This window comes from Limosilactobacillus caccae (assembly GCF_900156885.1).
Taxonomy (GTDB): Bacteria; Bacillota; Bacilli; order Lactobacillales; family Lactobacillaceae; genus Limosilactobacillus; species Limosilactobacillus caccae.
Map to the genome: position 1 here is coordinate 57,672 of NZ_FTOY01000011.1, position 115,343 is coordinate 173,014.

Genomic DNA, 115,343 nt, shown 5'->3' on the forward strand with positions numbered 1-115,343 from the left:
AAAGTTCATTTTTAGTACTTCGATCACAAAATAAGTCACCGCAAGGATGAATAGGACGCGGACGAATTGTTCAATTAGCTGGGAAATTCCAAAGGGCTTGAGATCCTGGTTCCCTTGAAACCATCCCCGCAAAATACTCATGGACGGAATAATGATAATTGCCGGAACGACCATTCGTACAGCAAGAATGGCACTACTTTTTGAAACAACAGGGCTAGAGGCAGCGATTAACGGTGCGAGGGCATACATCAATATTCCACAGATTATTCCTGAGATTATCATTAAAATGAAGGTAAAGCGGAACAGCCGTTTACTTTCATCATAATGTCCCTGATTATTATAGGTTGATACACGCCGGGCAATGGCTGAAGGGAAGCCAGCTGTTCCTAGTGAAATAAAGAGGGCATAAGGAGTATAGGCAGTATTAAACAGTGCCTGGGCAGCGTCGATGTTTTGTGCTGACCCAATCATCATTAGCCAGGGGATGAGGTAGACGACTCCTAACACACGGGAAATAATACTGCCAAAGGACATCCAAAAGGACCCGCTTAACAATTTTTTATTCATGTTCGAACCTTCTTGTAAATAACGTAAGTCTTTATTCTAGTTCACGCTCCCTTAGAAATAAAGAGCAAAAGGGAAAAATTAATTAGTATTGGGTAACAAAAAAGCGAGGCAATTCCGCCTCGCTTTTTAGCAGCTAAAGATAAATTTAAGCCAACGTTCCCATTGGATCCCATGGCTTCAAAACAACAGGTTCCTTAGCGTAGTCACGCTTCAAGTCGTCACTAAGGTACTTCTTATTGATCACTACTTGATAGCAGTACTTATCCATCCAGTCATCGCTCATGACGAAGTAACCCTTCTTACCAACCTTGTTACCCCATGAGTTTTCAACCTTCCACTTGGTTGGTTTGCCATCAACGAGGTCGACCCCGGTGATAACCATGGCGTGGTCCATCATGCTTTGACCGTAATCAAGAGCATCTGCCTTCGTCATTTCAAGGTCGATGTCGAAGAGTTTTTCATAGTCATAGGTGTTGAGGGCCATGATCCCGAGCTTGGTTTCAGAGTACTTAACGACATCTGAACCGAACCATACACTTTCGCCGTTCTTTAATTGCTCAATGGCAAGCCGCTTAAATTCATCCATTGGTAAGTTCAAGTGCTTGATTTCCCGGCCACCGACAACATTACCGAGCATGTCAATCGTGTAAGTTTGGTGGTACTTCTTGTCAGCGGTTGGCGCCTGGATGATTGAGATGTAGTCGTCCAGGTTCCAGCCAACGTATTTCTTGAAGAAGTCCTGTGGTGTTAAATTCGTGTCCCGGTGGAATTCATTGTCCTTCTTTGTCCGGTATTCAAAGTCAAAGTGGCTGACTGGTTCACCAAAGGCATATGAAAGGATCCGGTAGTTTTCGTTTAACATTTCCCGAATCTTAACCGCTAGGGTATCCTTATCGGCCTTGTCCTCATTAACCATCTTCCGCAGGATAACGGCATCGTGCCGCAGCTTATTGTTTAAGACTTCGTCGATTCCGCGGGAGTTATTGGAATTAAATGATTCGGGCATTGCGGATTTTGGCATCACCCCGTATTTTTCGATTAGGGCAACGAGCATGTCCCACTGGCCACCGTCGTTTTGTGGTTCGGCCATTAACCAGGCTACTTTCCGGCTATCGGCAGGCTTCTTGGCGGTCTTTAAAACGTTTTGGTAGAAGTAGTTTGCCTTTTCAAACTTGTCCCAGAAGAATTGGTAGGACTGGGATAATTCAAAGTTGTCAGGCAAGTTAAGTTTGTGTTGCATGTCGTGACGCATCGTGTTTAATGCGGCAAACATCCAGCAACGACCAGATTGCTTCTGGTCAGCAACGTCCCCCGTCTTCAAGTCAATGGAGAAGTGGGGGTCGTTGTCGGCAATTGAATGCCAGTTGAAGCTAGCATTGCGGACACCGTTCTTCGTAACGGCGTTTTCTAAAACTTTACTATCACGACGGTCGCAATAATCCTGGTGGAAGCTTGCGATGTCGTCCTTACTGATTGAAAAACTCATTATTAGGATCTCCTTTTTAATCAAAAACTAGTCACGGGCGTGAAGAACTTTTGGCCCTTCAGGGGTACCAACGATTACGTCATTGACCCGGTTTAAGAACAACCCGGTTTCAACAACCCCCACCATGTGGATCAGTTCGTTTGCCAATTCCTGTGGTTGGTCGATTTCGCCGAGGTGGAGGTCAATGATAAAGTTCTTTTCGTCAGTCCGGTACTTTTGGTCACCATCCATCCGCCATGATGGTTTGTAGCCCTTCTTTTCGAGGCGGTTGAAGACGTGTTGAGCGCCAAATGGAATTACTTCAACAGGAAGGGGGAAGGCACCGAGTTGGTGGACGAGCTTACTTTCATCAACAATCCACATTACCTTGCTGGATGCATCAGCAACGATCTTTTCCCACAAGAGGGCGCCACCGCCACCCTTAATTCCTTGGAAGTCATCACTAATCTCGTCGGCCCCGTCGATGGTTAAGTCGATGTGGTCAACCTCGTCGATATCCTTGATTGTAATACCGAGGTCAGTAGCTTGCTTAGCGGTCCGGCTAGAGGTAGTTACCCCAATGATATCCTTAATCTTGCCTTCTTGAACTTGCTTACCAAGTTCGTCAACCATGTATTTAACGGTTGAACCAGTCCCTAAGCCGACAATCATGCCGGACTTGATGTACTTGACTGATTCTTTCCCTGTTTGTTCCTTTAGTGCGTTTTGATCCATTCCTCATTCCTCCTAATTAAAACGGTCAGCAGGTGCGAGCAACTGCTGGTATTCCGGATGTAACTTAAACTGCCGAACGGCATACGGACACATTAGCTTAACCGTATACTGTTGCTCAGTGGCATATTCGACAAAGCGCCGAACGAGTTCGCCAGCAATTCCTTGCCCCCGGTAGTCCGGGTGGACGAATACTCGTTCAACAACGACACGATTCTCAGTGCCGGCGACGGCTGGAAAGCTGATTTCGCCGGCAAATGGTTCATGGTCATCAAAGGCAACGATGCGCTGACCATCAATTCGATATTGCATATCATCACATCCATTCAATTACAATTTTCGATAAACTACTTTTAAAAGTCAAGTAATCAAAGCAATACCAATCAATTCTTATATATCTTATAATAGGTTACTAGAAAATAATATGGGTAAAAATTAATGAGGTGAAGATAATGAAACGTGGATTTAAGATTATTTCAAGCAAGCAGGACCAGGACCTTCATTTACCGCAACGGCAAACGGCGGGAGCAGCGGGTTATGACTTTGAGGCATCGGAGGACTTTGTCTTGCCATCAATTTGGAAGGGCAACTTCATCAAGGCCCTTTGGCAGATTCACCAGCAAAAGCAGCTGACCGATGGTGAATTTAAGGCCGCTGATGCATCGTTGAAGCCATATTTAGTCCCAACCGGGATTAAGGCCTACATGCAGCCAGATGAGTTCTTGCTCCTCGCTGACCGGTCGAGTGGTCCCCTTAAGCGGCGGCTGGTCTTGCCTAACGGGGTCGGAATCGTTGATGCTGATTATTACGACAACGACAGTAATGAAGGAGAAATCTTCTTCCAGCTAATTAACTATGGCCTGCGCGATTACCATGTCAAAAAGGGTGAACGAATTGGGCAGGGGATCTTCATGCCATACCTGACAGCAGATGATGAGGAAAAGCCACAGGCGCAACGGACCGGCGGCTTTGGCTCAACAAAGAAGTAATTTTATTTAGAAGGGAATTGATGAGATGGCAAAGGTACGGACACAATATGTTTGCCAAAACTGTGGCTATAATTCGCCGCGTTACCTGGGACGGTGCCCTAATTGTGGGGAATGGAATTCACTAGTCGAAGAACAAGTTGAGAGCAGTAGTGGGCAAGCCAGTAAAAAGGCGACGACCACATTAACCGGCTTAGTTGCCAAGCCACAAAAGATTAACGAAATTAACAGCAAGGAAATGCCACGGGTCAAGACAAAACTGAACGAACTTAACCGGGTGCTTGGTGGTGGAATTGTGCCTGGTTCCTTGATCTTGATCGGTGGGGACCCGGGAATTGGTAAGTCGACCCTCCTCCTCCAAGTTTCTGGGCAGTTAAGCGATGAGCACCACCGGGTCTTATATGTGTCGGGGGAAGAAAGTGGTAACCAGATTAAGATGCGGGCAGAACGACTGAGTGTTGCGGGGGATGAGTTCTATGTTTATCCCGAAACCAACATGGATATCATCCGCGATACCATCCGCGAATTAAAGCCAGAGTATGTGGTGATTGACTCGGTCCAGACAATGATGGCGACCGACGTTAGTTCAGCGATCGGTAGTGTCTCCCAGATTAGGGAAGTCACCGCCCAGTTGATGCAGATTGCCAAGAGCAATAACATTACCATCTTTGTCGTCGGGCATGTAACGAAGGGTGGCGCTATCGCTGGGCCAAAGATTCTGGAACACATGGTTGATACAGTGCTCTACTTTGAAGGGGACCTCCACCACACCTACCGGATTTTGCGGTCAGTTAAGAACCGGTTCGGCTCAACCAATGAATTGGGAATCTTCGAGATGCATACTAACGGGCTGACCGAGGTGAAAAACCCGTCGGAGATTTTCTTAGAAGAGCGACTCCAGGATGCTACTGGTTCGGCCGTCGTCGTTTCATTAGAAGGGACGCGCCCTATCTTGGTCGAAATCCAGGCCCTGGTCACCCCGACGGTTTATGGAAATGCCCAGCGAACTGCTACCGGATTGAACCGAAATCGGGTATCATTGATAATGGCGGTGCTAGAAAAACGGGCCAACCTGATGTTGCAAAACCAAGATGCGTATTTGAAAGCGGCTGGTGGTGTCAAGTTAGACGAGCCAGCAATTGACTTGGCGATTGCAGTCAGCATTGCCTCAAGTTACCGGGATAAGGGAACGCGGGCAACGGATGCCTTTGTTGGCGAAGTTGGCTTGACCGGCGAGATTCGGCGGGTTAACCGGATCGAACAACGGGTCGCTGAAGCCGAAAAGTTAGGCTTTCAACGGATCTTTATTCCCAAAAATAACTTGAAGGGCTGGCAACCATCCACTAACATTCAAGTAGTGGGGGTTTCGACTTTGCGGGAGGCCCTCCACCTAGCATTAGGCTAAATATTATAATGAAAGGATGAAGCAAATGCGGCGTAGGATAATTTATGCGATCTATATTCTCGTCGGCGCAGCAGTTGGATTTTACTATCTTCCCTTACTGTGGGACGTAGTTAACATTTCACTAGACCGCGCATTGCTGGTCTTTATTGATGTTATTATCGGTGCAATTATTTTTTGGCTTATATCACTTCCACTGGTTGGCGTGACGGAAAAGATGATTCAGCGGATTGAAAAAGAGCTGACTAAGCGCAGCCCAATCTACTTGTTCTTTGGGACCTTGCTGACAATTGTCGGCCTGATCTTAGCAGTCCTCATTTCAATTCCATTATGGCGGACTCAGATTCCGGTGATCAATAACATCTTGCCGATTATCTTGATGATTATCTTTAGCTACTTTGGTTTTCGCATCGGGACGACCCGTCTCGATGAATGGCGGAAGATGTTCGCCCACGCAAGAAATCCGAAGGCTGATAACCAGAGCAAAAATGTAATCAAGCAACAGGATGCTAACTACCACCATTACAAGATCCTTGATACCAACATCTTGATTGATGGGCGGATCTATGACCTGGTGAAGACTGGTTTTCTGGAAGGGACGCTACTGGTTCCCAACTTTGTGTTGTACGAGTTGCAATACATCGCTGATTCCGGCGAAAACATCAAGCGTGTTCGAGGCCGGCGCGGTCTCGACATCTTGAATAAGTTGCGCAGCGAAAATATTGTTCCAATTGAGATGTATGATGGTGACTTTGAGGATATCCCCGAAGTAGACAGCAAGCTCATTGCCCTCGCCAAGAAGGTCGATGGGGTAATCGTCACGAATGACTACAACCTAAATAAGGTTATCCAGTTCCAAAACGTGCAGGTGCTCAATATTAATAACCTAGCGAAGTCACTTCGTCCCCGGGTAATCCCCGGTGAAAAGATGACGGTGGTCGTTGTTAAGAAGGGGACAGAGCGGCAACAAGGGGTTGCTTACCTTGATGACGGAACGATGGTTGTTGTTGAAGATGGCCGTTACTTCATGAATAAGCGGATTGAAGTTGAAGTTACTAGTGCCTTGCAGACAGACGCTGGGCGGATGATTTTTGCCCGGCCACTTCATTCCCAACGCGGAATTGATGAACATGTTGATAAGGATAAAAAAGCAAATAATAACAATAAATAATAAAAAGCTGTGATGCCAAAATTGCGCTGGCATCACAGCTTTTTTATAAAGATATGACAAAAATATCATATCTTAAAAAATAAATTTGTGGACCGAGTGACCGTCGTTATGCGATTTGTCAAAAGTCCATTTTTCTTTATATGTTGAAAAGTGAAAAAGGGGAAGCTATCATTTAATATAGTTAAAGATGCTGGATGGGCACTTTACTAATACTAGTGATATATAACAATCTAGGAGGAGTTAAAATTGTTATCTGCAAATAATCAAAACAACGATTTCACTGCTGAAGGAGTCGCAAAGCAACGTGAAACTATTAAGAAGTTAACTGTTGGTGTATCATCAATCCTTTTGGGACTTACCTTTGCCGGGGTTACTAATGCACATGCGGACACGAATGCTCCAGTAACTAATGATACTGAAAGCAATTCTATTGTTTCTGCTGATCAAATGATCAACGCTAATGCAAATACGCAGGTTCTTAAGACTGCTACTAATTCTGCAGCAGACTCAGCAGTTAGTGCAAACGCTGGTTCTGCCGTAGCAAGTTCAACAGTTGCTAACCAATCTGCAGTTGCCTTAAACGCTGCTAGCGCTGCTTCAGCAGTTGCTGAAAACTCAGCTGCTAACGATGTTAAGACACCGGTAGCTGACAGCTACGAAGCCGCTGTTAATGCTGCTGTTGATGCAACTTCTGCTAATACTAAGGTTGAAGCTGCCGCAACAAGTGCTACTAGTGATGCCGCTTCAAGCGCAACTGTTAAGGACGAAGCAACCAGCACGGACGACTTAAACAGTGCTTCTGCAGTTAAGGACGACGAAGCTGCTAAGACACCAGCTCCAGAAGAACAATTAGAAGTTGCACCAGTTCAAATGACGCAATACGATGCACAACCATACAGTGAAGCACAACGGGAAGCTAACGCTCAAGCTGGTCAACAAATCGTTAACGATGTTGTTTCTGTCTTCACTGCTACTACTATCTCTGGTAAGATCGGCGCAGGAATCAACTTCGTTAAGGACACTATTAGTTTGATTGCTCGTCACCCACTTGCTTACCAACGTTACCAAAACATGACGGCACGGCAAATTCGTTACGCTAACCGTCAACACGACTTGGCAATGAAGGAATTGAAGATGAAGCAACAACACAAGCCACAATGGCAAATCAACTTTGTTATTTGGCAACAACGTCAATTATCAAATTGGCAACACAACTTGGAAATCCAACGTCAAACGATGATTGGCTACTTGAAGGCTGACATTAACGCCAACGCTAATGCATTTGCCTAATCCAGCGAATGTAATAGAAAAAGACTGGGAAATTTAATTTTCACCAGTCTTTTTTATTGGTCATAATTAGCAAAAAATAGCGGCAGCTCGGGAAGAAGCTGCCGCTATTGGGAGTATTACGATAATCTTGGGGGAGATTTCGTAAAAAGAAAATATTTTTTTCGGTTACTATTGGGAGGAGTAATTGAAAAATAATAGGTTTCATTGATGTAGTAAAGGAATATCTTTACTACGCTTTATATAATATCAGTATAATGTGAAGAAAGTATGACCAAAAGGTAAAAAATTGTTGCAGCGTTTTATGATGCTGAATTAACCCGGAATGTGGTAAGATTAAGGGTGATTTTAATTCTTAAGGAGCGGATAGACATGCTAACAATCTATAATACGTTAACGAGAAAAAAAGAAGAATTTAAGCCATTGCATCCCGGGGTTGTTAACATGTATGTCTGTGGTCCGACGGTGTATAACTACATCCATATTGGGAACGCCCGTAGCGCAATTGCTTTTGATACGGTGCGCCGCTATCTTGAGTATAAGGGGTACCGGGTTAACTACGTGTCAAACTTCACCGATGTCGATGACAAGATGATCAAGGCTGCTGCGGAACAGGGGATTACGGTTCCAGAATTAGCCGATAAGTATATTAAGGCCTTTATGGAAGATACTGCGGCAGTTAACATTGAACCGGCAACGCTACATCCCCGGGCAACGGAAAACATTGCAGATATCATTAAATTTGTCGAGGGGTTAATCGAAAAAGGTTATGCCTACGAGAGTGATGGCGATGTCTACTACCGGGCACGGAAGTTTGCGCACTATGGTCAGCTTTCCGGCCAGTCAATTGATGACTTGGAAGTAGGGGCGAGCGAGCACGTGAGCGCCGATGAAGTAAATAAGAAGGAAGACCCGATGGACTTTGCCCTATGGAAGGCTGCTAAGCCCGGTGAAATCAGTTGGGATTCGCCGTGGGGTAAGGGGCGTCCTGGCTGGCATATTGAGTGCTCGGTAATGTCGACCAAGTACCTTGCCAAGACGATTGATATCCATGCCGGTGGACAGGATCTTGAATTTCCCCACCACGAAAATGAAATTGCCCAGAGTGAAGCGGAAAATGGCCAACAATTCGTCCGCTACTGGATGCACAATGGCTTCGTGACGATCGGCAAGGACAATGAAAAGATGAGTAAATCCCTCCATAACTTCATTACCGTTCACGATATCATCAAGGAAGTCGACCCGCAGGTATTGCGCTTCTTCATGGCAACGACCCAGTACCGGCGGCCAATCCAGTACAGTGAAGACAACCTGACGGATGCTCAAAACAACCTTAACCACATCCAAACGGCCTTTGATAACTTGACCTACCGGGAAAAGGATGCCGCTGACGTTGTTGATGACAAGGTGACGGCTAAATTAGCGGCGTTTAAGGACAGCTTTACGGCGGCAATGGATGACGACATCAACGTCCAAAATGGAATCGCGACGGTTTACGAACTGGTCAAGTATGCAAACGTCTATGCCCAGCAGGAAACGGTCAGCCTACCAGCATTAAAGGCGATTGAAGAAGAAATTTCCACCCTGATGAGCATCTTCGGGGTGAAGATCACTGCTAGTGACAACCAAATTGATGATGAAGAGATTAAACAACTGATTGAAGAACGGAACCAGGCACGGAAGAACAAGGATTTTGCCCGGAGTGACCAAATCCGAGATGATTTGAAGAAACAGGGGATTATCCTAGAGGACACGCCACAGGGAACCCGTTACAAGAAGGAATAGAAAGGACTTTTATGGAACAAGCAGATTACCGCCAACTAAATGGGATCGCCCTCGCTTACTTGGGCGATGCCGTCTATGAAGTGTTTATCCGGCAGCACCTCTTGAGTAAGGGGATGAGCAAGCCGACCAAGTTACAGCATATCGCTACCCACTATGTTTCAGCCAAGGCACAGGCCGCGCTGATTGATTTGATGAAAGAGGACAAAATCTTAGATGACGAAGAGTGGTCCTACTTTAAGCGGGGGCGGAATGCCAATAGCCATACCCATGCGAAGAATACCTCGGTGTTAACCTACCGGATGTCGACGGGCTTTGAAGCGATGATGGGTTACTTGCAGTTGGCCGGGAAACAAGACCGGTTAGCGGAGTTAGCACAGTGGTGCATTGAACAAGTAGAAGCGGGGCGGACAGCATATGAAAAATGAAAAGACAGACTTTATTATCGGCCGGCACCCAGCGGTAATGGCCTTGAAGTCGGACCAGGAAATTAATAAGGTCTTTATCCAATCAGGCTTAAAAGCCGATGCAATTTCGCAAATTATTAAGCTAGCAAAGGAAAAACGGCTGGTTGTCTCCAACGTGCCAAAAAACAAGCTCGACCTGATGACCGACCACCAAAACCACCAGGGGGTTGCCCTAGCGGTAGCCGCCTACCAGTACGCGACGATTGATGACCTGTTTGATAACGCGGCCAAGCATGATGAGGACCCATTCTTCTTAATCTTAGACGAACTAGAAGATCCACATAACCTGGGGTCGATTATCCGGACGGCTGATGCCGCGGGGGTTCACGGGATCATCATCCCCCGCCGGCGGGCAGTAGGATTGACTTCAGTGGTGGCAAAGACCTCCACCGGGGCGATTGAACACGTCCCGGTTGCCCGGGTTACCAACCTGGTGCAGACGGCCAAGGAATTGCAAGAGCGGGGAGTTTGGCTGTTTGGGACTGACATGAAGGGCAAGGATTACCGGACCTGGGATGCCCACGGGGCGGTTGCCTTAGTGATTGGTAATGAAGGAAAAGGGATCTCATCCTTATTAAAGAAGACCTGTGATGAGATGCTGACGATTCCGATGGTTGGGCATGTGCAAAGCCTAAACGCTAGTGTGGCGGCTAGCTTATTGATTTACCAAGGCTTTAATTCACGGCACCCACTAGCAAAGTAATTACGGATTGTGCATAAAATGCAACACACATAACATTTGAATACGGATTTTCCAGTTTCGGGGATGGAGCTTCCAGGAAAGGTAGGTTTTACTCATCGAAACAACGATCCGCCAAAGAGAGCTACCGACGGGATTAATTATCCTGATTGTTGCTCTCTTTTTCTTTACCCTCCCGCTGACAGCTTTAGCGGATAATCGTGACGTTTTAGACCGGGCGAATGTTCTTGATTCGTCGGCAGAACAAAAGATAGAAAATATTAATAAGGACCAACTAAAAGATGTTAATGGTGCTCACCCTCAAATTGCTGTGATAACAGTTAAAGGGACCGGTGATGACACGATTGAAGACTATGCCCAGAAGCAATTTGATAAATATCATTTTGGCCAAAAAGATCGGGATAATGGGGTGTTATTAGTAGTTGATGTAACAAATCATCAAGTACGAATGCAGACCGGTTATGGACTAGAGGCCAAGGTCCCTGATGCCTATATCGATGACTTGTTGACTAAGCAGGTCAAAAACGAGCTGAAAAGCAAGGACTACTCAACGGCGACCGTTACAATGGTGCAAAAACTAGCTGATCGAATTACTGGTAAAGATAATAATTCAAGTGAAGGAAAGGTAGTTGACCAAGCGCAGGTCCTTAACCAAGCAGAAATTAGCCGCCAGCTAGAGCAAGCTAATCAGAAATTAGCAACTAAATATGTGCATAGTCAGCTAACTGTCGTAACGACCAATAAAGTGAATGATGATCTGACGGCGACAGGGAAATTTAATTATCAATATGATCGATTAAAGCTTGGCGAAGGTGATGATAATCGAAATATGCTCCTCTATCTTAACCCGGCAGAGCAAGAGATCGCCCTTTATTTTCCCAACTCGACGTACGTCACCAAATATATTAATGCTAACTTGCAAAAGGAGATTCCAGCAAACTTTACTGATTGTAACCAGTTAGTTAGTGCTTGGTTGAATGAAATTCCCCAACAGATGAATACGATTGGTAGTGATGCCGCCGCGATGTATCGTTATCACATTAACGACCGGGCTGGTATTTTGACCAATGCCGAGCAGCAACAAATCAGGCGGAATTTGAAAAAGGCTGATTTTATTAATACTTTTGGGTCAGTTGGTTTAGTAACAGTTGATGGGACAAGCAATCAGAGCCTTGAACAACTTGCTAGACAACAGTATGACTTGACTTACTTTAACTATTACGATCAAAAACTCTTTTCTTCGCCGTCACAGGATAACTTACCCACCAATGAAAACAGTATGCTCATTGTTTATGACAAGAAAAGTGCTAAGTATGCCATCCATATTGGTGCCGAATTGAAAAAAGAAAAATTATCCCAGCAGAAAGTACAGGAATTTGTTACGCAGGCCCAAAAGAAATACCCAGATTCACTTGTTAACCAAGTTGCTTACATTACAAAATCGAGTAATGCCGTCATTGACCACAATTTGAATGCGGATGATGGGGAAAGCTGGTGGGCTAAACTTTTGCTTGGTAATTGGTTGGCCCCTGGAATTTTCTTAGCGTTAATACTGGTTGGCACAATCTTTGGCGAAAGACTTAATTTTGATGATCATGATAATGATTCTTCAAGCGGCAGTGATAGTTTTGGCGGTTCAGGTGGTTCGTCTGGTGGTGGTGGCGGAACCGGTAGCTGGTAAAATGAGTGCTGAAAGTTGGAGCAGCTGTTGACATGATGGAAAAAGCTGGAAAGATTTTCTGGCTTCTTTTCCTCTTGGACTCTGCAGATAGCTGGCAGGCGCTGTATATTATTAGTAAGGAATTGAAAGGACTGACAGATTATGCCAAAGATTGATCTTGATTTTGTAGAAAAGTTGACCCTCCAGGAACGGGCAGACCTCGTTTCCGGCAAAGACTTCTGGTTCACTGCGAAAGTTTCCGGGGTGGATAAAATGATGATGACTGATGGCCCGTCTGGGTTGCGGAAGCAGGAACAAACAGGCGATGCATTGGGGATTAATAATTCCGTCGATGCCGTCTGCTTCCCGTCGTCAGCACTGACGGCCAGTTCTTTTGATGACCAAATGCTATACCAGCTTGGTGAACACCTGGGAATTGCTGCTAACGCTGAACATATCGGTGTTTTGCTTGGCCCAGGAGTGAACATTAAACGGAGTCCGTTAGCTGGCCGGAATTTTGAATATTTTGCCGAAGAACCATTGCTGGCCGGGCGTATGGGCGTGGCTTATGTCAAGGGGGTACAGAGCAAGGGAGTCGGCGTCAGCGTCAAACACTTTGCGGCCAATAACCGGGAAAACCAGCGCTTTACCTCGTCCTCGAATGTCGATGAGCGGGCACTGCGGGAGGTCTACCTGGCTCAGTTTGAGCAGATTGTGAAAAAGGCCCACCCTGCCACAATCATGTGCTCGTATAACCGACTTAACGGGACGCTGAACTCTCAAAACCAGCGGCTCCTAACGGATATCCTCCGCAATGAGTGGGGCTTTGCTGGGGTAGTGATGTCCGACTGGGGGGCTGTCGCGGACCACGTTGCCGCAATTAAGGCCGGCCTTGACCTTGAAATGCCTGGTAAAGGAGCGGTCTCTAGTAAAGAGATTATTGCCGCGGTAAATGAGGGCCGCCTAGAAGAATCGACCCTTAACCGTTCCGCATTACGAGTGCTTAAAATGGCGGCGAAGTACAGTCAGACAAACCAACCAGCTGTCACATATGATAAACGAGAACAGCATGAGTTTGCCCGGCAAGCGGCGGATGACGGAATTGTCCTCCTGAAAAATGAGGGGAACTTGTTGCCCCTGTCCGCTGAAGAATCGCTCGCAATTATCGGTGAATTGGCAGAAAAGCCCCGTTATGAAGGTGGCGGTAGTTCGCATGTTAACGCCCATAATGTTGTTACTCCACTAGCGGCCGCTCCTGCTAACAGTGCATACGCTCCTGGATATTCGCTCAGTGGTGACCAGGTTGATCCAGGGGCCGCCCTTGAATTGGCGAAGGAAAAGGACATTGTTATCTTCTTTGCTGGTTTTCCTGAAGAAATGGAAACGGAGGGCTTTGATAAGCAGACAATTGACTTGCCAACTGACCAGGTGGCCCTCCTTGATGAGATTTTGAAGGTGAACTCCCGGGTAATCGTTGTCTTACAAAACGGCTCGGTCGTTGCAATGCCATGGGCAAACCGGGTGCCCGCAATCGTGGAAACCTACCTGGCAGGGGAAGCAGTAGGTGAAGCTACTTGGGATATATTGACAGGAGCGGTAAACCCGTCCGGAAAACTAGCAGAAAGCTTCCCGTTGCGCCTTGCTGACAACCCGACCTATGGGACCTTTGACGCTAATCATGACAACGAGAACTACTACGAAGGGATCTTTGTCGGTTACCGTTATTATGACCTTCACCAGTTGCCGGTCCGCTTTCCGTTTGGTCATGGGCTTAGCTATACGAAGTTTGCTTATCGGGACCTGCAGATTGTTGAAAAAGCCGACCATGTCCAACTTAGCTTTAAGGTTAAAAATATAGGTGTGCGAGCTGGTAAAGACGTTCCCCAGGTTTATGTCGGCAACCGGGCGAGCCGGGTGGAGGTGCCGGTGTGGACACTGGCCCAGTTTAACAAGGTCGCCTTGCAAGCGGGTGAGGAAAAGACGGTCACCATGGACCTATCCCGGCGGGCCTTTAGTTGGTATAACGCCGCGGAACAGCGCTGGGAGGCTGATAATGGTACTTACGAGATCGCGGTAGGTCATTCTTCACGGGACTTGGTGCTTATTAGCTCTTTTGACCTGACGATCGGGGTCGACCCGTTAGCAAAGATTACTGGTGAGACTTATGTCGGTGAATTGTTAGCGATGAAGTCACAGAAAGTGACAGCTGCCCTTAAAAAGGCAGGGATGATGGCAATAATTAAACAGGCCATTGCAACACCAGACGCGGCCGCAATCTTTAACAATATTCCATTACGGTCATTGACGATGACGGGGATTAAGCATGAGCAGATTGCAAATTTCTTACGTGATGTTAATGACTAGGGTCGATTTGGTATGGTATATTTTTAAATAGCACAAAAGTTAAATATGGGTTTTCCAGTTTCGGGGATGGAGCTTCTAGGAAAGGTAGGTTTTATTCATCGAGACGGCAATCCAACGAAGAGGGTTACCGCAAAGCATCGTTGCTTTGATTGTTGTAGCCCTTTTATTATTTTTATGATGATGTTAAGGGGCGGTCATACATTTTAGGTGAGACGGCAGAACGTAAGGATGAACAGATTAACGAGCAGCAGTTTGATAAGTGCTATCGAGTTGATGATCAAGCGGGCGTCCTTACGGTTGGTCAGGTAGAAAAAGTAAACAGCAATATTTTGATAAAAAGCCCGCAAAAAAGCTACTTAAATTTGGTGAGGCTGGTCAGTCCGCACTATTACTAGTCTGGGACTTAATTTTGTTACTAGCCTCCTCAGTGGAAAAGATGGTAACGATCGCGGCACTGATGGTGGACCACCAGTTGGTAAATTTAACGAGGAGATGAGTTAATGAATAAGAAAGTATCTCGATGGATCATTATTATTGTAGTAGTTTTGCTAATCGGCGGTGGGAGCAGTGCATGGATACAAACGAGCAACCGCCTCAATGCTGAGCAACAGGTTTACCAGGCGCAGTGGTCACAGGTCGAAAATCAAATGCAGCGGCGCTACGACCTTATTCCTAATGTTGTTGCATCAGTGAAAGGAGACATGCATCAGGAACAAAGAGTATTTGATAGCATCGCCAAGGCACGATCAAACTATGCTAAGGCAACGAATACAACTGATAAAATGAAGGCCGATGCGCAAGTTAATAGTTCGGTGGGCAACTTGATTAGTGTCATCCACGAGCGTTATCCGCAACTTAACTCAGATAAACGAGTCCATGAGTTGATCTTAGAACTAGAAGGATCAGAAAATCGGATTAGTGTTGAACGGCAACGTTATATTCGCGATGTCCAAGCATATAATTTATCGATTATGAACTTCCCCAGCTCCATCGTTGCTAAAGCAAAAGGGATGAAGCCACAATCCTATTACCAAGCAACAAAGGATGCCCAAAAAGCACCTGCAGTAGACTTAGATAATTAATTTCGTCCCTTAGTTGCTTTTAACCAGTAATTCGTGCTAATGTATTTACTGTGTGGAGGTGACTAGTATGTCCCAGAAAAAAGTCGCTTTGGAATGTACGAAGTGCGGTGCGCACAACTACACGATCACCGCTAACCCTCAACGACAGGAACGTTTAGAATTACGCAAGTTCTGCAAGCATTGTGGGGAATACACGATGCACCGTGAAAGCAGATAGGTGGAGGAAAACATGATTAAATTTATTAAGAGTGTTAACCACGAAATGAAGCTGGTTGTATGGCCAACAGCAAAGGAAAACCGTCGCGATACGACAATTGTTGTCACCCTGACGCTTTTCTTTGTCCTGTTCTTTGCTCTGTTTGACTGGTTAATTCAATTATTAATGAAACTCTTTGTTTAACATTGGTAGTCAAATAGATTTTTGTCTGTTATACTAATTTTTGAGGAACTTCGTAGCTATACGAGGTTTTTTATTTTACGACAAATTGCAAATAAGATGATAGGAGGATTCATCGTGGAATCACATGAAAAGCGTTGGTATGTGCTCCATACCTACTCTGGTTACGAAAACCGTGTTAAGAGCAACTTGGAATCGCGGGCCCAATCAATGGGGATGCAAGACTACATCTTCCGGGTGGTTGTTCCTGAAGAAGAAGTTCGCCAAGTAAAAGACGGCCAAGCAAAGGAAACGATTGAAAAGACCTTCCCCGGCTACGTTTTAGTGGAAATGGTTATGACTGACCAAGCTTGGTACATTGCTCGGAACACGCCAGGGGTAACAGGTTTCTTAGGTTCTCACGGTGGTGGTTCAAAGCCAACTCCATTACTTCCAGAAGAAGTAGAACGGATCATGAAGCGGATGGGGACCGAGACGACGGTTAGCGACATTGATGTTAAGGAAGGCGACACGATTAAGGTAATCGCCGGCTCATTCGCTAACATGACGGCCAAGGTAATCGAAGTTGACCATGAAAAGCAAAAGTTAAAGGCAACTGTTGAGATGTTTGGTCGAGAAACGGTTGCTGAACTTGGCTTTGACCAGGTCGATACGTTTGATGATTAAGAAAGTCTCTTGAAAATGATGATGAATTGTGGTATGTTACCAAGGTATGCTATTAACATACTGTGGGAGAGGTAAAAATTACTGCCTCATCATGACCACAACACGGACTAAGGAGGTTTTGTCTCGTGGCAAAGAAAGTAGCTAACGTTGTCAAGTTGCAAATTCCTGCCGGTGCAGCTACACCAGCTCCACCAGTAGGTCCAGCACTTGGGCAAGCAGGTATTAACATTATGGGCTTCACTAAGGAATTCAACGCACGGACTGCAGACCAAAAGGGTATGCTGATCCCAGTTGTAATTACCGTATATGAGGACCGTTCATTCGACTTCATTACTAAGACGCCACCTGCTGCTGTCTTACTGAAGAAGGCCGCTGGTGTTGAAAAGGGTTCCGGTGAACCTAACACTAACAAGGTTGCTAAGGTAACCAAGGACCAAGTTAAGGAAATCGCCGAAACTAAGATGCAAGATCTAAACGCAGCTGACGTAGAAGCAGCTATGCGCATGATTGAAGGTACTGCTCGGAGCATGGGCTTCACTGTTGAAGGCTAATTGCTAGCAGTCCGGATGGTTTATGAAAGTAACCCATCCCCGTGGGAGGTATAAACTCCGCTAGACCACATTTGCAAGGAGGAAAACACAAGATGGCTAAAAACCGTGGTAAGAAGTACCAAGACGCGCTCAAGAAAGTTGACAGCAAGAAAGAATACGCTGTTAAGGACGCTGTCCAATTAGTAAAAGATATTGACTTTGCTAACTTTGACTCAACTGTTGAAGTAGCATTTAACTTAAACGTTGACACTAAGCAAGCAGACCAACAATTACGTGGTGCCGTTGTTTTACCAAACGGTACTGGTAAGGACCAAACTGTAATCGTATTTGCTAACGGTGAAAACGCCAAGGCTGCTGAAGCTGCTGGCGCTGACTTCGTTGGTGACGATGACTTAGTTGAAAAGATCCAAGACGGCTGGCTCGACTTTGATGTTGCAATCGCAACACCAGACATGATGCCTAAGGTAGGTCGTTTGGGTCGGGTCCTTGGTCCTAAGGGCTTAATGCCAAACCCTAAGACTGGTACAGTTACGATGGACGTTGCTAAGGCTGTTTCAGATGCCAAGGCTGGTCAAGTAACTTACCGGACTGACCGTGATGGTAACGTTGCTGTACCATTCGGTAAGGTTTCATTCGATACTGACAAGTTAGTTGAAAACTTGGCTACCTTAGAAGACATTGTCGCTAAGGCTCGTCCAGCTTCAGTACGTGGGACTTACATCAAGCACGCTTCAATCGCCTCAACATTCGGCCCAAGTGTAACGCTTGATTTAACAACATTTTAATTAGGCACCGCCTAGCTAGTAAAAGACTTCGGGGAATTTCCCCTGGAGTCTTTTTGTTTTTTAAAGAACTATTGGGAGAAAATGATGATTAAATTAGTAAAACAATGGCAGGCATTGTGCCTGTTTATGAGTGCGCTATTTCTTGGCCTTTGCTTTACCAGTGACGTATTTGGCAGTGACAGTCGTGATTATCAGATTAAAAGAGACGATGTTTATGTCAAAATTAATCGTGACGGTAGTGCCGATATGACACAGCAGGTTCACTATCATTTCAAGGGTAAATACCATGGCGTATTTATTGTGCAAGACTCAAGCGGGCTAGGCAAAATTAGTAATATTTTGGTCTCGCGTGATAATATACCATTATCCAAAATGGTAAGAGGTAACGGCGACTATGGCTTTGGGCTGGCGGAAAATGTCAAGGACCTAGATGATGATGAGATAAGTGATGACCCCCAAGATGTTGTGATGATGGGGGATGGGATCTTTTATCAGGTCAATACCAATGCTGATGGTGATGAAAAAAAAGGTGACTACCGGATTATCACGCGGGTTGATCCGGACAAAAGGGATCAGGTTATCACTTTCCAATATCACCTGAGTTCGGTCGCTAAACGATTTCAAGATACTGGTGAAATTAACTGGAAGATCATTGGAACAAGTTGGCAGCGAAAACTTGAAAATGTGAATGTTACGATTGATATGCCATCTGCCAAGGGCAAGCAGCACTTATGGGTTCACGGCGCCAAAATTAGTAGTCAAACTTGGAATAACCATACGTCAAGGGTTAAGCTTAGCGCCAAAAACGTTGATACTTACTTAGAAATCCATATGCTTTTTCCAACGGCAGCGATTGACGAAGCTCCATTGTATCATCGTGACCGTTACCAAGCCGTAATGAAGGCTGAACAAAAGCTCCAGCGATTAGCGGTATTTACAAATCGAGATAATCCGCTTAGTTACTTGTGGTCATCCTTAGCATTCATAATTCCATTTATCGTTTGCCTCCTTGGCTTACTTATATTTGGTCACCGTTACTTTAGAAGAAGAGATCGGGTGGCAGAAAAGCTCCACCGTTTTGATGTGCCATCAATGACTCCGATTGAGGTGGCTGCGATTTATCAGGATATTCATAATGATGACAGTGGAAACATTCCATTGGCGACTGAAATTGCGCGGTTGCAGTTAAAAGGGGTTATTGATGTAAAGGTTGAAGATGGCCAACAAACAATTACCTGGAAAAGTCTTAAGGGTCAGCAAATAGAATCACCGTTTATTTACTTTTTAACGCATCATTATGGTGACGAAAATTATACTGTTAGGCCAGAAGATATCCACAATGAATCTGGGAATGCCCTGTATCATAATTGGATGATTGTTCACAATAAGTGGATAGAAATGAGCAGTGACAAAGTAGGTGGTAAATCATTGGTTGATGCCATGTCATTTTTCTACCTACCGTTAATTATATTTATCGGAATATTATGGGCGCGTTTAATGGTTTACAGCCTGGGAATAGGAATAGTAATTCGGGCGATTATTCGAACTATTGAAATTTTCTTAATCGGTATCTTTGCTGTTTCCTTAATTAGACCGCTGGAAAAATTGCAAAAGAAGATTTTCGGCCCCTTTAATTACTATTCTAGTGGCATCCTATATTCATATGGCCTAGGCCTTGTTGCTTGCACCCTCATTAACCTAATTGGCAGTCTTTTTGGACCGGATGGCAGACAATTTGGAAACTGGTTTGGTCTTGATTTGGCGTTTGTTACCCAACCGATAGTTGTTGGAACAATTATTGCTGGTATCGTTATTCAGTTGTTGAACATGTTAATTGATTATCTCTTTACGGATTATGACGAGGCAGGCTACAAAAAAGCGGTTGAAGTTCTTCAGTTTAAGAGCATGATTCATGATATGGGCCACTTTGCGAAAAAAGATTTGCCTGATGAAACGCTCTGGGGAGAATACTACGTTTATGCTACCGCTGTTGGTGAGACCAAGAGCTTTATTAAAGGGCTAAAAGGACAATTTGGTGAAGAGGCAGTAGATAAGTCACTAAAACGGCAATTAAATGGCGACTATGACCAGCTTGCTAGTGGTTTATTTGTTGGCAGCTTTACTTCACAAATTATTGATAATGCAGAACAAATTCATACCGAAAGTTCATCCGACGGTTCGTTTAGCGGCGACTCCGGTGGTGGCTGGGGATCATCTGGTGGTTCCGGTGGCGATTCCGGTGGTGGAGCGTTCTAATAAAAATATTATTACCCTCTTCACAAGTCGTTATGCATATGTTATATTACTAATCAATGATAAAATGATTAGAAATTAATTAGAACTTATCATTAAAGTAAATTACCAAGGAGTGACGACAATGACACAATTTAAATTTTCAAAGCGTGTTCCAGCAGATGGTACGGATGCGGTTGGCGCAATTTTACAAGCAGCGGCGGATCCGCAAATTATTTCCTTTGCTGGTGGATTGCCGGCACCCGAACTCTTTCCTGTTAAAGAAATGAAAGCAGCGGTCGATCAGGTCTTTGACCAGCACGGCCAAGAAGCGATGCAGTATGGTGCTGCCAAAGGGGTTACCGCTTTGCGCAAGGTAATCCAGCAGCATGTCAAAGAAAAAGAGGATGTCGAAGCAGAATTGGCAAATGTCCTCGTGACGACCGGGTCTGAACAAGTGCTGGACCTTGTTGGGAAGGCCTTTGTTAACCCCGGTGATACGGTGTTAGTTGAACAACCAACTTATCTTTGTGCCCTGGATGTTTTCAAATCTTATGGCGCAGAGTTTGCGGGGGTTGAAATGGATGAGGACGGCATGAAGATGGATGCCCTCGAAAAAGCATTACAAGACCACCCCAACACTAAGTTAATCTATACTGTTCCTAACTTCCAAAACCCAACTGGGCGGACGATGACCGCGGAGCGCCGAAAGAAGTTAGCAGAATTAGCTGCGAAGTATGATGTCTACGTCTTAGAGGATAACCCATACGGGGAGATTCGTTTTGCTGGCGAGCATGTTCCAGCGGTGAAGTCCTTTGACAAGACGGGCCACGTCTTTTATATGAGTACCTTCTCCAAGACGTTAGCACCTGGTTTCCGTCTTGGCTGGGTAGTTGCCGACGAAGCAGTGGTTAATAAGCTGACCGTCCTCAAGCAGTCGGCCGACCTGCATACCGATAACCTGGTGCAGTTCGCAGTCGCCCAGTTCTTTGCCACTAATGACGTTGACGCTCACGTTCGCGAAATCAGCGACTTGTATGGGAAGCGGAAGAACTTGATGCTGGAAGGAATTAAAAAGTACTTCCCTGCCGGGGTGAAGTATACTGACCCAGAAGGGGGGATGTTCCTCTGGGTGGAGGTTCCCGGTGTTGATGACACGGTCGAACTATTTAACGAGTGCTTGAAACACAACGTGGCCTTTGTGCCAGGGGATCCTTTCTTTGCGGGAAAGCCACAACCAGGGGCCTTCCGCTTGAATTACTCCAACATGAAGGAAGACCAAATTGAAGTTGGCCTGAAGCGGTTAGGTGAAGCCCTTGCCGCAGCGGTCAAGTAAATAAATCTATTCAGCCATTAAAAGAAAAGTAAGGCCAACTGCGGTAAATCACGCTTGGTCTTACTTTTTCTTTTTGGACAATTAATGAAAAAATAGTTATTTCCCCTGTACTTGGAATTATTATATGACTATAATTGTTACTAATTACTTAGAGTTTAACTATTCGGGAGTTCATGTTCACGCCATTGTGAACGATAAGCATTATTAAAAATTTTCAAAAAGGAGTTTTTAATAATGGCTTTAATTAATTTTTTAACAGCATGGACGACAACCACTGTTATCTTGACCTTGTCAGTAATGTTTGGTGCTTCATTTATTATTAGCTTTATTTTTTGGCTTACGCACCACCAAAACTTACGCAAAGGCTAGTTAGATGGTTGCAACGATCTTCACCATTATTTGGTGTGTTGCACTGTTTATATTCCTGTTCTATTCGTTGATTAGTTTGCTTTTCCGGGCCTTTTCTTATCCCCGGGATTTTCAACGCTTTGCGGGAAATGAACAGCCAGAAGAAGTCGATCAGGAATTACGGTACTTTGTGATTGTGCCATGCTTCAATGAGGCCGCCGTTATCAAAAGAACGATCACCAAACTATTATCATTTAAGGAGTTTGAAGTGATTGTAGTTGATGATGCCAGTTCGGATAACTCGGTTGCCGAAATCAAGACAATTAATAGTTCGCGCCTGCACCTCTTACGGCGGTACGTGCCAAACGCTCACACGGAGAAGGGGGATGTCCTTAACTTTGCCTTAGACTACCTCTGCCAGATAGTGATCCGGGAAAAGACCCCGTTTGAGAAAACGATTGTCGGCGTAATTGATGCCGATGCCCAGCTGGCGCCTAATGCGGCCCAACGGCTAAATGCATACTTTTCATCGCCGGCAACAAATGTTACCCAGATGCGGGTAAAAATGTACCCGCGCTTTAAAAATGAGTTGCAGATATTGCAGGATATTGAATTTTTCAGCATCAATCATATGTCGCAAATCATGCGGATGTATACCAGGACGGTCGGCCTAAGCGGCAACGGCCAGTTCTTCCGGCTGGCGCCAATCCTCAAAAAAATTGGCAACCACCCCTGGGGAAATGCCTTGCTCGACGACTATGAGCTGACGATCAAAATGATGCTAAAGCGCCTGTACGTCGACTACATGACGGATACCTACGTTTACCAGGAAGCATTGACGTCGCCAAAACGGTTTATCCGGCAACGGAGCCGGTGGGTTCAGGGGGACCTAAATTGTCTCAAGTACCTACCGCGGATTGTCAAAAGTAAGGTACTGTCAGTAACCCAGAAACTGGGAATCTATTATTTCCTGATCCAGCCATGGGTTAACCTGCTAGCGGACTTTGCAGTCATTAGTTTGACAGTCGTGACCCTAATTCACTGGCAGGACCGTTTTGCCAGTATGCCATTGGCGATGATGATTGTGTCGCTTTCTGCCTTGCTGGTGATTTCCTTGTTCTGGGGAATTATCTTTGGTTTCTTTTATTATCATGACCTCAACCATTTCAATGAGCCGAAGCTAAAACTACGCCAACTGTTAATTTTGCCCCTGGGGATTTCATACATGTATATCATCCTCTTCTTTAGCATTATTATGGCCTTTTGGCGGTGGGCTTTTCATGAAAACTCATGGATTAAAACTGACCATGGAAAGAGTGTTAGCTGATGGCAAACAAAGATAGGTACAAATTAACTGCCGAAGAGAAAGCAAAGATGCTAAATGCGCTCGGCATAATGGAAGAGCAGGATGCAAATTCGACCAAAGAAGTGCAGAAGCAACGTAATTATGAAGGCTATCAAACTGCCTACAATCTTGGGGAAATCATCGGTGACCTGATTGATGATATTGTTGAGATTTTCATTAAGTAGATAGGAGAAAGAATGAGAAAGATTAAAGTAATGTCTGTCTTTGGTACCCGTCCAGAGGGGATCAAGATGGGCCCGGTTGTGCGCGCATTAGCAGAGGATGACCGCTTTTTATCAGTGGTTGTTTCAACTGGCCAGCACGCTGAAATGCTCCAGCAAGTCTTGGATGTTTTCGCAATTAGGCCCGACTATGACTTGAAAATCATGAAGCCGGGGCAGAGTCTGACGGCGATAACGATGACGACGATGAGCCGGTTGGAACCAATTGTGCAAAAAGAAAAGCCAGACATCGTGCTTGTCCATGGCGACACCAGTTCCGCTTATGCTGCTGCCTTAACGGCATTTTACAACCACGTTGCTATCGGGCATGTTGAGGCGGGATTGCGGACGTGGAATAAGTATTCCCCTTATCCAGAAGAGATGAACCGGCAGATGATTGACGATTTAGCCGACTTATACTTTGCGCCAACCGCGACGAGCGCGCATAACTTACGGTTGAGTAACCACCAGCAGGGGATTACGATCACCGGGAATACGGCAATTGATGCCTTGCACTACACGATTAACGAAGATTACCACCATGACGTCTTAAATGAAATTGACCCCCACCACCGGATTATCTTATTGACGATGCACCGGCGGGAAAACTGGGGAATGCCGATGGCAGAGACCTTTAAGGCAATCAAGCACGTGGTTGACCAGCGGCCAGACCTCGAAGTTATTTACCCCGTTCACTTGAATCCTAAGGTGCGTGATGTCGCAAATGCGATTCTCGGGAATGATCCGCAGTTTCACCTGATTGACCCGCTGGATGTGGTTGACTTTCACAACCTAATGAGCAAGTCGCTGCTCGTGATGAGTGACTCCGGTGGGGTCCAGGAAGAGGCACCAGCTTTGCATAAGCCCGTCCTGGTGCTCCGGGATACAACGGAACGACCAGAAGGGGTAGAGGCAGGGACCTTAAAGCTGGTGGGTAACCACTATGATGAAGTTGCCGCCCAGTTGACGTCGTTGCTTGACGATCCTGCTGAATACCAGCAGATGAGCCAGGCGCAAAACCCATACGGGGACGGCCATGCCAGTGAGCGGATCCTCGACGCAATCGCTAGCTGGGCAGCCGCTAATTAAAATCTTGAAAAATCCCTTTACAGAACTTTTGGAACTATGTTATACTCTAAAAGTTGATTAATATGACTCTGCCTAAGACTCAGGTGGCGAAAGCCTTAATCTAATGCCTGCCGAGGAAGAAATGTAAATTCCTTCTCTATGTCTGCGGTCATAGGGATTTTTTTGTAAATCCGATCAAAATACATTGCAGGAGGTGAAAATTCATGAGTGAAGCAGCTATTGCTAAAAAGGCTGAAATTGTTAAGCAAACTGTTGAATTGATTAACAATGCTGAAACAGCTATCGTTGTTGACTACCGTGGTTTAACTGTTGAAGAAGTTACTGACTTACGTAAGCAACTTCGTGACGCCGGTGTTAAGATGTCAGTTATCAAGAACAAGATTCTTGACCGTGCCGTTGAAGGGACTGACTACGAAGACCTTCGGAGTACCTTTGTTGGCCCAACTGCAGTTGCCTTCTCTGACGAAGACCCAATTGCCCCAGCTAAGATCTTGAAGAAGTTCGCCGATGACCACGACGCTCTTGAAATCAAGGGTGGCTTCATCGAAAAGAGTGTTAAGACTCTTGACGAAATCAACGAATACGCTACTATGCCAGGTCGTGAAGACTTGCTCTCAATGCTTGCATCTGCATTACAAGATCCTATGCGGAAGATTGCACGTGCAGTCAAGGCTATTGCCGACAAGGAAGACGAAGCCGCATAATATGCGTGTATCGCTACAATATACAATCAAAATTAATTACCTAAATATTGGAGGAAATAATCATGGCTTTTGATAAGGATGCTATCATTGCTTCATTAAAGGAAGCATCAATCTCTGACCTTAACGACTTAGTTAAGGCAATCGAAGAAGAATTCGACGTTTCTGCTGCTGCTCCAGTTGCAGTTGCCGGTGCTGCCGGTGGCGACGCTGCTGCTAAGGACAGCTTCACTGTTGAATTGACTGAAGCAGGTTCTGCTAAGGTTAAGGTTATCAAGGCAGTTAAGGACATCACTGGTGCAGGTCTTAAGGACGCTAAGGACCTTGTTGATGGTGCTCCATCTGTTATCAAGGAAGACGTTAAGGAAGACGAAGCTAACGACATCAAGGAAAAGCTTGAAGCCGCTGGTGCTACTGTTACCCTTAAGTAGTCTAACTTCATTAAATAAAAAAGAGGCTAAGCTTTGCTTGGCCTCTTTTTTTGCCCTCAACATACTTGTTCCCCTAATGTTCTGCAATGAGACAATGAGTTACTATTGAGCGTGTTGTTTCGCTAAGGACTATAGTACAATAAATGTATAGAAGGGCGGAAACGCTTTCAAACTATAATAAGGGGGAGATCTTATGTTGTTCCAAGTTTACGGTGACGGTGCCGGCTGGCAACTGCTTGGCTGGTTACTGGTATTTGTTTGCTTGATTGTTGCCAACGAGATTGCCCGGCGCAGTCGAATTGGTGGCTTGTTCTTCTTTGTTGTTTTACCGATTGTCCTGACGATATACTTTGCAGTTATTTATATTTGTGCGGCACAGGGACAGTCGTGGGCGCTTCATAATCAGACCTATGTCCATATGAACAGCTGGTTCCACTATGCTAAGCTGTATGCGGCAACTTTCGGTTGTATTGGGTTTATGATTTTGAAGTACCACTGGGGGAAGCTTGGTAAAGCATACTGGTTCAAGTGCTTCCCGTTTGTAATTGTTGCGATTAACATCTTCATCGCTGTTGGTAGTGACTTCGAATCTGCTATTCGGGGGATGAACGCCTTACAGACGACGGGGAGCCAATGGTGGTTATCTTCGGAAGGTGTTTGGCTTTACGGTGGTTGGTGGAACGTCTTAAACGGAATCGCCGGCATCATCAACGTCTTCTGTATGACTGGTTGGTTTGGAATTTACTCCTCCAAGAACGAGGACGATATGTTATGGCCAGACATGATTTGGCTCTTCATCCTTGCTTACGATGTTTGGAACTTTGAATACACGTACAGCAACTTGCCAACCCACTCATGGTACTGTGGGGTTGCCTTATTGCTTGCCCCAACTTTTGCGGCCGCAATTTGGAACAAGGGTGGTTGGATCCAAAACCGGGCCAACACCCTGGCACTCTGGTGTATGTTTGCCCAGGTACTGCCAACGTTCCAGGACGGCGGAAAGTTTGCGGTGCTCCCAGTTCTCTACAAGAACGGGGTAATGAACCCTGCCGTTCATCCAGGGGCTGCTGACCCAACGATGATGGGGGTCATTGCTGTTCTTTCATTAGCAATCAACGTGGTTGTCTTTGCGATTATTTGGAAGCGGGCAAGAAAGATGGGCGTCAACCCATACACCCAAGAAGTATTCGTTGGTACGAAGGACTTTGAGGAAGCAATGGCACGTGCGAAGTAATGATGTAATCATTTTTTCAAGACGGATGGATATTGACTGCTTACGTTTAAGCAGAATGTTATGAATAACGAAAGGATCATGAAGCACCAAAATGGGTAGTGCTCATGATCCTTTTTTAATACGGATGGATATGGCTGCTTACTCTATTGCAATTAAAGCCTAATGGTGTATTATGAACCATGTAAGCCCTAATTAGTTTACAAGAGCAGAATAAAAAGAACCGTATAATAAGAAACTTATATTTAATGAATTGATAAAGGATACAAAACGGTGATAAGGATGTATCTTGAGGCAATTGTTAGACTCAATCAGTGTGGTTAAGCGTATTAGATAAGATGATCAGATTGAGGTAATAATCGTTCTCTAGTCGTAGCCTTATCTTTAGCGAATACATTTTCGTTATGTATCTCATCGTATACATGGATTTTTCAATTTATAATGTAGGAATTTTATTATACGGTTTTTTTGCCCTGCTTTTATTGTGAGAAGATGTTGGTCATGTAATAAAGGAGTTGGCACTTTATGAATCCAATTGGTTTCTGTAACAACGTTGATAAGGCTAAGGCAAATTCACAAGGCTTCTTGAAGACGTCCTATACCCAAAATAGCACAATTTTTGGGAAAAATACCTTTCTACCACTAAAACATAATGAAGCGCAAAACGACAATGTTTTAGTACTTGGTGGAAGTGGAACGGGGAAAACTCACTCTTTTGTCGAGCCAAATGTTTTACAGGCCAATGCCAATTTCATCATTGCAGATGCAAAGGGGGATATTTTAAATAATGTCGGTAGTAGTTTGCAGGCCGAGGGGTACAAGATTAAAGTACTTAACTTAATTGATCCGACAAAATCAATGACGTACAACCCGCTTGCATATCTATCGAATCAAATGGCAGTACTCTCTTTTGCTCGTCAGTTAGTTGGTAAGGATCGGGCCAACACTACAGATCCCTTTTGGATAAACGGACCGGCCACCATTATTGCCGCCTTAATTATGTTTGTAAAAGAGTTTCTCCCAGAAGAAGAACAAACAATGGGAGCGGTAACACGTTTATTTGAAATGCTAAACAGAATTGATTCTGATGTTACCTCAATCCTGAAGGGTCTCGGTGAAAAGGATGAAAGAGTAGCATATATCTTTAGTGGCGGACTTTATGATGATGGTACGGATGGTGAAGTCACAATTGGGGAGCGTCTATTTCAGTATGCGGAAGAAAAGAATCCGCTGTCGAATGCGCTGAAGCTATGGAATAGTATTAAAGATACGAAAGGATCTGATAAAACATGGGGTAGTCTATTATCTATTGCTGGTACAGCGCTTGCGCCATACTCGATCAAAGAAATTGATGAGTTATTGAGTAACAACCAAATCGCCTTTACTGAATTGACTAACCCGAAGACAGCACTATTTGTGTTATATGATGATGCAGATTCATCAAAGAACTTCCTTTTTAGCGTATTTGTTAAGCAATTGTTTGACTACTTATATAAGTATGCTTTCAAACAAACAGAGAAAAAGTTACCAGTCAAGGTACGCTTTTTCCTTGATGACTTTAAGAACATTGATGTACCAAACTTTGAAGACTATCTTGCTACCGCACGAAGTAGGAATATCTCGATTTGTATGATGCTTCAAGATGAATCTCAACTTCGGGCAAAATTTAAGGACGCTGCGCCAAGCATTATTGGTAACTGTAGCGCCTATCTTCTAACAGGAACAATGGATCTAACAATGGCTGAGGACGCAGCCAAACGCTTTAATATGACCCCGAAGGCAATTAGGAGCCTCGACAGTGACAATTTTCTGTTAGATGTTGGCGGAGAAGTTAGTGTGGCTAAGCGCTATGACTATCGCTTGCATCCTAATTATCGGGATAAAAAATATGATTTCGCGCAACTTGAGATTAATCCAATTCCAGAAAATGAACGGTGGGCAAGTCTAATCGAGCTACTCAAGAATCTTCCCGACGAAGAGCAAGTCAGTTTAAAGGAAATTAGGGATTTTGTTGGTGGAACAACAGACGATTCAACGAATGAGGATGAGCTAGACCAAGATACGGAAAATGGGGAATACGCTGATGGATTAACGCTGGATATGGATGATTTAGACTTTGGTGATGATTTGGTAAATAACGACAGAAAGGCAAGCTGAAGATAAAATGGGACAGAAAAAAACAATTCAACAACTTATTCTGAGCTGTGAAAACCTTGATTATTTAACCATTCCCAAAGAAGCTATTTTGACACTGGAGTTATCTTATGTGCTGACAAATGACCTTTCACACAAGGGGATATCCTTAGAGCTAGATGGAGCAGTCTTGGGGCGCATTAAGGCTTACCCTTATGATACAGAAATTGACATGAGAATTGATGAGAGAATTGTCGCATTCAATGATGTTGATTCGGTTAAATTAGTTTTTGCTGATGGGACCGAAAGATGGTGGAATGTTCCATATGACGGTCAAGATGATGATTCTAATGGTTTAATGACGACTAAAGTAGAAAGTTGGTTTGGCGAACAAAGATTCAATAAACTATTGCCGCGGGAACTACTAGATGGGGACTATAAAGGGATTGATTATGCTGAGAAATTATTTATAACTATTAAGTAAAGAAGACGGGGAAATTGATATTAAGTTAGATGGCGCTCAGGGACAATCTGAGTGCTTTTTTATTATCGATAGGGGAAACCAGGATACTAGCACAAAGACTAGATGTTCATAGAACTATTTGCATCGTGGATCGTAAAGCCGCACAAATTTCAATAATGGCCGCCAGCATTCAGTCACGTGAACGCTGGCGGCCATTAGCATCTGCCCATTATTTTTGGCTATTTTGTTCTTTTAATAAGGTTGCAATTTCCTTGAGATATTGGGCTTCTTCGCTTGGTTTAGCATCCTTTTTCTTGTCATCTTCCTTCTTGCGGAACTTATTAATCGCCTTCACCATCAAGAAGACAACGAAGGAGATAATCAAGAAGTTGATGACCGCATTTAGAAAACTACCGTACTTAAATTGGGCATCGCCAACCGTCCACACCAAGTTTGACAGGTCAATCTTACCGATGAAGATCCCGATTAAGGGGTTAATCAGGTTGTTGACCAGCGACTTCACAATGGAGGTAAAAGCAGCCCCGACGATAATTCCGACTGCCATGTCGATCACATTCCCCCGCGCGATGAAGTCTTTAAATTCTTTGATCATTCTTACGCCTCCTTTAAATTTGTAAGTTAATTTAATGTACCCTAATTTTAGCAGATAAGCGTTGCTAATTGTTGCATTTTGCGACAAAAGGGGACGATTATTTAACGAAAATTAAAATATAATTTCTTCTTGCATACTGTATCGTCATCTTATATTATATGATGTATAATATAGTTGGAAGCAAAGGAGGGAGAGCATGAAAATTCAAATTACTGCTGACCTGCTGGACGGGATGGTCCTCGCAATCCTCGAACACGATGATTATTATGGCTATGCCCTGACGCAGCGAATGCAAGAAGCAATTACTATTTCTGAGTCGACGATGTACCCGGTTTTGCGGCGGTTAAAAAAGGACGGCTATTTGACGACTTATGACCAGCCGTACCAGGGGCGCAACCGCCGTTATTATCAGATCACCGCTGAAGGTAAAGAGCACTTGGCGCGGGTACGGAAACTCTGGAATGACTATAAGGAGAGCCTCGACGGGATTTTCAATGCGAGCGAGAAGGGGGAGAGTAAAGATGAATGAACGTGAAAAGTATATCGCGAACTTAGCGACGTATTTGAAGCCACTGACAGATGATGAGCGGAACGACGCGCTTGAATTTTATGATGAGTATATCGTTGATGCTGGGCTGGCCAGCCAAGCGGCAATTGAAGAGAAATTAGGGACGCCGCGGCAGCTAAGCTATAAAATCCTCGCTGACTATTCGATTAAGTCCAATGAGGAGTCAAAAAAGGATGGCCGCCCCGGGTCAACTCATTCTAGCTGGCGGGTATTCTGGTGGGTATTAATTGCGATTATTACCTCGCCGATTACCTTCGGCCTAGGGATTGTCATGTTAGGTATCCTGATAATGGCAGTGTCACTAGTAGCTGGTCTGGCAATTGGGGCAGTTGGTCTGGTGCTTGGGCTGATTTTTGCTGCTGGAGTGACCATCTACTCCGGGGTGGGGGTAATTGCGAGTGCACCATTTACCGGCCTGTTTTATCTTGGGGTTGGTTTGAGCATGCTGGGCTTGTTTTTTGTCTGCCTGCCGCTCTTATATTGGTTTATCCGCCTGCTGGTCCAGGGGGTTGCCAACCTCGCCAAGTACCTGTACAACAAGATCCAAACAAGGAGGGGTAACAAATGAAAAAGTTATTTAACATCGGCTGGATTATCTTAGTCATCGGGCTGGTGATGCTCGCGGTTGGCTATTTCAACGGGGGTAACAAGACAATTAACTTTAATAATGGTCGCCCGGAAATCATTACCAAGCGCACACAACAGCTAAGCACGAACAAGCAATTTGACCGCCTTAACCTGGATGTTAGTACGGCTGATGTAGTTATTAAGCAGGGAAAGAAGTACCAGGTTACTTATTATGGTAAGAGTAACGCCCCAACGGCTAGGCTGAACGGCAAGACCATGACGATTAAGCAAAAGAGCATTAATTTCCAGGTTAACTTTAGTGTCAACCATGATGATTACCAAGACCTAATCGTAATTACCGTTCCTAAGGATAAGAAGCTGACGGGACAGCTTAACCTCAGCGACGGCGACCTGTGGATTTCAAAGGTCACGCTTGATAAGATGGCAGTCGATACTGGCGCTGGTGACGTTTCCTATGATCGGGTGAAGGTAATTGGTGGCCAGACGACCCTTTCTGAAGGTGACTTTACCGGCCAGCAGCTGCAAGTCGATGGCCACTATACGGTTCACAATGATGAAGGTGACAATACCGTTACTGACACCACGGTTGATGGTTACTATTTACACACTGATGATGGTGATAATAACCTTAACGGTGAAGATAAGGGGGACCAGACCTTGACCACTAACGATGGAGCAGTCAATGTCTTACGGTTAATTACCACGGAAGGGGATAACCAGGTCAATTAATTGTTGCATTAAAGACATATCGGAAAATCGGGGAAAATAAAGATTGAGGAGTAATTTTTATGACGGGAAAAAGAACCCACCGCTTGACACGGTTACAAGCATTTTTTTCTTCACGGAAACGGCGTTGGCTGTTAGCAATCGGCCTCGTCATTGTTGTCTTGTTGGTCGTCGTTGCGATTCGCCATGCTAATGGCCAGCAAGATCAACAGGAGCATGAATACAATATTTTAAAGGTTAGTGCCCAGAGTGATTTTGCCCTGAATGGGAAGATTGCGCCGGTGCAAACGCAGACACTAACCCTCCCATCGGGGAACTTGCAGAGCCTTAACGTCAAGAATGGCGACCACGTCACCCAGGGGCAGGCAATTTTGACGATGCACAACGATGACACCCAGGACAGTGTCACCGACCTCCAGGGGGACCTGCAGAAGAGTCAGCGGACAATGAATGCCCAACAACAGACGATTGCGAACCTGCGTCAGCAGATGGGCGGCATGTCAAGCAGTGATGAGGGTTATTCCGACCTCCAGAGCCAATTAACCGAGGCCCAGAATGCCTATGCGGACGCCCAGGCGAGCGTTAATGCAACCCAGCAACGGTTAAACACGACGGCTGGTAAGGTCAACCAGACACTAACGGCCCCCTTTGCCGGGTACGTGACAATTGACCAGTCCAAACAAGGGGCGCCGGTCGTTACCCTCTACTCCGACACCCTTCAATTTGTCGGCCAGGTCTCAGAATATGACTATGCTAAGTTTCACCAGGATGCTAGTCTCCGGGTGAAAGCACTAGCCACTAACCATGCGGAAAATACCCGGGTCAATTACCTCGCGGTTGTCCCCAGCAAGGATAGCGGGAATAATTCGAAGTATGAATTAACCGCTAACGTTAACGGGACCAAGTTTATGGCGGGGCAGACTGCCAAGGCCCTTCTCAAGCAAGATACCCTTCAGATCCCGAAAGCGGCCGTCCGGCATGGGAAAGTATTTATCGTGGACGGGGATGGCCGTGTCCGGGCAAGCCAGGTTAGCGGCCATGCCGTTAATAGCTACTACGTGGTTGATGATGGCTTAGATGCCGGTGACCGGATTGTGACGAACCCGAATAAGCACTTGAAAGATAACATGAAGGTTGATCATGATGATTGAGCTAGCAAAGATTAACAAGTACTACCAACAGGGGACCAACCGTTTTCACGTCCTTCATGACATTAGTATTAACATCGCCCAGGGAGAACTGGTCGCAATCATTGGTGAGTCTGGTTCGGGAAAGTCGACCTTGATTAATATCATCGGCTTTCTTGATGAAGACTTTTCGGGAACCTACTTTTACCAGGGCAGGGCAATCCACGAACTGTCGCGGAAGCAGTTTTCCCGTTTACGGAACCGCAACGTCGGCTTTGTCTTTCAAAACTTCAAGTTACTACGCGAACAGACCGTTGCCGAAAACGTCGCCTTGCCATTGCTATATGCCGGGAAGCGGCGGAAGGAGATCAATGAGCGGGTCCACGAGGTGTTGGACCAGGTCGGCCTGGGAGATTATGCAGACCAGTTTCCGAAGAATATGTCGGGTGGTCAACAGCAACGGGTGTCGATTGCCCGGGCGATCGCGACGAATCCCCAGTTCTTAATCGCTGATGAGCCAACTGGGGCCCTGGATACAGAGACCAGCCAAGAGATCATGGACCTCTTTAAGCACCTTAACCGTGATGAGGGGACGACGGTGATCATGGTTACCCACGACCCCCACGTCGCGGCCCAGTGTGAGCGGGTGGTTAAGATCATCGACGGCCGGATTGTCAGTGATAGTAAGGGAGGGATGCTTAATGCAGACTCTTGAGCTAGTTAAGACCGCCGTGCAATCATTAAAGGCCAATAAGAAGCGGAGTTTTCTAACGATTATTGGGATCATGATTGGGATTGCGGCGGTGATTACGATTCTGGGGATTGGTGATGGGATCACCCAGACGATGTATGATAAATTTGGTAATAACGCCAAGCAAGGCCAGCAGACGACGGAGATTATCTATACACCTGATAACATCAATTCATCAACCTATGGCTTCACCGAAAACGAACTCGATGGGATTAGGACCCAGTTCGGCGGTGAGGTGAAGAAGGTACAGATCGAAAAAGAAACGGACAACCTGTCGACTCAGGCCGAGATTGGGGACTTAAATAAGACAATCAGCCTGAGCCTAGTAACAAAACCGGTGCGGCAAGTGAAGCTAATTGCTGGTAAGAACTTTACCAGTGCTGGCCTGCAAAGCGGAGAAGCCAGCGCCCTGATGAGTGCCGCCGTAGCGAAAAAGCAGTACGGGACGGCGCAAAATGCCCTGGGGACGACGGTGATGGTTGGCAATACCACTTACCAGGTCATCGGGGTTTACCAGACCCAGGGCCAGTATACGGACGCTGGTGACCAGAATACTTACGGCGTTAACTTCTTACTGCCCAAGGACGTTTATTACCAGGGTGACGATGTTAAACAGGGTGATACGCTTAAGTTGACCTTTAACCAGGGAGAAAATGCCAGTGGGATTTCCCGCCGGATTGCCAAGTACCTGAAAAAATCCGGTGCGGCAGCGAGTCAGGGGACCTACGAGTACCTCGACATGGAAAAGGCCTTAAAACAGTTCTCTTCCCAGATGAGTATCATCACGACCTTCATCAGCTTTATTGCGGCAATTTCCTTATTCATAGCCGGAATCGGGGTGATGAACATGATGTACATTTCAGTTTCCGAGCGAACCCAGGAAATTGGGATCCGGTTGGCTGTCGGGGCGACCCCCTTTAACATCATGATGCAGTTCTTGATTGAAGCGGTGATGTTAACTTTGACCGGGGGCTTGCTCGGCTTTCTCGGTGGGGCCGGGTTAGCGCACCTGCTAGCACCGCTGATGTCGAACGCCGTTAGCGGGGCAGCGATCCATATCCATGCCCATATTTCGCTCAATGCCTTCTTGCTGGCCTTTGGGACGTCAGCAGCGGTTGGCTTGATCTTTGGAATTCTACCAGCCCGGCAGGCAGCCAATAAAAACCTCATTGATATTTTACGGTAAACAAAAAGCTTTGCGATTGGTTTCGCAAAGCTTTTTTGTTTAATCTAGTTTTGAGGTGTTTAGTTTTCTTCGACGCCAGTACCATCGTAGCAACGTTCAAGCAATTCCTTGAGTTCGCTAACCAGTGGTTCAACTGGGTTTGTCGTTGTACATTGATCTTCGTAAGCAAGGACGGCTAATTCGTCAACCTTCTTATCGAATTCTTCCCGGGTAACACCGTTGGCCTTTAAGCTCAACTTAACGCCACATTGGTGAGCGACTTCGATGTACTTCTTAGCGTATGCGTCCGCTAATTCTTCATCCGTGTTCCCTTGTAGGCCGATGAAGCGAGCAATGTCAGCGTAGTCCTTTGTTGCGTGGTAAGTTTCGTAGTGTGGCCAGAGGGCGAGCTTGTTAGGCCGCTTAGCGTTGAAGCGGATAACTTGTGGCATTGCAATGGCGATCAGTAAACCGTGAGGAAGACCGAATGCCCCACCCATCTTGTGGGCTAAGGAGTGGTTGATTCCTAAGAAGGCTTGACCGAATGCCATCCCGGCCATGGTTGAGAAGTCATGCATCTTCCGCCGAGCAAGCTTGTCACCTTGAACAGACTTTGGCAGGTATTCCATGGCACCCTTGATCGTTTGCAGTGACCAACCACGAGTGTAGTCAGTTGCCATTACTGATACGTATGATTCAGTGGCGTGGCAAAGAACGTCTAAACCCGTGTAGGCAGTGGTCTTAGCCGGGACCGTTTCAACGAATTGGGAGTCGACAATCGCAATGTTTGGTGTCAAGGCGTAGTCGGCAAGTGGGTACTTAACGTGGGTCTTGGAGTCAGTGATAACCGCAAATGGGGTAACTTCTGAACCAGTCCCGGAAGTAGTTGGAATCCCAATCAATTGCGACTTAGTAGGCTTCTTGATTTGGTAAGCACGCTTCCGAATGTCCAGGTACTTTTGCATTACGCCGTACCATGATGTTTCTGGGTGTTCATAGAACATCCACATTGCCTTGGCAGCATCCATTGGTGAACCACCACCGAGGGCGATAATTGTGTCTGGCTTGAAGTCGTTCATCATGGCAACACCCTTTTCAACCGTGTTAGTTGATGGGTCTTCTTCAACGTCATCGAATACTAAGAAGGCAGTTTCGTTTTGCCGTTGCCGTAATTGGTCAATTACCCGTTGAACGTAACCACGCTTGCTCATTCCAGGGCCGGTAACGATAAATGCCCGGTCAATGTTTGGAATATCTTGCAATTCTTTTAGTGAGTTCCGTTGAAAGTATACTTTTGGGGGGATCTTAACCCATTGCCGGTTTTCACGACGCTTAGCGATTACCTTGATGTTTAAGAGGTCCCAGTCAGTAACGTTGTGGGAAACAGAGTTACTACCGTATGAACCAGTCCCTAAGGTAAGGGATGGAGTCATGTTGTTGTAAATGTTACCAATTCCACCAAGGCCTGATGGTGAGTTAACGATGATCCGGGAAGCCCGCATTTCAAGGCCGTACTTAGTAGCAAGATCGTCATCAAGGGTGTGGATGGCAGCAGTGTGTCCTTCACCACCGTAGTGAAGTAATTGTGCACAGATGTCAAAGGCGTTTTCGTGGGAAGTTGCCTTGTACATTGTCAATACTGGTGAAAGCTTTTCAGCAGAAAGTGGGTACTTGTCCCCAACACCTTCGTATTCCGCGATGATTACCTTGGTGTTTTCTGGGACCTTAATTCCACACATGTCGGCGATTGCGTTAGCAGAGCGACCAGCGATTGGTCCACGAACTTGGTGGCGGTCAGGATCGATGAAGCCATCAGTAAACTTGTCGATTTCGTTTGGCTTCAAGAAGTAACAGTTCCACTTCTTAAACTCTTCCTTAACCTTGTCGTAGATTTCTTCATCAACAACAACTGAGTTTTCAGTAGCACAGATCATCCCGTTATCGAAGGTCTTAGAAAGGACGATGTCGTATACAGACCGTTCGATGTTTGCAGTCTTTTCGATGTAGGCAGGACCGTTACCAGGACCAACCCCGAGGGCAGGATTACCAGAGCTGTAGGCAGCCTTAACAAGGGAAGGACCACCGGTAGCAAGGATGGTAGCAATCTTTGGGTGCTTTAATAATGCACTGGTGTTTTCCCGGCTACTTTCTGGAAGCCAGAGGATCATGTCCTTTGGAGCGCCAGCCTTTTCAGCTGCTTCTTGGAGAATCTTGGCAGTCTTAATGGACGACTTCATTGCTTGACGGTGGAAGGAGAAGATGATGGTGTTCCGCGTCTTGGCACTGATGATTGACTTGAAGATCGTCGTTGAAGTTGGGTTGGTTACGGGAACAATTCCGGCAATGATTCCCAGTGGGTCAGCAATCGTGATTGTTTGGTTTTCGTCGCTGTCTTCGATAATTCCAACTGTCTTATCGTGGCGGATGTTGTTCCAAATGTATTCACTAGCGTAAATGTTTTTGATTGCCTTATCTTCGGCAACACCACGGCCAGTTTCGTTGGCGGCGTCAACGGCGAGGTCCATGTGGTGTTCTTCAGCAGCAAGGGCCATTGCTTGACAGATCTTGTCGACTTGCTCTTGGCTGTAGTAACGAAGTTTGTTAAATGCCTTTTCACTACGGGCAATTAAGCTATCAACTAATTCTTGCGCGTTTTGCTTGTTGTCAGTAGTGGCAGTTTTCTTTTCAACTTGTTTCTTGTTTGCAGGCATAATTGAAATCTCCTTTTCAATTCTTTTATTTGTTAACCTTTGAACAACTTTTATCTTACTACATAATTTTCAGATGTAAATAGCTTTGTGAACCTTTAAACAATGGTTAAAAAGATTGAATTCGCTTACATTGCCTTAGCGATAACACTGGAATAACAGCAAAAAAGATTGGTATTATTTTTGGATCGCCGCCATCTAAAACAGGGGGATAGTTTAATGATTGAGTAATAGTTCACATGGTTGGGTAAAAAGAAAACAGCCAGTTGGTTCAACTAGCTGTTTTGTAGTTAACAATCTTTAATTAATCCCGGGCATTTTTATCTTTGCCAGCGTTTGGATCTTTAACATCGTAATCACTGTCGTCCATTGCTTCAACGGCCCCCATCCGGTAACCATTACCAACTTGGCTGAAGAAGTCATGGTTGGCGGTTGAAGTAGAAATCCCGTTCATAACAACCGGGTTAACGTCAGAAGCAGTGTCAGGGAACAGTGGGTCTTGCCCCAGGTTCATTAAGGCCTTGTTAGCGTTGTAACGGATGAAGGTTAAGACATCATCGGTCCAACCAACTTGGTCGTAAAGCAGGTGGGTGTACTTCTCTTCGTTGTCATACAGTTCGTATAAGAAGTTGTACATCCAGTCCTTCATGTCCTGTTGTTGCTTTTCCGTCCGGTCACGTAAGCCAACCTGGAACTTGTAACCAATGTAGGTACCGTGAACGGATTCGTCCCGCAAGATCAACTTAATGATTTCAGCAACGTTGTTTAACTTGTTGTGACCAAGGTAGTACAGTGGCGTGTAGAAACCAGAATAGAATAAGAAGGTCTCTAAGAACACGTTGGCAACTTTCTTCTTAAGGGGGTCTTGGTTAGGGTCGAGGTACATGTTGGCAATCTTAGTTGCCTTATTTTGTAAGTACTCTTCAGTATCTGACCATTCGAAGATTTCCTTGATTTGGTCAGGCGTATTTAAGGTTGAAAAGATTGTTGAGTAACTCTTCGCGTGAATTGACTCCATGAATTGAATGTTGTTGAGAACGGCAGTTTCATGGGGAGTCTTAACGTCCTGCTTTAAGGCGGTCAATCCCGCTTCAGATTGAACGGTATCGAGCAGGGTCAGACCACCGAAGACGTGACCCACCGTCCACTGGTGATCATCATCTAATTCGCGCCAGTCATCCATATCATTGGCAACAGGGACCCGGGTGTCCAGCCAAAACTGTTCGCTTAACTTTTCCCAGGTAGCTTTATCGATCATGTCGGAAACTTCATTCCAGTTGATCGCTTTATATTGATTTAACGGTTTAAATTCTTCCAGTTTCATTCGAGTGAGCTCCTTCAAAAACGATGCTCTTGACAAGAAATTTCTCGTCAAAAAAGTCAATTATACATAATATCAAGTTTACCAGTGCCTGATAATTAAATCAAATTACCACCGCAATTAAATGACACAACTTTCGCATTGGTTTGCCCCGATTTCATCGCTATCTTCGGTAAAGGTCCGAATGTAATAAATTGACTTGATGCCCTTCTTGTAGGCGTAGTGGCGAAGGATGTTAAGATCCCTGGTAGTCATCTTATTGGTCCGGCCGTTTTTCCATTCGTAAAGGCCAGTTGGGATCGTTGACCGCATAAAGAGGGTCATTGATAATGCTTGGTCAACGTGTTCTTGGGCCGCTGCATAAGTGTCAATAACTGTCCGCATGTCCATGTCGTATGCTGACCGGTAATATGGCATGGTATCGTTAGAAAGGTATGGGGCAGGGTAGTAGATCTTACCGATCATCTTTTCTTGCCGTTCTTCAACCCGGTTAATGATTGGGTGAAGGCTGGCAGTCGAGTCATTGATGTAAGAAGTAGAACCATTCGGCGCAACGGCTAACCGGTACTGGTTGTATAGGCCATCCTTCATCACGTTTTCCTTTAACTGTTGCCAGTCTTCAATTCCGGGAATAAAGATGCCCGCAAAGAGTTCCTTAACGACGTCCGACTGTGGTCCCCAGTCCTTCGTAACGTACTTGTCGAAGTATGAACCATCAGCGTACGTACTCTTATCAAAGTCGTGGAAGGTTTCTTGCCGTTCCTTGGCGATTTCGTTTGACGCAACCAGTGACCAGTAGTTTAAGAGCATGAAGTAGACACTCGTAAACTCAATGGCAACGGGACTACCGTATTGGATGTGGTGCTTGGCGAGGTAGCTGTGAAGCCCCATGGCACCAAGGCCGACGGAGTGTGCCAGCTGGTTACCATACTTGATCGTTGGGACAACGTCAAGGTCTTCAACGTCACTGATCCGGGTAAGGCCCCGCATCATCGCCTTGATTGACTTACCAAAGTCTGGACTTTCCATCATGTTCGCAATGTTAGTCGAACCCAGGTTACAGCTAATATCAATCCCCATTTCGGAGTATGACTGGTCGTCGTTTACCCGGGCAGGGACCTGGACCTGGGCAATTTCAGAACAGAGGTTACTCATCACAATCTTTCCGGCAATTGGGTTAGCCCGGTTTTCGGTATCAATATTAATGATGTATGGGTAACCAGATTCCTGCTGGAGCTTGCTGATTTCGTCTTCCAGATCCCGGGCGTTGACCTTCTTCTTGGTAATTTCGTCGTTAGCAACCATCTTGTCGTATTCCGCAGTGATATCAACATAGGAGAATGGCTTGCCATAAACCCGTTCAACGTCGTACGGACTAAACAAGTACATATCAGCGTCTTGTTCAACTAACTCATAGAACTTGTCAGGAATAGTAATTCCGAGGGAAAGGGTTTTAATCCGGATCTTTTCATCGGCATTTTCCTTCTTGGCACCAAGGAATTCGACGATGTCTGGGTGGAAGACACTGAGGTAGACGACCCCCGCCCCTTGCCGTTGTCCTAGTTGGTTAGAGTAGGTGAAACTGTCTTCGAGCAGCTTCATCACTGGGACGACACCGCTTGCTGCCCCCTTGATCTTCTTGATTGGGGCCCCAGCTTCACGAAGGTTGCTGAGGTTGATGCCGACTCCCCCACCGATTTTTGAAAGCTGGAGGGCGGAGTTAATGGTCCGGCCAATCGTGTTCATATCATCGGTCGTCTGGATGGCAAAGCAGGAAACAAATTCTCCCCGCCGCTTCCGGCCAACGTTTAAAAAGGTTGGTGTTGCTGGTTGATAGCGCTGGTGGATGATTTCATCAGCTAGTTGCATTGCCAATTCTTCATCACCGTTTGCAAGGTACAGGGCGTTCATCGCAACCCGGTCAATGTAGTTTTCAAGGTAGTATTCCTTATCATTTGTCCGGAGTGCGTACTGGGCATAGAACTTGTAAGCGGCCATGAAGGAATGGAAGTGGAAGTCTTGCTTTTGCAGGTAGTCATAAAGTTCTTCGATAAATTCATCACGGTACTTGCTCATAAAGCCCGGTTCGATGTAGTCGTTGCCTTCCAACCACTGGTAGCGTTCTGCTAATGAAGAAAAATGCTTCGTGTTGGGTTCAACGTTTTCTTTGAGGAAGTCCTCCAATGCCAACTTGTCCTTATTGAGTTGGATTTGGCCGTTTTTGGGAATGTTGACCTCGTTGTTGTAGTCATAGTATTTAACCTTGGTCAGATCGATGTCAGATAACGCCATTTTAAAAACTCACTTTCTAATTGATTTTTGCCAATAAATAAGCCAGCGCAACAATTGGATTGCTGCCTGGCAAAGGTGGTTACTAGTAATTCTTCTTTAATAGTTAGGCAAGTTGATTTAATTGGTCAGGACGAAAACCTGAGAATGCATTACCATTAGGAAGTTTTACAACTGGAGTAGCCATAAAGCCCTCGGACTTTAATTGTGTTACATATTCCGGTTGTTCATCAATGTTGTGTTCAATAAATGCGATTTTATGCTGCTCCAAAAAGCGTTTTGTCATCTTACATTGGATGCAGTTATTTTTGGAAAATACAGTTACCATGAGAAAGCCTCCTAAACGATTAATCAATGGTATCTAGTATAGCGGGGAATCGAAAAAAATCAATCAAAAAGCACTACATTTTGCGTCACACAATTAGTGAAACACAACATATAGTGCTTGGTGGTGGGCGGTATAACCCGTGAAACTTTTTTGTTAATTTTGAGCAGATGATTAGTCACTTAAAAGAATTTCAAAAATTCACTGCAATATTATACACTGAATCTAAGATGATTTTTACAAAAATGGAGAAAAAAGATGGAAAAAAATAGTTCAACTGACCTTGAACACCAAAAATTTATGCGGCTGGCAATTATTGAGGCCCGCAAGGCAGCGATTCTCGATGAAGTGCCGATTGGGGCGGTTGTTGTCCACGATGGCCAGGTGATCGGGCGCGGCCATAATATGCGGGAGAAGTTTCAGGACGTGACTTACCATGCCGAGATGCTTGCGATTATGGAAGCATGCACTAACCTTCACAGTTGGCGCCTGGAAGATTGTGACCTATATGTGACGTTAGAACCGTGCATTATGTGTAGCGGGGCAATCGTCAATGCCCGCATTAAAAATGTCTACTACGGGGCGAGTGACCCGAAAGCCGGGGCAGTTGACAGCCTTTATCATTTGTTAAACGATTCGCGGCTCAACCACCAGGTCAAAGTTCATGCTGGCCTACTTGGGGATGAGTGTAGTCAGATGTTGAAAGATTTTTTCCGGGCGATTCGGAAAAAACGCAAGGCCCTGCGGCGTAAAAATCGGGCTACCCCCTAGCAATTTAAAGAAAAATAGTGTAATATACTATTTGCCGTAAGGCCTTAGGGCAAGGGCACGCTTACGAACCGTGTCAGGTCTGGAAGGAAGCAGCACTAAGTTTGCTGTGTCTTGTGCCCTAAGTTTTATTGATAATTAAGCTGGAGATTGGGTGATTGCCTAATCTCCTTTTTCTATTTAAAATTTTATGTAAATCACTACTTTCTACGATATATTACTAGTATACTATTTATTAGTATTTTAAATTTAGAAAGGAAGTTTGGCGATGAGCTATCAGGCGTTGTATCGTGTTTGGCGTCCGCAGAGATTTGATGATCTTGTCGGCCAGCAGGTTGTCACAAGAACACTAAAGAATGCGATTATTACTAACCAAATTAGTCACGCGTACTTGTTTGCTGGTCCGCGGGGGACGGGGAAGACATCTGCCGCTAAGATTTTTGCTAAGGCGGTTAACTGTCACCACGCAAAAGACGGCGAGCCCTGCAATGAGTGCGCAATCTGTAAGGCCATTACCAACGGTCAGCTTAATGATGTAATCGAAATTGATGCGGCCTCGAACAACGGGGTGGAAGAGATTCGTGATATTCGCGATAAGGCAAAATACGCGCCAACGCAGGCAGATTACAAGGTTTACATCATCGATGAAGTGCATATGCTTTCGACGGGGGCTTTTAATGCCTTGCTCAAGACTCTTGAAGAACCACCGGCAAACGTAATCTTTATCCTTGCCACAACGGAGCCACACAAGATTCCCCTTACCATTATTTCACGTGTACAACGGTTTGATTTTCGCCGGATCTCCGCCCAGGATGCCTTTGACCGGATGAAGTATATCCTGGACCAAAAGCAGGTTGACTACGATGAAAAGGCACTATGGGTGATTGCCAACGCGGCTGAAGGGGGGATGCGGGATGCCTTAAGTATCCTTGACCAGGTGCTTTCCTTTAGTGACAATGAGGTCAAACTCGACGATGCCCTGTTGGTGACCGGGAGTGTGACCAAGCAACTACTGAAGAAGTATTTCTTAGAAGTTTGTGAACACGAAGGTGCCACCGCCCTCGATACAATGAAGGACATCTTAGGCGAGGGAAAGGACGGGCAACGCTTTATTGAAGACCAGATCTCCTTTATTCGCGATGTCTTGTTATACCAGGAATCGCCAAGCTTGATTAATGTTGAGAGTACGGGCTTAAAGGAAGAAGACTTCCAAGAACTGACCAAGGCGGCGACCGCTGAGACTTTATACCAGATGATTGACGAGCTTAATAACATCCAGGAAGAGATGCGGTTTACGACCCATCCGGATGTCTATCTCGAAGTCTTAACAATTAAGCTCGCTCAGATTCAGCAGCACCACCAGCCAGAAGCAGGGGCGCCGTCACCGGTTGCCGATGAGACTGTTGAAAAGTTACAACAAGAAATCCAGCAACTCCAACAGACCGTTAAACAGCTACAGGCTAATCCACGTCCGCAAGCACGGCCTGCGACGGCACCCCCCCGGCAGGCAAATGAGCAACCGCGGGTTCAACAACGGAAAGTTCATGTTAATATTAATAAGGTCTACCCCGTATTGGAAAATGCAACGCGGCAAGACCTTGTAAATGTCCGTGACCTGTGGGGAGATATGCTTAATATGCTATCAGTTCCACAACGGTCGTTGCTCCATGTATCAGAGCCAGTTGCTGCCAGCGCAGTCGGGATTATTGTTGCGTTTAACTACCCCTTCTTATTCCAGCAGGCAGCAGACGATACGACCTTGTTAGACAACATGGAAAACGCCTTGCAACGGTTGACAGGCAATGAGCGGCAGGTAGTATTCGTACCAAAAGACAAGTGGCCGCAGATCCGCCAAGACTTTATCAAGGATCATGGCTTTGGTAAGCATGGTCCCAAAGTCGCAGACCAGCCAGTTAAACAGGCACCAGTGGCAGACTCAGCAAGTGCTCCGGCAAGTCCGGAACAAGCACCACAGCCCCCGTTGCCAGACGAGCCAGCTGCCCCCCAATCGGCGGTAGATGACCCAGTTGCAACTGCCCAAAAACTATTTGGCAGTGATGTTGTTAAAGTAGAAGATAATTAAAAATAAAGGATGGATGATATTATGATGCGCGGAATGAACATGCAACAAATGATGAAGCAAGCAAAGGCAATGCAAAAGAAAATGATGGCAGAACAAGAAGACCTTGCTAAGCAAGAATTTGTGGGGAAGGCCCCCGATGACATGGTGACTGCTACTTTCAGTGGTGATAACCAATTGGTTGACTTGAAGATTGACCCGCAAGCCGTTGATCCCGATGATGTTGACATGCTCCAAGACCTTGTTATTGCTGCAATTAAGGACGGAATGAAGCAGGTAAACGACGCCACCCAACAAAAGTTAGGCAAGTACACTAAGGGTATGGGGTTGTAAAAAGTGATTCAATATCCAGAGCCATTAGCAAAATTAATCGAAAGCTACACTAAATTGCCGGGAATTGGGCAAAAGACAGCCACCCGGCTGGCTTTTTATACCCTGACGATGCAAGAAGATGATGTCACTAATTTTGCTAAGTCCCTTTTGTCTGCTAAGCGTGACCTGCATGATTGCAGTATTTGTGGCAATATTACCGGGGAAGACCCATGTCCGATTTGTCGTGATAAGACCCGTGATCATTCTCAGATCCTGGTTGTTGAGCAATCACAAGATATTATGGCAATGGAGCGGATGCATGAATACCACGGAATGTATCATGTCTTGCATGGGGTGATTTCTCCCGTTGCCGGGACCGGCCCGGAGGATATCAATATCACGGGCTTGCTTAAGCGACTGCAAAAGGATGATGAAGTAAAAGAAGTGATTATTGCAACCAATGCTTCATCAGATGGTGAACTAACGGCAGGTTACCTGGCCAAACTAATCAAGCCTGCTGGAATCAAGGTGACCCGCCTTGCCCACGGACTCTCAGTGGGGGCAGACATTGACTACGCCGATGAGATGACGTTATTTAAGGCGGTTCAGGGCCGAACGGAGATGTAAGAGAATGTTTTTTAAGCGATCAGCAGAACAGTTAAAACGTGACCGGAACCAGCGCCTGCTCGACGCGGTCTATTCCACGAAGGCGAGCTGGGACCATGCACGCGAGACCGAACGAGCGGTTTATGAGGCGAATGTAAATAGTGAGCTTCACTACCGGACACGGATCCAGGAGCAAAAGTTTTTGTACCTGTATAAGCTTGCCCGCAAGTTCAAGGTTCATGGGAAGCTGAATCACGGGGTAATTGACCGCTAGGAGGTCAGATAGAGATGGACGGAAAATTTATTTCATTTGAAGGACCAGACGGTGCAGGGAAGACCAGCGTGATGCGGCAGGTGCAAGCAGACTTAACCGCTCAGTTTGGCGACCGGGTAATGTATACTCGGGAACCAGGAGGAAACCATATCGCAGAAGAGATTCGCCAGGTTCTCTTCGATGGGCAAAATACTGACATGGATGGGCGGACAGAAGCGCTCTTATTTGCGGCCGCGCGGCGCCAGCATATCGTCTCAGAAATCGTCCCGGGGCTTCAAGCGGGGAAGATAATCCTGTGCGACCGCTATGTCGATAGCTCGATCGCCTACCAAGGGGCGGGCCGCCAACTTGGTGAAGAGGCAATTTGGCAGATTAACCAGTTTGCCATTGATGGCTTGCTACCGCAGTTAACAATTTACCTCGATATTGAGTCTGAATTAGGGCTGAACAGGATTGCTGCCCACCGGGCAAACCAGGTCAACCGCCTGGATAAGGAAAAACTGACCTTTCACCAGACTGTGCGAAAGTCCTACCTGCGCTTGCAAAGGGAACATCCAGAGCGGATTAAGCTGATCGATGCTAGTCAACCACTTAGCGATGTAATTAACGATGTAGAGTCAACAATTCACGACCGTTTTCCAGAATTATTTAATGAAAAGAGTGATTAACGATGAAAATGATTATTGCAATTGTTCAGTCGAAGGATAGCAACCGCTTGCGGAAGGCTTTCAACAAGGCGGACATCCACGTCACCCAGCTATCAACGACCGGTGGGTTTTTACGTGAAGGAAACTCAACCTTTTTAATCGGGGTTGAAAACGACCGCGTCCAAGAGGTATTAGATGTGATTAAGAAGAACGCTGAGTCACGGGAACAATACGTTACTTCGCAGATGCACATGGATGTTGAAGGGGGCTCTGCTTTCCCTGTCAATGTCCGGATCGGTGGGGCGACGGTCTTTGTCTTACCGGTTGAAGATTTTATCCAGTTTTAAGTAGGTGATGATGGGTGGTTGAACAACAGCGAACACGTGCTGAGCAATTACAACCAGCAATTATTGCCCGCTTTCAAAAGATTTTAAAAAATAATGAACTAGCCCATGCCTATTTGTTAGTTGGTCCTGGTGGGGCCGGGAAGATGTCAATTGCCAAGTGGCTAGCCCTGCGCCTATTTTGCCTTCACCCGCAAGGAAATGAGCCAGATATGACTTGTCCAGAGTGTCAGCGAATCTTGTCAGGTAACCACCCGGACATCGTGATGGCAGCACCAGAGGGTCGGCAGATTAAGGTTGATGAGATCCGTCACCTCAAGGCAGAATTTACCAAGAGTGCGGTAGAAGGGAACAAGAAGCTCTTTATTATTAAGGACGCCGATAAGATGACAACGGGAGCGGCTAATAGCCTGCTGAAGTTTATCGAAGAGCCGAGCCCGGGTGTTTACATCTTGATGATGACGACTAATAAGAGTGCGCTTTTGCCGACGATAAGGTCGCGGACACAGGTGATCGAATTGCAGCCACTAAAGCGTGATACTCTCTTGCAAGTGTTAGCGGAGCATGATATTCCCGCCAGCCAACGGCAGATTGCGGTGGGGATAACCGACTCGGTTGAAACAATTGCGTCGTGGCAAGAAGATAACTGGTTTGCTAATGCAATCGAAGCTGTCTTGCAGTGGTACAAAGATACTGCTAAGCCAGATATGTTGGGCTTTGTTGATGTTCAGACGGGCTTAGTGAAGCTGGCAGCGGACCGTGTTAAGCAGCAGATTATTTTAGACCTAATGACATTAGTGTGGCGTGATACATTGATGATCTCTACGGGGATTAATGACCCTGCCCGCCTGCACTTTACTAATGCGGTGAATGATTTACAAGGGGTGGCTAGTAAGTATTCTGCCAGTAAAATATTGACCGCCAGTCAGTTAACGCTGGCGACCCGGCATATGTTGGAGCAAAATATTAGCTTTCAAAATGTCGCCGAGCAGTTGACAATCCGGATTGTCCAAACATTAGCGACGAGATAGGGGCGAGAAAATGAGTGAGCAACATAATTCAAGCAACATTTATGAACGTTTTGCTCAGGTAACGAAGCAGATGAAAGACCTGGTCGATAACATGGAGCAACTCCAGGTACAGATTACCGAAATTCTGGAGAAAAATGTTGAGCTTTCGATTGAAAATGAACACTTACGCCAAGTGATCAAGCAAAACCAACCGCGGCACAGTGATGACCAGTTATCGGGCTCCCGGCAAAATTTAAAAGAGCTTTACCAGCAAGGCTTTCACGTCTGTAGTGAATACTATGGAAAGCGGTTGGCGCCTAATGAATCATGCACGTTTTGTTTAGATGCTATTTTCGGTCATGAGCAAGGAGTGACAAAGTAGAGTATGCAACAAGTAAGTAGTTTTAATGAGACGGCAACAGGTCGCCTTTACCTTGTCCCAACGCCAATTGGCAACCTTGATGACATGACTTTCCGGGCGATTAAGACCCTGCAGGAGGTTGACTTGATTGCGGCCGAAGACACCCGGCACACCCAGCAGCTATTAAATCATTTTGAAATCACCACCCGGCAGATTAGCTTTCACGAGCACAACACGGAGCAGCGGATTCCTGAACTTATCGCTAAGCTAAAGGATGGGACTTCGATTGCGCAGTGTAGTGATGCGGGGATGCCCTCAATTTCCGATCCCGGAAAAGAGCTGGTTGAAGCCGCTGTAAAAGAGGGAATCCCTGTTGTTCCACTGCCCGGTGCCAATGCGGGCTTGACGGCCCTAATTGCTTCTGGCCTGGTTCCCCAGCCATTTTATTTTTATGGCTTCTTAGAACGGAAGCACCAGCAGCAGTTAACGGCACTGGCAGCGTTGAAGAACCGGCAAGAGACGATGATTTTCTATGAAGCACCACACCGGTTAAAGAAGACACTCGCTGCGATGGCCGAAGTCTTTGGTGACCAGCGGCAGGTGGTTTTAGCCCGGGAACTTACCAAGCGTTATGAAGAATTTACGCGGGGGAGTCTCGGCGAAGTTGCGGCCTGGTTTGCAGAGCACCAGCCCCGGGGAGAGTTTGTCGTGTTGGTAGCGGGAAATGACCATCCAGAAGCCGATGACCAGGATGAGTCATTGTCATTACCACTAACGGAGCAGGTTGATCAGGCAATCTTAACAGGCCTTTCGACGAATGCGGCGATTAAACTCGTTGCCAAGCGGAATAATATGAAACGGCAAGAACTGTATAAGCAGTACCATCAATTGTAGGAGATAGGATATGGACTTGAAGCAAGGGGCACAAACGTATGAGATGCCACATTTATTAACTTACTATGAATGTGATGAGACCGGTCACCCGAGCATGAGCATGCTCCTCAGCATGATCTCAATGGCATCCGATGAGCATAGCATGTCACTGGGAATGGATACGAAGCTTGTCCAACAGACCGGTGGGACCTGGGTGGTCAGTGGCTATGAAGGCGAACTGACAAAGGAGCAGCCGACCTTTGGCGATACCGTTATTCTTGGGACACGGGCCGTTGCCTATAACCGGTTCTTTGCTGTTCGGGAATTTTGGTTGACCGACCAAGAGCACCACATTGTGTACGCGAAGATCAAGGCTATCTTTGTCTTCATGAATTTGACGACGCGGCGGATGGAGTCAATTCCCCCGGAGTTGATTACGCCCTACCAATCGCCCGCGGTTAAACGGATTTCCCGCTTAAAGCGGCCAGCAAAGTTGTCAGCGGATGACGAAGTGTTACAAAAGGACTACCAGGTGCGTTACTTTGACCTTGACGCCAACCACCACGTCAACAATGCCCGTTATTTTGACTGGCTATTAGACCCCCTTGGTCGCGACTTCTTGCGTCACCACCGCTTGCGGAAGTTTAGCCTGCAATACTTACGGGAAGTTCGTGATGGCGAGACAGTGGCTAGCCGGGTCAATCAGCCCCAGTTAGTTGACGATCAGTTGTTAACCAGACACGAGATTAAGGTAGCAGATGGCGTTAATGCGGTCGCTGGAATTGAGTGGGATAACTGCTAACAATTAGAAATAAATACATAAACAAGACTGGAGAAATGTAATTTCGCCGGTCTTTTTTCTTTTCGGAAGCTCTCCTCCTGAATTGTGGTGAGATACATATGAAAATGTTATTCTTAAAGTAGTAGTAAAAGTGAGGAGTGGGTTTAAGTGAAAAAGTCATTGACGGCGATAATTTACTTGGAACCAGACCAAGTAAGCTTAAGAATTGTGGAAGTGCCTAGTCTGCGGGTGATTAATAACGTTCGCTCTGGCTTGTTGAACGTCGGTGAGAAGAAGGTTGCTAATTATTCAGAAAACATGGCGGCCATCGTTAATAATATCGAAGGATTTAAGCAGATCATCAAGGATTACCAGGCAACGCCGGTCAAGTTTTATGGTGACTATGAAGACCTGGATGCCGTGACCGCCCGCTATGTTGCGGACCAGCTTGAAGTGCGCGTCGGCCTTCAAATTGAGTGGCTAAATAATAACCAGATTATGGCCCAGTCGATGAGTTACATTTTGACCCTCCTGCCGGAATTTACAAAGTTGAGCAAGCACAACATGTACTTGCTCAGTATTGGCTTGAATTCGACCACCCTGGCTTACTTCCACCATGGCAGCTTTGAGCGGGCGTGGGACATCGACTTGGGGAACGTGAAGATTAGTCGGCTGGTGCAAAACCTGCGGAAGACGGCCACTAACCCAACCGAGATTATTCAAGATTACATCAGTAGTAAGCTTGAATACCTTACGCCAGAGTTAACGAAGAAAAAGCATACGGTTATGCTGGTGCAAAATGCCCTGTCACTGAATAAACTCTTCTTGCCCCAGAACGAACAAATTGCCGCGGTATCAATGGACAAGTTCCACGATGATTACTTAAAGATTTTGTCACCGACGAAGGATGACCTAGTCCAGGATATCGCAATTGACGACCAACAATTTGAGCTGCTATTACCAAACTACCTGGTAGCCGCGCGGACCGAGCGCTTGATCCAGCCGGCAGGATTGTATGTCACGGATATCACGATGATGGACGGGATTTGCCACGGGATCGGGGTTAATAACGACCAGACCCAGCGGCAGATTAACACAATGATTCGCACCGCTGCTGATAATATCTCTGAACGGTACGGGGTTGATTCGGCCCACCGTGATTTTGTTACCCAGTTTTCGCTCCAGCTATTTGACCAGTTACGGCCAATCCACCGTTTGGGGCAGCATGAGCGACTATTATTAGAGATTGCCAGCCGGCTTGATGACATTGGAAACTTCATTAACCAAAAGGGTCACTACCGGCACTCGGCTTACGTTTTAGAGGCCAACCCGTTGATTGGGTTATCGGATAAGGACAACCGGATCATTGCGGAAGTCGCCCGCTACCATAGTGCGGAGTCACCGGATATTAACCAGGCCCATTACCGTCACCTAGACGACGAGATCCAAATGCCCGTTGCCAAGTTAGCGGCGATTTTACGGCTGGTTGATGCGCTTGATGATTCACGGTTGCAGAAGATTTCAGACCTCAACCTGAAGCTAACTGCGGACGATCGCTTAATCATTAAGGCGACGGCCAATGATGACTTAGTGCTGGAAAAATGGTCATTTAGCAAGAAGTCACAACTATTTAAGGATGTTTACGGGATTCAACCGGTACTAACGGAGAGGAGCAACTACTAACGATGTACAAGGATTTTTATAAACCACAAAACTATGTTAACCGTGAACTCAGCTGGATCGACTTTAACGGCCGGGTACTTGGTGAAGCCATTGATCCTGGGAATCCCTTACTTGAACGGGCCAATTTCTTGGGGATAACGCAGAGTAACGTTGACGAATTTTTCATGGTCCGGGTTGCCTCGTTGCACAAGCTGGCAGCAGCAAACGTGACAACGACTGATGCTTCGGGACTGACGCCGGAAGAGCAGCTCGATGCCGTTAACGAAAAAGAACACCGGATGGTAAAGCAGCGTTACGAGGTATACAACCAGCAGATTATCCCGGAATTAGCAGCACACGAGATTGACATCCTCCACTTTGCTGACCTCGACGACAAACAATACGAGTTTATCCGCCGGTACTTTGACGATGAATTGATGCCGGTGCTGACCCCGATGGCGGACGATGCCTCCCGGCCATTCCCGTTTATCTCTAACAATTCATTAAACATTGCAATCCGGCTCCGGCGGAAAGTGACGGCGGGTGCCCGTGAAACAGACGAAATCCTGGAAGGGGACCAGGAAGTTCACCGCCGGCAAACGGAACCACACGATGACCGCAAGGAAGCAGACATTAAGTTTGCCACAGTCCGGGTTCCCGAAATTTATAAACGCCTCGTCCGCCTTCCCGGGGAAAACAACTTCATCCTAATTGATGAGATCGTGACCGAATTCTTAGGAGCATTATTCCCCGGTTATGAGATCCTTGCTACGGCTTCCTACCGGGTAATGCGGGACATGGACCTGGACGTTGCGGAAGAAGATACCTCAGACCTCTTGCGGGCCGTTAAGCACCAGCTGCGAGAACGGGAGCACGGGCAGGTAATGCGACTGGAAGTTCCCACAACGATTGATGAATGGTTGAAGGACCAGCTGATTGATAACCTTCACGTGAGCGAACGGTCCCTGTATGAAGTCGATGGGCCAGTTGACTTGACTTTTTTGAAGAAACTTGCGGGGATGGTTGATGGTCATGATGACCTCCGCTTTGCTCCGTACAAGCCTTACCTGGACCCTGCTTTGGATATGGAACACAACATCTTTACGGCCATTCGCCAGCAAGATTACCTGATGCAACACCCGTACGATAACTTCCAGGCAGTGGTCAACTTTATCCACCAGGCAGCTATTGACCCCGATGTTTTGGCAATCAAGATGACCCTTTACCGGGTTTCAGGGAACTCACCGATTATCAAGTACCTGGGGATGGCTGCCCAACAAGGAAAACAAGTGACGGTCCTTGTTGAAGTGAAGGCCCGTTTTGACGAACAAAATAACGTGCGCTGGGCCCAACGGCTAGAACAAATGGGCTGTCACGTTATCTACGGTTTGGTTGGCCTAAAGACCCACTGTAAAGTCGCCCTGGTAATCCGGCGTGATGAAGATGGTTTACGGCGGTACATGCACCTTGGCACGGGAAACTATAATGATGTAACGGCCCACTTCTATACCGACATGGGGATTTTTACCTGTGACCACGAATTGGGAATTGACATGACCAACCTCTTTAACATGCTCTCTGGATTTGCCCGGCCAGCCTACTTCAACGAGTTACGGGTTTCGCCAAACGGGATTCGGACATTTATCAATGCCAAAATTGACGAGCAGATTGAAAATGCACAAAATGGTAACCCGGCCTTGATCCGGATGAAGATGAACTCACTATCCGATAAGCAGATTATTGCCCACCTGTATGACGCGGCGGCCAACGGGGTAAAGGTTGAACTACTTGTCCGCGGGATTACCTGCTTGCGCAATGACCTTCCGGAATTACACGGCAACATCGAAGTCCACTCAATCGTCGGTCGCTTCCTTGAGCACTCCCGGATCTACTACTTCAAGAGCAATGGTCATGATGAAATCTACCTGGCTAGTGCAGATATGATGACCCGGAATTTAAACCGGCGGGTAGAGGAGCTCTTCCCGGTTACCCAGGAAGATACGAAGGCCCACGCCATCCATATTTTTGATATGATGTGGAAGGACAATGTGAAGGCCCGGCGGCTGGTTGGTGATCACTACGAGCGAATCGACCGTGGTGATGCAACGCCATTTAACGCACAAGAATACTTTGTTGAACAGGCAATGACCCTGAATAAGAACATCAAGCGGGAAAAGAAGGCAAAAAAACACTTTTCATCAGTATTTGAGACTTTGACCAAGCATGTTTCGAACCTTCACCTCGATGACAGAAAGGATGACTAGTGGATGGTCAAAGAAAAATACCTTGCAATTATTGACCTTGGCTCTAATTCAGTCCGGTTAAAGATTACTAAAATTCAAGCAGATGGCAGTTACGAGACAGCCCAGTATGAAAAACGGTATGTGCGGTTAGCATCAAATATGGGACCAGAAAAGATGCTTAAACCAGCCCCAATTAAGCGAACCCTCGATGCCTTGACCGAGTTTCGCGCAATTTGTAACCAGTATAAGGATAAGGGACTGACGGTCGTTGCAGTGGCGACCGCCGCTGTTCGCCAGGCGCAAAACCAGGCCCAGTTTTTAGCCGATGTGAGAAAGCAGACCGGCTTTGACATTCACGTTATCAGTGGTGAACGGGAAGCGTACCTTGATTACGTCGGGGTAAGCCGCACCTTGCCAATTGATAAGGGCTTGATCCTTGATACCGGTGGGGCCAGTATGGAACTAATTTCCGTTAACAATGGTGAAGCAGAGGAAACAGTCAGTATCCCAATGGGGTCAGTGCTAATCTCCCAGCGCTACCACCTGGAGGATAAGATTGATGCGGCGAACTTGTTTGATGCCATTGTGCGGATTGATGAAGTTCTTTCCCAACAGCTGTGGTTGAGTCGGCTGCGGCAGACAAAGATCATTGCCCTCGGTGGCTGTAACCGGGCCCTTGCCAAAGTTTTCCGCTGGCAGCAGGCACTCAACCCCGACGAGGTAATGCCGGTCCATGGTTTGACAATGCGGTCAGAAGAGGCCTTTTTGATTATGCACCAGCTACTAGAAGGCGACCGGCAAATGCGGGCTGGCATTCGCGGCATCACGAAGGGCCGGGCCGACGTAGTTGTCGGCGGGCTTTTACCGCTCTTTACCCTGATGCGGCAGTTAGCAATTGATGAGGTCAGCTTTAGCAACAGTGGGTTGCGGGAAGGGCTCCTCTTTAAGTACCTGGACCACCAAATTGACTTTGGTGATATTGCATCGTTATGATTGCGGGGATGAAAACGGTTAAATTTTTATCTGTTTTTACTAAATTTTACTAATAGTTAATGGTAAAACTGTGCTACAATCACTAATGAAAGCTTTAGTTGGATCAAGGAGGAAATAAGATGGCTATTTTAGTTGCTGGTGGTGCCGGATACATCGGTTCCCACATGGTAAAAGACTTAATCGATCATGGTGAAGACGTTGTTGTTGCAGATAACCTCTCAACTGGTCACCGTGACGCAATTAATCCACAGGCGAAGTTTTATGAAGGTGACATTCGCGACCGTAAGTTCCTAGACAAGGTTTTTGATAGCGAAGATATTACGGCAGTGGTTCACTTTGCTGCTTTCTCAATTGTACCTGAATCAATGAGTAAGCCGCTGAAGTACTTTGACAACAACACTGGTGGGATGATTACCTTGCTTGAAGCAATGCATGACCACGACATCAAGTACATTGTCTTCAGCTCAACTGCGGCGACATATGGTGTTCCTGAACACATGCCGATCAAGGAAACAGACCCGCAAAAGCCAATTAACCCATATGGCTTGAGTAAGTTAATGATGGAAGAAATGATGGCCTGGGCAGATAAGGCATATGGGATCAAGTTCGTTGCTCTTCGTTACTTTAACGTTGCCGGGGCAGCTCCTGATGGCACGATTGGTGAAGACCACGGTCCAGAGACCCACTTAGTACCAATCATCTTACAAGTGGCCCAGGGGAAACGGGATGAATTGAGCATCTTTGGTGATGACTACAATACTCCTGACGGAACCAACGTGCGGGACTATGTTCACGTAATGGACCTTGCTGATGCCCACATCTTGGCAATCAAGTACCTTGAAGCTGGCAACAAGAGTAATGCCTTTAACCTTGGTTCATCAACCGGCTTCTCCAACAAGCAAATGTTAGAGGCTGCCCGGGAAGTTACCGGCAAGCCAATTCCTGCGAAGATGGCCCCTCGCCGTCCCGGTGATCCAGACTCATTAGTTGCGGCTAGTGATAAGGCCCGGACAATCTTAGGCTGGAAGCCAAAGTACGATGATGTTCATGACATCATTGCAACCGCCTGGAAGTGGCACTCAACCCACCCAAAGGGTTATGATGACCGCGACTAGTTAAACTAACCGCTAAAGTAGAATAATTGCGAAAAATCCAGATGATTGCTTTGCTGACATAAGTGAAGCAATCATCTGGATTTTCCCTTTTTAAGGATAGTTAGTTTCAGTATCATAGAAAAGGCCAGTCAAACAATCAGCAGGTGATTGCTTAGCTAGCCTTTTGCTTTGTAAGATTTTTATTTGTTGTTTAGCGGAATTTGAGAATTAATATGGTGCAGTTAATCAACAGTCCTTCCTAGGCAACGGAAGTTACTTAGTGATGACAAAGCCATCCTTAGCTAATTGACCATTGGAATAGTTTTGTGCCATCAACTTTTCCCCAGTTGCGGTAAAGCTGACCGCAGTATTGGTGGTGTTAAAATAACCGACTAACTGCTGGTCATCTAACTGCCGCTGGACTTCTATTAGCCCGTTCGGTAAGACGCTAAAGCGAATAGTTCCTTCAGAGATAGTTTGCCAGTTATTCCGGCGCCAATTAACGAGTTGGTGCATAAAGTTAAACATCTGCTGACCTTGGTTATCTGGGTGCCAATTCATCGGCTTCCGACAATCAGGGTCATTAGCACCGTCCATTCCATATTCGGTTCCATAATAAATTGAAGGAACGCCTGGCTGGAGGAAGGTGAAGGCAAAGGTTTGTTTAACTAGGTCAATGTTATGATTAGCAAGGGTCATCACACGAGCAGTATCGTGCGAATCTAAAGCATTAAACATCATTTGATTAGTTTGATCCCGGTACTTCATTAGCTGATTTCCAAGCTGTTCAACCAGTTGGGGAGCAGTTAGTTGATGTTTGACAAAGTGATGGAGAATTGCCGTGGTATAAGTATAGTTCATTACACCGCTAAACTCATCACCATTAAGCCATGCCTGTGACGTGTGCCAGATTTCCCCGAGAATATAGAAGTCTGGTTTGAGTGCAACCATCTCCTGGTGGAAACGGCGCCAGAAGTGGTGGTCAATTTCATTTGCAACATCCAAGCGCCAAGCGTCAATATCAAACTTTTCCACCCAGTACTTCGCAATCCCCAGCAAGTAGTCTTGAACTGCTGGTGTAGCGGTGTTTAACTTTGGCATATGCGGTGTATAGTCAAAGGTATCGTAAGTTGCGTCCGGGGTAAACTCAAAGTTATCCGTTGGGGTATAGGTAGCAGGGAATTTATTAACGTGGAACCAATCACTGTACTTTGAATTTTTGCCGTTTTTTAAGACGTCTTGCCACTGGGGTGATTTATCACCGATATGGTTAAAGACCGCATCGAGCATAACCTTGATGCCTCGTTTATGCGCTTCTTTGACAACCTTCTTGAAGAGGTCATCATCACCAAAGTGGGGATCTATTTGATAGTAATCTTCGGTGTCATATTTATGATTTGATGAAGCCTTAAAAATCGGGTTGAAGTAAATTCCATTGACGCCTAATTCCTTAAGGTGGTCAAGGTGGTCGAGAACTCCCTGTAAATCACCACCGTAAAAGTCTTGTCGTCCAGGGGTAACGCTTGGATCCCACGTTTTTGTTCCTTCAGGGTCATTAGTTTTGTCGCCATTAGCAAAACGCTCAGGGAAAATTTGATACCATACTGTCTTTTTAACCCATTCTGGTGCATGAACGGCATCAATTGTCTGGAAAAATGGCATCCGGAAGTAGGTATTAAGGTCGTTAAGTTGTTCTTCATCATCTGGTGCAATAAATCCACGGTCGGTATAGATAGTGACTGTCTTATCTGCACCGGTGATCTTAAAGGCGTAGGCTAAGCGTTTCTTGGGCTCAGTAACAGCTAATTGCCAATAATCATAAAGATCATCAGTAATAATCTTATCCATTGGTGTTGGTTGAGTATAAAACGGTGGCTTTATCCCTACTAGACTACGTAAGCTATATGGGTCACCATGAAGAAGCTCGACTTTGACAACATCATTTTTAGCTGTTCGGAGACGGATCCGCATCGTGTGGGCATCATATAAGAACGCCATCTCACTTTCTGGCCGGTGGTAAATCGCTGCAAAGTTCATTAGTCAATATCTCCTTTTTCAACTGATGTTTCCTTAACGGCGTAAACGGCAAAGGCACCAATTAATGCTAAGATTGCGGATGCAACCAGCATGTGTGGAATATCATTGCCAAGCATTGGGAAAAGAGCAAAGGAAGCAACTGAGGCGACAATTTGTGGGAAACAGATCCAACAGTTAAAGAGTCCCATGTAAGTACCGTCGTGCTTACCGTCAAGGGCATTTGTTAAGATAGTAAATGGAATTGAGTTAATTGTTACCCAACAAATACCAATTCCGATGAAGGCGACAAAGGATAAGAAGCGGGTTGGTGCAACAGAAAGACCCCAGAAACCAAGTGCGCCGACAATCATCCCAAAGGCATAGGCAGGCTTACGAAGCTTATCATTTAACCGGGTTAAAACAAGGCCCCAAATAATAGCAACAGCAACTTCAACGGCTGATAAAACACCAAACCAGTTACCGGCAGCTTGGTATGCAGCACTAGCAGCATCCTTAGTGTGCCAGATGTTTTCAGCAACAGTACCAGTACCGTATGTCCAGAGGTATTGGAAACCAGTCCAGGAGAAGAATTCAACCAATCCTAACGTCCAGAAGACCTTTGGAGCATTTTTAATAATTGTAAAGAAGTTTTCGCTAATTTCTTCGTTTTCGTCTAAACCATGGTATTTAGCGTACGTAGCTGGATCATATTCATCAACTTTCCAAATCGTAAAAATTGAAGAAACGACCAGAATTAATGAACCGAGGTAGAAGGAAAGCTTAACTGAATCGGGAAGCTCCCCTTTAGCAGCAACGTTTTCGACACCAATCCAGGTTAAGAAGAATGGGAACAAGTTCGCAGCAACAGAACCGATGTTACCCCAGATTGTTTGCCACGACCACGCAATGTCTTTTTGCTTATCGTTAACCATATCAGAAATCATCATCTTAAATGGTTGCATTGACATGTTGGAAGATAAGTCCATAAACAGGATTGCGACCGCACCAAACCACAGGGCGGTGGATGTCTTAAACCCTAATGAACCAGAATTAGGCAACAGGCACATTACGATGACCGCAACAATTGTCCCGACAATCAGGTATGGTAACCGCCGACCAAGTTTAGGAATCCAAGTCCGGTCAGAGAAGTAACCAACTAGTGGTTGAACAATCATTCCGGCCAGTGGTGGCAGAATAAAGAAGTATCCCAGCTTAGTTGGGTCAGCACCAAGGGTTTGGAAAATCCGCCCCATGTTGGCGCTTTGCAGGGCAAACGCCATTGAGGTCCCTAAGTTACCAAAAGTCATTAACATCAATACAGAAAACGCTAGTGTAGGTAATTGTTTTTTTCCTTTCTTTGCGTCCATAATAAAAAACCTCCATAATAACTGCATCTGATTAATTAATAATCGTCATTAGAATATCATCTTTTTTAATTTGTGCAAGCGGTTGCAATAATAAAATGTAAACGCCTTCATTTATTTTGTGGGAACAAATGATTTTTAGCTAAGTCAGGGGGAAATATTTTAAAAATTAAGTTTTATAAATATATTGATTAACAATCATTATTCTTGACCAACCATGGAAATTGGTGACGCATAATTCAAATCGTAATTTTCAATTTAGAAATGGTTTGGCAGAATTAAAAGCAAAAGGGGGTCAAAACTTATCCATTGTGATAATATGTAAGATGATTGAAAGGATTGATCAAAATGAAAATACTTGCCATCGATACATCCAACCACCCAATGAGTGTTGCCCTGGTTGAAGATGAGCAATTGTTAGCCACCACGACCCTTAACATGGTGCGCAACCACAGTATTTACCTAATGCCAGCGATTAGTAAGTTATTTGAACTAGTAAAGTGGCAACCGACTGATCTCGACCGGGTAGTCGTCGCCCAGGGGCCTGGTTCTTATACGGGGGTACGGATCGCGGTTACGACTGCCAAGGTGTTGGCAGATACGGAAAAAATTGACTTAGTCGGGGTTTCCAGCCTCGCGGTCTTGGCACGAAACGTTGTCCCAACAGCAAAAGCCGTAATCGTGCCCTTCTTTGATGCCCGGCGGGGAAATGTCTTTGCCGGTGCTTACCAGTGGGAAGACGGCACGCTAGTAAATAAGATTGCTGACCAACACCTGGGGATTGATACATTACTTGACCAATTAGCAAAGCTTGACCGGCCGGTGGTCCTTGTCGGTCAGATGACGGATAAAATCCGGGCAAAATTTGACCAACTACCAGCGAATGTGACCCTGCTACCACGGACTTACAGCATCCCGTCAACTTACCAGTTGGCGATTGCAGGTGAAAAGGAGTCACCGGTAGAAGATATTGACCCGTTTGTCCCTCATTATTTGCGGATTACTGAAGCAGAAGCCAACTGGCAGAAGCTTCATCCGGGAGAAACCAGAAAGAATTATGTTCGAGAAGTTTAAAGAATGGTTAGTGATGACAACGACGGGGGCACCGAAACGGCCAGTCCTGGACTTTACCCGCCGTGTCGTAATGGTCAATGGTCACCAGTATGCTGTCCGGATGGCGACAGAACGTGACATTGAAACCTTAATTGAGATTGAAAAGCGGATATACGGGGTTGCCCCGTGGAGTTATGCTGCTTTCCGCCTCGAACTCCAGCGCCCGCACGATCGCTTATACTTGGTCGTCGAAGATGATGACCAGGTCATTGGCTTTATGGGGATGGCGGTTGACTGGTACCACTACGACCTGCACATTACTAATATTGGGATCACCCCTGCTTACCAAAAGAAGGGCATTGGGACATACCTGATTACGACCGCCAAAAATATTGCCCGCCATCTCAAACTCCACTCGCTGAGTTTAGAGGTTCGGGTGCACAATCTCGCGGCGCGAAAATTATACGAGAGTTTAGGATTTCGTGACCACCACATTAAGCCACGTTATTACCTAGATAACCACGAAGATGCAGTTGATATGCAAGCAGACTTACTTAATAAGAAGTAGAGGAGAATTTGATTTATTATGGCAGAACGCAAATTAATCCTAGCGTTTGAATCGAGTTGTGACGAAACGAGTGTTGCCGTTGTCGAAAACGGGACAAAGATCCTTTCGAATATCGTTGCCACCCAAATTGATAGTCACCAGCGTTTTGGTGGGGTTGTTCCTGAAGTTGCCAGCCGGCACCACATTGAACAAATCACTAAGTGTACGAATGAGGCCTTAGCGCAAGCAGACGTTGCGTATGATGACCTTACAGCGGTTGCCGTAACTTATGGGCCGGGACTAGTCGGATCACTGCTCGTTGGGGTGACGGCGGCCAAGGTGGTTTCATGGGCGCATGGCCTGCCACTTGTTCCCGTTAACCACATGGCGGGGCATATCTACGCAGCCCGCTATGTCGGCGAGTTTAAGTATCCACAAATGGCCCTTCTTGTCTCTGGTGGGCACACCGAATTAGTGTACATGCCAAATGAGCATGAATATAAAATTATCGGAGAAACCCGGGATGACGCGGCTGGTGAGGCCTACGATAAGATTGGTCGGGTGCTCGGGGTCAACTATCCTGCCGGGAAGACGATTGATGAATGGGCAGCAAAGGGGAAGGATACCTTCCACTTCCCCCGGGCGATGGAAAAAGAGGATAATTATGACTTTAGCTTCAGTGGCTTAAAGAGTGCCTTCATCAATACCGTCCATAATGCTGACCAACGCGGTGAAGAACTGGATAAGGATGACCTTGCTGCTAGTTTCCAACAGAGTGTCGTTGACGTCTTAGCAGAAAAAACGATGCGGGCGCTCGACGATTACCCGGTTAAGCAGTTAGTTTTGGCGGGCGGGGTAGCCGCTAACCATGGTCTCCGAACCCGGTTAGACCATGATATGGCAAAGTACCACCCTGACGTAACAATGTTGCAAGCCCCGTTGAAGCTCTGTGGTGACAACGCGGCAATGATCGGGGCTGCTGGCTTTGTCGGTTATAATCACGGTGACCGGGCGGGGATGGACCTCAACGCAGTCCCCGGCTTAATGTTTGACCGGTTGCATGAGTAAAAATTTAAGAGGCCGTGGAATTGGCTTTCCACGACCTCTTATTGTTTTAAATATTTGCGGGGGAAATTGGTGCTAAGTTGCAAAAGAGCACGGCAGACAAACACTGTCCTTAGCTACCGGGCGTTTTTTGCTTTCCCCACCTTAGTTAAATTTTATTGTTCGCCATTGGCCTTATTAATCGCGTCCATTACGGCAAAGCGGAAGCCGTTCTTTTCCAGGGCCTCCACCCCCTTGATCGTTGTCCCGGCGGGGGAGGTGACTTGGTCACGGAGTAGTGCTGGCGCCTTCTTACTATCGTAGGCTAAGGCACCAGTTCCCTTGACCATGCTGGCGATGACCTGGTAAGCAGTTTGCCGGTCAAGACCATGCTTTACCGCCGCGTCACTCATGGCATCCATCATCACGTCGACAAAGGCGGGACCACAGCCACCAACGACCCCAATAATATCGAGTTGACGCTCCGCAACGGGGATAACATCACCGAGGCTATTGAGGACCGTCATTACTGTCGAGAATGCGTCGGCTGGAGCGTCATGCGGCATTGCTAAACCGATTGTGCCGGCATTAACTTCCACCGGGGTGTTGGGGATGATGGTGACAATCGTTTTGTTTGGCAGGGACTTCTTCAGACTATCCTGACTCACCCCGGCAGCCGCAGAAATAATGATGGTCGAATCACTAAGGTTCGTCAGTGACTTGGCGACCGCCGTTGTGATTGGTGCCGGCGTTGTGAGGATAACGACTTGCGGGTCAAGGCTTGCGACTTCGCTTGCGTTATTAACCAACTTGAAGCCTAATTCTTCGGCAAACTTGCTGACGCGGGAGTTAGAAGGGTTCATTGCGCTAAGGTTAAACTGCTTGGTGTTATCAAGTCCCTTCATAATTGCGCTCCCCATGTTGCCGACACCGATAATTGTAATGTTCATCATAAATTCCTCCTTTAGACTATTCACGAATCTGACCGTTCCCGGTGATTTCGTACTTAATCGTCGTTAACTGGGCTAGCCCCATTGGCCCGCGAGCGTGAAGCTTCTGGGTACTGATGCCAATTTCAGCACCGAAACCAAACATCCCCCCGTCAGTAAAGCGGGTTGACGCGTTGACGTAGACACAAGCTGAATTAACGGCTTCTTGGAAACGACGGCCGCGACTGATGTTATTAGTAATAATTGCTTCTGAGTGGTGGGTGCTGTGCTCGTTGATGTGACTAATGGCTTCATCAAGCGAGTCGACTACCTTAACCGCCATGATTAAGTCATTGTATTCCGTATCCCAGTCTGCGTCACTAGCAGGGTGGATAGCTGGAACGATTGCCCGGGCTGTTTGGTCACCGCGGAGCTGGACGCCATGCTTAATCAAAGCATCCGCAATCGCAGGTAAGAACGTAGCCGCAACGTCCTGGTGGATTAACAGTTTTTCGGCCGCGTTGCAGACCGATGGCCGCTGAACCTTGGCATTGACGGCGATGTCCGTCGCCATTTTAAGGTCCGCGTCCTTGTCAACGTAAACATGACAGTTTCCTGCTCCGGTTTCAATCACCGGGACGGTCGCGGTCTTAACAACCCGTTGGATCAGGCCGCGGCCACCACGGGGGATGAGGACGTCAATGTAGTCAGTCAGGTTCATCATCTCGGCGGCGATTTCGTGACTAGTATCGTGGATCAACTGAACGGCGTCAGCGGGCAGCCCTTGTTTTTCCAGCGAGGCTCGCAAGATATCAGTCAGGGCGATGTTTGTCTGGAGGGCTTCCTTTCCGCCCCGCAGGATAACAGCATTCCCACTCTTAAAGGTTAGCCCGGTAGCATCGACAGTTACGTTTGGCCGGGCTTCAAAGATAATACCAATTACCCCTAATGGTACCCGCCGCTGGATAATTTGCAAACCATCCTGGCTGATCCAGCCTTTATCAATCTGCGCGGTTGGGTCCGGAAGGTCGGCGATTGAGCGTAAACCCGCGGCCATATCAGCGATCCGCTGTTCATTGACCATTAAGCGGTCGGTAAACTTCTTCGGCATTGCCGTCGCGTTTGCTAAGTCCTTCTTATTCGCAGCTAACACTTGGTCCTGGTTGGCAACCAGGTCAGCGGCCAGCTGGCGAAGGGCCTGATTTTTGGTGGCAGTGTCAAAAAGGGCGAGTTTTGTTTCTGCTTGTTGGGCACGCTGGCCGATTGCTGTTAATGTATTTGTCATGATATTACCTCCTATTTTCCAAAACGAGTACCAACTTGTTGGCCGTCAAAGATGTCAAAAATAATCTTGGGATTTTCCCCGTTGCAAAGGATCATCTGCTTGCCCGCCTTCATCACCGTGGCGGCTGCCCGGAGTTTAGTGACCATTCCGCCGGTACCAAAACGGGTACTACTGCCACTTGCCGCCTCCTCAATTTCCGGCGTGAGCACTGGCACCTCGGTAATTGCCTGGGCATCCGGATACTTGTGCGGGTCCTTGGTGTACAGGGCGTTGATGTCGGTGAGGACAATCAACAGGTCCGCATCAATTGTAGTGGCCACCTGGGCGGACAACTCATCGTTATCACTGAAAGTGGTGTGGTGGTCCAGTTCATCAACGGACACGGGGTCGTTTTCGTTGACGATTGGGATGACGTGCTGGGCAAGGAGGGTATTAATTGTGTTGAGGGTGTGCTGCCGACTAACCGGAAATTCGAGGACATCGCGGGTCAACAATAGCTGGGCGACGTGGGTCTGGTAATCGAGAAAGCGTTGTGAATAGATCCGCATTAATGCCGCTTGCCCAATTGATGCTAGGGCTTGCTGCTTGGCGATTTCGGCGGGCCGTTCCTTCATTCCCAGGCTGGCAAGGCCCACCCCGATGGCACCAGAAGAAACGAGGACAAGCTCATAGCCCTGGTGGCTGAGGGTCGCGAGGGTAAAGGCCAGTCGGTCAATTGTCCGCAGGTTGATTTGACCACTGGGGAGAACAAGGCTACTAGTACCTATTTTGATTACAATTCGTTTTGTCTTATCTCCCATAAAAAAACTCCTCTCAAAACACAAAGCACGTCTTTAACCGAGACACCAGTTACGGCGGTACCATTCTCGTTTAAAGACGTGCTTTACTCTTTTATGTATTAATTATTAAAGTTAAGTGATAAGTGTAGCAGGGATTCGGTGCTCGATGTGGCTTTCAGTCGGTGACCACATTCCCTTATACTGACCTACTATATCTACATCTCAAATTGTACGTTTCTTATTGATCCTTTGTCAAGATCAATTGCAAAAATTAAAATTTTATTGACAAAAGATTAAAATTAAATTAGAATACCCGTAATGAAAAATAAGTGTTCGAGATGAGTAGGAGTAATGAGTTTTTAGAGAGCTTTCGCTTGGTGGAAGAAAGTAACAGCTTGCTCTGAAGATGGTCTTGAAGTTACGCGTGGTGGTGAGAATGATCGAGCTGCTGACGGCCGATATCCGTTATCTTATCAATGAGTTGATTAAAACTTGATGAGGTTATTTGGAAAACCAAATAACGAAAATAGGTGGTACCACGGGTGAAAGCTCGTCCTTATTGATGACGATAAGGACGAGCTTTTTTTGAAAGAAGGAGATAATGTGAAGATCAAAGTGGCATTAGCACAATTAAACATTGAATTTGCTAATCCGCAGGTAAACCAGGCCAAAGTAAAAGCGGCGGTTTCCGCGGCCGCTCAGGAAAACGTCGACGTCGTGGTCTTTCCAGAAATGTGGAATACCGGTTATGCCCTTGACCAGCTGGGTACACTGGCGGATGAGGATGGTAAAAAGACGCAGGCGGTGCTAGCCAGGCTAGCCGGACAATTTGATGTCAACATTGTCGGGGGTTCGGTCGCGACTAAGCGTGGTGACCAGTTTTTCAACACCACTTATGTTGTCGACCGGCTTGGCCAGGTGGTTGCGGATTACGATAAGGTGCACCTGTTTGGTCTGATGAACGAGGACCGCTACCTAACCGCGGGGGATAAGGAAAACTACTTCCGTCTTGCCGGGGTGCCGAGTGCTAGCTTTATCTGTTATGACCTCCGCTTCCCGGAATGGGTTCGGACAGTTGCCCGGCACGGGACAGATATTCTCTACTTTTCAGCGGAGTGGCCAGCAAAGCGGATTGCACAGTGGAAGTTGATGTTACAGGCCCGGGCAATTGAAAACCAAGCGTTTGTCGTTGCGGTCAACCGGGTTGGGGATGATCCGGATAATCAATTTAACGGGCACTCGCTCGTCATTGATCCCCTGGGCAGGATTATTGTTGATGCGGGCGAAACAGAAACGATTGCCTACGCGGTGGTTGACCTTGACCAGTTGGCGGCGGTCCGGGGCCCGATTCCCGTCTTTAGTGACCGGCGGCCGCCCTTATATCATTAGAAAGGATGATTGAGAATGAAATTTGAACAATCGAAGCTCCTGGATGGCTTGCCGAAGCAATTTTTTGCCAACCTGGTAGCAAAGGTGAACAAGAAAATTGAAGACGGGGTTGACGTGATCAACCTCGGCCAGGGGAACCCAGATAAGCCAACGCCAGATTATATTGTCAAGAGCACCCAGAAGTGGGTCGCTGACCCGCGGACGCATAAGTATTCACTTTTTCGCGGCCTGCCAGCATTTAAGCAGGCGGCCGCTGACTTTTACCAGGAAAAATACGGGGTAAGTGTTGACCCGGAAAAGGAAGTCGCAATTCTCGGGGGATCCAAGATTGGCTTGGTTGAATTGCCCTGGGCGTTGATGAACCCTGGTGACACTTATTTACTGCCTGATCCGGGTTACCCGGACTATTTCTCCGGGGCCGCCCTTGGGAAGGTCAAGTTTGCGACTGTCCCGTTGCTTGCGGAAAACAACTTTCTTCCCGACCTAAAAGCAATTCCTGCCGACGTCGCAAAACAGGCAAAATTTTTCTATCTGAATTATCCGAATAACCCGACCGGAGCAGTTGCCACCCCTGAGTTTTACAAGGAGTTAGTGGCCTGGGCAAAGAAGTACCAGGTGGGGATCATCAGCGATTTTGCCTATGGAGCCCTGGGCTTTGACGGTCAAGCGCCAGTTAGTTTTATGCAGACACCGGGCGCCAAAGAGGTGGGGGTTGAATTTTATACGTTCTCCAAGACCTTTAACATGGCTGGCTGGCGGATTGCCTTTGCGGTCGGCAACCCGGATATCATCGGGGCGTTGAACTTAATTCAAGACCACCTCTTCGTCAGTCTCTTCCCCGCATTGCAGTATGCGGCGATTGATGCCCTAAAGGCGCCACAGCGTGACCAAGAGATTGCCAAGATCGTTGCCCGCTATGAGGAGCGCCGGAACGCGTTTGTTAAGGCAGCGGATAAGATCGGTTGGCATGCCTTTGTTCCACGGGGAACGTTTTATGCCTGGATGCCGGTTCCTAAGGGGTATACGAGTGAAAGCTTTGCCAACCTCTTATTGGACCGCGCAGGAGTGGCCGTTGCCCCGGGAAATGGTTTTGGTGAACATGGGGAAGGCTACGTGCGGATTGGTTTGCTGATTGAACCAGACCGGCTAGTTGAAGCAGTCGACCGGATTGCGAAGTTGCATTTGTTTGATAAGGAGGATTAAAATTATGGCTTTAAGTTATACAGTATTAGGTGCCGGGGCAATGGGCCTTCGTTTTGGGGTGTTGCTTCAGGAACTTGCTGGTGCCAAAGTTGACTTTGTCGATAACTGGGCACCGGAAGTAGAAACAATTAAACAACAGGGCGGGGTGTATGTTTCCCGGGATCATGAGAACCGTCACCTGGTGCCGATTAATATCTATTCGCCAGAAGAATATGATGGGGACCCGGATGCTTTCATTGTTTTTGCTAAGCAGATGACACTGGCGGACTTGCTTGAGCGGAGCGCTCACTTCTTCCACCCGGACCACCAGTATGTTTTCTCCGGGATGAACGGGATGGGACACATTGAAAAGATTAACCAATACTTCCCTAAAGAGCACGTCATTGCTGGTACCTGCTTGATTGGGACAGTGTTGAATAAGGCGGGGGATGTTGACTTTATCGGTAAGGCCGGTGCAGGTTCGATTAACCTGGCTCCCCAGGTCGGTGAACCCGACGAGCGAGTTAAGGAAATTGTTGCTGACTTTACAACGGCGAATATTAATCCGCACTTGAACGATAATTTCTACGGTACCCTGCTGACAAAGGTGGTCTTTAATTCTGTTATCAATACCATCTGTACCTTATTTGAAATCCAAATGGGGCAGTTTATTGACTATGATGGTGCCGAAAAGCTGGGCAAGCAGCTAATTAATGAAGCCTTCGATGTCGCTGAACGGGCAGGAATTCAATTGCTGAGTACCCGGGAAGAGGAATGGCAAACGATTAAGTATGTCAGCGAGGTTACCAACCCCTTGCACTACCCATCCATGTACCAGGACATGAGTAAAAACCGGCCAACAGAAGTTGACTATATCAATGGCTATATCTATGACCTAGGAAAGAAGTACAACTATGAAGCTTCAACCCATGACTTCTTGCGGAACCTGGTTCACTTGGCAGAAAACACCCGTAAGTTTCGGGAGGAATAAATAAAAACTACTGGGCACGCCAAACGGCAGCTCAGTAGTTTTCTTTTGGCTAGATGATTGCGGTAATGAAGGTGACGAGGCCAAAGATAATTCCCGGAAAATTGGCGATAATTACCGGCCAGTCCTTTTGGGGTTTAAGGGCCCCGTACACTACCCACAATGTTGCATTGATTGCGGCAAAAAACGGTTGGGTAGGTGAGACAGGGTGGCCGCTAAGGTTGGCAGCGATTTGACCGAAATAAGAAAAATACATTAATAAACAGGCGATTGAAGCGGTGTTGCCGACTAAGCGCAACTTCTTGAGACGCTTCGTTAGGTCTTTAGTATCCATAGCTGGTAATTACCTCCTTTTTGCTAATCGTTTATCAATGTACTCTTTATTGAATAGTAAAACAATAGTTAAATTACGGGTAAACAAAAAAGTCAGCTGGTTAGACTGACTTTTTTTGCGCTATTGATTTTCCTGGTCAAACTCTTCTAATTTTTCCGCGGCTTCGGTCCATGCTAACTCGATTTCATCGGACCGCTCCTTTGACTCGTCGAGTTGCTTTTGCAGGTCAGTCAGCTTACTGATGTCGGTTGCTACGTCAGGTTGGCTCATCTGCTCTTGAATCGCGGCCTGTTGTTCCTCCAGGGCGGACATTTGCTTTTCCAGGTCATCGACTTGCCGCTGGATCTTTCGGCGGGCCCGTTGCTGCTCCTTACTTTGCTGGTACGACTTCTTACCGGTCGGTGCTTGCTTTACTGTACTAGCAGTTGCCGTTGCCGGGGCCGCTTTAGCGAGGGCGGCAAGGTAGTCGTCATAGTTTCCTTCGTAATGCTTGATCCCATTCTTGTGCATTGCCAGGATATCCGTTGCTACCTGATTAATAAAGTACCGGTCGTGGGAAATGAACAGGACGGTGCCGTCAAACTCATTAATTGCATTTTCAAGTACTTCCCGACTGTCGATGTCAAGGTGGTTCGTCGGTTCATCAAGGATTAAGAAGTTAATCGGCTTAAAGGATAGCTTGGTTAACTCCAGGCGGGCCTTTTCCCCCCCGGAAAGGTCGTGAACAACTTTGTAGACGTCATCGCCAACAAAAAGAAAGCTACCGAGTAGGGAGCGGATGTCTTTTTCCGGTACTTCTGGATGATCATCCCACACTTCTTCTAAGACGGTCTTGTCAGGGTGGAGCTGCTGTTGCTCCTGGTCGTAGTAACCAATCTCCAGGTTGGCCCCCAGCTTGACAGTCCCGCTAACAAGGGGGAGCTTGTGGAGAATTGACTTTAGTAAGGTTGACTTACCAATTCCGTTGGGGCCGATGATGCCGACCCGCTGGGGTTTGCGAACTGCAAATGAGAGGGGGCCGGCGAGGACTTGGTGATCGTAGCCGACCTTGGCTTGTTCTACGTCAAGGACTTCGTTCCCACTTGCCTTATCAGAATGGAACTGGAAGTGGATGGACTTATCATCCGTTTCTGGACGCTCAATCTTGTCCATTTTCTCTAATTGCTTCCGCCGGGCCTGGGCACGCTTAGTCGTTGATGCGCGGACAATGTTGCGGTTAACGAAGTCTTCTAGCTTAGCAATCTTCTTTTGCTGCTGGTCATAGTGCTTCCACTCAGCCTTCAGGCGTTCTTGCTTATGTTCGACAAACTGGGTGTAGTTACCAGTGTAGTGGGTCAAAGTACGGTTGTCCAAATCGTAGACGTCTTTTACCACCCGGTCGAGGAAGTACCGGTCGTGGGAAACGACGAGGAGGGCGCCCTGGTAGCTCTTGAGGTAGTCTTCCAGCCAGGAGAGGACATTCATATCAAGGTGGTTCGTCGGTTCGTCAAGGATCAAGAGTCCGGGTGCTTGTAACAAAATCTTCGCCAGGGCGAGCTTGGTCTTTTGTCCTCCCGAAAGAGAATTGATAGGGGTGTCGTAGCTGTCCTCATCAAAACCAAACCCATGCAAGATCCCCCGCATCCGCGAAGCATATTCAAAGCCGCCTTGCTTCTTGAAGGCAGTCTGTAAGTTGTCATAAGTTGAGAGAATCTGTTGGTAGTGGTCACTTTCGCTATCAAGGGTGGCCAGTTGTTCTTCCAAGTCGTGGATCTGTGCTTCCATCTTGTGAAGGGGGATAAAGACTGTGTCGAGCTCGGCCCAGATACTATTTTGACTGTCTAACCCCTGATCCTGGGCAAGGTAGCCAATCGTGAGGTCCCGAGCCTTACTGATTGTCCCTTCATCTGGTTCGGTGATCCCCGCAATCATCTTGAGGAGGGTTGTCTTCCCGGCACCATTGCGGCCGACAAGGGCAGTGCGGCCGTGTTCTTGGATTTGTAAGTTCATATTGTGAAATAAGACGTCGGCCCCAAAACGGCGGACGACATCGTTTGTTTGTAAAAGTAACATTTTGCAACCTCATTTAAACCGTTGATTTCATACCATTTTATTTTAGCAGATTTTGGATTTAAAGAAAAAAGTTCAGAATATTTTTGTATTCTAGTTCACAAAAAATCATTTAATTGCTAGAATAGACACAGAATTAAATTTCACAAAGTAAGCAAATTAGTGTGATGTTCGCCATTAAACCTAGCATACTGTTGGCGACTAGGCTGGGGGAAGCTAATTTTAGGAGGAATAATAGAATGGCTAATAAAAAGATTCCACGCGCAACTGCAAAACGGTTGCCGATTTATTTTCGATATTTAAATGTCTTAAAGGACGCAAATAAGCAACGGGTCTCCTCAACAGAGTTGTCAGAGGCCGTTCAGGTCGATTCCGCCACCATCCGGCGTGACTTCTCCTACTTCGGTGAGCTTGGTAAGCGGGGGTATGGTTATGACGTTGAGAGCTTACTAAAGTTTTTCAAGGGGATCTTGCACCAAGACGCCTTAGTTAGTGTTGCCCTTGTCGGGGTGGGGAGTTTAGGTCGCGCCTTATTAAACTTTAACTTTCACCAAGACACCAACCTGCGGATCAGTGCGGCGTTTGATACCAAGCCAGAATACGCCAATACGGTGATGAGTGGGATTCCGATTTATCCATCGGAAGAGATGATCAAGCAGCTCAAGGAGCAGCAAATTGACGTGGTTATTTTGACTGTGCCAGGGATAAAGGCCCAGCACGTCGCTGACCAATTAGTCGAAGCTGGGGTCAAGGGGATCTTAAACTTTACCCCAGTACGCCTGTCAGTGCCAAAGAAGGTCCAGGTACAAAACATCGACTTAACAAATGAATTGCAGACGTTGATTTACTTCATTAAAAATTATACTGACGACTCAATGGAAGGATAGGCCGGCGAGCCGGGATAAAAAGGGATTGGCAATGTTCGCCAGTCCCTTTTTTGCATAATTTATTTGTTAATGGTCAAAAAAAGTCAAATCTTTTATATTGCATTTTGCAAAGAACATGTTATAGTTAATTATGTTGTTAGCACTTAGCGATTGTGAGTGCTAAAATCTAAAAATAAAATTAACAAGATGGAGGGATTAACGTGTTAAAACCATTAGGAGATCGCGTTGTTCTTAAAGCTGAAACTGAAGAAGAAAAGACGGTTGGTGGAATTGTCCTTGCTTCCAATGTGAAGGAAAAGCCAACTACTGGAAAGGTTATTGCCGTTGGAGAAGGTCGTGTCTTAGACAACGGTCAAAAGCTCACTCCAGCTGTTAAGGAAGGTGACCGCGTATTGTTTGACAAGTACGCTGGTAACGAAGTTGAATACGATGGTGAAAAGTACTTAGTCGTTCACGAAAAGGACTTAGTAGCAATCGTCGACTAATTATTAGACTGATAAGAAAAACAGATCATTAAATAAAAAGATTCAAAATAATTTTTTGAGGTGAAATATACATGGCAAAAGAAATTAAGTTTGCTGAAGACGCACGGAGCAAGATGCTTAGTGGTGTTGATAAGTTAGCTAATACTGTTAAGACAACGATGGGTCCAAAGGGACGGAACGTTGTTTTGGAACAAAGCTATGGTAACCCAACGATTACTAACGACGGGGTTACGATTGCTAAGAGTATTGAATTAGAAGACCACTTTGAAAACATGGGTGCTAAGCTCGTTTCCGAAGTTGCTTCTAAGACTAATGACATCGCCGGTGACGGTACTACTACTGCCACTGTTTTGACCCAGGCAATCGTTAATGCCGGGATGAAGAACGTTACTGCCGGTGCTAACCCAGTTGGTATCCGTCGCGGGATCGACAAGGCTACCCGGGCAGCGGTTGAAGAATTGAAGAAGATGTCACACGATGTTAAGACCAAGGATGACATTGCTCAAATTGCTTCAATTTCTGCTGCTAACCCTGAAGTTGGTAAGTTGATTGCCGATGCCATGGAAAAGGTTGGTCACGATGGTGTGATCACTATCGAAGACTCCCGTGGGGTTGACACGAGCGTTGACGTTGTTGAAGGGATGAGCTTTGACCGTGGTTACATGTCCCAATACATGGTAACTGACAACGACAAGATGGAAGCGGACCTCGACAACCCATACATCTTGATTACTGATAAGAAGATCAGCAATATCCAAGACATCTTGCCATTGCTCCAATCAGTTGTTCAACAAGGTCGTGCCCTCTTGATCATCGCTGATGACATCACTGGTGAAGCATTACCAACCCTTGTTTTGAACAAGATTCGTGGTACCTTCAACGTCTGTGCTGTTAAGGCTCCTGGCTTTGGTGACCGGCGGAAGGCACAATTGCAAGACATCGCTGTATTGACTGGCGGGACGGTCGTTTCTGATGACCTTGGAATGCAATTGAAGGACGTAACGATTGATCAATTAGGTCAAGCAAACAAGGTTACAGTTACGAAGGACTCAACGACAATCGTTGACGGCGCTGGCTCAAAGGAAGCTATCCAAGAACGGGTAGAATCCATCAAGCAAGCAATTGCGAAGACGACGTCAGACTTCGATAAGGAAAAGCTTCAAGAACGGCTTGCAAAGCTTTCTGGTGGTGTTGCCGTTGTTAAGGTTGGTGCTGCTACGGAAACTGAATTGAAGGAACGTAAGTACCGGATTGAAGATGCCTTAAACGCTACCCGGGCCGCTGTTCAAGAAGGATTTGTTCCGGGTGGTGGTACTGCATTGATCAATGTATTGCCAGCCTTAGACAAGGTTGAAGCTACTGGTGACGAATTGACTGGTGTTAACATTGTTAAGGACGCTTTGGAAGCACCTGTTCGTCAAATCGCAGAAAATGCCGGTGTTGAAGGTTCCGTTATCGTTAACCAATTGAAGAGCGAAAAGCCAGGTGTTGGTTACAACGCTGCTGACGGTAAGTTCGAAAACATGGTTGACGCCGGAATCGTTGACCCAACAATGGTTACCCGTTCAGCATTACAAAACGCTGCTTCTGTATCAGCATTGCTTCTTACAACTGAAGCAGTTGTTGCTGACAAGCCAGAACCAAAGGACAACCAAGCTCCTGCAGCGCCACAAGCTGGCATGGGCGGCATGATGTAATTAGAAGTTAATTTAATCAAGAAGTGACGGTGGGAGATATACCCCATCGTCACTTTTTTGTTTTAGCTGAGAAAAATGAAAAGCGGTATTCAAGCCAATTGCCGAACACAAGCAGCCGCTGGGGGACCACCCCAACGATAGTGCTAAGACGGTTGTTCTTGCGGTCACTGACATCCCCACCTCATTAAAGAGCAACTGCAGCTTTGTGGTTGCTCTTTAATAATATGGGTAAGGGCGCCGGAGTGGTTGATTTTACCTTAGAAGAGCGTTTTTTGTGCTAACCCTACCGTTTAAAATGATCTGCCCCACTCAAACTGTGGTAAAGTTAAGGGTATGCATTTATTAGCAAATGTGATTTTAGCTTTAATACCAAAGAAGTTCGATTATTGACTTCTTTTACTGAGAGGAACTAAGAATGGAAAAATTAAAAATCCAGAAGATTAGTTTGTTTTCAGGAGTTATGTTGGCCCTTAATTCGTTGATTGGTTCTGGTTGGCTATTTGGTGCAGGAACTGCTGCCAAAGTCGCGGGGCCAGCGGCGATTATTTCATGGATCTTAGGGGCGGTCATTATTATTAGTATCGCCTTGACCTATGTTGAATTGGGGGCGATGTTTCCCGAAAGTGGAGGGATGAGCCGGTACGCGCAGTATAGCCACGGCCCGTTACTCGGCTTTGTGGCTGCCTGGGCGAATTGGATTTCACTGATCACCCTCGTGCCGATGGAAGCAGTGGCCTCGGTGCAATATATGAGTTCCTGGCCCTGGTCATGGGCAAACTGGACCCATAACTTCATGAAGGATGGCAACATCACGACTCCTGGGTTAGGGGTTGTCTTTATCTTCATGCTCGTCTTCACCTTGATCAATTTTTGGTCAGTGAAATTAATGACGCGGTTTACAAACCTAATCTCTGTTTTCAAGATTGTCTTACCAACACTGACGATTGTGATGCTGATTATTTCTGGCTTTCACCCCGGCAACTTTGGGCACAGTGTTGGCACCTTTATGCCGTACGGCAGCCGGTCAGTCTTTGAGGCCGCGGCTGTTTCTGGGATCATCATGTCATATGATGCTTTCCAGACGGTGATCAATATGGGGGGCGAAATGGTGAACCCCCACAAAAATATTGTCCGGGGAGTTTTGATCTCAATGATCATCACCGCCGCAATCTACATCATGCTCCAGGTTGCATTTATCGGGGCGATTAATCCCCAGCTTTTGGCACAAAAGGGTTGGCATGGGATTAACTATTCGTCACCCTTTGCTGACATCGCTATTATCCTTGGAATGAACTGGTTAGCGATTCTCTTGTACATGGACGCCTTTGTTTCCCCGTTTGGGACGGGGGTTGCGTTTGTCGCCACTGCTTCCCGCGCCCTTGCGGCGATGACCCATACTGGGCACCTGCCACAGTGGTTGGGGCGCCTGGAACGGCGGTACATGATTCCCCGCTTTGCGATGGTCGTTGACCTTGGCTTGGCAGTAATCATGGTGAGTCTTTTTAGAAATTGGAGCTTGCTGGCGACCGTCATCACTGGGTCGACGCTGATTGCCTACCTGACTGGGCCAGTGACTGTAATTTCGTTGCGGAAGATGCGGCCAGATATGAAGCGGCCGTTTAATCCCCGCTATATGTCCTGGCTAGCACCATTTGCCTTTGTCCTTACAAGTCTGGCAATCTACTGGACGATGTGGCCAACCACGATCCAAGTAATTGTGGTGATCCTGATTGGCTTGCCGATCTACCTATACTACGAAATCCGTTACCGCCATAAGATGGGGATGAAGGATCTCCACAACTGTTACTGGATGCTCGCTTACCTGGTCTTTATCTCGGCAATCTCATATGCCGGTAGTGAAGGCTTCGGTGGGCAGGACTGGATTAAATATCCATGGGACTTTGTTATTATCATTCTTTGTTCACTGGCCTTCTATCACTGGGCGGTGAAGAGCCGGCTCAAGGAAGTTGATCCGGTGGCCGAAGAGGTCAACGCGAAGGTCAAACTCCCCCAGGAGAATTAGCTTCGCGTATTGCAAATCAGCGGAGAAAATTGTAACATTGTTTCCTAATCTTGATGATTGTTTAATGCATAAGAGTCAAAGGAGAATAGTATGTGGCGTTATCTTAAACGTGTTTTAATTGGGAAACCATTAAAAACCCTTGATGAAGGGCAATCACATCTAACCAAGTTTAAAGCATTAGCGATGTTATCGTCTGATGCTATCTCGTCAGTGGCATATGGACCTGAACAGATCACGACCGTGTTGGTTACCTTATCAGCAGCCGCCATCTGGTACTCGATTCCGATTGCTGCAATTGTTTTACTGTTGTTATTAGCAATTACACTTTCTTACCAGCAAATCATCCATGCTTATCCGAGCGGTGGTGGCGCCTATGTTGTTGCCACGACCAACTGGGGAAATAATGGTGGTTTGCTCGCCGGGGGGTCGCTACTGGTCGACTACATGCTGACCGTGGCGGTATCCACGACTTCCGGGGTCGAAGCGATTACTTCGGCGGTCCCGGCCTTGTATAAGTTTTCGATTCCCCTGGGGATTATCATTGTCCTGCTGATTATGTTTATGAACCTGCGGGGGATGAGCGAAAGTGCTAATTTCTTGACGATTCCGGTTTACTTTTTCGTCATTATGATGATCGTGATGGTTATTTGGGGTGGCTATAACATTGCAACAGGTCACATCCACTACCATGCGGTCGTTGACTATGGGACGCCAGTTACTGGAATGTCCTTTGTCTTGTTGATCCGGGCATTCTCCGCTGGTTCATCATCCCTAACCGGGGTTGAGGCCGTAAGTAATGCGGTGCCTAACTTTAACAAGCCGAAGGAGAAGAATGCTTCGACGACCCTCGCAATAATGAGTGCCATTTTGGCCTTCTTCTTTATTGCGGTGATCTTCTTTAGCTTTTATCTCGGGGTTGTTCCAAACTCCCGGACAACAATCCTTTCGCAAATGGCGGCCCAGATCTTTGGTGGACATGGTCTCGGCTTTTACTTATTACAGCTGGCAACGGCGATGATTTTAGCAGTTGCCGCTAATACAGGTTTCTCAGCCTTCCCCATCCTTGCCTTTAACATGGCTAAGGACAAGTACATGCCCCACGCCTTTATGGACCGGGGTGACCGGCTGGGTTATTCCAACGGGATCATTGCCCTGGCCATTGGAGCGATCATTTTAATCTTGATCTTCCACGGGCAGACGAACATGCTGATCCCACTTTACGCGGTCGGGGTGTTTGTGCCATTTACCCTTTCCCAATCCGGGATGATTATTCACTGGTTCAGGGAACGGGGCCGGTTGTGGCTCGGCAAGGCCTTCATTAACTTGGTCGGGGCGGTGATTTCCTTCGTCCTGGTCATCTGCCTTTTCTGGCAGCACTTTGCTAATGTGTGGCCGTACCTGATTATCATGCCGCTCTTGTTAGGGATTTTCCATGCTGTGCACAGTCACTATGTTAAGGTTGCGGCTCAGTTGCGGGTAGCCGAAAAGACAAAGGTGCAGCTGCATGACTACGACGGGGCAACGGTGATTGTCCTCGTCGGGAACGTTACCCGGGTTACCCGGGGCGCAATTAATTACGCCCGCTCAATCGGGGATTATGTCATCGCAATGCACGTTTCCTTTGATGAAAACCCGGGGAAGGAACACAAGACGGCGAATGAATTTAAGGCTGAGTATCCGGATGTCCGGTTTGTCGATATTCACTCGTCTTACCGGTCGATTGCCAAGCCAACGTTGCGCTTCGTCGACGTGATTGCGAAGCGGGCAGAGGCCAGAAACTATTCGACAACTGTGCTTGTGCCCCAGTTTATTCCTAAACATTCGTGGCAATTAGCCCTGCATAACCAGACAAGTGTCCGCTTACGGGCCCTGCTTAATTCCCGGCAAAATATTATCGTTGCTAGTTACAATTACCACCTCCATGAATAGAGAAGGGGTTACTGATTGATGAAGAAAAAGCAGGCCTTATGGGCATTGTTATTTGCCATCGGCTTATTTCTCGCAGCAAGCTACTCAATTGACAACCGTGGTTTCCATTCTGGGATATATGGAGTTAGCGGCTGCCTGCTGGTCTTAGGATCCTATGCCGGAATGAACTGGGCAAAGCTGCGGGCACGGGATAGGCGAACGACAAAGGTGCTCTTCACCCTTAGCGGGCTGTTAGGGTTGATCATCATCCTTGATATTGTTGAAGCGCTATTAAGTTAATAATTGACGGAGAACTCAGGAAAGAAGTTTCTTGGGTTCTTTTTGTTAAGGACGGTTTCTAAAAGCGCGTTTGTTATAATGAAAAGGTGAGTTGAGGACAAATGTCCCCAAATATTAGTTAAAAGTCGCACAAAATACTGTAAGCGATTCCAAATTAAGGACGGCTGACATAGTTAATTCAACCGTATGTGGAGTAAGATAAAAACATCAAGAGGAGCAACTGGTAATGATTGATAAGGTACTTGAAGCAATTTCGTCAAATGGACAGGTTTACGAGCTAGTAAAGACCGCTCCCTTACAAACCCTGGAGCAGATGACTGTCGAGCAGCAAGAAACTGGCGAGTTTCAGCTCTTTCAGGGCCAACATTATCACTCAACCTATATCCTGGTGAAGGGCCGGGTGAAAGTCTACCTGAATGGTCATAACGGCAAGTCGGTGGTGCTTGATATCTACGGCCCTGGGATGTTCTTGGGCGAACAGGAGGCGATCATTCATGAAGCTTATAGTGCCTCCATCATCAACATTACCCCAGTGACCCTCTTAAAATTACCTAATGATGCCTTTCGTGAATGGACGAGCCGGGACCACCGGTTTGCAAATGACTTGATCAGCAACCTGTCGACCCAGATCTTTCAGCTGACAAAACGGGTGGAGCGGTATAGCTTGTACTCCGCCTTGCAACAGATTGGGTTGATTCTAATGCAGGCAAGTCAAGAGCATAAGTTACTGACCCGTGAGCAACTAACGTATGAAGTTGATACCTCTTACCGAAATATCAACCGGGTGTTGAAACAGCTGACGGATCTCGGGGCGGTTGAAGTTCAGCGAAGCGTCATTAAGGTAATTGATTCGGTAAAGCTGCAGACGATTATAAAAAGCGAGGGATAAAGATGACAGAAGAATTACAACCACACACCCAGCTAACAACGGCGATCAAGACTGACCGGGCAGTAATTGTTGGTGATCCTGCCCGGGTCGATAAAGCTGCGAAACTCTTGGATAATGTTCAAGAATGGGCATTTAACCGTGAATATAAGTCCGTCATCGGTGAATACAAGGGTCAGCGAATCCTAGTAATGTCAACCGGAATTGGTGCACCGTCTGCGGCAATTGGGGTCGAAGAACTTCATAATGTTAAGGTTGATAAAGTAATCCGGGTTGGTTCAGCTGGCGCGATGCAAAGCGGAATTGGCCTTGGTAAGCTGATCATCGGTGAAGGGACGGTTCGTGATGATGGCCTGACAAAACAGTATGTTCCGGCAGAATACCCGGCAGTGCCTGACTACCAGTTAATGGCGCTGGCTCATAAGTATGCTCCTGATGCGGTTTACGGGATTATTCGCTCGCACGATGGCTTCTACATGGATAATAATGCGGAAGTTGAAAAGTTTTGGTCAGAAAAGGGGATTGTTGGTGCCGACATGGAGTCTGGCGCGATGATGATCGTTGGTCGTCAACGGGGGATGAAGACTTTGTCAATCCTTAACAACGTGGTCCTATACGAAGGTGACCTCGCTGCCGGCGTTAATGACCTGGTAAGCGGCGATGACTTGATGGCCGCGGGGGAGAAAGCCTCGTTAAAACTAGCATTTGACATCTTAAGTGATCAAGGATTGGGGGATTAGAAAATGACAAATACACAACATGGCTGGCTATTTAACCAGCTGTTCACCAAATGGAAGAAGTTTGAAGTTATCTATGTAACTATCTTGCTATTGCTGCAGATTGGGGTATACCTAATCGCGCCGGATAGCTGGGTTGGAATGTTATCAGGGGTCTTTGGCACCCTCGCCCTCGTCTATGGGATGAAGGGCCGGCGGATTACCTTCATCTTTGGCTTTATCCAGTGTGTGGCGATGACTTACGTTGCCTGGCAGAGTCACGCTTGGGGAACATTTGTGATGGATATTATCTATGTTATTTCCCAACCGATCGGCTGGTTCATGTGGGGAAATGACGACGCAACCAAGCGGTTCAGTCCCCAGATGCGGAAGTATGTATTCGCTGGAGTTGTCGTGGCTTACTTTGTTGGTTGGTACGTAATTGGCTTGTTCAATGGTCAGTTGCCATACTTTGACTCTTTCAACCTGGTTGTTAGTTTCATTGCCCAGTTACTCTATGTTTTGAAGTACCAGGAAAACTGGTCACTGTGGATCTGGGTCAACACGGCCAACATCATCTACTGGATCATTCTAGCGGTTCGTTACACGATGGGGGTCCACATTGGAACATTCGGCGGTGACCTTTCACAGGTTGCCCTCCAAGCCGCCCTGCTATTTAACTCCCTATACGCAACAAAGGTATGGGCAAGCGGGGAAGCCGATAATGAAGGTGGAACGAGTAAATAAAAACAAGCTTTTTTCCGCGATTACTATGTAATATTCGGAGATAAAACTAGGGGCTAGGAAGAAACATGGTTTCTTCCTAGCCCTAGTTTTTTATGCTTCGTATGGGATTTCATTATAACGGTGGTCACCTTCTTCAATTTGCAGTTGGTCATTGAAGCGGTTGACCAGGTCTTCCTTAACGTTGGTTAATGTAGCTTCGTCAACGTAAATGCTTGTGACGACATTGACCCCGTATTCTTCACCGGCAACTTCTAGCCCTTGTTCTTTGAGATAGTACAGTAGGGAATCATGTTGTGGGTAGCTGACGGTGATCTTGAGGGTCGCTTGTTTGACCCGCTGAATTAGGCCAACTTCGTGGATTGCTTCCGTGGTCGTGTTACTGTATGCCCGGATAAGGCCACCGGCACCGAGCTTGATTCCCCCAAAGTAGCGGGTTACCACGGCGACAACATTGTGGACCTTTGCCATCTTCAATGATTCAAGGATGGGGATTCCAGCGGTTCCACTTGGCTCGCCATTATCGCTTTCGCGTTGAATTTGATCTTTCTCACCGATCATGTAGGCAAAGCAATTATGCGTGGCCTTGCGATTTTCGGTTTGAATTTTACTGATAAATGCCTGGGCCTCTTCTTCAGATGATGCCCGGGCAATCGAGCAGATGAAGCGGGACTTTTTAATTACCTTTTCATAGGTGGTCGAGTTAGCAATCGTAAGATATGGTTCAGTCATTTTAAACTTCCTTCGTGCAATTTTTGTTTTTTTACGTATATAAATAATAGGGGGGTTAAAGATGAATTTGAATGATTATTATGGACGACGGCTTTTAGTAGGGCGAGATGACACGTCGCGGGACCACTTTCCGGCCCTGCAGGTCTTGCCGACGATTGAGGTTGGGCCGGCGATGATCCGTTGCTTGCGGTGTAACCACCAGACCCCGAAGACAGTCGCGGCCCTCCCACGTGGCGAATACTACTGTCCGCACTGCATAAACCTCGGACGGGTATCAACATTAACTAAATTTTATCATGTTCCCGAACCAAATCAATTTTCACCGGTCAAGCCAGTGCTGACCTGGCAAGGGACCCTGTCGCCATTTCAGCAACGGGCTGCCGAAGCGGTTAAGGAGGGAATGAAAAGGCATTGTCACCAGCTACTATGGGCGGTAACCGGCGCAGGGAAGACCGAGATGATGTTTGCAGGGATTGCGGCAGCCCTTGAACGGGGCGAGCGGGTGGCAATTGCTTCACCCCGGGTTGATGTATGCGGCGAATTATACCCACGTTTGCAAGCGGCCTTTGCGAATTGTCAGGTTGTACTATTGCATGGCCACCAGCCGACCCCGTACCGCTATGCCCAGTTGACAATTTGTACCACCCACCAATTACTGCGCTTTTACCGGGCATTTGACAACTTAATCATCGACGAGGTGGATGCCTTTCCCTATGCGGCCAATCCGGCACTATTGTTTGCGACCCGCCAGGCGCTAAAAAAAGATGGTGGCTGCTTATACTTGACGGCGACTCCCGGCGAAACTTTGCTAAGGGAAGTACGCCGTCACCGGCTAACGGTCAACTACCTCCCGTTGCGTTATCATGGTGAGTTATTACCAACAATCAAGCTCCGATTGGCGATCAACTGGCGTAAGCAGGTGAAAAGACAGCGGATTAGCCAAGGAATTATCCGCCAACTACGGACAAGCCTATTGCAGGGCCACCGTTTCTTACTCTTCGTGCCCCACGTCGCCGACCTCGCCCCGGCAGAAAAAGCCCTTCGCAAGAACTTTACTGCAGAAAAGTTCACGACCGTTCACGCCACGGACCCGGACCGGATGACCAAGGTTCAGCAGATGCGTGATGGGCAGTATGATTTTCTTATCACCAGTACAATTTTAGAGCGGGGGGTGACCTTTGCGGGGATTGATGTCTATGTCCTTGGCGCAGATGATGAGGTCTTTTCCTCGTCAGCCCTTGTTCAGATTGCGGGGCGAGCGGGCCGGTCACCACAGCGACCGACGGGGAATGTCGTCTTTTGGATCGCAGGTAATTGTCGTAATGTCCGTCAGGCAGTTGCACAAATCCGCTTGATGAATAGGAAGGGGCGAAAACTTAAAAGTGAACTGTCTTCTTTGCAATAAGTCAACGCACGCGCCACTGACGCTGAAAGATATCTTTTGGCCGGGAGAAATCTGCCAGCAGGCGGTATGTACAGAATGCCGGCAGCGTTTTCGCCCCTGTGCCAGTCCGCGCTGCCCCGGTTGCAGTCGTACCGGAAAAGCTGAGTTGTGTATAGAGTGCCAGCAGTGGCAGCAACAGTATGGTTGGCACCTCCGTCACTATGCCTTGTATGAGTATAACGAGATGATGAAAGATTACATGCACCGCTATAAGTTCCTGGGTGATTACCGTCTGCGGTTAGTCTTTCAGGCAGAACTTAGTAAACTAGTCCGTGCGCGGGCAGGGGACCTTGTTGTACCAATCCCAATAACCGCACGTGCCTGGCAAGAACGGGGGTTTAACCAGGTAACGGGGCTATTAGTACCGGGGACTTATCAAGAGGTACTGGACGCAAAGGAAAAGGACAAACCGGCGCAGTCAAGCAAGACCCGGCGTGAACGGTTGCGGACACCACAGCCATTTTGTTTGCCAGCCAACCTGGATGTTGTGGGGAAGCGGGTGCTATTAGTCGATGATGTCTATACCACCGGACGGACGCTCTACCATGCTGCCAGCCTTTTTAAACAAGCGGGCTGCAGCAGGGTTGGAAGCGTTTCACTTGCACGTTAAAATCTTATTAAGAAGTACTAATAAAGTTTGTTTATTAGACAGAAGTACTCTATAATGAATATAGGATATGAGAAGAGTGGTCCTTCTGATATCAGATCAAGCAGCTTGCTTGGCTGAAAGGAGAGAAGTACAATGTTAAAGTTCAATATTCGTGGTGAAAATGTCGAAGTTACTGAATCAATCCGTGACTATGTGGTAAAGCGGATCAGTAAGCTTCAAAAGTTCTTTGAAGATAGCGTTGAAGCTACCGCCCACGTGAACTTAAAAGTTTATCCAAACCGGACGTACAAGGTGGAAGTAACCATTCCTTTACCATACTTGACGTTACGGGCTGAAGAGACTTCCAATGATATGTACGGAAGTATCGACTTGGTAACTGACAAGCTTGAACGGCAAATCCGCAAGTACAAGACCAAGGTTAACCGTAAGTCACGTGAAAAGGGCTTAAAGAACCTTGAATTCGTACCATCTGACGATGATTCAGCAGAGAGTGTTGAAGAGTTAAAGATCGTGCGGACAAAGCAAGTTTCATTGAAGCCAATGGACCCTGAAGAGGCTGTTCTTCAAATGGACATGCTGGGACATGACTTCTTCGTCTTCCAAGACGCTGAAACTGACGGGACAAGCATTGTTTACCGTCGTAACGACGGCCGTTACGGTTTAATCGAAGCGGAATAATTCAGGATAAATAGCTAACTAAGAAGCGCGGATGAGAGATCATTGGCGCTTTTTATCTGCTGATTAATAAGAATGACCACTATTCTGAAAAAAATTAGTACATCATTTTAATTTATTGAGCTAACGTGTTAAAATATTACAGTTAGAATTAAAAATATAATTGGCTTGAGTAGTACTTTTTTATTGATTTTGGACTTAAGCCAGAAAGTAGGAAGGACGCTTTTATGGCCAATATTCTTAAAAAATGGATTGAAAGCGATCGTCGTGAATTACGGCGTATTAATAAATTAGCTAATAAAGTTGAGAGCTATGCAAAAACAATGGATGCATTGTCTGATGAACAACTTCAAGCAAAGACTGACGAATTTCGGGATCGTTACAAGAAGGGTGAATCATTAGACGACATGCTTCCAGAAGCGTTTGCTGTTTCACGTGAAGCGGCAAAACGGGTATTGGGGTTATACCCATTCCACGTGCAAATCATGGGGGGAATTGTGCTTCACGAAGGTAACATCGCCGAGATGCGGACTGGTGAAGGGAAGACCTTGACGGCCACGATGCCAGTATACTTAAACGCCATCTCCGGGAAGGGTGTTCACGTTATTACCGTTAACGAATACCTTTCAAAGCGTGATGCCACTGAAATGGGGCAGTTATACAACTGGCTTGGCTGTTCTGTCGGGGTCAACAACTCGGAGATGAGTCCAGACCAAAAGCGGGAAGCTTACAAGGCTGATATTATGTACTCGACCAACAGTGAAATCGGGTTTGACTATCTCCGTGACAACATGGCCGTTTACAAGGAAGACCAGGTACAACGAGGTTTGAACTACGCCTTAGTCGATGAGGTGGACTCCATTTTAATCGACGAAGCGCGGACACCACTGATCATTTCTGGCCCTGGTACTGGGACGTCAAAGCTTTACAAGCAGACAGACCGGTTCGTTAAGCAACTGAAAAAAGAGGTTGACTACAAGATCGACCTTGAATCGAAGACGGTCTCACTGACTGATGAAGGGATCAAGAAAGCAGAAAAGTACTTCAACTTAAAGAACCTTTATGACCCAGAAAACACCGCCTTGACTCACCACTTGGACCAGGCTCTGCGGGCTAACTACATCATGTTGCTCGATAAGGACTACGTTGTCCAAGACGGCGAAGTCCTGATTGTTGACTCCTTTACCGGACGGGTAATGGAAGGTCGGCGGTTCTCTGATGGCCTTCACCAAGCAATCGAAGCCAAGGAAGGCGTTGAGATTCAAGAAGAAAACAAGACGATGGCCAACATCACCTACCAGAACTTATTCCGGATGTACAATAAGCTTTCCGGGATGACTGGGACGGCCAAGACGGAACAAGAAGAATTCCGTGAAATCTACAACATGGAGACCATCACTATCCCAACCAACCGGCCAGTTCAACGGAAGGACGAACCAGACTTGCTTTACCCAACTCTGGAGAGCAAGTTTAAGGCGGTTGTTGAACGGATCAAGAAGTTACACGCCAAGGGGCAACCAATCCTGGTCGGGACCGTGGCGGTTGAAACCTCTGAATACCTGTCAGAGTTGCTTGACAAGGAACACATTCCGCACGTTGTCTTAAACGCCAAGAACCACGCGAAGGAAGCCGAGATTGTTAAGAACGCTGGGCAGCGTGGTGCCGTAACGATCGCCACTAACATGGCCGGACGTGGGACTGATATCAAGTTAGGACCTGGTGTGCGTGAAATCGGTGGCCTAGCAGTGCTAGGAACGGAACGGCACGAATCACGGCGGATTGATAACCAGCTTCGTGGGCGTTCTGGCCGGCAGGGGGACCCGGGCCTTTCCCAGTTCTACCTTTCACTTGAAGACGACCTGATGAAGCGGTTCGGTGGTGACCGGATCAAGTCCTTCTTGGAACGGATGAAGGTTAACGATGATGATGCAGTGATCAAGAGTCGTTTCTTGACCCACCAAGTTGAGTCTGCTCAAAAGCGGGTTGAAGGTAACAACTATGACTCCCGGAAGAACGTTTTGCAATACGATGACGTTATGCGTGAACAGCGGGAAATCATCTATAAGGAACGGCAAGAGATCATCACTGAGGACAAGTCTCTCAAGTGGGTACTGATGCCAATGTTCAAGCGGACGATCCAACGGGAAGTCGACCAACACACCCTTGGTGAAAAGAAGGACTGGGATTTGCAAGGAATTGTTGACTTTGCTGAAGAAGTCATCGTTAAGCCAGATACCCTGACCGTTAAGGACCTGGAAGGCAAGACCCCTGAAGAGATGGTCAACTACCTGATGACGTTTGCTAAGCAAATTTACAAGGAAAAGGAAAAGCAACTTTACGATCCAGCACAAATGCTTGAGTTTGAAAAGGTTGTTATCTTGCGGGTTGTTGACTCGCACTGGACGGACCACATTGATGTGATGGACCAGTTCCGGCAGTCTGTTGGTCTGCGGGGTTATGGGCAGTTAAACCCACTGGTTGAATACCAGACCGCGGGGTACCACATGTTTGAACAAATGGTTGCCGATATTGAATATGAGACGACACGACTTTTCATGAAGTCCCAGATTCGGCAAAATGTAACACGATAACGATTAAAATTACTACTAGGTACGGCAGTAAGGTAACCCATGGCGGTACCGCTGCCGTATTGTTGTATATGGAGGATTGACTGTGGAATTAAGCGAAGCAAAGAAACAAGTAGAAGCAATGCAACAAGAAGTTGCCCGCTTCGGGAGGTCTCTTTGACCTTGATGCTTTAGATGAGCGGATTGCGGAAAACGAGCAAAGAATGGCGCAACCGGACTTTTGGAATGATAACGAACAAGCCCAAAAAGTCATTGCAGCGAACAATGAACTGAAGGATAAGCGGGACACCTACGTTGATCTCCGCGACCAGATTGGTGACCTTCAGGCGTCGATTGAGTTGCTTGAAATGGAAGCCGATGATGACTTGCAGTCAGAATTTACTACTTCATTTGCGGCAACCAAGAAGGCCCTGGAACAGTACCGGCTTAACCAGCTATTGGACGGAGACTACGATGCGAAAAATGCGATCCTGGAAATCCACCCTGGTGCCGGGGGAACTGAAGCCCAGGACTGGGGCGAGATGCTTTTGCGGATGTATGTCCGTTGGGGTGAACAGCACGGCTTTAGCGTCGAGACTGCTAGTTACGAGGCTGGTGATGAGGCCGGGATTAAGAGCGTGACCCTTTTAATTAAGGGGCACAATGCCTTTGGCTACCTCCGCAGTGAGAAAGGGGTTCACCGGTTAGTACGGATTTCCCCGTTTGACGCTGCTGGACGGCGACACACCTCCTTTGCCTCCGTTGATGTGATGCCTGAACTTGACGATAGTGTACAGGTTGATATTGACCCGTCTGACTTGCGGGTTGATACTTTCCGGTCCAGTGGGGCTGGTGGGCAGCACATCAACAAGACCGAATCAGCAGTGCGGATTACCCATATTCCAACGGGGATCGTTACGTCGTCGCAGGCAGAACGTTCCCAGTTGCAAAACCGGGTAACAGCAATGAACATGCTGAAGTCAAAACTGTATGAACTAGAAGAAGAGAAGAAGGCAAAGAAGCGGGCAGAAATTGAAGGAGAACAGCTTGATATTGGCTGGGGATCCCAGATTCGCTCGTATGTCTTCCACCCATACACGATGGTTAAGGATAACCGAAGTGGCTATGAGACTCACAACGGGCAAGCGGTAATGGATGGGGACCTCGACCCGTTCATTAACGCATTCTTACAATGGAAGCTTAGCCAAAAGAATCCGCAGTAGCGTTAGAAAGGAAGTGGCAGTAATGCGTGAGAGTCAGCATAAGAAATTGACCCGGTCGGCAAGTGACCGAATGGTTGCTGGAGTATTTGGGGGAATTGGCACTTATTTCCGAATTCCCGCCAACGTCTTACGGGTCCTCTATGTATTGTTAACAATCTTCACTGGTTTTGTCCCGGGGATTATCATCTACTTTATCCTCATGATAATCATGCCTGCTGATCCACAAAAACCAGACTTATTAGGAATACTGAAGTCCTTTAGTGAATCACAAAAGAAAGCCCAACGTCCGGCAGAACAGTCACGGCGGACGTTAACGGATGTTGAGGAAAAAGACATAAAAAGAAATGGAAGATCATAAATGGAATTTTGGAAACGAGTACTAATAGATACAATCCTCTTTATTGCCCTTGCCGGCCTGTTTGCCGGGACGGGGATGTTTTATCTCACCAGTGCCTGGATTGCATTACTAGCGAGCTTTGTTTTAGCGATCCTCAATGTTTTGGTCAAGCCCATCTTGGTGCTATTGTCCCTGCCAATTAATATTTTGACCCTGGGACTATTTAGTGTTGTAATTAATGGGATAATGTTACAACTGACGTCCTTTCTGGTTGGTTCGGCCAACTTCCATTTTTCATCATTATGGTCAGCAATCCTGATTGCGATCATCATGGGAATCTGTAATACCATTATCACGAGCCACGAGGAAAGAATGTAAAGGAGTGGATAAAAGTGTCAGAGAATGTTACTGTCCAAGAATTAGTTGATAAGGTCCGCTTGAAGGTTCTCCAGGGAAAAGAGTACCTGCAGCGGACGATTGTTACCAGTGATATTTCCCGCCCAGCCCTTGAATTTGCGGGGTATTTCAAACACTATCCGGCAGTACGGATTCAATTGCTAGGGATTACGGAAACCTCTTTTGCAAAGGATTTGACGCATGAGCAACGGGAAGAATACATGACGAAGATGTGTACTCCCCAGACGCCGTGCTTTGTGATCTCAACTAACCTTCCTGTTCCTGCTGAGTTAAAGAAGGCCGCGGCAGATGCGAAGATTCCAATCCTCGGCACCCACTTAACGTCTTCCCAGATTCTTAGTAACATGACTTCCTACCTCCTGGAACGGCTCGCCCCACGGAAGTCGCTCCACGGGGTCTTGATTGATATCAGTGGTGTCGGTGTTTTGATTACTGGTGATTCGGGAGTTGGTAAGAGTGAAACGGCCCTTGAATTAGTTCGGCGGGGGCACCGGCTAGTTGCGGATGACCGGGTTGAGGTTTATGCCCGAGACGAACAGACCCTTGTCGGGACCGCGCCGCAGATCCTTAAGCACCTGATGGAGATCCGGGGGATTGGGATTATCGACGTTTCCACCCTGTATGGAACCGGGGCGATCATGCCAAGTGACAACATTGACTTGATCGTTCACCTCGAGACTTGGACGCCAGACGTGCAATTTGACCGGCTAGGTGACCGGGGTGATACGCAAACAATTCAGGGTGTAATCGTGCCGAAAGTGTCAGTCCCTGTTAAGACCGGCCGGAACCTGGCGATTATCATCGAGTCAGCAGCGATGAACTACCGGGCAGAGACAATGGGTTATGATGCGACGGAGACATTTGACCGCAACCTTAAACAGTTGATTAAGCAAAATTCGGCTCACGATTCTCAGAAAAATGACCAGGGGTCGGCGAAGTAGATGGCGGCTGGATCAATAATCGCGGCGCTCAACCCGATTGCCTTTCAAGGTGGCCCGTTCACCATTCATTGGTACGGGGTTATCATTGCATCCGGGGTGGTATTGGCCCTGATCCTGTCAGTTGTAGAAGGAAAACGCCGGGGGATTGCGGAGGATTACTTTTATGACTACCTCTTATGGGCATTGCCGATTGCGATCATCTGTGCCCGGCTCTACTATGTAACCTTCCAGTGGCCGTATTACCTTGCCCACCCGGATGAAATTATTGCAATCTGGGATGGGGGGATTGCAATTTACGGGGCGATCATCGGTGGCTTTGTAACCCTGCTGATCTTTTGCCACTACCGTCACTTGTCAGCATGGCTGATGATGGACGTGATTGCACCGACCTTAATCATGGCCCAGGGGATTGGCCGCTGGGGTAACTTTATGAACCAGGAAGCTTTTGGAAAAATTACGACCCGGGCAAGCCTGCTAGCCCAGCATCTTCCTGACTGGATCATTAATCAGATGTATATCGGTGGTCATTACCGGGTTCCAACATTTCTTTATGAATCACTATGGGACTTGGCCGGTTTTGCTTTGTTGATGATTTTTCGTCACCGTCACCACCTCTTTAAGCAGGGGGAAGTTTTTCTTGCCTACTTGATGTGGTATTCGGTGGGCCGGTTTGTAATCGAAGGGCTGCGAACGGATAGCCTCATGCTGGGGAGTACAATCCGGATATCACAATTATTATCAGTAGTCTTTTTCTGTGGTGCGTTAGTTATCTGGATCGTCCGCCGCTATCATAAAAACGTTCCGTGGTATATGATAGATAGTGAAAATAAATAATTAAGGAGAATAATTATGGCTGAAAAAATAGCTGTTTTGGGTGCTGGTTCTTGGGGAAGCACGTTAGCAAACATGCTTGTCGAAAACGGACATGATGTAACGTTGTGGTCCCGCAATGAAGAACAGGTTAAGCAATTAAACGAAGAACATGTCAACCCCCGTTACATGAAGCATCTGATTTACTCTGATGCACTGAAAGCAACGACCAATATGAAGGCAGCAGTGACTGATGCCAAGGTAATCTTGATCGTCATCCCAACTAAGGGCCTCCGGGAAGTGGCAAAGAAGTTGAATGGCTACCTCGCTGAATTACAGCAAAAGCCATTAATTATCCATGCAACAAAGGGGCTTGAGCAGGATACGTATAAGCGTCCTTCGGAAATGATTGCGGAAGAAATTGCGCCGGCAAACCGGGGAGCAATCGTCGTCCTCTCCGGTCCAAGCCATGCCGAAGATGTTGCAGTTAAGGATATGACTGCCGTTACCGCCGCCTGTGAAGATGTTAATGGTGCACGGAAGGCCCAGGAATTGTTTAGCAATCCTTACTTCCGGGTATACACCAATAGTGACGTAATTGGGGCGGAATTTGGCGCAGCGTTAAAGAACATTATTGCAATTGGTGCCGGGGCCATCCAGGGACTGGGCTACCATGATAATGCCCGGGCGGCCTTGATCACCCGGGGACTTGCCGAAATCCGCCGTCTCGGCGTTGCCTTTGGGGCCAACCCAATGACCTTTATTGGCCTATCTGGTGTTGGGGACCTGGTCGTTACCGCTACCAGTAAGAATTCACGGAACTGGCGTGCGGGTTACCAACTTGGTGAAGGCAAGAAGCTTGAAGATGTAATTGACCACATGGGAATGGTAATCGAAGGGGTCTACACGACTAAAGCCGCTTATGAGCTAAGTCGGAAGCGGCAGGTCAAGATGCCAATCACCGAGGCGCTTTACCATGTCTTATACGAGGGTGAAGACGTGAAAACGGCAATTTCTCAACTGATGAGCCGAGATCTTACTTCAGAAAATGAATAAATATGGTAAAATGCTATAGGATGGATATTGAGAGAAATTGAAGACATGGAAAGGGTTTTACAATTATGAAACGTGTTAGAAAAGCCATTATTCCTGCTGCGGGATTAGGAACTCGTTTCCTCCCTGCAACTAAGGCTTTGGCTAAGGAAATGTTACCAATCGTTGATAAGCCAACGATTCAGTTTATTGTTGAAGAAGCGCGGAAGTCCGGCATCGAAGATATCGTTGTCGTTGATGGGAAGAACAAGCGCTCAATCGAGGACCACTTTGATTCCAACCCTGAATTGGAAGACAACCTTCGTTCGAAGCACAAGGACGAAATGTTAAAGATGGTTGAAGAAACAACTGACGTTAACATTTACTTTATTCGTCAATCACACCCACGCGGTTTAGGGGATGCTGTTTTGACCGCGCGCGACTTCATTGGCGACGAACCATTTGTTGTAATGCTTGGTGACGACCTCAACAACATCAACAACAAGGGTGAAGCTTTGACTAAGCAATTAATCGAAAGTTACGACCAGACAGGTGCTTCAACCCTTGCAGTTATGCGGGTTCCACACGAAGATACTGCCAAATACGGGGTTATCAACCCAAGTAAGGAAGTTACCCCAGGCCTCTACAACGTGACGAGCTTTGTTGAAAAGCCAGCACCTAAGGACGCACCGAGTGACTTAGCGATTATCGGTCGTTACGTCTTTACCCCAGAGATCTTTGACGTATTAGCAAAGACCAAGCCTGGTAAGGGCGGCGAGATCCAATTGACTGACGCCATTGATACCTTAAACCAAACGCAACGTGTCTTTGCCCGTGAATACACTGGCGACCGTTATGATGTTGGTAACAAGTTTGGCTGGGTTAAGACAAACATTGAATACGGTCTTGAACACCCACAAGTTAAAGACGAATTACGTGAATACATCAAGGAATTAGGGGCAAAGTTATCTGCCGAAGATAAGAAGGCTTCTAAGAAATAGGCAAGTGGCTGGGAAAAGATCCTAGCTGAAAACAAAAAGCCGGACGATGAGCTATTTTCATCGTCCGGCTTTTTGTGTCCACAAGGAAGTTAGCATCACTGACTAGTGGTTGATAAAAAGTAAGCAAAATAATTGTCATAGAAATTCAATTTTGCTAAACTGGTTGTAATCAATCGGTTGAACAAAATTGATTTAAGGAGGGCAAATGACACAGACAGATAAGAAAGGTGAGCTGTTCCATGAACAGGATTCATCGCTACTTTTAGAACATAACCTTTGTTTTTATTTATATGTATCTTCGCGCGAGTTTATTAACCGATACACGCCTTTACTGGCGGAGATTGGCCTGACCTACACCCAGTACGTGGTCATGATGGTGCTGTGGGAAGAACACACCATTGTTACGAGGGAGCTGCGCGACAAGGTGTTCCTCGATAGTGGGACCCTGACACCAGTATTAAAGAAACTAGTCGAAAAGGGTTTCATTACGAAAGAGCGCTCACAGGCAGATGCCCGGGACCTGATTGTCACCCTTACGCCAAAGGGTGCGGATTTGCGGCAAGATGCGTTAGCTGTCCGCACTGCCCTTGCCAAGGACTTTAAGGGGAGCACTGATAATAGCAGGCTTTTAAAGCTACTCCGGGAAATGGTGGACACGTTCCGGCAAGAACGGAAGGAAAAATAAGCCGTGCTGGTGCACTACATTTAATCCTGGCGGCGAAAGTATATTAGTATTAGGCATTAAGAGGTGGCGGAGACTTGCCGTACGGCGAAGGAAAAATCCAAACGACTTGCAAGCAATTGTCGTAGCTGACAGACGGTGACTTAAAGAAATGTGAGGAAATAAGAATGGACTATGATGTAATTTTTATCGGCAGTGGTCACGCTGCCAACCATGGGGCCGGTTTGTTGGCCGCAGCGGGGAAAAAGGTTGCCATGATCGAAGCAGATAAGCTTGGCGGCGTTTGCACCAATTATGGTTGTGATGCCAAGATTTTGCTAGACGGCCCCTTTGAATATTTGGATGGCCTGAATAATTACCAAGACCTGGGGTTACAGGCAGATGTGCAAATTGATTGGTCTAAATTAATGGACCATAAGCGGAAGACCCTGGCTGGCTTCCAAACGGTATTTGAACCCTTGTTCCAAAAGATGGGGGTTGACATTATCCACGGACGGGGCACGATTATCGATGCCCATACTGTCGCAGTCGGTGACCAGCATTATTCGGCTGACAATATCGTCATTGCGACTGGGGCCCGCAATTCTAAGCTTGATATCCCTGGCAAAGATTTGATGCAGGGTAGTACCGAATTCTTAGACTTGGATACTTTACCAGAGCATATGATTGTGGTCGGTGCCGGAATTATCGGGATGGAATTTGCGTCAATGGCCCTATTAGCAGGCAAGAAAGTGACCTTCTTTGAATATGGTGACCGCCCACTGAAGGCTTATCCTGCAAAATACGTCAATAAAATTGTGGCAAAATTTGTGGATCAAGGCGCCGTTTTCCACTTTGGGCAAGCCGTTGCGAAAGTGGAAGAAACGGTGGACGGTTTCCGGGTATCGACGCAAGCAGGAGTCGAAGCCACTGGTGACTTTGTGTTGGATTCAACGGGGCGGGTCGCCAATGTTGAAAACCTTGGCCTAGAAACGCTGGGGATTGAAGCAAGCCCGCGGGGAATCAAGGTCGACGAACACATGCGGACCGCGGTGCCAAGCATCTATGCTTCAGGGGATGTTGTCGACAAGACCATTCCAAAATTGACACCAACCGCTGAGTTTGAATCGAACTATATCGCCCGTGACATTTTAACTCCTGATGGACCGGCGATTACTTACCCGGTTATTCCGAACCTCGTCTTTACCTTGCCACGGATTGGGCAAGTGGGGGTTACCATTGACGAAGCCCAAGCTAATCCAGCGCAGTATAAATTAGTGGAAATTCCATGGGGAAAGCAACATGACTGGGTCAATAATCACGAGCAAGACGCTGAATTGACGTTGATCTTTGACAAGGAAGGTTACCTGGTAGGTGCCGCCGCCATCTCAAGCCAAGTTGGTACCTGGTTAGACTGGTTAACCCCAATCATTGAGAAGAAGATGACCGCCCGTGACCTTAGCGCGATGATTATGTCCTTCCCAACGCAAACCTACGTGCTGTGGTCAACGTTGCGGCCCCTTTTGAAGGCACAATAAGCATGTAAAACAAAAACAGGATTGCCAGATCGCAATCCTGTTTTTGGTTAATATGCGCTACATATCTTCAACAACAACGTATTCCATATCAAGGGGACCGTGGACACCGACAATTAAGACCATTTCAATATCCCCGGAATTAGATGGGCCGGTGATGAAGTTAATGTTTGATGTCGCCAGGTTACCTGCTTGGATTTCCTTTTCGTAGTAGTCCATTGCTTGCCGGGAACGCGGAAGAATCTTACTCTTTGGAATAATTGCGAGATAATGCGTTGGCAAGAAGTGGAACGACCGGCCCTGTTCAGGGTAGGTGGCGATCGTAATCGTGCCGGATTCTGCTAGCAGGAAGTCAGCAAAGCCAATTGCGGCATCACTCTTGTTAGCGTTGGTGATGTTTTCCCGGCCGAGTTCTGGTTTCCAGTAGTAGACGGGGTCAATCGCCAGCCCCTGGTGCCACATGTTAAGGGAATAATCAGTCCATTTTTCTTCCGCAAATGATGGGAGCATCAGACTGTTAACATCTTTTTCACTAATAAATTCGTCGAGGGTTGTCCCCAGGTCCGCCTTCTTGACCACTTTAAAGTTAACATGGACAGCTTCACTATTCTTCTTGGCGATTTCCAGCAACTCATCTTGACTCTTGCCCGCCAGGGTTGTTTCCGGCAGTTCATTGACCGGTTCCAGTGGGTTATCGGCGAGTGCATGACGCGGGCGGTTTGCTGCTTTTGCAATTCGGTTCAAAAAGTCTTCTTGATTTTGGGCTGTGTCAGCTTCTTTTAGAAAATCAGTCATTCTTTTGTTCCTCCTCTGTTAACTGCTGGTTTTTCTTATACCAGTGACGGAAGTTTTCGCGGTACTTTGGCGCTACCGCCAGGTCTCTGACATCTACCCACCCGTGAACCAATTTAGGTGCAATTGCGGGTAGGTGGTTGACCTTGCCTTCAGGGAAGAGGTTCTTGATATCCTTTTCGGTCGTCTTCTTCCCAAAGGTTTTAAGGCCAATGTGGGCACCGCGCATGGCATCAGCAAACAAGGCTGGTGATGCGGTTCCCTTCCCGACCGTCTTTAAGAGGGCATTGGTCATGCTGTGGTCAAGGTGCAGTTGGTCCATTTCGACGTAGCGGTGCTTCCGGATGAGGTCGTGGAGTGGGATCTTGACTGGGCATGTCTCCGTACATGCAGCACACAGGCTACATGCGTATGGCAAGTCCCTAAATTGCTGATAGCCGCCAAGGATTGGGGAAAGGACATCCCCCATTGGGCCAGGGTAGATCGAACCATACCCCTTCCCACCGATTTGCCGGTAAACTGGGCAAACGTTCAAGCATGAGCCACAACGAATACATTGCAGCATTGGTTCAAATTCGCTATTGAGCATCTTCGATCGACCATTATCGACAATTACCACGTAAAAGTCATCAGGGCCATCAGCCTCGCCAACCTTCTTTGCCGACGAGAAGGAACAGTAACTGGTCAATTTCTGGCCGACGGCACTCCGGCTGAGGATATTATCAAGGGTTTCCGCTTCTTTGAGGCTTGGCACGATCCGTTCCATCCCCATGACAACCACCTGGGTCTTGGGGATAGCCATTGTTAAATCGGCATTCCCTTCATTAGTAACGAGGTTAATCATTCCGTTATTTGCTACTGCAAAGTTACAGCCGGTAATTCCAAAGTCGGCCTTCATGAAGTAGTTCCGGAGATATTGCCGGACAAATTTTGCCATATGTTCTGGAACATTATCTCCAGTGTAGCCGATCTTTTGAAAGACCTTTTGAATTTGGTCACGGTTCTTGTGGAGGGTTGGGAAGACGATGTGGGTCGGTTCATCCCAGTTGTCTTCCTGGAGAATAAATTCCGCCAAGTCCGTTTCCATCAGGGCTAGACCAGGAATGCTGAGCAGGGTCTTGTCGAGGTCGATTTCAGTCGTGACCATTGACTTTGACTTGACGACATTTTTCGCGTGCTTCTTAATTGCCAGTTCCTTGATAAAGCCGCTCGCTTCCTTGTCGTCCTTAGCAAAGAAGACGTGGCCTCCATTCTTTTTGACGTTGTCACTGAATTCTTCAAGGTAGTCGGGCAAGTACTTGATGGTGTGCTGGCGAATTTGTGCGGAAAGGTCACGCCAGCCTTCCCAATTACCTAGTTCCCGACGGGCAGCGGTCCGTTTGTCAAACTGGGCGTCTTGTGACTTCGCGACGGAAGCGCGCATAAAGTTATCGGCTTCAGCCTCTTTTACCCGTTCGTCGAATGGCTTATTACTTGTTGCAATTCCCATCTAAAACACCCCATTTCCGTTTGCTGGCACCATTACGTGATCAGTATCCTTAACGTAGGTAATACGACTAGGATCGACATTGTGGTTAAGAACTTCGGCAATGTGCATGATCTTAATGTGTTCGCCTTCCTGCCGGCGGTTAATCCGGCCACCGATATTCATCAAACAGGATTGTTCACAGGCAATTAAGATGTGCGCCTTGGTCTTTAAGACATTGTCGGCCTTATCATCGACCATTGCCCGTGATAAAAGTGGTTCTTTAGCGGAGAAGGTTCCCCCAAAGCCACAGCAGAGCTGGATATTATGAAGGGGGATCATCTTGAGCCCTTTTACGTGGTCAAGCAGGACAAATGGGGCTGTCCGCTCACCGAGTAACCGGGTCATGTGACATGAGCGGTGGAAGGTTGCTGTATCATCAAGTTCAGCACCGCAGTCAAGAATCCCGAGTACCCGATAAATGAATTCTGTTAATTCATAAGATTTGTCGTAAAGAACTTGGGCCTTTTCAGCGTATTCAGGGTCATCCTTGAAAATATCCTTGTATTCGTGAAGCATAGCGACACAGGAGCCCGATGGACCGACGATGTAGTCAGCATCAATGCTCAGCAGGGCATCAATTTGGTTCTTGAATGTTGCCATTGATTCCCGGTCGTAGCCACTATTAAATGTCGGTTGACCACAACAAATCTGCTTGCTAGGGACGACGGTTTCACAGCCGAAACGTTGCAAGAGTTCGACGGTTGCCTTACCGACATTGGGGTAGAGTAAGTCAACGATACAAGTAGAAAAAATACAAACTTTCATATATACGTGCATTCGCGGTAAATGCACTTCGCCTCCTTAATAAAATTTGGGAAAAAGTTAATGTCTTAGCTACTTATTAGTCATATTATAACTCAAACAGTTTGATTTGAGGGCTGTTACCGCTTACTTTGTTTTTATTTGCTATATAATATAATAATATCGGTTATAATTATTTTGGAATATAAGAGCAATGAAGCGAGCACGGTGTTAGACAAAGCACTGCAAAGTCGGTATGATATGGATAATTAAACGAACTTCGAGGAGGAAGAAAAATGGCTGAAAAGAAGCAATACGATGTTGTTGTAGTTGGTGCGGGCCCAGGTGGAATGACCGCAGCAATGTATGCCTCCCGGGCAAACTTATCAGTGTTGATGCTCGACCGTGGAATTTACGGAGGGAACCTTAATAACACTGCCGAAATTGAAAATTATACCGGTTTTAAGAGTATTAAGGGGCCGGACCTCGCCAAGGAAATGTATGATGGCGCCACCCAGTTTGGTGCTGAATATGCCTACGGAACAGTTAAGCAGATCGAATTAGAAGGGCAGCTGAAGAAGGTCACAACTGACATGGATGAGACCTTCTTAGCAAAGGCGGTCGTTATTGCAACTGGTTCAGACCAACGGCACTTAAATGTCCCTGGTGAAGAGGAATTCAGTGGTCGCGGGGTTTCATACTGTGCCGTATGTGACGGGGCCTTCTTTAAGGGAAAGAACCTAATTGTTGTCGGCGGTGGGGACGCTGCCGTTGAAGAAGGAGAGTACCTGACCCAGTTAGCAGCAAAGGTAACGGTGCTCGTCCGCCGCGACGAATTACGGGCAGAACCAATTATCCAGGCATCTGCTATGAAGAATGACAAGATGGAATTTGTCTACAATACCAGCGTAACGGAAATCCTCGGTGACGACGTGAAGGTTAACGGGGTCAAGACCCGTAATAACCAGACTGGTGAGACCGGTGAGTTGGCCGCTGACGGCGTCTTCATCTACGTTGGAAATGTTCCAATGACCAAGGCCTTCACTAACCTTGATATCCTTGACGAACAAGGCTGGATTAAGACTGATGAGCGGATGCAGACGGCGGTTCCCGGGATCTACGCGATTGGGGATGTACGGGAGACACCGTTGCGGCAGGTTGCAACGGCCGTTGGTGATGGTGCCATTGCCGGGCAGCAGGTTTACCAATACATTAAGTCAATGGCTAACTAAGCTCGCCATTTAACGGATGATTTTTACAAGTTCGTGTGGTGGAAAATAAATAATTTTACCGCACAATGAGCCCTGGGCGGCTGATCGTGGATAAAGCTTGCCGTGCTTTGACATCGCGGCTGTCTGCGCTTAGCTAACTGGGGTTCTTTTCTTTTACCATCCTTATGCTTTCTGATAAAAGTTTAGTAAAACATTAAGTAAAAACAGACATGGCAAATTTTCTGCGGTATACTATAGGGCAGAGTATGACATAAAGGAGACATTATTGTGAGCTGGAAAGATACTTATAAGGTTTGGCAAGAACGGACAGATCTTGACCCAGATTTAAAGCAAGAATTAGCTGCGATGAATGATGACAAGGAAATTGAAGATGCCTTCTATGGTCCAATGTCATTTGGTACTGCAGGGATGCGGGGCTTGATGGGTCCAGGGACTAACCGGATGAATGTCTATACGGTCCGTCAAGCAACAGAAGGATTAGCTACTTTGATGGATTCACTCGGTGATGATATTAAAAAGCGGGGAGTTGCGATCGGTTACGACTCACGGCACAACTCTTACAAGTTTGCTCATGATTCCGCTAAGGTCTTAGGGGCCCACGGTATTAAGGTCTACATTTATGACAATGTGCGGCCAACACCAGAGCTATCATTTGCGGTGCGCCACATGGGGACTTATGCCGGGATTATGATTACTGCTAGCCACAACCCAAAGGAATACAACGGTTACAAGATTTACGGTGAAGACGGTGGTCAGATGCCACCAAAGGAATCCGACATGATGACCGGCTACATCCGGAAGATTGCTGACATCTTTGACATTAAGTTGGCTGATGAACAAGCAATGATCAACAGCGGCTTAGAAACAGTGATGGGTGAAGACGTCGACCACGCTTACCTCCAACTTGCCAAGGGGGTAACGGTTAACCCTGAATTGGCGAAGGAATACGGGAAGGACATGAAGTTTGTCTTTACCCCATTATGTGGGACCGGGCGGATGCTTGGTGAACGGGCACTGCGGCAGGCAGGGTTCACTAATTTCACCATTGAGCCAACCGAAGCGCAACCAAACGGGGACTTCCCTGGCTTGGAACACCCTAATCCAGAATTCCCCGAAGCCTTTGTGCGGTCAATTAAGTTGGGAAAAGAAATTGATGCTGATGTCTTGATCGCCACGGACCCAGACGCGGACCGGCTTGGCTGTGCTGTTCGGCAACCTGATGGTGAATACCAATTGTTGACTGGTAACCAAATTGCTTCCATCATGCTTGCTTACATCCTTGAAGCTCACAAGCAAGCAGGCACTTTGCCGAAGAATGCGGCAGCAGTGAAGTCAATTGTTTCAACTAACTTTGCCGGAAAGATTGCCGAAAGTTACGGGGTTGAAATGATTAACGTCTTAACTGGATTTAAGTGGATCGCTGACCAAATCCACCAATACGAGACTGGTAAGGCTGACCATACCTTTATGTTTGGTTTTGAAGAGAGCTATGGCTACCTGATTAAGCCATTTGTCCGGGACAAGGATGCCATTCAGTCATTGACCTTATTGGCCGAAGTTGCGGCATACTACCGGAGTCGGAACATGACCTTGTACGATGGCTTACAAGAATTGTTCAAGAAGTACGGGTACTTCCGTGAAAAGACGATTGCCAACACTTATGCTGGGGTTGACGGTCCGGCAAAGATTAAGGGCTTGATGAAGAAGTTCCGCGAAGAAGCGCCAACGCACTTTGCTGGTCACCAAGTGGTTGTTACCGAAGACTTTACCAAGGGGACAAAGACGACTGCTGATGGCAAGGTCAGCGAACTGGGAATTCCAGCATCAAACGTATTGCGCTACGTACTGGATGATGAGACCTGGATTGCAATTCGCCCATCAGGGACTGAACCAAAGCTGAAGTTCTACATTGGGACAAGCGCAGACAGTCTTACCAAGGCGAATGATAAACTAGCTGACTTTGAAAAGGCACTACAAGAATTTGCTGAAGAATAAGGATTAAATTAAGCAGTAACTGCTTTTAATCCCGCTAAGAGGTAGGGGAGTGATCTCCTTGCCTCTTTTTTTGCATCTCCTTGCTGATCGCTTGATAACGATATCATACATTGACAATAAAACAATTTTTTGTCATGATTTAAAGCAATAAGCCATTTTGCAATAGTTAACTTGTTATCTTACTATAACCATCACTTGGAGGAAAAAGATGAACGAAGAAAAACAAGTTCAACCAGTAAAAAATGAGCTGCCGGTTCTGAAAGAAAAGTTATCACCAGCGCAATTGACAAAGGCGCAGGAATTAGCAAGGCAGCTAGAAGACGGTAAGACTAATACCGTGCTTAATTACGGGAAGGACGTTCAAGAACAGATGTCAAGCTTTACTGACACCGTCCTTGTAAACGTCCGGAATAAAGACACCGGTGAAGTTGGTGACAGCCTTCGTTCATTGGTCGCCAATTTAAACGAGGCCAACCCAGAGAAATTAAAGGGCCAACGGGGCGGGATTCTGCGATTCTTTGGTAAAATCAAGACCTCGGTGTTTGAGATGACCGCAAAATACCAAGAAGTTAGTGTGCAGATTGAAAAGGTTTCGCAAAACTTGGCGAGCCAGGAAACAAAACTCCTTCATGACAATGACGTTCTGGACGAAATGTACCAGGCTAATATGGATTACTATGATTCATTAAATATCCTGTTGGCTGGTGGGCAGATGCGGTTAGAGGCATTGGACAAAGAAATTACTGACCTGCAGGCCAAAGTCAATGAGGTCGACGCTAACCAGATGGAAATCCAAGCGCTGCAAGACAAGCAGGCTAATCGGGAGCGACTGGCCCAACGGTTAAATGACTTGATGTTAACCCGGGAAATAACGATCCAGCAGGCCCCACAAATTCGGCTGATCCAAAACGCCAATTCGATTTTAAGTGAAAAGATCCAGTCGTCAATCACGACGGCAATTCCCCTGTGGAAAAACCAGGTGGCAATTGCCATCTCCATTCTCCGGCAAAAAGATGCGGTTAACGCCCAAAATGCTGTTGCCGATGCGACAAATGACCTCTTGAAAAAGAACAGCCAGATGCTCCGCCAATCAAGTGTGGAAGTTGCACAGGCAGTTCAACGGGGAGTCGTTGATGTCGATACCCTCAAGGAGACCCAGGCCAATTTAATTGCGACGATTAAAGATGTGATGGACGTGCAAGCCGCCGGGGAAGCTAAGCGGCGCAATGTCCAAAACGAACTGGCCAGCTTAGATAATAACCTTAAAGCAACGCTAACAACAATCCAAAGTAAGCAACCGCTCAATGGTCCTGAAACGGAAGGTCAGCAGGATGAATAAGCAGTATTTAAATGCTATCCACTATACGCCACGTGTTGGCTGTAAAAAACGTGAGTTATTCAGTTTTCTCTTTAACCTGAGTAAGATTAGTTTCTTGGTCAGTATTATTGTTTTCCCCGTGTTTCTTACCGGAAAGCGGAACGTCTTTTTAGTCGGCCTGCTAATCGGGCTTATCGCAACGGGGATAGATAGTTTTTACAACCTTTACTTGACGAAGACCAAGGGGATAATGATGGCAATCGATGGGCACCAGATGGGGCTATGGGCCTATTCGCGGCGTCACCACCGGATGTTGTATATTCCATTTAAGCAAATTGATGGGGTTAAAATTCGTGACCAGCATTTGATCTTGCAGTACCAGCAGAGTTTTATCATCAACGAGCAGCGGGGTCCTAAGATTGCAGGAACGGGGAAGCTAATGTACCCCCTGTGGATCTTTTCCGCCAAGGAAGCAGATGAATTTGTTAAAACGTATAACAAGATGGTTCCCAAGGGGGATGAAACATCAATTAACCTTCGCCAGTTGAAGGAAGTTGACCATTATAAGTTACCAAAGATGATCTACTTTGCCTTTGTCCTTTTCATTGTGTCTGCGGGGACCATACCGCAGACGTCATCCTTGATGAAGGGATCGTCAGGGCAAAATTCAAAGAAAGTTGCTAGCAATATCCATCATAAGGACTTTAAGTTAAATAAGACTTATGAGTCGAGTGACTACCGTTTTAAATTCCTAAAAGCGTACCGGGCAAAGACAAATTACGGTAACCCGGTGGGGATTGTTCAAGTACAGCTTACCGCTAAACGGTCGCAGGACTTTACTAATTTGCCGTCAGTTGATTTTGACTCTTTTAAGAGTGCGACTAGTGAGGGCCGCTTTAGCAGTGAAGATGACCAACCATCGTCCCTTGTTGACTATGTTGTCCTAAATGATGGCCGCGGGGTTGTTAACCAGCTGCATGATAGTAATCACTTGCGGCAGGCGCAACGGGTCGTTTTCAACATTGTTTTTGAATTGCCGTCGAATAAAAACAAACCAAGTTACCTGGCTTATCAGCCCTTCTCTTTTGATTCTGGGCCGGATGAGTATGATGATTCAACGGCAATTATTTGGAAGATTAAGCCGTCAGAGCTGGAGGAACTAAAATGAAAAAAAGGTGGTTACTAGTTTTACTAACGGCAGTGCTTGTTGTCGCAATGCCGCTGCAGGTACTTGCGAAGCCAACCACGATTAAGTTTGATGGTTACCGAATAAGTTACAAGATAGTTCGGGACAAGCGGGCCATCCACACTGCCTATTCTGATGATGATAAAGATGGCAACAAGGTTAATAATGCTGGCTACTTAATTTTAGATGTTGAACAAGCAGCGGATGAGTATTCCGCGGGGGACGAGCTTAACGACTATGGCTTTTCTGTTTACGATGGGGAAGTAGAGGTATCACACCTTGACAAAGACGACTTCCGAAAAAGTATTATTAAGAAATATCACCCGACGCTAAAGATGCCCAAGCTTCATAAGGGAATTTATAGCAAAGCGCGGTTAATGTACCAAATTTCACCAAGCGATAAAATAACAATTAAACCGCGGGAAGGCGATGAGGTTGTTATCCAAGAAGCCCAGTCTAGTGATGGAATCTTTACAGACGAGCCAGTTGTGGCAAAGGAGGATCTGGATGAGTAGGTTACTTAGTTATTATTCCTGGTCATTTCAGCTGGTGCTGATACCGGTGATTATGGTGTTGACATTCTTTGGCTGGGATTCGTTGCCAATCTATTACCTGCTGGGGATTGCTGCTAGTCAACTGTTGACTGGGTACCTTGCCTGGGGCGTGGTGGCCCCGATATTGCTATGGGTGTACTTGTTAATCAGCTATACGCTCAACAATTCATTGACCGCGGCCAAGGTTTGGCCAACCTTTTCGATTTTGCTGTTAATGATCTTCCTGGGGATTGGCAAATTGATCATGAACATGGTCAACCACCGGCGGTTGACAAAATATGCGAAGGACCTTAGCCCCTTGTCTGATACCCAGATCTTCTTTAGCGAGGAACTGATGAAAAAGTCCGGTTTGACGGATGATGAAATTAAGTTCTTCAAGTCTGATGTCAATAAGCGTTACCGGAACTACTTATATTTACGGTCAGTTGCGGGCCAGATGGCAGAGATTGTGCCCAACTATGGTCGGTCAATTGAGCTAATCCAGGGAATTTTCCGCGAATTGGCCGAAACGCCGCAATTGATGCTTGAGATGGATGACTTCTTGTATAAGCACCTGGACGAATATACCCAGATAACGCAGCAAATTGTGAACTTGCAGGATAACCTGATTAAGGAAGATGAAGACCAGCAGCTGATTGACCGGGCCGGGGGAAAACTGGTCGCAATGGAAGCAGATTTTGTTGCTGACTACCAGCAAGTAACAGAAAACGAACGGGAAGCACTGCGAAAGTTAAATTAGATTAAGCGTCCGCCAATCGTTAGCCGAAAGCTAATGGTTGGTGGGCGTTTTACTTTGCGGTGGTAGTTATTATCGTGAAAAACAGAGCAATTCAACTCTTTTTTAAATATGGTTGCTTTTTTGTAACCGCTTTCCTACAATGGAAGTAGGAAGAAAAGATATGGCTCAAAGGAGGGCGACTAAGATGTTTAACGGTGCATTTGCTATCCTCGTATTATGGTTGTTAGTTGATCTGTTTTGGTTCCTATGCCGGCCACGCGACATTGTGATGCGGCGAATTTGTGCATGGCTTAACGTGTTTGCAATCATTGGCGGCTTTTGGATTTTCTACGGCGTTGAACACCTTGGTGGGGGAATTGCCCCCTGGTTTATCACTTTGAACTGGATAAATGTCATCATCGCGGGACTACAGTTCTACTATGGTTACCAGCGGCGTTATTAGTTGGCGACCTGGGTGCGGTGGTGAATACATATCTACTGAATGAAGGGGCTGGGAAGAAACTATGTTTCTTCCCAGCCCCAGTTTTATCTCCGAATATTACATAATAATCGCGGGAACCCAATAGGCTAGCTCCGCGTCGAAAGCGAGCCCCTCAAGGGTAACTACGGACAAACGTCGGCCCGTGCCGTGCCAACGTCCGTCCTAGGTTACCCCACCGGGGCTCCGAGAAGCTTTTTTCCCAGCTTGTTTTTCGTGCGCAAATGGATAGACGAATGCATGTTTGGGTGATAAACTTAAAACGGTATGAATAGAAGTTGATGAGTGGGACGTAAAAGCCATAACGACTGGCGGTTCCGCTTTGTTTAATTACTCACGTGGATAAGGGAGGAATAGGTGTGATTTACCGACAACCGGATAAGAAGTTTGACCTTGTTTCTGACTATCAGCCGACAGGGGACCAGCCACAGGCGATTGACCAGTTGACACAGGGAATTGAAGATGGCGAAAAAGCCCAGATTTTGCTCGGGGCGACGGGGACCGGGAAAACTTTTACAATTTCAAACGTCATTGCCAACGTCAATAAGCCGACGTTGATCTTATCCCACAATAAGACACTGGCCGGTCAGCTCTATGGTGAGATGAAGAAGTTTTTTCCCCACAATGCGGTTGAATATTTTGTGTCTTACTATGACTACTACCAACCAGAAGCCTACGTGCCCTCTAGTGACACATATATCGAAAAAGATGCCTCAATTAATGATGAGATTGATAAGCTCCGTCACTCTGCAACGACCTCGTTGCTTGAGCGGAATGATGTCATTGTTGTGGCCTCTGTTTCCAGTATCTTTGGTTTAGGGGACCCGCGGGAATACCAAAATAGCGTGCTATCCCTACGTGTTGGCCAGGAGATTGAACGCGACCGCTTATTGCGCAACCTGGTAAATATCCAGTTTGACCGCAATGACATTGACTTCCAGCGTGGCCGCTTCCGGGTTCATGGGGATGTCGTTGAGATTTTCCCCGCTTCACGTGACGAGCGCGCCCTGCGGATTGAATTCTTCGGTGATGAGATTGACCGGATCCGGGAGGTGGATGCCCTAACGGGAGAAGTAATCGGAGACAGTGACCATGTTTCGATTTTCCCGGCGACCCACTTTATGACGAGTGAAGAAGTGATGGACCGGGCATTGCCACAGATTGAAGCAGACATGAAAAAGCAGGTCAAAAAGTTTACTGCTGCCGGAAAGCTCCTGGAAGCAGAGCGGATCCAGCAACGGACGACGTATGATATTGAGATGATGCGGGAGATGGGCTACACCAACGGGATTGAAAACTATTCGCGTTACATGGATGGTCGTCAGCCTGGTGAACCGCCATTTACCCTGCTGGACTTCTTCCCCAAAGATTTCTTACTCGTTGTTGATGAGTCCCACCAGACGATGCCGCAGGTGCGGGGGATGTACAATGGCGACCGTGCCCGGAAACAGATGCTAATCGACTATGGTTTTCGCTTGCCGAGTGCCCTTGATAACCGGCCACTAAAATTACCGGAATTTGAGCAACGGGTTAACCAAGTGGTCTACATGTCAGCTACTCCTGGCCCTTATGAGCTAGCGCAGACGGACCATGTTGCCCAGCAGATTATTCGGCCGACCGGGCTGCTTGACCCGACAATTGAAGTACGCCCAGTAATGGGGCAAATTGATGACCTTGTTGGGGAGATCAACAAGCGCATCGAACGCAATGAACGGGTCTTTGTGACGACGTTGACGAAGAAGATGTCAGAAGACTTGACTGACTACCTAAAGGATATGGGGTTAAAGGTTAAGTACCTACACAGTGATATTAAGACCCTCGAACGGACCCAGATCATCCGTGACCTGCGTCTTGGTAAGTTTGATGTTCTTGTCGGGATTAACCTTCTGCGGGAAGGGTTAGATGTTCCAGAAGTCTCGCTTGTCGCAATCCTTGATGCTGATAAGGAAGGCTTCCTCCGTAATGAACGCTCATTAATTCAAACGATTGGCCGGGCGGCGCGGAACGAGCACGGGGCGGTTATTATGTACGCTGATACCGTGACGGATTCGATGCAAAAGGCAATTGATGAGACGAAGCGGCGGCGGTCAATCCAGATGAAGTACAATGAAGAACACCACATTACGCCAAAGACGATCATTAAACCAATCCAGGATGTTATCTCGGCAACCAAGAAGGCCGAAGATAGTGGTGAGCAGGTTGACCAGACTGAGTTTACGGAGAAGGACTTCGCTAAGTTAAGCAAGGCCGACCAAAGCAAGATGCTTGATGAACTGACGGAGCAAATGCGGTCGGCAGCCAAGCGGCTAGACTTTGAACAGGCGGCCACCTTACGTGATACAATAATGGAATTAACGGCCCAGACGACGGGCAAAAAGACAAAAAGCGGCAGTAAGAAATAGGAGGGGTAGTTTGTGGCAAACGATAAGATCGTAATCCATGGGGCACGTGCTCACAACTTAAAGAATATTGATGTAACAATTCCCAAAAACAAATTAGTGGTTGTCACGGGACTTTCGGGGTCCGGAAAGAGTTCGCTGGCATTTGATACCCTCTATGCGGAGGGACAGCGGCGGTATGTTGAGAGTCTATCCGCGTATGCCCGGCAGTTTTTGGGGCAGATGGATAAGCCGGATGTCGACTCAATTGATGGCCTGTCACCGGCAATCTCAATTGACCAGAAGACCACTTCCCATAATCCCCGGTCGACGGTCGGGACGGTAACGGAAATCAATGACTTTCTCCGCCTCCTCTGGGCACGGGTCGGCACCCCGATTTGTCCCAATGACCATATTCCAATTACCAGTCAGTCAGCAGAACAGATGGTTGACCGGGTCCTAGAATTACCAGCACGGACGCGGCTACAAATCTTGTCACCAATTGTCCGGGGCAAGAAGGGGACGCAAAAGAAAGTCTTTGCGACAATCAAACGCGAAGGATTTGTCCGGGTGCAAGTCGATGGCGAGACCTATGACCTTGATGAGGTGCCCACGTTAGACAAAAATAAGCAGCATACGGTTAACGTGGTAATTGACCGGATAATTGTGAAGGATGGGATTCGCTCCCGGCTATTTGACTCCTTTGAAGCGGCCTTGCGGTTAAGTAATGGTTATGCGATTGCCGACGTCATTGGTGGCGACCCGATTCCCTTTTCAGAGCAATATGCCTGTCCGATCTGTGGCTTTACGGTTGGTGAACTAGAACCTCGCTTGTTCTCGTTCAATGCTCCTCTGGGGGCCTGCCCTGCCTGCGAAGGGCTTGGCCTAAAATTAGAAGTTGATATCGACCTGGTTGTGCCTGACCGGACAAAGACCCTTCGTGACGGGGCGATGGCACCGTGGAACCCAATCTCGTCCCAATACTACCCGCAACTGCTTGAACAATTCTGTAAGTCGGCGGGGATTGATATGGATACCCCCTTTAACAAGCTACCGAAGAAACAGCAACAGCAAGTTCTTTATGGTAATGGGGAGAAGACTTTCCACTTCCACTATGAGAACGACTTTGGGGGTGTCCGTGACGTGGATGTTCCATTCGAAGGGGTAATCAACAACATTAGCCGCCGCTACAAGGAGACCAACTCTGACTTCACCAGGGAACAAATGCGCAAATACATGACCGAGTTACCTTGTCCAGTCTGCCACGGTTACCGCTTAAACGAACGGGCGCTGGCAGTTAAGATTGACGGCAAAAATATCGGGGAAGTTTCCGAGTTGCCGATTAGTAAGTCACTGCAATTCTTTAGCGACCTCCAGTTGGCAGAGCAAAAATTACAGATTGCCAAGCCAATTTTAAAAGAAATTATTGACCGGCTGACCTTTATGAAGAACGTGGGGGTCGAGTACCTGACCCTCAGTCGTTCAGCGAGAACTCTTTCCGGGGGTGAAGCCCAGCGGATCCGGCTGGCAACCCAGATTGGGTCCAACTTGTCCGGGGTGATGTATGTCCTTGATGAACCATCAATTGGGCTTCACCAGCGGGATAATGACCGCTTGATTTCTTCGCTTAAGGCGATGCGGGACCTTGGTAATACCCTGATCGTTGTCGAACACGATGAGGATACGATGCGGTCAGCGGATTATATCATTGATATTGGCCCTGGCGCCGGGGAAAACGGTGGTCAGGTAATGGCAGCAGGGACGCCAAAGCAGATAATGCGGTCGCGAAAGTCCCTAACTGGGCAGTACCTGTCTGGTAAGAAGTTTATCCAGGTGCCTGCAGAACGGCGAGCAGGCAATGGTAAACACATCGTTGTCAAGGGCGCTGCAGCAAATAACCTAAAGAATATCGACGTTGATTTTCCACTAGGCAAGTTTATCTGTGTAACCGGGGTCTCCGGTTCTGGGAAGTCAACCCTTGTTAATCTAATCTTAAAGCGGATCCTTGCCCAAAAGTTAAACCGTAATTCTGCTAAGCCAGGGAAGTACAAGTCGATTAGTGGGGTCAAGAATATCGAAAAGGTAATTGATATTGACCAGTCGCCGATTGGCCGGACCCCGCGGAGTAACCCCGCAACGTATACTGGCGTCTTTGATGATATCCGTGAACTCTTTGCCCAGACTAATCAGGCGAAGATGCGCGGTTATACCAAGGGCCGGTTTAGTTTTAACGTTAAGGGCGGCCGTTGTGAGGCCTGCCATGGGGATGGGATCATTAAGATTGAGATGAACTTCCTTCCTGATGTCTATGTCCCCTGTGAGGTTTGCCACGGCACCCGTTACAACTCCGAAACGTTGGAAGTTGAATATAAGGGGAAAAACATCGCCCAGGTCTTAAACATGACTGTTTCTGAAGCGCTTGACTTCTTTAGCGCGATTCCGAAGATTAAGCGGAAGTTGCAAACGATCCAGGATGTCGGCCTCGGCTATGTCCACCTTGGTCAGCCAGCAACCACCTTGTCTGGTGGGGAAGCCCAGCGGATGAAGTTGGCGGCCGAATTACACCGGCAATCCCATGGCAAGAGTTTCTATATCCTTGATGAACCAACGACGGGGCTGCACATGGATGACATTAACCGCCTGCTAGCGGTCTTACAACGGCTGGTCGATGCAGGAAACACGGTCTTAGTGATTGAACATGACTTAGATGTTGTGAAGTCAGCAGACTGGTTGATTGACCTCGGCCCAGAAGGTGGTGAAGGCGGTGGGAACATCGTCGCGACCGGGACACCGGAAGAGGTGGCAGAAGTCAAGGAGAGTTATACTGGCCGCTACTTAAAGCAGATGCTCGCGCGGGATGCAAAATGGGCTGCTGAACGGACGGCGAAAAAGAAGTAAAAAAGTGTTGCATTATTAATCTTCTAATGGTATTCTAATTAAAAATTAAATGTACACGGAAAGAGGGACAACTGATGAACACAATGAATAATCATCTTCAACAAGTTTCCTCCTCAGCCTCTAGTTCTACGATGGCTGAGTGATTTTGGTGTACCCATTACTAGGTTAGTTAACCCGGGCCGGCTTTAATCATTTGGTGAGACCATAATGATACGAGTGGGGCCCGGTTTTTATTTGGCCTAATTGAGAATGGAGGAATGATAATGGATAATCAACAACCAACGGAAGAACTAAAACGGTCGCTTGGGTTCTGGTCAGCAATTTCAATTGTCGTCGGGACAATCATTGGGTCCGGAATCTTTTTCAAGCAGGGTTCAGTGCTTGATAGCGCTGGAAGTTCGACTTTGGCAATTGCTGCCTGGGTCTTCGGGGGGATTATTACCCTGACCGGGGGCCTGACGGTTGCGGAAATCGGGTCGCAGATGCCATATACCGGGGGCCTTTATGTTTACATTGAAAACATTTATGGCCGGATCCTTGGTTTCTTGGCGGGGTGGATGCAGGTAATTGTGTATGGCCCAGCAATCATCGCCTCAGTTGCCGGCTTTATGAGTATCCTGATGGCAAACTTCTTTGGCCTCGGGGCACAATGGCGGATCCCCCTTGCGGTAATTACCGTTTTAGCGATTGGGATTATGAATCTTTTGGAAAATAAGGTGGGGGCGATTTTTGCCATCATCACCACTGCCGGAAAGATGATCCCGATTGCCGCAATTATTATCTTTGGTTTGTTTTGGGGTAACCAGCATGCCTTTGGTCAGACAGTGACCGAAATTAACCACGCAACGGGTGGCTTTGGGGTTGCCGTTTTAGCGACCTTGTTTGGTTATGATGGCTGGATCCTAATCGCCAACCTTGGTGGGGAAATGAAGAACCCGCAAAAGTTGTTGCCCAAAGCAATTATTCTTGGAATTACCGCTGTGCTGGTGATCTACACGTTAATTACAATTGGGATTCTTAAATTCCTCCCCGCTAATACAATTCACCGCTTGGGAGAAAACGCAACTGCCTACCTGGCAGTGAAGGCCTTTGGACAAATCGGCGGGAAGCTCCTCTCTGCCGGGATCATCGTTTCAATGATGGGGACGTTAAACGGGAAGATGATTACCTTCCCACGGATTGTTTATGCAATGGCCCGGCGGCGGGACCTGCCGTTTTCCCGTTACTTGTCATACGTCACGCCAAAGGGGAAGTCACCAGTAGTTGCCACCATGTTCATTGTGATTTTAGCAACCCTGATGATGTGCTTCTTTGACCCGGACCACTTATCAGACCTCTGTGTCTTTACCGTTTACTGCTTCTACTTACTGGCATTCTTTGGGATCTTTATTTTGCGGCGGCGGAATAAGGAGGGGGAGCGGCCATTCAGCACGCCACTCTACCCCCTTGTGCCGATCATTGCGATTGCCGGTGGAATTTTTGTCTTAGTCAGTGAAGTGTTTAACGATCCGGCAGGGGTGCTCCTCTTTATCGGTATCGTGATTGTTGGTTTGCCGATTTTATACTTTGTCAAGCGGATGGACCAACGGCGGATGCATTAAAATTAATTCAAGAAGTCTAGCGAAAGCTATTTCGCCGGGCTTCTTTTCTTTTCCGGCAAGCAAAAACTGTCGGCAGAATCTTTGTGAAATAATTTCTTGGTCAGTGCTTACGAGAAATCGGCGTCGTTTAGTAGACCATTTTGTTGGTAATGCCTTTAAAATCTTATTTATCAACGGAAACTTATCACAAACCACTTCAATGAGGGCGGTTACATTTGATAAGGATATCCTGTATAATATTTTGTGAAATAAATTATCCAAACACTAGGAGGACGCTTATATGCCAAGAAAAGATAAGCCGCGTAAAGGGGCGCCGATTCTTGTCCAACTTGCTATTTTTGCGGGAATTCTCTGGATTTCAAGTATTATTTCTGCTTTTTTCCCCGCAAACTTTGTCGTACCAACGCCCGTGATTGGTTTGGTATTGCTCTACTTACTGTTAACCTTCAAGGTAATTAAACTCGAATGGGTTGAGGGGATGGGGATGTTTCTCATTAGCATCCTGGGATTCTTGTTTGTTCCCTCGGGGATTCAGATCGCTAATGACCTGAATATCCTTAAGGACGAGGGACTCCAGGTGATCTTTGTCATTTTTGTTACGACGGTTTCCCTGGTAGTCATCACAACCTGGGTGACCCGCTTTATCATTGCAATCCATCAAAAGTTAGTAGGGGGTGGAAACAATGACCGCGTTGACTAACAACTTAGCGTTACCATTTACCGGGATCTTTATGACCCTTGTTGTCTTCTTAACCGGTCAGTGGTTATTCAAGAAGACGAACGGCTTTTTCCTTTTCCAGCCACTTTTCTTCGGAATGGTTGTCGGTATTATTATTTTAATTATCTGGGGAAAAGTCCAGGGGCGGCCCACGGCTTATATCTACCAGCACTTCTACAAACCGGGGGCTGACATTGTCTTTTGGTTTGTTAATCCAGCAACGATTGCCTTTGCTATTCCGCTATACAAACGGAATGATGTTTTGAAAAAGTACTGGTTTGACATCATCTTAGCCCTTGTGGTTTCGAGCGTTATCTGCCTGTTTATTACGCTCGGGACGGCTAAGTTAGTGGGGCTCTCCCATTCTTCGGCAGCTGGGTTGCTTCCCGAAGCTGCAACGACCGCGATTGCGATGCCAGTAGCCGAAGCAATCGGTGGCAATTCAGCGATTACGGCAATGGCCTGCATTGTCAAGGCAGTCATCCTGTATGTCTTGGCCGATATCCTGATCAAGACCTTCCGCTTACAACGCTCAAAGATTGGGCTAGGATTAGGACTTGGTACTGGGGGAACGATTGGTTCTGCCAAGGCACTTGAATATGGAATGTTAGAAGGAGCGATGGCGTCAGTATGTGTCGTTATTATCGGGATCGTCGTTGACTTAGTCGTTATCCCCTTCGCGCATCTCTTTATGTAACTGGAAAGTCGCTACGGCGGCTTTTTATTTTACCCTTTAATTAGGACACGCCCGGCCGTGTGTGTTAAAATGATTTGGTAGCTGTAAGGAAGAAGGGGATTATTAATGGCGGATAAATTAAAAGTAGTAATTATCACGGGGATGAGCGGGGCTGGTAAGACAGTCGCTGTTCACAGTTTGGAAGACTTGGGCTACTTTGTAATTGATAACATGCTGCCGAGCTTGGCTGGGCGGTTTGTCGATGTGATTAAGGAATCGGGTGAATTTGGGAAGATCGCGATGGTGATGGATTTACGGTCACGCGGTTTTTACGATGAAGTGTTACCCAACCTTGCCAAGTTAAAGGCCCGGGAGGACATCGCAGTTAAACTACTCTTCCTGGATGCCAATGATGTCACCTTGATTTCACGGTACAAGGAATCGCGGCGGTCACATCCTTTATCACCCCATGGGCGGATTTTAGATGGTGTCGAACTTGAACGAAAGCTGTCGGCCGACCTAAAGAGCCAGGCGGATGTCATTATTGATACGACCAACGTTACCCCCCGTAACCTCAAGCTACGGCTTAATAAGCTGTTTGGTCATGGGGAGGGCAGTAACTTTTATGTTGAAGTGATGTCTTTTGGCTTTAAGTATGGCTTACCGCTCGACGCGGATATTGTGATGGACGTGCGCTTCTTGCCAAACCCATTTTACATTCCAGAACTTAAACACCAGACCGGTAACGACCAGGCGGTTCAAGAATACGTGATGAAGAGTCCGCTCGCGCAGGACTTTTACCAGCACTTGAAATCATTACTACAGATTGCTTTACCAGGATACATCCGCGAGGGAAAGAGCAGCTTGACAGTTGCAATTGGCTGCACTGGTGGTCAGCACCGGTCCGTTACAATCGCCAATAAGCTGGCGGCGGATTTAAACCACGGTGGCTACAATGTTAATACTTACCATCGTGATGTTGATAAGGCAAAATAAAGAGGAGTTTTAGTTATGTTGCATAAACCAAAGATTGTCGTAATCGGCGGGGGAACAGGATTGCCCGTTGTGTTACGGGGATTACGTGACCAGGATGCGGACGTTACCGCGGTTGTTACTGTCGCAGATGATGGCGGGTCTTCTGGGATTTTGAGAAACTATATTAATGTTGTGCCACCTGGTGATATTCGAAACGTGTTAGTAGCGTTATCAGAATTGCCAGACCTTGAACTTAATATATTCCAGTACCGTTTTAAGAGTAGCGATCAGTTCTTTGCCGGTCACGCCATTGGGAATCTCATCATCTCCGCACTTTCGGAGATGAAGGGGGGAATCTTTTCAGCGGTTCAGGAATTATCAGCGATGATGAAGATCAATGGCCACGTATACCCCGTTGCCAATGAGCCGTTAACGTTAAATGCTGAGTTCACTGACGGGACAATTCTGCGTGGTGAATCAGAAATTACGAAGGCCCATAAACAGGTGAAGCGGGTCTGGGTGACCCCGGCTGCTGATAGTGATGGTCACGTTGCCCAACCGGTTGCCGAGGTGATCTCGGCGATTAAAGAAGCAGACCAGATTGTCCTTGGCCCGGGGAGCCTGTTTACCAGTATCTTGCCTAACCTGATGATTAAAGAAGTTGGCGAGGCTGTTTGTGAGAGTAAAGCTGAGGTTGTTTATATCTGTAATATCATGACGCAAAAGGGTGAAACGGATCACTTCACTGATGCCGACCACGTTCGCGTCTTAAACCACCACCTCGGCAAGAATTTTATTGATACTGTCTTGGTTAATATTCAGCCAGTACCAGAAAACTACCTTGATTTTCAAGAATGGAATGAGATTTCCCAACCAGTTGGTCATGACTTCCAGGGGCTCCGCGAACAGGGGTGCCGGGTGATTAGTTCCAACTTCCTTCGCTTGAAGGATAACGGGGCGTTTCATGACCGGGATAAAGTAGTTGCGGAACTGATGAATCGATTACACCAGGTCCATGATTAAAAAAAGGAGGCCGATGCCGCGTGTCATATGCGAGTGATGTTAAAAAAGAATTAACGGGGATTGAAGTCCACCGCGATAATGCTAAAGCAGAGCTAATG

Annotated in this window: 111 protein-coding genes, 1 other RNA gene and 2 other annotated features (2 of these 114 cut by a window edge); of the genes, 92 read left to right on the top strand and 20 right to left on the bottom strand. The window is 46.8% G+C overall.

The window, feature by feature from the left end; translation table 11 throughout:
* The 4 genes from CZ502_RS06325 to CZ502_RS06340 form a co-directional block, all read right to left on the bottom strand.
* Positions 1–567, bottom strand: partial view of a putative polysaccharide biosynthesis protein gene (locus CZ502_RS06325; RefSeq protein WP_076460707.1) — the beginning only. It extends 1,038 nt beyond the left edge of the window; 567 of the gene's 1,605 nt are visible here — the first part of the coding sequence; it begins with the start codon at positions 565–567; its stop codon lies off the left edge, out of view.
* A 145-nt stretch (positions 568–712) separates the two neighbouring features.
* The gene (locus CZ502_RS06330) at positions 713–2,053 is read right to left on the bottom strand and encodes a C1 family peptidase (protein ID WP_076460709.1); all 1,341 of its coding nucleotides are present in this window, start codon (positions 2,051–2,053) and stop codon (positions 713–715) included.
* 27 nt (positions 2,054–2,080) lie between these two features.
* A complete protein-coding gene (gene rpiA / locus CZ502_RS06335; protein WP_076460711.1) occupies positions 2,081–2,767 on the bottom strand; it encodes a ribose-5-phosphate isomerase RpiA in 687 nt (228 codons plus the stop codon).
* A 12-nt stretch (positions 2,768–2,779) separates the two neighbouring features.
* Positions 2,780–3,076: a GNAT family N-acetyltransferase gene (locus CZ502_RS06340; RefSeq protein ID WP_076460713.1), complete on the bottom strand. Its 297-nt coding sequence runs from the start codon at positions 3,074–3,076 to the stop codon at positions 2,780–2,782.
* A gap of 140 nt (positions 3,077–3,216) precedes the next feature.
* Between CZ502_RS06340 and CZ502_RS06345 the strand changes: the two genes are divergently transcribed.
* From CZ502_RS06345 to CZ502_RS06475, 27 genes are all read left to right on the top strand, one after another.
* Entirely contained in the window at positions 3,217–3,753 is a 537-nt protein-coding gene (locus CZ502_RS06345; RefSeq protein ID WP_076460715.1) for a dCTP deaminase/dUTPase family protein, read from the top strand.
* Positions 3,754–3,778: 25 nt separating this feature from the next.
* On the top strand, positions 3,779–5,155 hold the full coding sequence (gene radA, locus CZ502_RS06350; RefSeq protein ID WP_076460717.1) for a DNA repair protein RadA: 1,377 nt from the start codon (positions 3,779–3,781) through the stop codon (positions 5,153–5,155).
* A 25-nt stretch (positions 5,156–5,180) separates the two neighbouring features.
* Positions 5,181–6,323, top strand: coding sequence for a PIN/TRAM domain-containing protein (locus tag CZ502_RS06355; protein WP_076460719.1), 1,143 nt, complete (start codon positions 5,181–5,183; stop codon positions 6,321–6,323).
* A gap of 246 nt (positions 6,324–6,569) precedes the next feature.
* Entirely contained in the window at positions 6,570–7,613 is a 1,044-nt protein-coding gene (locus CZ502_RS06360) for a YSIRK-type signal peptide-containing protein (RefSeq protein ID WP_076460722.1), read from the top strand.
* Positions 7,614–7,982: 369 nt separating this feature from the next.
* The gene (cysS, locus tag CZ502_RS06370; RefSeq protein ID WP_076460725.1) at positions 7,983–9,395 is read left to right on the top strand and encodes a cysteine--tRNA ligase; all 1,413 of its coding nucleotides are present in this window, start codon (positions 7,983–7,985) and stop codon (positions 9,393–9,395) included.
* 11 nt (positions 9,396–9,406) lie between these two features.
* Complete coding sequence (locus tag CZ502_RS06375; RefSeq protein ID WP_076460727.1) at positions 9,407–9,820, top strand: Mini-ribonuclease 3; 414 nt, start codon at positions 9,407–9,409, stop codon at positions 9,818–9,820.
* Complete coding sequence (rlmB, locus tag CZ502_RS06380) at positions 9,810–10,562, top strand: 23S rRNA (guanosine(2251)-2'-O)-methyltransferase RlmB (protein ID WP_076460729.1); 753 nt, start codon at positions 9,810–9,812, stop codon at positions 10,560–10,562. The genes CZ502_RS06375 and rlmB overlap by 11 nt, the downstream gene beginning before the upstream one ends.
* Positions 10,563–10,737: 175 nt before the next feature.
* Positions 10,738–12,240, top strand: a complete 1,503-nt coding sequence (locus CZ502_RS06385) for a TPM domain-containing protein (protein ID WP_255372240.1) — start codon at positions 10,738–10,740, stop codon at positions 12,238–12,240.
* Positions 12,241–12,245: 5 nt separating this feature from the next.
* The gene (locus tag CZ502_RS10690; protein WP_159434557.1) at positions 12,246–12,395 is read left to right on the top strand and encodes a hypothetical protein; all 150 of its coding nucleotides are present in this window, start codon (positions 12,246–12,248) and stop codon (positions 12,393–12,395) included.
* Positions 12,382–14,583 (top strand): glycoside hydrolase family 3 C-terminal domain-containing protein, encoded by a 2,202-nt coding sequence (locus tag CZ502_RS06390; RefSeq protein WP_076460733.1) that lies wholly within the window; start codon positions 12,382–12,384, stop codon positions 14,581–14,583. Before CZ502_RS10690 ends, CZ502_RS06390 begins: the two co-directional genes overlap by 14 nt.
* A 500-nt stretch (positions 14,584–15,083) precedes the next feature.
* Complete coding sequence (locus tag CZ502_RS06395; RefSeq protein WP_076460735.1) at positions 15,084–15,665, top strand: LemA family protein; 582 nt, start codon at positions 15,084–15,086, stop codon at positions 15,663–15,665.
* Between the two features lie 67 nt (positions 15,666–15,732).
* Positions 15,733–15,882, top strand: coding sequence for a 50S ribosomal protein L33 (rpmG, locus tag CZ502_RS06400; protein ID WP_076460737.1), 150 nt, complete (start codon positions 15,733–15,735; stop codon positions 15,880–15,882).
* Positions 15,883–15,894: 12 nt separating this feature from the next.
* On the top strand, positions 15,895–16,065 hold the full coding sequence (gene secE / locus CZ502_RS06405; RefSeq protein ID WP_076460739.1) for a preprotein translocase subunit SecE: 171 nt from the start codon (positions 15,895–15,897) through the stop codon (positions 16,063–16,065).
* Positions 16,066–16,179: 114 nt separating this feature from the next.
* Complete coding sequence (nusG, locus tag CZ502_RS06410) at positions 16,180–16,728, top strand: transcription termination/antitermination protein NusG (RefSeq protein ID WP_076460741.1); 549 nt, start codon at positions 16,180–16,182, stop codon at positions 16,726–16,728.
* Positions 16,729–16,853: 125 nt separating this feature from the next.
* Complete coding sequence (gene rplK, locus CZ502_RS06415) at positions 16,854–17,279, top strand: 50S ribosomal protein L11 (RefSeq protein ID WP_076460743.1); 426 nt, start codon at positions 16,854–16,856, stop codon at positions 17,277–17,279.
* Between the two features lie 92 nt (positions 17,280–17,371).
* Positions 17,372–18,064, top strand: coding sequence for a 50S ribosomal protein L1 (gene rplA / locus CZ502_RS06420; protein WP_076460745.1), 693 nt, complete (start codon positions 17,372–17,374; stop codon positions 18,062–18,064).
* 81 nt (positions 18,065–18,145) lie between these two features.
* A complete protein-coding gene (locus tag CZ502_RS06425) occupies positions 18,146–20,320 on the top strand; it encodes a DUF2207 domain-containing protein (RefSeq protein ID WP_083673333.1) in 2,175 nt (724 codons plus the stop codon).
* A 121-nt stretch (positions 20,321–20,441) separates the two neighbouring features.
* Positions 20,442–21,632: an aminotransferase-like domain-containing protein gene (locus CZ502_RS06430; protein WP_076460749.1), complete on the top strand. Its 1,191-nt coding sequence runs from the start codon at positions 20,442–20,444 to the stop codon at positions 21,630–21,632.
* A 234-nt stretch (positions 21,633–21,866) separates the two neighbouring features.
* Complete coding sequence (locus CZ502_RS10940) at positions 21,867–22,001, top strand: hypothetical protein (RefSeq protein ID WP_255372236.1); 135 nt, start codon at positions 21,867–21,869, stop codon at positions 21,999–22,001.
* Between the two features lie 4 nt (positions 22,002–22,005).
* Positions 22,006–23,307 (top strand): glycosyltransferase family 2 protein, encoded by a 1,302-nt coding sequence (locus CZ502_RS06440; protein ID WP_076460752.1) that lies wholly within the window; start codon positions 22,006–22,008, stop codon positions 23,305–23,307.
* A complete protein-coding gene (locus tag CZ502_RS06445) occupies positions 23,307–23,510 on the top strand; it encodes a hypothetical protein (RefSeq protein WP_076460755.1) in 204 nt (67 codons plus the stop codon). The genes CZ502_RS06440 and CZ502_RS06445 overlap by 1 nt, the downstream gene beginning before the upstream one ends.
* A gap of 12 nt (positions 23,511–23,522) precedes the next feature.
* Positions 23,523–24,635, top strand: coding sequence for a non-hydrolyzing UDP-N-acetylglucosamine 2-epimerase (gene wecB / locus CZ502_RS06450; RefSeq protein ID WP_076460758.1), 1,113 nt, complete (start codon positions 23,523–23,525; stop codon positions 24,633–24,635).
* A 53-nt stretch (positions 24,636–24,688) separates the two neighbouring features.
* Positions 24,689–24,807, top strand: a sequence feature (ribosomal protein L10 leader region).
* 31 nt (positions 24,808–24,838) lie between these two features.
* On the top strand, positions 24,839–25,339 hold the full coding sequence (rplJ, locus tag CZ502_RS06455) for a 50S ribosomal protein L10 (protein WP_076460761.1): 501 nt from the start codon (positions 24,839–24,841) through the stop codon (positions 25,337–25,339).
* Positions 25,340–25,401: 62 nt separating this feature from the next.
* A complete protein-coding gene (rplL, locus tag CZ502_RS06460; protein WP_076460764.1) occupies positions 25,402–25,767 on the top strand; it encodes a 50S ribosomal protein L7/L12 in 366 nt (121 codons plus the stop codon).
* Positions 25,768–25,960: 193 nt separating this feature from the next.
* Positions 25,961–27,001, top strand: coding sequence for a DUF5692 family protein (locus CZ502_RS06465; protein ID WP_076460767.1), 1,041 nt, complete (start codon positions 25,961–25,963; stop codon positions 26,999–27,001).
* Positions 27,002–27,523: 522 nt separating this feature from the next.
* Positions 27,524–29,155 carry a VirD4-like conjugal transfer protein, CD1115 family gene (locus CZ502_RS06470; protein ID WP_076460770.1) on the top strand — a complete coding sequence of 544 codons (1,632 nt, stop codon included), beginning with the start codon at positions 27,524–27,526 and terminating at the stop codon, positions 29,153–29,155.
* A gap of 7 nt (positions 29,156–29,162) precedes the next feature.
* On the top strand, positions 29,163–29,615 hold the full coding sequence (locus CZ502_RS06475) for a hypothetical protein (protein WP_076460773.1): 453 nt from the start codon (positions 29,163–29,165) through the stop codon (positions 29,613–29,615).
* A 208-nt stretch (positions 29,616–29,823) separates the two neighbouring features.
* Here the strand turns inward: CZ502_RS06475 and mscL are convergent, their stop codons facing one another.
* Positions 29,824–30,207 (bottom strand): large-conductance mechanosensitive channel protein MscL, encoded by a 384-nt coding sequence (gene mscL, locus CZ502_RS06480; protein ID WP_076460775.1) that lies wholly within the window; start codon positions 30,205–30,207, stop codon positions 29,824–29,826.
* 196 nt (positions 30,208–30,403) lie between these two features.
* Between mscL and CZ502_RS06485 the strand changes: the two genes are divergently transcribed.
* The 6 genes from CZ502_RS06485 to CZ502_RS06510 are packed head-to-tail and all read left to right on the top strand — an operon-like array spanning position 30,404 to position 35,153.
* Positions 30,404–30,736, top strand: a complete 333-nt coding sequence (locus CZ502_RS06485; RefSeq protein WP_076460778.1) for a PadR family transcriptional regulator — start codon at positions 30,404–30,406, stop codon at positions 30,734–30,736.
* On the top strand, positions 30,729–31,343 hold the full coding sequence (locus tag CZ502_RS06490) for a DUF1700 domain-containing protein (protein ID WP_076460781.1): 615 nt from the start codon (positions 30,729–30,731) through the stop codon (positions 31,341–31,343). Before CZ502_RS06485 ends, CZ502_RS06490 begins: the two co-directional genes overlap by 8 nt.
* A complete protein-coding gene (locus tag CZ502_RS06495) occupies positions 31,340–32,092 on the top strand; it encodes a DUF4097 family beta strand repeat-containing protein (RefSeq protein WP_076460783.1) in 753 nt (250 codons plus the stop codon). The genes CZ502_RS06490 and CZ502_RS06495 overlap by 4 nt, the downstream gene beginning before the upstream one ends.
* Positions 32,093–32,151: 59 nt before the next feature.
* Positions 32,152–33,240, top strand: coding sequence for an efflux RND transporter periplasmic adaptor subunit (locus CZ502_RS06500; RefSeq protein ID WP_076460785.1), 1,089 nt, complete (start codon positions 32,152–32,154; stop codon positions 33,238–33,240).
* Entirely contained in the window at positions 33,233–33,931 is a 699-nt protein-coding gene (locus CZ502_RS06505; protein WP_076462325.1) for an ABC transporter ATP-binding protein, read from the top strand. Before CZ502_RS06500 ends, CZ502_RS06505 begins: the two co-directional genes overlap by 8 nt.
* Complete coding sequence (locus CZ502_RS06510; protein ID WP_076460788.1) at positions 33,918–35,153, top strand: ABC transporter permease; 1,236 nt, start codon at positions 33,918–33,920, stop codon at positions 35,151–35,153. The genes CZ502_RS06505 and CZ502_RS06510 overlap by 14 nt, the downstream gene beginning before the upstream one ends.
* Positions 35,154–35,212: 59 nt before the next feature.
* On the opposite strand, the gene adhE is transcribed toward CZ502_RS06510, so the two are convergent.
* From adhE to nrdH, 4 genes are all read right to left on the bottom strand, one after another.
* A complete protein-coding gene (gene adhE / locus CZ502_RS06515; protein ID WP_076460791.1) occupies positions 35,213–37,843 on the bottom strand; it encodes a bifunctional acetaldehyde-CoA/alcohol dehydrogenase in 2,631 nt (876 codons plus the stop codon).
* A 301-nt stretch (positions 37,844–38,144) separates the two neighbouring features.
* Positions 38,145–39,164, bottom strand: a complete 1,020-nt coding sequence (gene nrdF, locus CZ502_RS06520; protein ID WP_076460794.1) for a class 1b ribonucleoside-diphosphate reductase subunit beta — start codon at positions 39,162–39,164, stop codon at positions 38,145–38,147.
* 117 nt (positions 39,165–39,281) lie between these two features.
* Complete coding sequence (gene nrdE / locus CZ502_RS06525) at positions 39,282–41,453, bottom strand: class 1b ribonucleoside-diphosphate reductase subunit alpha (protein WP_076460796.1); 2,172 nt, start codon at positions 41,451–41,453, stop codon at positions 39,282–39,284.
* A gap of 103 nt (positions 41,454–41,556) precedes the next feature.
* The gene (nrdH, locus tag CZ502_RS06530; RefSeq protein ID WP_076460799.1) at positions 41,557–41,778 is read right to left on the bottom strand and encodes a glutaredoxin-like protein NrdH; all 222 of its coding nucleotides are present in this window, start codon (positions 41,776–41,778) and stop codon (positions 41,557–41,559) included.
* Positions 41,779–42,033: 255 nt separating this feature from the next.
* Here nrdH and tadA point away from each other — a divergent pair, with 255 nt between their 5' ends.
* From tadA to galE, 16 genes are all read left to right on the top strand, one after another.
* Entirely contained in the window at positions 42,034–42,546 is a 513-nt protein-coding gene (gene tadA / locus CZ502_RS06535) for a tRNA adenosine(34) deaminase TadA (RefSeq protein WP_076460801.1), read from the top strand.
* Positions 42,547–42,581: 35 nt separating this feature from the next.
* An RNA gene (gene ffs, locus CZ502_RS06540) (signal recognition particle sRNA small type) lies at positions 42,582–42,679 on the top strand.
* A gap of 132 nt (positions 42,680–42,811) precedes the next feature.
* Entirely contained in the window at positions 42,812–44,626 is a 1,815-nt protein-coding gene (gene dnaX, locus CZ502_RS06545) for a DNA polymerase III subunit gamma/tau (RefSeq protein WP_076460803.1), read from the top strand.
* A 21-nt stretch (positions 44,627–44,647) separates the two neighbouring features.
* Positions 44,648–44,956 (top strand): YbaB/EbfC family nucleoid-associated protein, encoded by a 309-nt coding sequence (locus tag CZ502_RS06550; protein ID WP_076460805.1) that lies wholly within the window; start codon positions 44,648–44,650, stop codon positions 44,954–44,956.
* Positions 44,957–44,959: 3 nt separating this feature from the next.
* Positions 44,960–45,562 carry a recombination mediator RecR gene (gene recR / locus CZ502_RS06555; protein ID WP_303645093.1) on the top strand — a complete coding sequence of 201 codons (603 nt, stop codon included), beginning with the start codon at positions 44,960–44,962 and terminating at the stop codon, positions 45,560–45,562.
* A gap of 4 nt (positions 45,563–45,566) precedes the next feature.
* Entirely contained in the window at positions 45,567–45,815 is a 249-nt protein-coding gene (locus CZ502_RS06560) for a YaaL family protein (RefSeq protein ID WP_076460807.1), read from the top strand.
* A gap of 14 nt (positions 45,816–45,829) precedes the next feature.
* Complete coding sequence (gene tmk / locus CZ502_RS06565) at positions 45,830–46,483, top strand: dTMP kinase (RefSeq protein ID WP_076460809.1); 654 nt, start codon at positions 45,830–45,832, stop codon at positions 46,481–46,483.
* A 2-nt stretch (positions 46,484–46,485) separates the two neighbouring features.
* Positions 46,486–46,809 (top strand): cyclic di-AMP receptor DarA, encoded by a 324-nt coding sequence (gene darA, locus CZ502_RS06570; protein ID WP_076460811.1) that lies wholly within the window; start codon positions 46,486–46,488, stop codon positions 46,807–46,809.
* Between the two features lie 14 nt (positions 46,810–46,823).
* Positions 46,824–47,837 (top strand): DNA polymerase III subunit delta', encoded by a 1,014-nt coding sequence (gene holB / locus CZ502_RS06575; protein ID WP_076460813.1) that lies wholly within the window; start codon positions 46,824–46,826, stop codon positions 47,835–47,837.
* Between the two features lie 10 nt (positions 47,838–47,847).
* A complete protein-coding gene (locus tag CZ502_RS06580) occupies positions 47,848–48,198 on the top strand; it encodes a DNA replication initiation control protein YabA (RefSeq protein ID WP_076460815.1) in 351 nt (116 codons plus the stop codon).
* A 3-nt stretch (positions 48,199–48,201) separates the two neighbouring features.
* Entirely contained in the window at positions 48,202–49,071 is an 870-nt protein-coding gene (rsmI, locus tag CZ502_RS06585; RefSeq protein ID WP_076460817.1) for a 16S rRNA (cytidine(1402)-2'-O)-methyltransferase, read from the top strand.
* 10 nt (positions 49,072–49,081) lie between these two features.
* On the top strand, positions 49,082–49,852 hold the full coding sequence (locus CZ502_RS06590; RefSeq protein WP_076460819.1) for an acyl-[acyl-carrier-protein] thioesterase: 771 nt from the start codon (positions 49,082–49,084) through the stop codon (positions 49,850–49,852).
* A 147-nt stretch (positions 49,853–49,999) separates the two neighbouring features.
* A complete protein-coding gene (locus tag CZ502_RS06595) occupies positions 50,000–51,514 on the top strand; it encodes an exopolyphosphatase (protein ID WP_076460821.1) in 1,515 nt (504 codons plus the stop codon).
* Between the two features lie 2 nt (positions 51,515–51,516).
* Positions 51,517–53,757 (top strand): RNA degradosome polyphosphate kinase, encoded by a 2,241-nt coding sequence (locus tag CZ502_RS06600; protein WP_076460823.1) that lies wholly within the window; start codon positions 51,517–51,519, stop codon positions 53,755–53,757.
* Between the two features lie 3 nt (positions 53,758–53,760).
* Entirely contained in the window at positions 53,761–54,729 is a 969-nt protein-coding gene (locus CZ502_RS06605) for a Ppx/GppA phosphatase family protein (RefSeq protein ID WP_076460826.1), read from the top strand.
* Between the two features lie 119 nt (positions 54,730–54,848).
* Positions 54,849–55,844 (top strand): UDP-glucose 4-epimerase GalE, encoded by a 996-nt coding sequence (gene galE, locus CZ502_RS06610; RefSeq protein WP_076460828.1) that lies wholly within the window; start codon positions 54,849–54,851, stop codon positions 55,842–55,844.
* Positions 55,845–56,096: 252 nt separating this feature from the next.
* Here the strand turns inward: galE and CZ502_RS06615 are convergent, their stop codons facing one another.
* Both CZ502_RS06615 and CZ502_RS06620 read right to left on the bottom strand, forming a co-directional pair.
* Positions 56,097–57,860, bottom strand: coding sequence for a glycoside hydrolase family 13 protein (locus tag CZ502_RS06615; RefSeq protein WP_076460830.1), 1,764 nt, complete (start codon positions 57,858–57,860; stop codon positions 56,097–56,099).
* On the bottom strand, positions 57,860–59,206 hold the full coding sequence (locus tag CZ502_RS06620; RefSeq protein ID WP_076460832.1) for an SLC45 family MFS transporter: 1,347 nt from the start codon (positions 59,204–59,206) through the stop codon (positions 57,860–57,862). Before CZ502_RS06620 ends, CZ502_RS06615 begins: the two co-directional genes overlap by 1 nt.
* 345 nt (positions 59,207–59,551) lie before the next feature.
* On the opposite strand from CZ502_RS06620, the gene tsaB reads away from it, so the two are divergent.
* From tsaB to tsaD, 3 genes are read left to right on the top strand one after another with little or no spacing between them, the layout of a single operon-like run.
* A complete protein-coding gene (tsaB, locus tag CZ502_RS06625; protein ID WP_076460834.1) occupies positions 59,552–60,277 on the top strand; it encodes a tRNA (adenosine(37)-N6)-threonylcarbamoyltransferase complex dimerization subunit type 1 TsaB in 726 nt (241 codons plus the stop codon).
* Positions 60,261–60,824: a ribosomal protein S18-alanine N-acetyltransferase gene (gene rimI / locus CZ502_RS06630; protein ID WP_083673334.1), complete on the top strand. Its 564-nt coding sequence runs from the start codon at positions 60,261–60,263 to the stop codon at positions 60,822–60,824. Before tsaB ends, rimI begins: the two co-directional genes overlap by 17 nt.
* An 18-nt stretch (positions 60,825–60,842) precedes the next feature.
* Positions 60,843–61,871, top strand: coding sequence for a tRNA (adenosine(37)-N6)-threonylcarbamoyltransferase complex transferase subunit TsaD (gene tsaD, locus CZ502_RS06635; protein ID WP_076460836.1), 1,029 nt, complete (start codon positions 60,843–60,845; stop codon positions 61,869–61,871).
* A 152-nt stretch (positions 61,872–62,023) separates the two neighbouring features.
* Here the strand turns inward: tsaD and proC are convergent, their stop codons facing one another.
* The 3 genes from proC to proB are packed head-to-tail and all read right to left on the bottom strand — an operon-like array spanning position 62,024 to position 64,861.
* Positions 62,024–62,797 carry a pyrroline-5-carboxylate reductase gene (proC, locus tag CZ502_RS06640; RefSeq protein ID WP_076460838.1) on the bottom strand — a complete coding sequence of 258 codons (774 nt, stop codon included), beginning with the start codon at positions 62,795–62,797 and terminating at the stop codon, positions 62,024–62,026.
* Between the two features lie 19 nt (positions 62,798–62,816).
* Positions 62,817–64,061 carry a glutamate-5-semialdehyde dehydrogenase gene (locus CZ502_RS06645; RefSeq protein ID WP_076460840.1) on the bottom strand — a complete coding sequence of 415 codons (1,245 nt, stop codon included), beginning with the start codon at positions 64,059–64,061 and terminating at the stop codon, positions 62,817–62,819.
* Between the two features lie 11 nt (positions 64,062–64,072).
* On the bottom strand, positions 64,073–64,861 hold the full coding sequence (gene proB / locus CZ502_RS06650; protein WP_076460842.1) for a glutamate 5-kinase: 789 nt from the start codon (positions 64,859–64,861) through the stop codon (positions 64,073–64,075).
* Positions 64,862–65,160: 299 nt separating this feature from the next.
* Positions 65,161–65,401, top strand: a binding site (T-box leader).
* Between the two features lie 42 nt (positions 65,402–65,443).
* On the opposite strand from proB, the gene CZ502_RS06655 reads away from it, so the two are divergent.
* The 3 genes from CZ502_RS06655 to CZ502_RS06665 are packed head-to-tail and all read left to right on the top strand — an operon-like array spanning position 65,444 to position 68,402.
* On the top strand, positions 65,444–66,229 hold the full coding sequence (locus CZ502_RS06655; protein ID WP_076460844.1) for a carbon-nitrogen family hydrolase: 786 nt from the start codon (positions 65,444–65,446) through the stop codon (positions 66,227–66,229).
* A 15-nt stretch (positions 66,230–66,244) separates the two neighbouring features.
* Positions 66,245–67,432, top strand: coding sequence for a pyridoxal phosphate-dependent aminotransferase (locus CZ502_RS06660; protein WP_076460846.1), 1,188 nt, complete (start codon positions 66,245–66,247; stop codon positions 67,430–67,432).
* A gap of 4 nt (positions 67,433–67,436) precedes the next feature.
* Entirely contained in the window at positions 67,437–68,402 is a 966-nt protein-coding gene (locus tag CZ502_RS06665) for a ketopantoate reductase family protein (RefSeq protein WP_076460847.1), read from the top strand.
* A gap of 49 nt (positions 68,403–68,451) precedes the next feature.
* Here the strand turns inward: CZ502_RS06665 and CZ502_RS06670 are convergent, their stop codons facing one another.
* Both CZ502_RS06670 and CZ502_RS06675 read right to left on the bottom strand, forming a co-directional pair.
* Positions 68,452–68,733, bottom strand: a complete 282-nt coding sequence (locus CZ502_RS06670) for a SemiSWEET family transporter (RefSeq protein ID WP_076460848.1) — start codon at positions 68,731–68,733, stop codon at positions 68,452–68,454.
* Positions 68,734–68,853: 120 nt separating this feature from the next.
* Positions 68,854–70,785 (bottom strand): ABC-F family ATP-binding cassette domain-containing protein, encoded by a 1,932-nt coding sequence (locus CZ502_RS06675; protein ID WP_076460850.1) that lies wholly within the window; start codon positions 70,783–70,785, stop codon positions 68,854–68,856.
* 236 nt (positions 70,786–71,021) lie between these two features.
* Here CZ502_RS06675 and CZ502_RS06680 point away from each other — a divergent pair, with 236 nt between their 5' ends.
* The 9 genes from CZ502_RS06680 to pnuC all read left to right on the top strand — a co-directional run bounded on the left by CZ502_RS06680 (position 71,022) and on the right by pnuC (position 80,431).
* Positions 71,022–71,669: a redox-sensing transcriptional repressor Rex gene (locus tag CZ502_RS06680; RefSeq protein WP_076460852.1), complete on the top strand. Its 648-nt coding sequence runs from the start codon at positions 71,022–71,024 to the stop codon at positions 71,667–71,669.
* A gap of 200 nt (positions 71,670–71,869) precedes the next feature.
* A complete protein-coding gene (groES, locus tag CZ502_RS06685; protein WP_076460854.1) occupies positions 71,870–72,154 on the top strand; it encodes a co-chaperone GroES in 285 nt (94 codons plus the stop codon).
* Positions 72,155–72,225: 71 nt separating this feature from the next.
* Complete coding sequence (gene groL / locus CZ502_RS06690) at positions 72,226–73,851, top strand: chaperonin GroEL (protein WP_076460856.1); 1,626 nt, start codon at positions 72,226–72,228, stop codon at positions 73,849–73,851.
* A gap of 415 nt (positions 73,852–74,266) precedes the next feature.
* Positions 74,267–75,874 carry an APC family permease gene (locus CZ502_RS06695; protein WP_076460858.1) on the top strand — a complete coding sequence of 536 codons (1,608 nt, stop codon included), beginning with the start codon at positions 74,267–74,269 and terminating at the stop codon, positions 75,872–75,874.
* A 90-nt stretch (positions 75,875–75,964) separates the two neighbouring features.
* Entirely contained in the window at positions 75,965–77,803 is a 1,839-nt protein-coding gene (locus CZ502_RS06700) for an APC family permease (RefSeq protein WP_076460860.1), read from the top strand.
* Positions 77,804–77,821: 18 nt separating this feature from the next.
* Positions 77,822–78,082: a hypothetical protein gene (locus CZ502_RS06705; RefSeq protein WP_076460862.1), complete on the top strand. Its 261-nt coding sequence runs from the start codon at positions 77,822–77,824 to the stop codon at positions 78,080–78,082.
* A gap of 226 nt (positions 78,083–78,308) precedes the next feature.
* Positions 78,309–78,971 (top strand): Crp/Fnr family transcriptional regulator, encoded by a 663-nt coding sequence (locus CZ502_RS06710; protein WP_076460864.1) that lies wholly within the window; start codon positions 78,309–78,311, stop codon positions 78,969–78,971.
* Positions 78,972–78,973: 2 nt separating this feature from the next.
* Positions 78,974–79,708, top strand: a complete 735-nt coding sequence (locus tag CZ502_RS06715; RefSeq protein ID WP_076460866.1) for a nucleoside phosphorylase — start codon at positions 78,974–78,976, stop codon at positions 79,706–79,708.
* A gap of 3 nt (positions 79,709–79,711) precedes the next feature.
* On the top strand, positions 79,712–80,431 hold the full coding sequence (gene pnuC / locus CZ502_RS06720) for a nicotinamide riboside transporter PnuC (RefSeq protein ID WP_076460868.1): 720 nt from the start codon (positions 79,712–79,714) through the stop codon (positions 80,429–80,431).
* Positions 80,432–80,521: 90 nt separating this feature from the next.
* Here pnuC and CZ502_RS06725 read toward each other — a convergent pair whose 3' ends face one another.
* On the bottom strand, positions 80,522–81,160 hold the full coding sequence (locus CZ502_RS06725; protein ID WP_076460870.1) for a YigZ family protein: 639 nt from the start codon (positions 81,158–81,160) through the stop codon (positions 80,522–80,524).
* A 61-nt stretch (positions 81,161–81,221) separates the two neighbouring features.
* On the opposite strand from CZ502_RS06725, the gene CZ502_RS06730 reads away from it, so the two are divergent.
* From CZ502_RS06730 to CZ502_RS06795, 13 genes are all read left to right on the top strand, one after another.
* Positions 81,222–82,565 (top strand): ATP-dependent helicase ComFA, encoded by a 1,344-nt coding sequence (locus tag CZ502_RS06730; protein ID WP_076460872.1) that lies wholly within the window; start codon positions 81,222–81,224, stop codon positions 82,563–82,565.
* 145 nt (positions 82,566–82,710) lie between these two features.
* Positions 82,711–83,214 (top strand): ComF family protein, encoded by a 504-nt coding sequence (locus tag CZ502_RS06735; RefSeq protein WP_234982454.1) that lies wholly within the window; start codon positions 82,711–82,713, stop codon positions 83,212–83,214.
* 132 nt (positions 83,215–83,346) lie between these two features.
* Positions 83,347–83,892 (top strand): ribosome hibernation-promoting factor, HPF/YfiA family, encoded by a 546-nt coding sequence (gene hpf / locus CZ502_RS06740; protein ID WP_076460876.1) that lies wholly within the window; start codon positions 83,347–83,349, stop codon positions 83,890–83,892.
* 224 nt (positions 83,893–84,116) lie between these two features.
* Positions 84,117–86,480, top strand: a complete 2,364-nt coding sequence (gene secA, locus CZ502_RS06745; RefSeq protein ID WP_076460878.1) for a preprotein translocase subunit SecA — start codon at positions 84,117–84,119, stop codon at positions 86,478–86,480.
* 82 nt (positions 86,481–86,562) lie between these two features.
* Positions 86,563–87,679 (top strand): peptide chain release factor 2 gene (gene prfB / locus CZ502_RS06755; protein WP_200804226.1). Its coding sequence is split into 2 segments (ribosomal slippage): positions 86,563–86,634 and positions 86,636–87,679, totalling 1,116 coding nucleotides; the frame shifts between segments, so codons are not numbered across the junction.
* Between the two features lie 22 nt (positions 87,680–87,701).
* Positions 87,702–88,037, top strand: coding sequence for a PspC domain-containing protein (locus CZ502_RS06760; RefSeq protein ID WP_076460882.1), 336 nt, complete (start codon positions 87,702–87,704; stop codon positions 88,035–88,037).
* Complete coding sequence (locus CZ502_RS06765) at positions 88,038–88,394, top strand: phage holin family protein (RefSeq protein ID WP_076460884.1); 357 nt, start codon at positions 88,038–88,040, stop codon at positions 88,392–88,394.
* A 14-nt stretch (positions 88,395–88,408) separates the two neighbouring features.
* Positions 88,409–89,374 carry an HPr(Ser) kinase/phosphatase gene (gene hprK / locus CZ502_RS06770; protein WP_076460886.1) on the top strand — a complete coding sequence of 322 codons (966 nt, stop codon included), beginning with the start codon at positions 88,409–88,411 and terminating at the stop codon, positions 89,372–89,374.
* Positions 89,375–90,208: a prolipoprotein diacylglyceryl transferase gene (lgt, locus tag CZ502_RS06775; RefSeq protein WP_076460888.1), complete on the top strand. Its 834-nt coding sequence runs from the start codon at positions 89,375–89,377 to the stop codon at positions 90,206–90,208.
* Positions 90,209–90,223: 15 nt separating this feature from the next.
* The gene (locus CZ502_RS06780; protein ID WP_076460890.1) at positions 90,224–91,240 is read left to right on the top strand and encodes an NAD(P)H-dependent glycerol-3-phosphate dehydrogenase; all 1,017 of its coding nucleotides are present in this window, start codon (positions 90,224–90,226) and stop codon (positions 91,238–91,240) included.
* Between the two features lie 65 nt (positions 91,241–91,305).
* A complete protein-coding gene (gene galU / locus CZ502_RS06785; protein WP_076460892.1) occupies positions 91,306–92,217 on the top strand; it encodes a UTP--glucose-1-phosphate uridylyltransferase GalU in 912 nt (303 codons plus the stop codon).
* Positions 92,218–92,422: 205 nt separating this feature from the next.
* Positions 92,423–92,902, top strand: coding sequence for a MarR family winged helix-turn-helix transcriptional regulator (locus CZ502_RS06790; RefSeq protein WP_076460894.1), 480 nt, complete (start codon positions 92,423–92,425; stop codon positions 92,900–92,902).
* A gap of 164 nt (positions 92,903–93,066) precedes the next feature.
* The gene (locus CZ502_RS06795) at positions 93,067–94,416 is read left to right on the top strand and encodes a dihydrolipoyl dehydrogenase family protein (protein WP_076460897.1); all 1,350 of its coding nucleotides are present in this window, start codon (positions 93,067–93,069) and stop codon (positions 94,414–94,416) included.
* Between the two features lie 57 nt (positions 94,417–94,473).
* Here CZ502_RS06795 and CZ502_RS06800 read toward each other — a convergent pair whose 3' ends face one another.
* Genes CZ502_RS06800 through CZ502_RS06810 form a run of 3 tightly spaced genes read right to left on the bottom strand, consistent with a single transcriptional unit; the run spans position 94,474 to position 97,498 of the window.
* The gene (locus CZ502_RS06800; RefSeq protein WP_076460899.1) at positions 94,474–95,208 is read right to left on the bottom strand and encodes a LutC/YkgG family protein; all 735 of its coding nucleotides are present in this window, start codon (positions 95,206–95,208) and stop codon (positions 94,474–94,476) included.
* Positions 95,201–96,694, bottom strand: coding sequence for a LutB/LldF family L-lactate oxidation iron-sulfur protein (locus CZ502_RS06805; RefSeq protein WP_076460901.1), 1,494 nt, complete (start codon positions 96,692–96,694; stop codon positions 95,201–95,203). The genes CZ502_RS06800 and CZ502_RS06805 overlap by 8 nt, the downstream gene beginning before the upstream one ends.
* Entirely contained in the window at positions 96,695–97,498 is an 804-nt protein-coding gene (locus tag CZ502_RS06810; RefSeq protein ID WP_200804227.1) for a (Fe-S)-binding protein, read from the bottom strand.
* Positions 97,499–97,770: 272 nt separating this feature from the next.
* Here CZ502_RS06810 and trxB point away from each other — a divergent pair, with 272 nt between their 5' ends.
* The 15 genes from trxB to whiA all read left to right on the top strand — a co-directional run.
* Positions 97,771–98,706 (top strand): thioredoxin-disulfide reductase, encoded by a 936-nt coding sequence (trxB, locus tag CZ502_RS06815; RefSeq protein WP_076460905.1) that lies wholly within the window; start codon positions 97,771–97,773, stop codon positions 98,704–98,706.
* Between the two features lie 267 nt (positions 98,707–98,973).
* Positions 98,974–100,701 (top strand): phospho-sugar mutase, encoded by a 1,728-nt coding sequence (locus CZ502_RS06820; RefSeq protein WP_076460907.1) that lies wholly within the window; start codon positions 98,974–98,976, stop codon positions 100,699–100,701.
* A gap of 208 nt (positions 100,702–100,909) precedes the next feature.
* Positions 100,910–102,040, top strand: coding sequence for a toxic anion resistance protein (locus CZ502_RS06825; protein ID WP_076460909.1), 1,131 nt, complete (start codon positions 100,910–100,912; stop codon positions 102,038–102,040).
* Positions 102,033–103,187, top strand: coding sequence for a hypothetical protein (locus tag CZ502_RS06830; protein ID WP_076460911.1), 1,155 nt, complete (start codon positions 102,033–102,035; stop codon positions 103,185–103,187). Before CZ502_RS06825 ends, CZ502_RS06830 begins: the two co-directional genes overlap by 8 nt.
* On the top strand, positions 103,184–103,720 hold the full coding sequence (locus tag CZ502_RS06835) for a hypothetical protein (RefSeq protein ID WP_076460914.1): 537 nt from the start codon (positions 103,184–103,186) through the stop codon (positions 103,718–103,720). The genes CZ502_RS06830 and CZ502_RS06835 overlap by 4 nt, the downstream gene beginning before the upstream one ends.
* Positions 103,713–104,498, top strand: a complete 786-nt coding sequence (locus CZ502_RS06840; protein ID WP_076460917.1) for a 5-bromo-4-chloroindolyl phosphate hydrolysis family protein — start codon at positions 103,713–103,715, stop codon at positions 104,496–104,498. Before CZ502_RS06835 ends, CZ502_RS06840 begins: the two co-directional genes overlap by 8 nt.
* A 184-nt stretch (positions 104,499–104,682) precedes the next feature.
* Positions 104,683–104,940 carry a hypothetical protein gene (locus CZ502_RS06845; protein ID WP_076460920.1) on the top strand — a complete coding sequence of 86 codons (258 nt, stop codon included), beginning with the start codon at positions 104,683–104,685 and terminating at the stop codon, positions 104,938–104,940.
* 395 nt (positions 104,941–105,335) lie between these two features.
* On the top strand, positions 105,336–107,378 hold the full coding sequence (gene uvrB / locus CZ502_RS06850; RefSeq protein WP_076460923.1) for an excinuclease ABC subunit UvrB: 2,043 nt from the start codon (positions 105,336–105,338) through the stop codon (positions 107,376–107,378).
* Positions 107,379–107,390: 12 nt separating this feature from the next.
* Complete coding sequence (gene uvrA, locus CZ502_RS06855) at positions 107,391–110,252, top strand: excinuclease ABC subunit UvrA (protein ID WP_076460925.1); 2,862 nt, start codon at positions 107,391–107,393, stop codon at positions 110,250–110,252.
* Positions 110,253–110,515: 263 nt separating this feature from the next.
* The gene (locus tag CZ502_RS06860; RefSeq protein WP_076460927.1) at positions 110,516–111,853 is read left to right on the top strand and encodes an APC family permease; all 1,338 of its coding nucleotides are present in this window, start codon (positions 110,516–110,518) and stop codon (positions 111,851–111,853) included.
* 280 nt (positions 111,854–112,133) lie between these two features.
* Positions 112,134–112,553, top strand: a complete 420-nt coding sequence (locus tag CZ502_RS06865; protein WP_076460929.1) for a CidA/LrgA family protein — start codon at positions 112,134–112,136, stop codon at positions 112,551–112,553.
* Complete coding sequence (locus CZ502_RS06870) at positions 112,537–113,268, top strand: LrgB family protein (RefSeq protein ID WP_076460931.1); 732 nt, start codon at positions 112,537–112,539, stop codon at positions 113,266–113,268. The genes CZ502_RS06865 and CZ502_RS06870 overlap by 17 nt, the downstream gene beginning before the upstream one ends.
* Positions 113,269–113,373: 105 nt before the next feature.
* Entirely contained in the window at positions 113,374–114,243 is an 870-nt protein-coding gene (gene rapZ, locus CZ502_RS06875) for an RNase adapter RapZ (protein ID WP_076460933.1), read from the top strand.
* A gap of 15 nt (positions 114,244–114,258) precedes the next feature.
* Positions 114,259–115,245 (top strand): gluconeogenesis factor YvcK family protein, encoded by a 987-nt coding sequence (locus CZ502_RS06880; protein ID WP_076460935.1) that lies wholly within the window; start codon positions 114,259–114,261, stop codon positions 115,243–115,245.
* 20 nt (positions 115,246–115,265) lie between these two features.
* Positions 115,266–115,343, top strand: the 5' end (the start) of a protein-coding gene (gene whiA / locus CZ502_RS06885) for a DNA-binding protein WhiA (protein WP_076460937.1). The gene runs 864 nt beyond the window's last position; only the first 78 of its 942 coding nucleotides appear in the window; its start codon is at positions 115,266–115,268; the stop codon falls past the right edge of the window.

Coding starts and splice junctions, on each gene's coding strand:
- CZ502_RS06330 (WP_076460709.1), bottom strand. CDS start 2,053: ATGAGTTTTTCAATCAGTAAGGACGACATCGCAAGCTTCCACCAGGAT.
- rpiA (WP_076460711.1), bottom strand. CDS start 2,767: ATGGATCAAAACGCACTAAAGGAACAAACAGGGAAAGAATCAGTCAAG.
- CZ502_RS06340 (WP_076460713.1), bottom strand. CDS start 3,076: ATGCAATATCGAATTGATGGTCAGCGCATCGTTGCCTTTGATGACCAT.
- CZ502_RS06345 (WP_076460715.1), top strand. CDS start 3,217: ATGAAACGTGGATTTAAGATTATTTCAAGCAAGCAGGACCAGGACCTT.
- radA (WP_076460717.1), top strand. CDS start 3,779: ATGGCAAAGGTACGGACACAATATGTTTGCCAAAACTGTGGCTATAAT.
- CZ502_RS06355 (WP_076460719.1), top strand. CDS start 5,181: ATGCGGCGTAGGATAATTTATGCGATCTATATTCTCGTCGGCGCAGCA.
- cysS (WP_076460725.1), top strand. CDS start 7,983: ATGCTAACAATCTATAATACGTTAACGAGAAAAAAAGAAGAATTTAAG.
- CZ502_RS06375 (WP_076460727.1), top strand. CDS start 9,407: ATGGAACAAGCAGATTACCGCCAACTAAATGGGATCGCCCTCGCTTAC.
- rlmB (WP_076460729.1), top strand. CDS start 9,810: ATGAAAAATGAAAAGACAGACTTTATTATCGGCCGGCACCCAGCGGTA.
- CZ502_RS06390 (WP_076460733.1), top strand. CDS start 12,382: ATGCCAAAGATTGATCTTGATTTTGTAGAAAAGTTGACCCTCCAGGAA.
- CZ502_RS06395 (WP_076460735.1), top strand. CDS start 15,084: ATGAATAAGAAAGTATCTCGATGGATCATTATTATTGTAGTAGTTTTG.
- rpmG (WP_076460737.1), top strand. CDS start 15,733: ATGTCCCAGAAAAAAGTCGCTTTGGAATGTACGAAGTGCGGTGCGCAC.
- secE (WP_076460739.1), top strand. CDS start 15,895: ATGATTAAATTTATTAAGAGTGTTAACCACGAAATGAAGCTGGTTGTA.
- rplA (WP_076460745.1), top strand. CDS start 17,372: ATGGCTAAAAACCGTGGTAAGAAGTACCAAGACGCGCTCAAGAAAGTT.
- CZ502_RS06425 (WP_083673333.1), top strand. CDS start 18,146: ATGATGATTAAATTAGTAAAACAATGGCAGGCATTGTGCCTGTTTATG.
- CZ502_RS06430 (WP_076460749.1), top strand. CDS start 20,442: ATGACACAATTTAAATTTTCAAAGCGTGTTCCAGCAGATGGTACGGAT.
- CZ502_RS10940 (WP_255372236.1), top strand. CDS start 21,867: ATGGCTTTAATTAATTTTTTAACAGCATGGACGACAACCACTGTTATC.
- CZ502_RS06440 (WP_076460752.1), top strand. CDS start 22,006: ATGGTTGCAACGATCTTCACCATTATTTGGTGTGTTGCACTGTTTATA.
- CZ502_RS06445 (WP_076460755.1), top strand. CDS start 23,307: ATGGCAAACAAAGATAGGTACAAATTAACTGCCGAAGAGAAAGCAAAG.
- wecB (WP_076460758.1), top strand. CDS start 23,523: ATGAGAAAGATTAAAGTAATGTCTGTCTTTGGTACCCGTCCAGAGGGG.
- rplJ (WP_076460761.1), top strand. CDS start 24,839: ATGAGTGAAGCAGCTATTGCTAAAAAGGCTGAAATTGTTAAGCAAACT.
- rplL (WP_076460764.1), top strand. CDS start 25,402: ATGGCTTTTGATAAGGATGCTATCATTGCTTCATTAAAGGAAGCATCA.
- CZ502_RS06465 (WP_076460767.1), top strand. CDS start 25,961: ATGTTGTTCCAAGTTTACGGTGACGGTGCCGGCTGGCAACTGCTTGGC.
- CZ502_RS06470 (WP_076460770.1), top strand. CDS start 27,524: ATGAATCCAATTGGTTTCTGTAACAACGTTGATAAGGCTAAGGCAAAT.
- CZ502_RS06475 (WP_076460773.1), top strand. CDS start 29,163: ATGGGACAGAAAAAAACAATTCAACAACTTATTCTGAGCTGTGAAAAC.
- mscL (WP_076460775.1), bottom strand. CDS start 30,207: ATGATCAAAGAATTTAAAGACTTCATCGCGCGGGGGAATGTGATCGAC.
- CZ502_RS06485 (WP_076460778.1), top strand. CDS start 30,404: ATGAAAATTCAAATTACTGCTGACCTGCTGGACGGGATGGTCCTCGCA.
- CZ502_RS06490 (WP_076460781.1), top strand. CDS start 30,729: ATGAATGAACGTGAAAAGTATATCGCGAACTTAGCGACGTATTTGAAG.
- CZ502_RS06495 (WP_076460783.1), top strand. CDS start 31,340: ATGAAAAAGTTATTTAACATCGGCTGGATTATCTTAGTCATCGGGCTG.
- CZ502_RS06500 (WP_076460785.1), top strand. CDS start 32,152: ATGACGGGAAAAAGAACCCACCGCTTGACACGGTTACAAGCATTTTTT.
- CZ502_RS06505 (WP_076462325.1), top strand. CDS start 33,233: ATGATTGAGCTAGCAAAGATTAACAAGTACTACCAACAGGGGACCAAC.
- CZ502_RS06510 (WP_076460788.1), top strand. CDS start 33,918: ATGCAGACTCTTGAGCTAGTTAAGACCGCCGTGCAATCATTAAAGGCC.
- adhE (WP_076460791.1), bottom strand. CDS start 37,843: ATGCCTGCAAACAAGAAACAAGTTGAAAAGAAAACTGCCACTACTGAC.
- nrdF (WP_076460794.1), bottom strand. CDS start 39,164: ATGAAACTGGAAGAATTTAAACCGTTAAATCAATATAAAGCGATCAAC.
- nrdE (WP_076460796.1), bottom strand. CDS start 41,453: ATGGCGTTATCTGACATCGATCTGACCAAGGTTAAATACTATGACTAC.
- nrdH (WP_076460799.1), bottom strand. CDS start 41,778: ATGGTAACTGTATTTTCCAAAAATAACTGCATCCAATGTAAGATGACA.
- tadA (WP_076460801.1), top strand. CDS start 42,034: ATGGAAAAAAATAGTTCAACTGACCTTGAACACCAAAAATTTATGCGG.
- dnaX (WP_076460803.1), top strand. CDS start 42,812: ATGAGCTATCAGGCGTTGTATCGTGTTTGGCGTCCGCAGAGATTTGAT.
- CZ502_RS06550 (WP_076460805.1), top strand. CDS start 44,648: ATGATGCGCGGAATGAACATGCAACAAATGATGAAGCAAGCAAAGGCA.
- CZ502_RS06560 (WP_076460807.1), top strand. CDS start 45,567: ATGTTTTTTAAGCGATCAGCAGAACAGTTAAAACGTGACCGGAACCAG.
- tmk (WP_076460809.1), top strand. CDS start 45,830: ATGGACGGAAAATTTATTTCATTTGAAGGACCAGACGGTGCAGGGAAG.
- darA (WP_076460811.1), top strand. CDS start 46,486: ATGAAAATGATTATTGCAATTGTTCAGTCGAAGGATAGCAACCGCTTG.
- CZ502_RS06580 (WP_076460815.1), top strand. CDS start 47,848: ATGAGTGAGCAACATAATTCAAGCAACATTTATGAACGTTTTGCTCAG.
- rsmI (WP_076460817.1), top strand. CDS start 48,202: ATGCAACAAGTAAGTAGTTTTAATGAGACGGCAACAGGTCGCCTTTAC.
- CZ502_RS06590 (WP_076460819.1), top strand. CDS start 49,082: ATGGACTTGAAGCAAGGGGCACAAACGTATGAGATGCCACATTTATTA.
- CZ502_RS06600 (WP_076460823.1), top strand. CDS start 51,517: ATGTACAAGGATTTTTATAAACCACAAAACTATGTTAACCGTGAACTC.
- CZ502_RS06605 (WP_076460826.1), top strand. CDS start 53,761: ATGGTCAAAGAAAAATACCTTGCAATTATTGACCTTGGCTCTAATTCA.
- galE (WP_076460828.1), top strand. CDS start 54,849: ATGGCTATTTTAGTTGCTGGTGGTGCCGGATACATCGGTTCCCACATG.
- CZ502_RS06615 (WP_076460830.1), bottom strand. CDS start 57,860: ATGAACTTTGCAGCGATTTACCACCGGCCAGAAAGTGAGATGGCGTTC.
- CZ502_RS06620 (WP_076460832.1), bottom strand. CDS start 59,206: ATGGACGCAAAGAAAGGAAAAAAACAATTACCTACACTAGCGTTTTCT.
- tsaB (WP_076460834.1), top strand. CDS start 59,552: ATGAAAATACTTGCCATCGATACATCCAACCACCCAATGAGTGTTGCC.
- rimI (WP_083673334.1), top strand. CDS start 60,261: ATGTTCGAGAAGTTTAAAGAATGGTTAGTGATGACAACGACGGGGGCA.
- tsaD (WP_076460836.1), top strand. CDS start 60,843: ATGGCAGAACGCAAATTAATCCTAGCGTTTGAATCGAGTTGTGACGAA.
- proC (WP_076460838.1), bottom strand. CDS start 62,797: ATGAACATTACAATTATCGGTGTCGGCAACATGGGGAGCGCAATTATG.
- CZ502_RS06645 (WP_076460840.1), bottom strand. CDS start 64,061: ATGACAAATACATTAACAGCAATCGGCCAGCGTGCCCAACAAGCAGAA.
- proB (WP_076460842.1), bottom strand. CDS start 64,861: ATGGGAGATAAGACAAAACGAATTGTAATCAAAATAGGTACTAGTAGC.
- CZ502_RS06660 (WP_076460846.1), top strand. CDS start 66,245: ATGAAATTTGAACAATCGAAGCTCCTGGATGGCTTGCCGAAGCAATTT.
- CZ502_RS06665 (WP_076460847.1), top strand. CDS start 67,437: ATGGCTTTAAGTTATACAGTATTAGGTGCCGGGGCAATGGGCCTTCGT.
- CZ502_RS06670 (WP_076460848.1), bottom strand. CDS start 68,733: ATGGATACTAAAGACCTAACGAAGCGTCTCAAGAAGTTGCGCTTAGTC.
- CZ502_RS06675 (WP_076460850.1), bottom strand. CDS start 70,785: ATGTTACTTTTACAAACAAACGATGTCGTCCGCCGTTTTGGGGCCGAC.
- CZ502_RS06680 (WP_076460852.1), top strand. CDS start 71,022: ATGGCTAATAAAAAGATTCCACGCGCAACTGCAAAACGGTTGCCGATT.
- groL (WP_076460856.1), top strand. CDS start 72,226: ATGGCAAAAGAAATTAAGTTTGCTGAAGACGCACGGAGCAAGATGCTT.
- CZ502_RS06695 (WP_076460858.1), top strand. CDS start 74,267: ATGGAAAAATTAAAAATCCAGAAGATTAGTTTGTTTTCAGGAGTTATG.
- CZ502_RS06700 (WP_076460860.1), top strand. CDS start 75,965: ATGTGGCGTTATCTTAAACGTGTTTTAATTGGGAAACCATTAAAAACC.
- CZ502_RS06705 (WP_076460862.1), top strand. CDS start 77,822: ATGAAGAAAAAGCAGGCCTTATGGGCATTGTTATTTGCCATCGGCTTA.
- CZ502_RS06710 (WP_076460864.1), top strand. CDS start 78,309: ATGATTGATAAGGTACTTGAAGCAATTTCGTCAAATGGACAGGTTTAC.
- CZ502_RS06715 (WP_076460866.1), top strand. CDS start 78,974: ATGACAGAAGAATTACAACCACACACCCAGCTAACAACGGCGATCAAG.
- pnuC (WP_076460868.1), top strand. CDS start 79,712: ATGACAAATACACAACATGGCTGGCTATTTAACCAGCTGTTCACCAAA.
- CZ502_RS06725 (WP_076460870.1), bottom strand. CDS start 81,160: ATGACTGAACCATATCTTACGATTGCTAACTCGACCACCTATGAAAAG.
- CZ502_RS06730 (WP_076460872.1), top strand. CDS start 81,222: ATGAATTTGAATGATTATTATGGACGACGGCTTTTAGTAGGGCGAGAT.
- hpf (WP_076460876.1), top strand. CDS start 83,347: ATGTTAAAGTTCAATATTCGTGGTGAAAATGTCGAAGTTACTGAATCA.
- secA (WP_076460878.1), top strand. CDS start 84,117: ATGGCCAATATTCTTAAAAAATGGATTGAAAGCGATCGTCGTGAATTA.
- CZ502_RS06760 (WP_076460882.1), top strand. CDS start 87,702: ATGCGTGAGAGTCAGCATAAGAAATTGACCCGGTCGGCAAGTGACCGA.
- CZ502_RS06765 (WP_076460884.1), top strand. CDS start 88,038: ATGGAATTTTGGAAACGAGTACTAATAGATACAATCCTCTTTATTGCC.
- lgt (WP_076460888.1), top strand. CDS start 89,375: ATGGCGGCTGGATCAATAATCGCGGCGCTCAACCCGATTGCCTTTCAA.
- CZ502_RS06780 (WP_076460890.1), top strand. CDS start 90,224: ATGGCTGAAAAAATAGCTGTTTTGGGTGCTGGTTCTTGGGGAAGCACG.
- galU (WP_076460892.1), top strand. CDS start 91,306: ATGAAACGTGTTAGAAAAGCCATTATTCCTGCTGCGGGATTAGGAACT.
- CZ502_RS06790 (WP_076460894.1), top strand. CDS start 92,423: ATGACACAGACAGATAAGAAAGGTGAGCTGTTCCATGAACAGGATTCA.
- CZ502_RS06795 (WP_076460897.1), top strand. CDS start 93,067: ATGGACTATGATGTAATTTTTATCGGCAGTGGTCACGCTGCCAACCAT.
- CZ502_RS06800 (WP_076460899.1), bottom strand. CDS start 95,208: ATGACTGATTTTCTAAAAGAAGCTGACACAGCCCAAAATCAAGAAGAC.
- CZ502_RS06805 (WP_076460901.1), bottom strand. CDS start 96,694: ATGGGAATTGCAACAAGTAATAAGCCATTCGACGAACGGGTAAAAGAG.
- CZ502_RS06810 (WP_200804227.1), bottom strand. CDS start 97,498: ATGAAAGTTTGTATTTTTTCTACTTGTATCGTTGACTTACTCTACCCC.
- trxB (WP_076460905.1), top strand. CDS start 97,771: ATGGCTGAAAAGAAGCAATACGATGTTGTTGTAGTTGGTGCGGGCCCA.
- CZ502_RS06825 (WP_076460909.1), top strand. CDS start 100,910: ATGAACGAAGAAAAACAAGTTCAACCAGTAAAAAATGAGCTGCCGGTT.
- CZ502_RS06830 (WP_076460911.1), top strand. CDS start 102,033: ATGAATAAGCAGTATTTAAATGCTATCCACTATACGCCACGTGTTGGC.
- CZ502_RS06835 (WP_076460914.1), top strand. CDS start 103,184: ATGAAAAAAAGGTGGTTACTAGTTTTACTAACGGCAGTGCTTGTTGTC.
- CZ502_RS06840 (WP_076460917.1), top strand. CDS start 103,713: ATGAGTAGGTTACTTAGTTATTATTCCTGGTCATTTCAGCTGGTGCTG.
- CZ502_RS06845 (WP_076460920.1), top strand. CDS start 104,683: ATGTTTAACGGTGCATTTGCTATCCTCGTATTATGGTTGTTAGTTGAT.
- CZ502_RS06860 (WP_076460927.1), top strand. CDS start 110,516: ATGGATAATCAACAACCAACGGAAGAACTAAAACGGTCGCTTGGGTTC.
- CZ502_RS06865 (WP_076460929.1), top strand. CDS start 112,134: ATGCCAAGAAAAGATAAGCCGCGTAAAGGGGCGCCGATTCTTGTCCAA.
- CZ502_RS06870 (WP_076460931.1), top strand. CDS start 112,537: ATGACCGCGTTGACTAACAACTTAGCGTTACCATTTACCGGGATCTTT.
- rapZ (WP_076460933.1), top strand. CDS start 113,374: ATGGCGGATAAATTAAAAGTAGTAATTATCACGGGGATGAGCGGGGCT.
- CZ502_RS06880 (WP_076460935.1), top strand. CDS start 114,259: ATGTTGCATAAACCAAAGATTGTCGTAATCGGCGGGGGAACAGGATTG.